This window comes from Campylobacter sp. CFSAN093224, from assembly GCF_012897395.1.
Classification (GTDB): Bacteria; Campylobacterota; Campylobacteria; order Campylobacterales; family Campylobacteraceae; genus Campylobacter_D; species Campylobacter_D jejuni.
The window spans coordinates 344,584-459,926 of sequence record NZ_CP040607.1 but is presented as its reverse complement, the minus strand read 5'-3'; the positions used below and the strand labels follow the sequence as shown (position 1 = coordinate 459,926).

107 protein-coding genes, 7 tRNA genes, 3 rRNA genes, 8 pseudogenes and 1 riboswitch (1 of these 126 running past the window's edge) are annotated in these 115,343 nt (G+C 31.5%); of the genes and pseudogenes, 35 read left to right on the top strand and 90 right to left on the bottom strand.

The window, feature by feature from the left end; translation table 11 throughout:
• Positions 1-53: 53 nt before the first annotated feature.
• The 9 genes and pseudogenes from aldA to FBF11_RS02380 form a co-directional block, all read right to left on the bottom strand.
• Positions 54-1,492, bottom strand: a pseudogene (gene aldA, locus FBF11_RS02420) (aldehyde dehydrogenase).
• A gap of 13 nt (positions 1,493-1,505) precedes the next feature.
• On the bottom strand, positions 1,506-1,823 hold the full coding sequence (locus tag FBF11_RS02415) for an L-rhamnose mutarotase (protein ID WP_002837607.1): 318 nt from the start codon (positions 1,821-1,823) through the stop codon (positions 1,506-1,508).
• Positions 1,824-2,594 (bottom strand): amidohydrolase, encoded by a 771-nt coding sequence (locus FBF11_RS02410; RefSeq protein WP_079744470.1) that lies wholly within the window; start codon positions 2,592-2,594, stop codon positions 1,824-1,826.
• Positions 2,578-3,834: an L-fucose:H+ symporter permease gene (gene fucP, locus FBF11_RS02405; protein WP_002868189.1), complete on the bottom strand. Its 1,257-nt coding sequence runs from the start codon at positions 3,832-3,834 to the stop codon at positions 2,578-2,580. Before fucP ends, FBF11_RS02410 begins: the two co-directional genes overlap by 17 nt.
• 10 nt (positions 3,835-3,844) lie before the next feature.
• Entirely contained in the window at positions 3,845-4,633 is a 789-nt protein-coding gene (locus FBF11_RS02400; RefSeq protein WP_002825115.1) for an SDR family oxidoreductase, read from the bottom strand.
• A pseudogene (locus tag FBF11_RS02395) lies at positions 4,634-5,919 on the bottom strand (MFS transporter).
• 11 nt (positions 5,920-5,930) lie between these two features.
• Positions 5,931-7,097: a UxaA family hydrolase gene (locus FBF11_RS02390; protein ID WP_057096866.1), complete on the bottom strand. Its 1,167-nt coding sequence runs from the start codon at positions 7,095-7,097 to the stop codon at positions 5,931-5,933.
• A gap of 2 nt (positions 7,098-7,099) precedes the next feature.
• Positions 7,100-7,363, bottom strand: coding sequence for a UxaA family hydrolase (locus FBF11_RS02385; protein WP_002779462.1), 264 nt, complete (start codon positions 7,361-7,363; stop codon positions 7,100-7,102).
• On the bottom strand, positions 7,360-8,268 hold the full coding sequence (locus tag FBF11_RS02380) for a dihydrodipicolinate synthase family protein (RefSeq protein ID WP_057096867.1): 909 nt from the start codon (positions 8,266-8,268) through the stop codon (positions 7,360-7,362). Before FBF11_RS02380 ends, FBF11_RS02385 begins: the two co-directional genes overlap by 4 nt.
• 230 nt (positions 8,269-8,498) lie before the next feature.
• On the opposite strand from FBF11_RS02380, the gene FBF11_RS02375 reads away from it, so the two are divergent.
• Positions 8,499-9,260, top strand: a complete 762-nt coding sequence (locus tag FBF11_RS02375; protein ID WP_002793545.1) for an IclR family transcriptional regulator — start codon at positions 8,499-8,501, stop codon at positions 9,258-9,260.
• 30 nt (positions 9,261-9,290) lie between these two features.
• Here the strand turns inward: FBF11_RS02375 and rpoC are convergent, their stop codons facing one another.
• The 19 genes and pseudogenes from rpoC to nssR form a co-directional block, all read right to left on the bottom strand.
• On the bottom strand, positions 9,291-13,844 hold the full coding sequence (gene rpoC, locus FBF11_RS02370; RefSeq protein ID WP_002884848.1) for a DNA-directed RNA polymerase subunit beta': 4,554 nt from the start codon (positions 13,842-13,844) through the stop codon (positions 9,291-9,293).
• Positions 13,837-17,973, bottom strand: coding sequence for a DNA-directed RNA polymerase subunit beta (gene rpoB / locus FBF11_RS02365; protein WP_079742843.1), 4,137 nt, complete (start codon positions 17,971-17,973; stop codon positions 13,837-13,839). Before rpoB ends, rpoC begins: the two co-directional genes overlap by 8 nt.
• A gap of 108 nt (positions 17,974-18,081) precedes the next feature.
• Positions 18,082-18,459: a 50S ribosomal protein L7/L12 gene (rplL, locus tag FBF11_RS02360; RefSeq protein ID WP_002858569.1), complete on the bottom strand. Its 378-nt coding sequence runs from the start codon at positions 18,457-18,459 to the stop codon at positions 18,082-18,084.
• A 20-nt stretch (positions 18,460-18,479) separates the two neighbouring features.
• Entirely contained in the window at positions 18,480-18,959 is a 480-nt protein-coding gene (rplJ, locus tag FBF11_RS02355; RefSeq protein ID WP_002858610.1) for a 50S ribosomal protein L10, read from the bottom strand.
• Positions 18,960-19,110: 151 nt separating this feature from the next.
• Complete coding sequence (rplA, locus tag FBF11_RS02350) at positions 19,111-19,812, bottom strand: 50S ribosomal protein L1 (protein ID WP_002854928.1); 702 nt, start codon at positions 19,810-19,812, stop codon at positions 19,111-19,113.
• 54 nt (positions 19,813-19,866) lie between these two features.
• Positions 19,867-20,292 (bottom strand): 50S ribosomal protein L11, encoded by a 426-nt coding sequence (gene rplK, locus FBF11_RS02345; RefSeq protein WP_002779452.1) that lies wholly within the window; start codon positions 20,290-20,292, stop codon positions 19,867-19,869.
• 25 nt (positions 20,293-20,317) lie between these two features.
• Positions 20,318-20,851, bottom strand: a complete 534-nt coding sequence (gene nusG, locus FBF11_RS02340; RefSeq protein ID WP_002851098.1) for a transcription termination/antitermination protein NusG — start codon at positions 20,849-20,851, stop codon at positions 20,318-20,320.
• 9 nt (positions 20,852-20,860) lie between these two features.
• Entirely contained in the window at positions 20,861-21,040 is a 180-nt protein-coding gene (gene secE / locus FBF11_RS02335) for a preprotein translocase subunit SecE (RefSeq protein WP_002854985.1), read from the bottom strand.
• A gap of 18 nt (positions 21,041-21,058) precedes the next feature.
• A tRNA-Trp gene (locus tag FBF11_RS02330) sits at positions 21,059-21,134 on the bottom strand.
• A gap of 12 nt (positions 21,135-21,146) precedes the next feature.
• The gene (gene rpmG / locus FBF11_RS02325; protein ID WP_002793551.1) at positions 21,147-21,305 is read right to left on the bottom strand and encodes a 50S ribosomal protein L33; all 159 of its coding nucleotides are present in this window, start codon (positions 21,303-21,305) and stop codon (positions 21,147-21,149) included.
• Between the two features lie 52 nt (positions 21,306-21,357).
• A complete protein-coding gene (gene tuf / locus FBF11_RS02320) occupies positions 21,358-22,557 on the bottom strand; it encodes an elongation factor Tu (protein ID WP_002855271.1) in 1,200 nt (399 codons plus the stop codon).
• 68 nt (positions 22,558-22,625) lie between these two features.
• Positions 22,626-22,700, bottom strand: a tRNA-Thr gene (locus tag FBF11_RS02315).
• Positions 22,701-22,804: 104 nt separating this feature from the next.
• Positions 22,805-22,881: transfer RNA gene (locus FBF11_RS02310), tRNA-Gly, on the bottom strand.
• Positions 22,882-22,887: 6 nt separating this feature from the next.
• Positions 22,888-22,973, bottom strand: a tRNA-Tyr gene (locus FBF11_RS02305).
• 49 nt (positions 22,974-23,022) lie between these two features.
• Positions 23,023-23,098, bottom strand: a tRNA-Thr gene (locus FBF11_RS02300).
• Between the two features lie 91 nt (positions 23,099-23,189).
• Positions 23,190-23,950, bottom strand: a pseudogene (locus FBF11_RS02295) (amino acid ABC transporter ATP-binding protein).
• A gap of 1 nt (position 23,951) precedes the next feature.
• Complete coding sequence (locus FBF11_RS02290) at positions 23,952-24,608, bottom strand: amino acid ABC transporter permease (protein WP_002861208.1); 657 nt, start codon at positions 24,606-24,608, stop codon at positions 23,952-23,954.
• Positions 24,601-25,302, bottom strand: a complete 702-nt coding sequence (locus tag FBF11_RS02285; protein ID WP_002858512.1) for an amino acid ABC transporter permease — start codon at positions 25,300-25,302, stop codon at positions 24,601-24,603. Before FBF11_RS02285 ends, FBF11_RS02290 begins: the two co-directional genes overlap by 8 nt.
• Before the next feature lie 16 nt (positions 25,303-25,318).
• Positions 25,319-25,915 (bottom strand): nitrosative stress-sensitive transcriptional regulator NssR, encoded by a 597-nt coding sequence (gene nssR / locus FBF11_RS02280; RefSeq protein WP_002868789.1) that lies wholly within the window; start codon positions 25,913-25,915, stop codon positions 25,319-25,321.
• Positions 25,916-26,009: 94 nt separating this feature from the next.
• Between nssR and ctb the strand changes: the two genes are divergently transcribed.
• The gene (ctb, locus tag FBF11_RS02275; RefSeq protein WP_057042350.1) at positions 26,010-26,393 is read left to right on the top strand and encodes a truncated hemoglobin Ctb; all 384 of its coding nucleotides are present in this window, start codon (positions 26,010-26,012) and stop codon (positions 26,391-26,393) included.
• Here the strand turns inward: ctb and recG are convergent.
• The 3 genes from recG to FBF11_RS02260 are packed head-to-tail and all read right to left on the bottom strand — an operon-like array spanning position 26,390 to position 30,469.
• Positions 26,390-28,213 (bottom strand): ATP-dependent DNA helicase RecG, encoded by a 1,824-nt coding sequence (gene recG / locus FBF11_RS02270; RefSeq protein ID WP_044305841.1) that lies wholly within the window; start codon positions 28,211-28,213, stop codon positions 26,390-26,392. The two genes, ctb and recG, sit on opposite strands and share 4 nt — an antisense overlap.
• Positions 28,203-29,423, bottom strand: coding sequence for a pitrilysin family protein (locus tag FBF11_RS02265; RefSeq protein WP_057042351.1), 1,221 nt, complete (start codon positions 29,421-29,423; stop codon positions 28,203-28,205). The genes recG and FBF11_RS02265 overlap by 11 nt, the downstream gene beginning before the upstream one ends.
• Positions 29,423-30,469 (bottom strand): dehypoxanthine futalosine cyclase, encoded by a 1,047-nt coding sequence (locus tag FBF11_RS02260; protein WP_002868792.1) that lies wholly within the window; start codon positions 30,467-30,469, stop codon positions 29,423-29,425. Before FBF11_RS02260 ends, FBF11_RS02265 begins: the two co-directional genes overlap by 1 nt.
• Positions 30,470-30,542: 73 nt before the next feature.
• Here FBF11_RS02260 and FBF11_RS02255 point away from each other — a divergent pair, with 73 nt between their 5' ends.
• On the top strand, positions 30,543-31,730 hold the full coding sequence (locus FBF11_RS02255; protein ID WP_044305839.1) for an MFS transporter: 1,188 nt from the start codon (positions 30,543-30,545) through the stop codon (positions 31,728-31,730).
• A gap of 15 nt (positions 31,731-31,745) precedes the next feature.
• Here the strand turns inward: FBF11_RS02255 and nusA are convergent, their stop codons facing one another.
• On the bottom strand, positions 31,746-32,834 hold the full coding sequence (gene nusA, locus FBF11_RS02250) for a transcription termination factor NusA (RefSeq protein WP_002866986.1): 1,089 nt from the start codon (positions 32,832-32,834) through the stop codon (positions 31,746-31,748).
• Between the two features lie 126 nt (positions 32,835-32,960).
• Between nusA and FBF11_RS02245 the strand changes: the two genes are divergently transcribed.
• The 6 genes from FBF11_RS02245 to FBF11_RS02220 are packed head-to-tail and all read left to right on the top strand — an operon-like array spanning position 32,961 to position 37,107.
• Positions 32,961-33,203, top strand: a complete 243-nt coding sequence (locus tag FBF11_RS02245; RefSeq protein ID WP_002851103.1) for an HP0268 family nuclease — start codon at positions 32,961-32,963, stop codon at positions 33,201-33,203.
• The gene (gene miaB, locus FBF11_RS02240; RefSeq protein WP_002857621.1) at positions 33,200-34,501 is read left to right on the top strand and encodes a tRNA (N6-isopentenyl adenosine(37)-C2)-methylthiotransferase MiaB; all 1,302 of its coding nucleotides are present in this window, start codon (positions 33,200-33,202) and stop codon (positions 34,499-34,501) included. Before FBF11_RS02245 ends, miaB begins: the two co-directional genes overlap by 4 nt.
• Positions 34,485-35,114, top strand: a complete 630-nt coding sequence (locus tag FBF11_RS02235; RefSeq protein WP_002880682.1) for a lysophospholipid acyltransferase family protein — start codon at positions 34,485-34,487, stop codon at positions 35,112-35,114. Before miaB ends, FBF11_RS02235 begins: the two co-directional genes overlap by 17 nt.
• 1 nt (position 35,115) lies before the next feature.
• Positions 35,116-36,075, top strand: a complete 960-nt coding sequence (locus FBF11_RS02230; protein WP_002854773.1) for a hypothetical protein — start codon at positions 35,116-35,118, stop codon at positions 36,073-36,075.
• Positions 36,072-36,599: a hypothetical protein gene (locus FBF11_RS02225; protein WP_002858498.1), complete on the top strand. Its 528-nt coding sequence runs from the start codon at positions 36,072-36,074 to the stop codon at positions 36,597-36,599. The genes FBF11_RS02230 and FBF11_RS02225 overlap by 4 nt, the downstream gene beginning before the upstream one ends.
• Positions 36,589-37,107, top strand: a complete 519-nt coding sequence (locus FBF11_RS02220; RefSeq protein ID WP_057042352.1) for a hypothetical protein — start codon at positions 36,589-36,591, stop codon at positions 37,105-37,107. The genes FBF11_RS02225 and FBF11_RS02220 overlap by 11 nt, the downstream gene beginning before the upstream one ends.
• On the opposite strand, the gene thiC is transcribed toward FBF11_RS02220, so the two are convergent.
• The 3 genes from thiC to rpe form a co-directional block, all read right to left on the bottom strand.
• Entirely contained in the window at positions 37,099-38,391 is a 1,293-nt protein-coding gene (thiC, locus tag FBF11_RS02215) for a phosphomethylpyrimidine synthase ThiC (protein WP_032589549.1), read from the bottom strand. The two genes, FBF11_RS02220 and thiC, sit on opposite strands and share 9 nt — an antisense overlap.
• A 56-nt stretch (positions 38,392-38,447) precedes the next feature.
• Positions 38,448-38,552: riboswitch (TPP riboswitch) on the bottom strand.
• Positions 38,553-38,573: 21 nt separating this feature from the next.
• A complete protein-coding gene (locus FBF11_RS02210; RefSeq protein WP_057042354.1) occupies positions 38,574-39,335 on the bottom strand; it encodes a 3'-5' exonuclease in 762 nt (253 codons plus the stop codon).
• A complete protein-coding gene (gene rpe, locus FBF11_RS02205; RefSeq protein WP_002858571.1) occupies positions 39,332-39,979 on the bottom strand; it encodes a ribulose-phosphate 3-epimerase in 648 nt (215 codons plus the stop codon). The genes FBF11_RS02210 and rpe overlap by 4 nt, the downstream gene beginning before the upstream one ends.
• Positions 39,980-40,118: 139 nt before the next feature.
• On the opposite strand from rpe, the gene rpmB reads away from it, so the two are divergent.
• The 3 genes from rpmB to FBF11_RS02190 all read left to right on the top strand — a co-directional run bounded on the left by rpmB (position 40,119) and on the right by FBF11_RS02190 (position 41,820).
• On the top strand, positions 40,119-40,313 hold the full coding sequence (rpmB, locus tag FBF11_RS02200) for a 50S ribosomal protein L28 (RefSeq protein ID WP_002854974.1): 195 nt from the start codon (positions 40,119-40,121) through the stop codon (positions 40,311-40,313).
• A gap of 184 nt (positions 40,314-40,497) precedes the next feature.
• Positions 40,498-40,713: a YdcH family protein gene (locus FBF11_RS02195; protein WP_002855201.1), complete on the top strand. Its 216-nt coding sequence runs from the start codon at positions 40,498-40,500 to the stop codon at positions 40,711-40,713.
• A gap of 9 nt (positions 40,714-40,722) precedes the next feature.
• Positions 40,723-41,820, top strand: coding sequence for a methyl-accepting chemotaxis protein (locus FBF11_RS02190; protein WP_002858516.1), 1,098 nt, complete (start codon positions 40,723-40,725; stop codon positions 41,818-41,820).
• A 31-nt stretch (positions 41,821-41,851) separates the two neighbouring features.
• Here the strand turns inward: FBF11_RS02190 and FBF11_RS02185 are convergent, their stop codons facing one another.
• The 5 genes and pseudogenes from FBF11_RS02185 to acpP form a co-directional block, all read right to left on the bottom strand.
• Positions 41,852-42,448 carry an NUDIX domain-containing protein gene (locus tag FBF11_RS02185; RefSeq protein WP_002855131.1) on the bottom strand — a complete coding sequence of 199 codons (597 nt, stop codon included), beginning with the start codon at positions 42,446-42,448 and terminating at the stop codon, positions 41,852-41,854.
• 82 nt (positions 42,449-42,530) lie between these two features.
• Positions 42,531-44,615 (bottom strand): annotated as a pseudogene (locus tag FBF11_RS08435) (TonB-dependent receptor).
• Positions 44,616-44,757: 142 nt separating this feature from the next.
• Complete coding sequence (gene accA / locus FBF11_RS02165) at positions 44,758-45,696, bottom strand: acetyl-CoA carboxylase carboxyl transferase subunit alpha (protein WP_002858530.1); 939 nt, start codon at positions 45,694-45,696, stop codon at positions 44,758-44,760.
• 1 nt (position 45,697) lies between these two features.
• A complete protein-coding gene (locus FBF11_RS02160; protein WP_002858574.1) occupies positions 45,698-46,912 on the bottom strand; it encodes a beta-ketoacyl-ACP synthase II in 1,215 nt (404 codons plus the stop codon).
• Positions 46,913-46,938: 26 nt separating this feature from the next.
• Positions 46,939-47,172, bottom strand: a complete 234-nt coding sequence (gene acpP, locus FBF11_RS02155) for an acyl carrier protein (RefSeq protein WP_002854831.1) — start codon at positions 47,170-47,172, stop codon at positions 46,939-46,941.
• A gap of 109 nt (positions 47,173-47,281) precedes the next feature.
• Between acpP and tenA the strand changes: the two genes are divergently transcribed.
• Positions 47,282-47,950, top strand: coding sequence for a thiaminase II (gene tenA, locus FBF11_RS02150; protein ID WP_002864183.1), 669 nt, complete (start codon positions 47,282-47,284; stop codon positions 47,948-47,950).
• Between the two features lie 23 nt (positions 47,951-47,973).
• Here tenA and sdhE read toward each other — a convergent pair whose 3' ends face one another.
• The 7 genes and pseudogenes from sdhE to gpmI all read right to left on the bottom strand — a co-directional run bounded on the left by sdhE (position 47,974) and on the right by gpmI (position 54,619).
• Complete coding sequence (gene sdhE, locus FBF11_RS02145) at positions 47,974-48,831, bottom strand: 8-methylmenaquinol:fumarate reductase membrane anchor subunit (RefSeq protein WP_002855106.1); 858 nt, start codon at positions 48,829-48,831, stop codon at positions 47,974-47,976.
• A 3-nt stretch (positions 48,832-48,834) separates the two neighbouring features.
• Positions 48,835-49,800: an 8-methylmenaquinol:fumarate reductase iron-sulfur subunit gene (gene sdhB, locus FBF11_RS02140; RefSeq protein WP_002889654.1), complete on the bottom strand. Its 966-nt coding sequence runs from the start codon at positions 49,798-49,800 to the stop codon at positions 48,835-48,837.
• Entirely contained in the window at positions 49,797-51,632 is a 1,836-nt protein-coding gene (sdhA, locus tag FBF11_RS02135) for an 8-methylmenaquinol:fumarate reductase flavoprotein subunit (protein ID WP_002868200.1), read from the bottom strand. The genes sdhB and sdhA overlap by 4 nt, the downstream gene beginning before the upstream one ends.
• Before the next feature lie 337 nt (positions 51,633-51,969).
• Positions 51,970-52,319: pseudogene (locus tag FBF11_RS02130) on the bottom strand (pyridoxamine 5'-phosphate oxidase family protein).
• Positions 52,320-52,325: 6 nt separating this feature from the next.
• Complete coding sequence (fabG, locus tag FBF11_RS02125) at positions 52,326-53,069, bottom strand: 3-oxoacyl-ACP reductase FabG (protein WP_002858551.1); 744 nt, start codon at positions 53,067-53,069, stop codon at positions 52,326-52,328.
• Complete coding sequence (locus tag FBF11_RS08625; protein ID WP_002869268.1) at positions 53,059-53,157, bottom strand: hypothetical protein; 99 nt, start codon at positions 53,155-53,157, stop codon at positions 53,059-53,061. The genes fabG and FBF11_RS08625 overlap by 11 nt, the downstream gene beginning before the upstream one ends.
• Complete coding sequence (gene gpmI, locus FBF11_RS02120) at positions 53,141-54,619, bottom strand: 2,3-bisphosphoglycerate-independent phosphoglycerate mutase (RefSeq protein ID WP_002858599.1); 1,479 nt, start codon at positions 54,617-54,619, stop codon at positions 53,141-53,143. Before gpmI ends, FBF11_RS08625 begins: the two co-directional genes overlap by 17 nt.
• Before the next feature lie 79 nt (positions 54,620-54,698).
• Between gpmI and mraY the strand changes: the two genes are divergently transcribed.
• Both mraY and murD read left to right on the top strand, forming a co-directional pair.
• Positions 54,699-55,760 (top strand): phospho-N-acetylmuramoyl-pentapeptide-transferase, encoded by a 1,062-nt coding sequence (mraY, locus tag FBF11_RS02115; RefSeq protein ID WP_002858494.1) that lies wholly within the window; start codon positions 54,699-54,701, stop codon positions 55,758-55,760.
• Positions 55,760-56,968, top strand: coding sequence for a UDP-N-acetylmuramoyl-L-alanine--D-glutamate ligase (murD, locus tag FBF11_RS02110; RefSeq protein WP_002858617.1), 1,209 nt, complete (start codon positions 55,760-55,762; stop codon positions 56,966-56,968). Before mraY ends, murD begins: the two co-directional genes overlap by 1 nt.
• 195 nt (positions 56,969-57,163) lie before the next feature.
• On the opposite strand, the gene rrf is transcribed toward murD, so the two are convergent.
• The 7 genes from rrf to FBF11_RS02075 all read right to left on the bottom strand — a co-directional run bounded on the left by rrf (position 57,164) and on the right by FBF11_RS02075 (position 65,172).
• A 5S ribosomal RNA gene (rrf, locus tag FBF11_RS02105) occupies positions 57,164-57,280 on the bottom strand.
• A 254-nt stretch (positions 57,281-57,534) separates the two neighbouring features.
• Positions 57,535-60,441, bottom strand: a 23S ribosomal RNA gene (locus tag FBF11_RS02100).
• Between the two features lie 534 nt (positions 60,442-60,975).
• Positions 60,976-61,052: transfer RNA gene (locus tag FBF11_RS02095), tRNA-Ile, on the bottom strand.
• A gap of 8 nt (positions 61,053-61,060) precedes the next feature.
• Positions 61,061-61,136: transfer RNA gene (locus FBF11_RS02090), tRNA-Ala, on the bottom strand.
• A 102-nt stretch (positions 61,137-61,238) separates the two neighbouring features.
• Positions 61,239-62,751 (bottom strand): 16S ribosomal RNA (locus FBF11_RS02085).
• Together the 16S, 23S and 5S rRNA genes with 2 tRNA genes alongside form the textbook arrangement of a ribosomal RNA operon.
• A 464-nt stretch (positions 62,752-63,215) precedes the next feature.
• Positions 63,216-63,953: a hypothetical protein gene (locus FBF11_RS02080; protein ID WP_002868719.1), complete on the bottom strand. Its 738-nt coding sequence runs from the start codon at positions 63,951-63,953 to the stop codon at positions 63,216-63,218.
• Positions 63,946-65,172, bottom strand: coding sequence for a membrane protein (locus FBF11_RS02075; protein WP_002868718.1), 1,227 nt, complete (start codon positions 65,170-65,172; stop codon positions 63,946-63,948). The genes FBF11_RS02080 and FBF11_RS02075 overlap by 8 nt, the downstream gene beginning before the upstream one ends.
• 127 nt (positions 65,173-65,299) lie before the next feature.
• Between FBF11_RS02075 and FBF11_RS02070 the strand changes: the two genes are divergently transcribed.
• Positions 65,300-65,884, top strand: a complete 585-nt coding sequence (locus tag FBF11_RS02070) for a YigZ family protein (protein ID WP_002858665.1) — start codon at positions 65,300-65,302, stop codon at positions 65,882-65,884.
• A gap of 43 nt (positions 65,885-65,927) precedes the next feature.
• On the opposite strand, the gene FBF11_RS02065 is transcribed toward FBF11_RS02070, so the two are convergent.
• From FBF11_RS02065 to FBF11_RS02040, 6 genes and pseudogenes are all read right to left on the bottom strand, one after another.
• Complete coding sequence (locus FBF11_RS02065) at positions 65,928-66,311, bottom strand: hypothetical protein (protein WP_057097022.1); 384 nt, start codon at positions 66,309-66,311, stop codon at positions 65,928-65,930.
• Between the two features lie 74 nt (positions 66,312-66,385).
• Positions 66,386-66,721 carry a hypothetical protein gene (locus FBF11_RS02060; protein ID WP_002859498.1) on the bottom strand — a complete coding sequence of 112 codons (336 nt, stop codon included), beginning with the start codon at positions 66,719-66,721 and terminating at the stop codon, positions 66,386-66,388.
• Positions 66,711-68,288 (bottom strand): ABC-F family ATP-binding cassette domain-containing protein, encoded by a 1,578-nt coding sequence (locus FBF11_RS02055; RefSeq protein WP_002858735.1) that lies wholly within the window; start codon positions 68,286-68,288, stop codon positions 66,711-66,713. The genes FBF11_RS02060 and FBF11_RS02055 overlap by 11 nt, the downstream gene beginning before the upstream one ends.
• 129 nt (positions 68,289-68,417) lie before the next feature.
• Positions 68,418-68,834, bottom strand: a complete 417-nt coding sequence (locus FBF11_RS02050) for a hypothetical protein (protein ID WP_052798898.1) — start codon at positions 68,832-68,834, stop codon at positions 68,418-68,420.
• Between the two features lie 12 nt (positions 68,835-68,846).
• Positions 68,847-69,480 (bottom strand): annotated as a pseudogene (locus tag FBF11_RS02045) (toxin-antitoxin system YwqK family antitoxin).
• A gap of 8 nt (positions 69,481-69,488) precedes the next feature.
• Complete coding sequence (locus tag FBF11_RS02040) at positions 69,489-69,716, bottom strand: superinfection immunity protein (protein WP_002855619.1); 228 nt, start codon at positions 69,714-69,716, stop codon at positions 69,489-69,491.
• 168 nt (positions 69,717-69,884) lie between these two features.
• Here FBF11_RS02040 and FBF11_RS02035 point away from each other — a divergent pair, with 168 nt between their 5' ends.
• Together FBF11_RS02035 and FBF11_RS02030 are read left to right on the top strand one after the other, a co-directional pair.
• On the top strand, positions 69,885-70,094 hold the full coding sequence (locus FBF11_RS02035) for a transcriptional regulator (protein WP_002858725.1): 210 nt from the start codon (positions 69,885-69,887) through the stop codon (positions 70,092-70,094).
• A gap of 88 nt (positions 70,095-70,182) precedes the next feature.
• Positions 70,183-71,112: a hypothetical protein gene (locus FBF11_RS02030; protein WP_223209688.1), complete on the top strand. Its 930-nt coding sequence runs from the start codon at positions 70,183-70,185 to the stop codon at positions 71,110-71,112.
• A 4-nt stretch (positions 71,113-71,116) separates the two neighbouring features.
• On the opposite strand, the gene FBF11_RS02025 is transcribed toward FBF11_RS02030, so the two are convergent.
• Both FBF11_RS02025 and FBF11_RS02020 read right to left on the bottom strand, forming a co-directional pair.
• Complete coding sequence (locus tag FBF11_RS02025; RefSeq protein ID WP_002855621.1) at positions 71,117-71,689, bottom strand: YceI family protein; 573 nt, start codon at positions 71,687-71,689, stop codon at positions 71,117-71,119.
• A gap of 73 nt (positions 71,690-71,762) precedes the next feature.
• Positions 71,763-72,125, bottom strand: coding sequence for an HIT family protein (locus FBF11_RS02020; protein ID WP_002858673.1), 363 nt, complete (start codon positions 72,123-72,125; stop codon positions 71,763-71,765).
• Positions 72,126-72,232: 107 nt separating this feature from the next.
• Between FBF11_RS02020 and FBF11_RS02015 the strand changes: the two genes are divergently transcribed.
• Positions 72,233-72,937 carry a putative metalloprotease CJM1_0395 family protein gene (locus FBF11_RS02015; RefSeq protein WP_057097031.1) on the top strand — a complete coding sequence of 235 codons (705 nt, stop codon included), beginning with the start codon at positions 72,233-72,235 and terminating at the stop codon, positions 72,935-72,937.
• Positions 72,938-73,000: 63 nt separating this feature from the next.
• On the opposite strand, the pseudogene FBF11_RS08620 reads toward FBF11_RS02015, so the two are convergent.
• From FBF11_RS08620 to lgt, 11 genes and pseudogenes are all read right to left on the bottom strand, one after another.
• Positions 73,001-73,210 (bottom strand): annotated as a pseudogene (locus tag FBF11_RS08620) (hypothetical protein).
• Between the two features lie 34 nt (positions 73,211-73,244).
• Positions 73,245-73,922 (bottom strand): annotated as a pseudogene (locus FBF11_RS02010) (hypothetical protein).
• Between the two features lie 168 nt (positions 73,923-74,090).
• Entirely contained in the window at positions 74,091-75,812 is a 1,722-nt protein-coding gene (locus FBF11_RS02005) for a GMC family oxidoreductase (protein WP_002868707.1), read from the bottom strand.
• Position 75,813: 1 nt separating this feature from the next.
• A complete protein-coding gene (locus FBF11_RS02000) occupies positions 75,814-76,542 on the bottom strand; it encodes a gluconate 2-dehydrogenase subunit 3 family protein (protein ID WP_002855611.1) in 729 nt (242 codons plus the stop codon).
• A 135-nt stretch (positions 76,543-76,677) separates the two neighbouring features.
• Positions 76,678-77,382 carry a tetratricopeptide repeat protein gene (locus FBF11_RS01995; protein ID WP_168977449.1) on the bottom strand — a complete coding sequence of 235 codons (705 nt, stop codon included), beginning with the start codon at positions 77,380-77,382 and terminating at the stop codon, positions 76,678-76,680.
• Entirely contained in the window at positions 77,382-79,211 is a 1,830-nt protein-coding gene (locus FBF11_RS01990) for a dynamin family protein (RefSeq protein ID WP_002886620.1), read from the bottom strand. Before FBF11_RS01990 ends, FBF11_RS01995 begins: the two co-directional genes overlap by 1 nt.
• Positions 79,201-81,387, bottom strand: a complete 2,187-nt coding sequence (locus FBF11_RS01985; RefSeq protein WP_057097033.1) for a dynamin family protein — start codon at positions 81,385-81,387, stop codon at positions 79,201-79,203. The genes FBF11_RS01990 and FBF11_RS01985 overlap by 11 nt, the downstream gene beginning before the upstream one ends.
• 27 nt (positions 81,388-81,414) lie before the next feature.
• Positions 81,415-82,140 carry a fumarate reductase iron-sulfur subunit gene (locus FBF11_RS01980; RefSeq protein WP_002854302.1) on the bottom strand — a complete coding sequence of 242 codons (726 nt, stop codon included), beginning with the start codon at positions 82,138-82,140 and terminating at the stop codon, positions 81,415-81,417.
• Positions 82,133-84,124, bottom strand: a complete 1,992-nt coding sequence (locus FBF11_RS01975; RefSeq protein ID WP_002874537.1) for a fumarate reductase flavoprotein subunit — start codon at positions 84,122-84,124, stop codon at positions 82,133-82,135. The genes FBF11_RS01980 and FBF11_RS01975 overlap by 8 nt, the downstream gene beginning before the upstream one ends.
• Entirely contained in the window at positions 84,108-84,890 is a 783-nt protein-coding gene (locus FBF11_RS01970) for a fumarate reductase cytochrome b subunit (protein ID WP_002854660.1), read from the bottom strand. Before FBF11_RS01970 ends, FBF11_RS01975 begins: the two co-directional genes overlap by 17 nt.
• 68 nt (positions 84,891-84,958) lie before the next feature.
• A complete protein-coding gene (gene lgt / locus FBF11_RS01965) occupies positions 84,959-85,774 on the bottom strand; it encodes a prolipoprotein diacylglyceryl transferase (protein ID WP_002854600.1) in 816 nt (271 codons plus the stop codon).
• Positions 85,775-85,863: 89 nt separating this feature from the next.
• On the opposite strand from lgt, the gene FBF11_RS01960 reads away from it, so the two are divergent.
• Positions 85,864-86,763, top strand: a complete 900-nt coding sequence (locus FBF11_RS01960) for a membrane lipoprotein lipid attachment site-containing protein (RefSeq protein WP_052795553.1) — start codon at positions 85,864-85,866, stop codon at positions 86,761-86,763.
• Between the two features lie 73 nt (positions 86,764-86,836).
• Here FBF11_RS01960 and FBF11_RS01955 read toward each other — a convergent pair whose 3' ends face one another.
• From FBF11_RS01955 to gatC, 8 genes are all read right to left on the bottom strand, one after another.
• Entirely contained in the window at positions 86,837-87,625 is a 789-nt protein-coding gene (locus FBF11_RS01955) for a shikimate dehydrogenase (RefSeq protein ID WP_052804380.1), read from the bottom strand.
• Positions 87,622-88,458: an SPOR domain-containing protein gene (locus FBF11_RS01950; RefSeq protein ID WP_002854542.1), complete on the bottom strand. Its 837-nt coding sequence runs from the start codon at positions 88,456-88,458 to the stop codon at positions 87,622-87,624. The genes FBF11_RS01955 and FBF11_RS01950 overlap by 4 nt, the downstream gene beginning before the upstream one ends.
• Positions 88,459-88,471: 13 nt before the next feature.
• The gene (locus FBF11_RS01945) at positions 88,472-89,017 is read right to left on the bottom strand and encodes a DUF1882 domain-containing protein (protein WP_002859481.1); all 546 of its coding nucleotides are present in this window, start codon (positions 89,015-89,017) and stop codon (positions 88,472-88,474) included.
• Positions 89,014-90,258 (bottom strand): serine hydroxymethyltransferase, encoded by a 1,245-nt coding sequence (locus FBF11_RS01940; RefSeq protein ID WP_002869929.1) that lies wholly within the window; start codon positions 90,256-90,258, stop codon positions 89,014-89,016. The genes FBF11_RS01945 and FBF11_RS01940 overlap by 4 nt, the downstream gene beginning before the upstream one ends.
• Positions 90,255-91,760 carry a lysine--tRNA ligase gene (gene lysS, locus FBF11_RS01935; RefSeq protein ID WP_002868698.1) on the bottom strand — a complete coding sequence of 502 codons (1,506 nt, stop codon included), beginning with the start codon at positions 91,758-91,760 and terminating at the stop codon, positions 90,255-90,257. The genes FBF11_RS01940 and lysS overlap by 4 nt, the downstream gene beginning before the upstream one ends.
• Positions 91,761-92,234 carry a Fur family transcriptional regulator gene (locus FBF11_RS01930; protein ID WP_002854230.1) on the bottom strand — a complete coding sequence of 158 codons (474 nt, stop codon included), beginning with the start codon at positions 92,232-92,234 and terminating at the stop codon, positions 91,761-91,763.
• 1 nt (position 92,235) lies between these two features.
• Positions 92,236-92,799, bottom strand: coding sequence for a CvpA family protein (locus FBF11_RS01925; RefSeq protein ID WP_002872089.1), 564 nt, complete (start codon positions 92,797-92,799; stop codon positions 92,236-92,238).
• Positions 92,800-92,866: 67 nt separating this feature from the next.
• Positions 92,867-93,151, bottom strand: coding sequence for an Asp-tRNA(Asn)/Glu-tRNA(Gln) amidotransferase subunit GatC (gene gatC, locus FBF11_RS01920; protein ID WP_002858734.1), 285 nt, complete (start codon positions 93,149-93,151; stop codon positions 92,867-92,869).
• Positions 93,152-93,294: 143 nt separating this feature from the next.
• Here gatC and FBF11_RS01915 point away from each other — a divergent pair, with 143 nt between their 5' ends.
• From FBF11_RS01915 to FBF11_RS01885, 7 genes are all read left to right on the top strand, one after another.
• On the top strand, positions 93,295-93,873 hold the full coding sequence (locus tag FBF11_RS01915; RefSeq protein ID WP_002868696.1) for a hypothetical protein: 579 nt from the start codon (positions 93,295-93,297) through the stop codon (positions 93,871-93,873).
• On the top strand, positions 93,870-94,868 hold the full coding sequence (locus FBF11_RS01910) for a hypothetical protein (protein WP_002868695.1): 999 nt from the start codon (positions 93,870-93,872) through the stop codon (positions 94,866-94,868). The genes FBF11_RS01915 and FBF11_RS01910 overlap by 4 nt, the downstream gene beginning before the upstream one ends.
• Entirely contained in the window at positions 94,865-95,155 is a 291-nt protein-coding gene (locus FBF11_RS01905; RefSeq protein WP_002859475.1) for a hypothetical protein, read from the top strand. The genes FBF11_RS01910 and FBF11_RS01905 overlap by 4 nt, the downstream gene beginning before the upstream one ends.
• On the top strand, positions 95,142-95,771 hold the full coding sequence (locus FBF11_RS01900; RefSeq protein WP_002854234.1) for a type III pantothenate kinase: 630 nt from the start codon (positions 95,142-95,144) through the stop codon (positions 95,769-95,771). Before FBF11_RS01905 ends, FBF11_RS01900 begins: the two co-directional genes overlap by 14 nt.
• A 118-nt stretch (positions 95,772-95,889) precedes the next feature.
• The gene (locus FBF11_RS01895) at positions 95,890-97,236 is read left to right on the top strand and encodes an FAD-dependent oxidoreductase (RefSeq protein WP_052797521.1); all 1,347 of its coding nucleotides are present in this window, start codon (positions 95,890-95,892) and stop codon (positions 97,234-97,236) included.
• Positions 97,237-97,284: 48 nt separating this feature from the next.
• Positions 97,285-98,727 (top strand): pyruvate kinase, encoded by a 1,443-nt coding sequence (gene pyk / locus FBF11_RS01890; RefSeq protein WP_057042208.1) that lies wholly within the window; start codon positions 97,285-97,287, stop codon positions 98,725-98,727.
• Between the two features lie 97 nt (positions 98,728-98,824).
• The gene (locus FBF11_RS01885) at positions 98,825-99,460 is read left to right on the top strand and encodes a hypothetical protein (protein WP_002860276.1); all 636 of its coding nucleotides are present in this window, start codon (positions 98,825-98,827) and stop codon (positions 99,458-99,460) included.
• 30 nt (positions 99,461-99,490) lie between these two features.
• Here FBF11_RS01885 and pflB read toward each other — a convergent pair whose 3' ends face one another.
• Genes pflB through der form a run of 5 tightly spaced genes read right to left on the bottom strand, consistent with a single transcriptional unit; the run spans position 99,491 to position 106,031 of the window.
• Positions 99,491-101,953, bottom strand: coding sequence for a motility protein PflB (pflB, locus tag FBF11_RS01880; protein WP_057042209.1), 2,463 nt, complete (start codon positions 101,951-101,953; stop codon positions 99,491-99,493).
• Positions 101,954-101,962: 9 nt separating this feature from the next.
• A complete protein-coding gene (gene serS, locus FBF11_RS01875) occupies positions 101,963-103,198 on the bottom strand; it encodes a serine--tRNA ligase (protein WP_002858681.1) in 1,236 nt (411 codons plus the stop codon).
• Between the two features lie 10 nt (positions 103,199-103,208).
• Positions 103,209-104,168: a tryptophan--tRNA ligase gene (trpS, locus tag FBF11_RS01870; protein WP_002858719.1), complete on the bottom strand. Its 960-nt coding sequence runs from the start codon at positions 104,166-104,168 to the stop codon at positions 103,209-103,211.
• Positions 104,165-104,662, bottom strand: coding sequence for a shikimate kinase (locus tag FBF11_RS01865; RefSeq protein WP_002860280.1), 498 nt, complete (start codon positions 104,660-104,662; stop codon positions 104,165-104,167). The genes trpS and FBF11_RS01865 overlap by 4 nt, the downstream gene beginning before the upstream one ends.
• Positions 104,649-106,031: a ribosome biogenesis GTPase Der gene (gene der, locus FBF11_RS01860; RefSeq protein ID WP_168977448.1), complete on the bottom strand. Its 1,383-nt coding sequence runs from the start codon at positions 106,029-106,031 to the stop codon at positions 104,649-104,651. The genes FBF11_RS01865 and der overlap by 14 nt, the downstream gene beginning before the upstream one ends.
• A gap of 100 nt (positions 106,032-106,131) precedes the next feature.
• Between der and FBF11_RS01855 the strand changes: the two genes are divergently transcribed.
• The 8 genes from FBF11_RS01855 to FBF11_RS01820 are packed head-to-tail and all read left to right on the top strand — an operon-like array spanning position 106,132 to position 111,874.
• The gene (locus FBF11_RS01855) at positions 106,132-107,064 is read left to right on the top strand and encodes a DMT family transporter (RefSeq protein WP_002865582.1); all 933 of its coding nucleotides are present in this window, start codon (positions 106,132-106,134) and stop codon (positions 107,062-107,064) included.
• On the top strand, positions 107,061-107,876 hold the full coding sequence (kdsA, locus tag FBF11_RS01850) for a 3-deoxy-8-phosphooctulonate synthase (RefSeq protein ID WP_002858652.1): 816 nt from the start codon (positions 107,061-107,063) through the stop codon (positions 107,874-107,876). Before FBF11_RS01855 ends, kdsA begins: the two co-directional genes overlap by 4 nt.
• Positions 107,873-108,337, top strand: a complete 465-nt coding sequence (gene ribE, locus FBF11_RS01845; protein WP_002854278.1) for a 6,7-dimethyl-8-ribityllumazine synthase — start codon at positions 107,873-107,875, stop codon at positions 108,335-108,337. Before kdsA ends, ribE begins: the two co-directional genes overlap by 4 nt.
• Complete coding sequence (gene nusB, locus FBF11_RS01840; protein WP_002824771.1) at positions 108,337-108,735, top strand: transcription antitermination factor NusB; 399 nt, start codon at positions 108,337-108,339, stop codon at positions 108,733-108,735. Before ribE ends, nusB begins: the two co-directional genes overlap by 1 nt.
• Positions 108,732-109,571, top strand: a complete 840-nt coding sequence (gene pyrF, locus FBF11_RS01835) for an orotidine-5'-phosphate decarboxylase (protein ID WP_002854427.1) — start codon at positions 108,732-108,734, stop codon at positions 109,569-109,571. Before nusB ends, pyrF begins: the two co-directional genes overlap by 4 nt.
• Positions 109,568-110,353 (top strand): hypothetical protein, encoded by a 786-nt coding sequence (locus FBF11_RS01830; RefSeq protein WP_002868688.1) that lies wholly within the window; start codon positions 109,568-109,570, stop codon positions 110,351-110,353. The genes pyrF and FBF11_RS01830 overlap by 4 nt, the downstream gene beginning before the upstream one ends.
• Positions 110,354-110,408: 55 nt before the next feature.
• Positions 110,409-111,302: a protein-methionine-sulfoxide reductase catalytic subunit MsrP gene (gene msrP, locus FBF11_RS01825; RefSeq protein ID WP_002868687.1), complete on the top strand. Its 894-nt coding sequence runs from the start codon at positions 110,409-110,411 to the stop codon at positions 111,300-111,302.
• Entirely contained in the window at positions 111,302-111,874 is a 573-nt protein-coding gene (locus FBF11_RS01820; RefSeq protein WP_002857273.1) for a sulfite oxidase heme-binding subunit YedZ, read from the top strand. The genes msrP and FBF11_RS01820 overlap by 1 nt, the downstream gene beginning before the upstream one ends.
• Here the strand turns inward: FBF11_RS01820 and FBF11_RS01815 are convergent.
• The 4 genes in view from FBF11_RS01815 to FBF11_RS01800 are tightly spaced (at most 10 nt apart) and all read right to left on the bottom strand, a layout consistent with a single transcriptional unit that may run on beyond the window.
• Positions 111,839-113,551, bottom strand: a complete 1,713-nt coding sequence (locus tag FBF11_RS01815; RefSeq protein WP_002854291.1) for an ATP-binding protein — start codon at positions 113,549-113,551, stop codon at positions 111,839-111,841. The genes FBF11_RS01820 and FBF11_RS01815 overlap by 36 nt on opposite strands.
• On the bottom strand, positions 113,551-114,375 hold the full coding sequence (locus FBF11_RS01810) for a hypothetical protein (protein WP_052798278.1): 825 nt from the start codon (positions 114,373-114,375) through the stop codon (positions 113,551-113,553). The genes FBF11_RS01815 and FBF11_RS01810 overlap by 1 nt, the downstream gene beginning before the upstream one ends.
• Before the next feature lie 10 nt (positions 114,376-114,385).
• Positions 114,386-114,862 carry a hypothetical protein gene (locus tag FBF11_RS01805; protein ID WP_002854442.1) on the bottom strand — a complete coding sequence of 159 codons (477 nt, stop codon included), beginning with the start codon at positions 114,860-114,862 and terminating at the stop codon, positions 114,386-114,388.
• Between the two features lie 8 nt (positions 114,863-114,870).
• Positions 114,871-115,343: the 3' portion of a YajQ family cyclic di-GMP-binding protein gene (locus FBF11_RS01800; protein WP_002854188.1), read on the bottom strand. 19 nt of this gene lie beyond the right edge of the window; 473 of the gene's 492 nt are visible here — the last part of the coding sequence; its start codon lies off the right edge, out of view — the gene reads right to left on this strand; the stop codon is at positions 114,871-114,873.

Below are 115,343 nucleotides of genomic sequence, written 5' to 3'. Positions count from 1 at the left end.
CTTGATTCCAAGATTATAATAACTCCTATCTAAAAATTTAGATAGGATAAAAATCATTGTTTATTAGTATTATACTGCAAATATACCACATGGGTAGCTAAATATTCTTCAAGACCATGTTTTCCATCAGCTCCGCCTATGCCACTTTTTCTAAAGCCTGCATGAAAACCTTGCATAGCCTCAAAATTTTCACGATTAATATAAGTTTCACCAAATTTAATTTCTCTGCTAGCTCTCATTGCTATATCTAAATTTTGTGTATAAATAGAACTTGTAAGACCATATTCACAATCATTTGCCATATCAATAGCTTCATCAAGTGTATCAAATTTAGCAATAGGCAAAATGGGAGCAAAAATTTCTTTTTGCATAATTTCATCCTCATGCTTAACATTAATAAGAACACTTGCAGGAAAATAATACCCACTTGTATCAGTGATTTTTCCACCGCATTCCACAACTGCTCCTTTAGCTGTAGCTCTTTGAAGCATTGCTAAAGCATTATCAACCCCTGCTTGATTGACCAATGGTCCCATATCAAAATCACCTTTTAAGGTATTTCCAACACTTACCTTACTCATGGCTTTTACAAATTTATCTACAAATTCATCATAAATGCTTGTATGCACATAAGCTCTTTCGGCACAATTACAAACTTGTCCGTTATTGCAAATTCTACTTGCTTTAATCGCTTCTACTGCCAAATCAATATCCGCATCTTTACACACTATAGCAGGAGCTTTTCCGCCAAGTTCTAAAGAAACCTTTATGATATTTTTAGCTGCAGCTTCCATTACTCTAGCCCCTGCTTCAACACTTCCTGTAAGACTTACCATGCCTATATTTTCATTGCTTGATAATTCATATCCTACTACACTACCTTTACCTGCAACCAAATTAAACACACCTTTTGGTAAAGAACTTTGCGAAACAAGTTTTACAAATTCAAAAGCATTGTTTGGAGTTTCACTACTTGGCTTTATCACTATGGTATTTCCTGTTAGTAAAGCAGGTGCCATCTTCCTTGCGATTAAGAAAAATGGAAAATTCCAAGGTAAAATTCCACCAATTACCCCAATAGCACTTTTATATAAATATATATGCTCATTAGCTCTATCGCTTTGTATGATTTCACCTTCATATCTTCTAGCCCATTCGGCCGTATAATCCATATAATCTGCTGTAAAATTAACCTCTATGCTAGCCAAAACTCTGGTTTTTCCTTGCTCTTGCATTAAAATTTCTGTTAAGAAATTAGCATTTTTGCGTATTAACTAGCTATTTCTTTTAAATGATTTGCTCTTTCAATCGCTGGTTTAGCCTCCCAAACTTTTTGTGCTTTTTTGGCTGCTTCAATCGCTCTTTTAGTATCTTCTAAAGAAGCGCTAGCTACTCTTGAAATCACTTCTTTGGTAGCTGGATTTAAAACTTCGATAAATTCTCCATTATGTGGGATAAACTTTCCATCAATATAATTTAAATAAGTTGTCATTTTTTCTCCTTTTTTAGTCTAAGTGAAATACTTCTTCCATATTTAGCCATTTTTGTCCTGCATAGCCTAAAGATATTTGACAAGGATCTGTTACTTTCCACCATTTTTGTGTGCTTTCATCTCTTGCCATTTTAGCCATGTCTGCTTCAAAATCAGCACCTATATATTCAAAATATGCAAATAAATATTCCCCAAACAAATAAATGGAATAATTTTGTATATTGCATTCCTTAATCATCTCACAAACCCCTTCATAAGGCTTTGTGTGAAGCTCTTTGTATTCTTCTATTTTTTCTTTTTTTATTTTTATGATTTGACCGTATCTTTGCATTCATCCTCCTTTATAAATTAATAAAGCATTTTTGTAAAATATTTTATCTAGATCATCAAAAATTTTACTCTCTATAATAAGCTTGGCCCACTTAGCTGGAGTTATCTTTGCCACTGGATAATTGCTCCCAAATATAAATTTATTCTCACTAAAATTTTCTTTTAAAAAAGCAAAAAGCTCAAAAATAAATTCCTTAGGAGTTTCTTGCGAAAAACCATCAGGAATAGAAAGCTTGATATATAAATTTTGAAATTTTTTCAAAAAACTTAAATCTTTTTTGTATTCATTTAAACGATTTATTTTTGGACTTTCTAGATGATTTAAAACCACTTTTAAATTTGGATTTTTACTTAAAAATTTTTCTAAAAAACCAAGCTCTTCATTTTTAATACAAGCCTCAAAAGGTATATTGAAAGTTTTTAAAATTTCTATTTTTTCTTCAAAGTCTGCTTCAAATAGTCTTTTAGCTCCTTTTTTGCTCGTGTGCATTACTTCCCTAAAAGAACTAAGCTCTTCTTTATGCTTAAAATCCGCTAAACAAAACAAAAGATTATGAAGCTTTTTTTGCTCCAAAGCAAACAAAGCTTCCTTTTCTAAATCATCACTATTAACCTCAACATACATAGCACCTATAAATTCAAATTCTTTATATTCTTGTTTCATCCTAAAAAAATCATAATTTTGCTCTAATTTTTCATCGTCTTTTATCCATGAAATAGGTATTTTTTCCAAATCCCAAAGGTGTAGATGAGCATCAAAAATCTTTTGCATTTTTTCTCACTTTTGAGCCTATAAAGCCATACCAAGCCACATATAAAAACAAAGGTGCCATTGCTAAATACCCAGCGCCTGTACCATAATGATCATTAATAAAACCTATAATTATAGGCATAATTGCTCCACCTACTATGCTCATCACAAGCAAAGAACCGCCTAGTTTTACTTGATTTAAAGGTAAATTTTTTGTTGCTACCGCAAAAATAGTAGGAAAAGAAATAGACATAAAGAAAAATAAAGCTATTAAAAGCACTATGCTAAAAAACCCGCTAGCAAAATACAAGCTAAAGCATATAAGCACATTGATTAGAGAATAAAATCCTAAAATTTTTTCACCTTTGATTATCTTCATCAAAGGAGTAGAAACAATGCGCCCTAGCATAAATGCAACCAAAGCTATAGAAAAATAATAAGCACCTTGCGCATCTTTTAAACCTTCATTATGTTCTACAACATAATTGATAAAAAAAGCTCCTGCTGCAACTTGATTGGCTATATACAAAAACTGCGCTAAAAGCCCTAAGTTAAAATGTCTGTGTTTAAAAACATATATGGGCTTAGAATCATCTTTTTGCTTATAATCATCACTTACCGCACTTCCTTCTGGAAGCTTATTTGCAACAAAAGCAATTAAAATCAAAATAACAATGACAGCAATTCCTATATAAACAAGCTGGACATTTCCCATATTAGCTACCAATGCAGCCTCGATTTGCTCTTTACTCGCACCCTCTTCTTGTTTAGTAATAGATAAAAATAAAGCTCCGCCTATAATAGGTCCTACAAATTGCCCCAAACCATTAAAACTTTGCGCAGCATTGATTCTAAAACTCGCATTTTTTTCATCACCAAGCTTTGTCATGTAGGGATTTGCACTAGTTTCTAAAGAACCAATACCACAAGCTAAAATAAAAAACGCAAACAAAAACAAATGAAAAGAAGCCAAATTTGTAGCAGGTATAATAAGCAAAGCTCCTATGGCATAAAGAGCTAAGCCAAAAATGATTCCCATTTTATAAGAAAATCTATTGGCTATATAACCTGCGGGTAAGGCTATGATAAAATAAGCACCAAAATAAGCAAACTGTAAAAAGCCACTTTCATGCTGGCTAATATGAAGATGATTTTGAAAATTTTTATTCATCACATCAATAAGTCCATAGCTTACTCCCCATAAAAAGAAAAGAGAAGTTACCAAAACAATAGCTATTTTTATATTTTTAGAATCAGTCATTTTTTACTCCTTAGTTTTCATCCCAATTTAATGCTCTATCTAAATGCACATAACCTCCATCTGGCATTAAAATTTGCCCTGTAGTATGTGAAGCAAGGGGACTAAGTGTAAAAACCGCTGTATTTGCAATTTCCTCTATGGTAGTAAAACGATGGCCTAAAGGTATAGCTTTTGCGATTTTTTCATATTGCTCTTTAGGATTAGGAAAATTTTGCAGCCATTTTTCATAAAGAGGAGTCATAACTTCAGCAGGAGCTATAGCATTTACCCTAACATTATCCTTAGCAAAAGCACAAGCCCATTCTCTAGTAAAACCCATTTGAGCCGCTTTGGCCGAAGCATAAGCTGAAGTTCTTCCTTGTCCTGTGATGCCTGTTTTACTCACTATATTTAAAATACTGCCTTGTTCTTTTTTAATGTAAGGCAAACATTCTTTGGTCATAGTATAATAATGAAAAAGATTATTTTCATAAGATTTTATCAAATCTTGAGTACTTGTATTTTCAATATGTAAATTATCATTTGTACCTGCATTATTTACAAGAGCATAGATTCCACCATGTTTGATAGCAACTTTTTTTACAAGCTTTTCAATTTGCTCATAATTTTTTAAATCAATTTCATAAAATTCATACTCACTAGATAATTTTTTTAATTCTTTATCGTGCTCTTTAGGCATAGATCTTGAAAAAATTACAGGAATTCCGCCTTCGCTTGCCCATAATTTAGCAATACCATACCCAATACCTTTAGCCCCTCCTGTAATAATACAAACCTTATTTTTAATTTTTAAATCCATTTATTCTCCTTTATCTAAATTTAAAGTTATTTTTAAATGTATTAATACCAATACACCTAAAATTGCTATCAATGCTAACACTATAAGTCCAAACTCAACTCCAAAATGATTTTCTATATATGTTTTTAAAGTAGGAGCCACAAAACCTCCTAAATTTCCCAAGGATCCTATAAGAGCAATAGCAGCCGCGGCTCCTTTTCCTTTTAAAACTTGAGTTGGCAAATTCCAAAATATAGGCTGAATGACTATAAAACCTATAGCAGCCAAGCTAATAAAAAATAAAAATGCCGCCAAATTTGTAACAAAAGTTGAAGCTATCATGCTCAAACTTGCTAGCAGTAAAAATAAAATCGCATGTAAATTCCAAGAATGTTTTTTATCAGCCAATGAGGTAAATATTGGCAAGGCGATAAAAACAAAATCCAAGGTATGGCATTTAAAAGTCCAACTTCAAAACCTACATTTATTTGCAATATTTGGGCAATTTTACTTGGTAAATAAAAAAGCACTCCATAAACACTTAATTGAATACAAAAATAAACAAATACAAATTTCCACACCAAAATACTTTTAAAAATATCTTTTATAGAATAATCCTTAGCTTTAGTATTGGAAATTTCAATATGTTTTAGCAAAATATCTTTTTCTTTTATATCTAACCATTTTGCATCTTTTGGATGTGAATCAAGATAAAATAAACAAAAAATACCTACTAAAACGGTAATACCTCCTTCTATTAAAAACATCCATTGCCAATTTTTAAAATATATATTTGGTGTATAATCAAGTATAAAACCGCTAATTAAAGAACCAAAAACAAAAGCAATTGGAACTCCCATTTGATAAATTCCATAAGCCTTAGATCGATATATAGCTGGGAAAAAATAACTAAGGTATAAAATAATGCCTGGACTAAAACCTGCTTCAGTTAAACCCAATAAAAATCTTAATACATAAAAACTTATTTCTCCTTGTATAAAAATCATTGCCATAGTTACAAGACCCCAAGTGATCATTATACGGCTCAACCAAATTTTTGCTCCTAATTTATGCAAAAATAAATTTGAAGGCACTTCAAAAATGGCATAACCTATAAAAAATATTCCAGCACCCAAAGCATAAGCAGCCTCACCGATGCCTGCATCAATTTCTATATGAGATTTCACAAAGCTAATATTTGTCCTATCAAGCATAGAAAGACAAAACATCAAAACAATCAAAGGCAAAATACGCCAAGATATTTTTTTACATACTAACTCTAACTTTATTGAATTTGCATGTTTCATCACTTTACCCTTTAACAAGTTGTAGCAAGTCTCCAAACTGAAAAATCATTTTGCTCGTTAAGCTCTGCTTTTACCAATTCTCCATCTGAAATTCGCACGATTAATTCTATAAGCTCATCACGCACTTCTTCTTTTGTTTTTACCCCATCTATAATGCTTCCTGCGTTAATATCAATAGCATCATTCATATTTTCATAACAAAAAGTATTAGAACTCATTTTGATAGTAGGCACGATAGCAGAACCCGTTGGAGTGCCACGACCTGTAGTAAAAACACAAATATTTGCTCCACCTGCAACCATAGCACTAAGTTGTTCTATATCATTGCCTGGTGTATTCATAAAAGTTAAACCTTTAGAAACTACAGGCTTAGCATAATCAATCACATCCATTAAGGTTCTAGTTCCTGCCTTATAAACACAGCCTAAAGATTTTTCCTCTATAGTACTAAGCCCGCCTGCCATATTTCCTGGGCTAGGATTTGCTCCTCGAATATCAGCATGAAAAGATTTGACTAAATTCTCATAAGCTAAAATCTTATCATATACCTTTTTAGCTATTTCATCGTTTTTTGCTCTCTTAGCTAGTATGGCTTCACAACCTATAAGTTCTGTAGTTTCTGCTAAAATTACCGCACCACCCTCATCGATTACAAAATCACTCAAACTTCCTAAAGCAGGATTAGCACTAAGTCCGCTATAGCTATCACTTCCACCGCATTCTGTGCCTAAAATCAAATCACTGAAATCTCCTTCACTTTTTTGTAATTTTGCAGCACTTTCAAGCATTTCATTGACTATTTTGATACCATTTTCAATGGTATTTTTACTACCACCACATTCTTGTATCACTAAATATTCAACCTTTTTATAAGGCGTTGCTTCTTTGATTTTTTCTGCTACTGCTTTGGCTTGTATTACCTCACAACCAAGCCCTATAATTAAAACACCAAAAACATTGGCATTGCTCCCATGACCTATTAAAACATCTCTAGTTTGTAAAGCATCAAATTCAAGCTGGGAGCAACCATGCTGATGGTTGATATAAACTGCTCCATTACATTTTCTAGCTATATTTTCACACACTTTATTAGCACAATGTACACTTGGTATGATAATGACTTTATTTCTTAAGCCAAATTTTCCATCTTTCCTTCTATAACCCATTATCTTTTTCATTTTCATTCCTTATCTCCACGACCTCTAATTCCCGCAGTATTATGGATATGCACCCATTCCCCTGTACTAATATCGCAACTTGCACTAGCTATAGCTTCTGCGTATTTGATAATAATTTCATCTTTTTTTATATCCTTTAGTGCAAATTTATGTCCGCTTGCAATATCATTTAAAAGCTCAATATTTGCCACTTTTTCGCCTTTTTTAAAGTCACGCAAAGCTGTGGCAACATTGTCTTTTTCATTGACTATAATATATCCTTTCATAGTTTTATACCTGTTTCTTTTTCTATAGTTTTAATAAGCTCTTTTGCTTCATCAAAGCGAGTGTTTAATTCTTCTTTTGTAGCAGGTGATAAAGGATGAATACTAGCATTTACAAATTCAAATCCTCTGGCCTTTAAAAGCAAAGCAAAACCCATAGGAAAAGCTATGCTCATACCAAATCTTATGGCCTTTAATAAACTTTTTTGTATTAGCAAAGCTCTGCCTATATTTTTTTCATTGATTGATTTGTAAATTTCGCTCATAAGTTCTGGAAAAACTCCACCTATGCTAGTCATAGAACCTTTTACACCTGCTAATAATGCACCTACATAAAATTCTTCTCTTCCTACAAAAACATCAAAATTACTAGGTACTACATCTAAAATATGATTTAAAAGCAAAGCATCTCCGCTACTATCTTTTATACCCGCAACATTATCAAGCTTTGAAACCTTTTCTATAAATTTTAAGCTTAGTGCTGGTGCAAAAAGAGGTATATTATAAACATATAAGGGAAGTTTCACTTCAGAAGCTAAATATTTTACATATTCAAAAAGTGCATCTTCACTCAATTTATAATAATAAGGCATAGCAAGTAATAAGGCATCAAGACCTAATTCATAAGCTTTTTGCGCCAAAATAAAAGTGTTTTCATAAATTGTCGAGGTAATACCCGTGATGATAGGTATATTATTTTTTGTAGCCTTTTTGGTGAGTTTCATTAACTTAACTTGCTCTTCCACGCTCAAAGCTTGAGAATCCCCTGCACTTCCATTACAAAACAATCCATTCAAGCCTTTAGAAATACCAAATTCACAATAGCGAATAAATTCTTTTTCATTGATACTTCCATCATCTTTATATGGAGTAAGTAAAGCCGGTAAAGTTCCTTTTAAAATTCCCATTTTTTTCCTTTCGTATATACAAAAATATATTTATATACAAAAAATATAACAAAATATTTGTAAAAAAATCAAGCTGTTAACTTGGTAAAAATTCGTATTTTATTCTTATTAACTGCCAATTTTTACAAAAAAAATATTAAAATTAATAAATAATAAAAATTATGATTTTATGTTACTAAAAGTAAAAAATATGCTAAAATTTATAAAAATAAAACAAGGATAAAGACAATATGCATCAGCCCACTCTTAGAGTGTTAAATATTCTAGAATTACTTGCAAAAGAAAAGCTTACCTTAAGTGCTATAGCTAAAAAATTAAACATTCCTGCTGGAACTCTTTGGCCTATTTTACAAACTCTTCAAGAAAAAAAATATATCAAATGTGATTTAAAAAATAAAAGTTATTATTTGGATTTTAAGATTATAGAATTAGGATGTAATATAAAAAATGAAAATAATATTTTTGAAATAATCAAAAAGCATATGAAAAATATAAGAAATTTAACCAATCAAACTTGTCAAATGGGAATTTTAAAAGATGGAAATGTGCTTTATTTAGAAAAAATTGATGCCAATAATACAGTACAATTAAAATCTTTTATAGGCACTTCGTATCCTGCTTATGCAACATCTTTAGGCAAAGCCTTACTATCAAATAAAAATAAAAAGGAATTAGAAAAACTTTATCCTAAAAATTTTGATAAAATTACAGAAAACACCTTAAATAATATAAATGAACTCTATCAACAAATCAAGCAAATTAAAAAAGAAAAAATTGCCATAGAAATTGGAGAAATGAATCCTCAAATTGAATGTATGGCTATAGGCATAGAACATAAAAATAAAATAATTGCTGCCATTAGTATATCTTATCTAATTTATTGCTCTAATAAAGCTTTTAGAGAAAAAAATAAAAAAATACTTCTAGAAGAAAAAAATAAAATAGAAAAAGTTTTAAAAATTTATTTTAATGATTTAGATACACTGTATTAATATAGCCCCGAAGGGCTATAAAATAGAGTTTTATTCTTGTTCTTTAAGTTTTAAATTTTGTTCGCCATAAAGCCCTGTTCCAACAGGAATCATTCTACCTAGAATAACATTTTCTTTTAAATCTTCTAAGTAGTCAAATTTACCTGCTATACTTGCTTCAGTTAAAACTTTGGTAGTTTCTTGGAATGAAGCCGCAGAAATCACACTATCACTTCCAATCGCTGCTCTTGTTACACCTAAAAGCACAGGCTCGGCAATAGCTGGTTCTCCACCCATTCTAATGATTCTTTCATTTTCTTCACGGAATTTACGTCTTGAAACCAAATCACCTTCAATAAATTTCGTATGTCCACTATCTACAACTTTTACTTGTCTTAGCATTTGAGAAACGATAACTTCTATATGTTTATCAGAAATCACAACACCTTGTCCGCGATAAACTTGCTGAATTTCAGAAATCAAATAATAATGCAAGGCTTTTTCACCTAAAATTTTAAGCACATCATGACTCGAAACAACTCCATCTGTAAGTTTTTCACCTGCATGAATAAACTCTCCATCTCTTACTTGAATATGTTTTGATTTGTCGATTAAATACTCAGCACTTGTTCCATCTTCTGCTTGGATAATAATTCTTTCTTTAGAACGCAAAGGCTTATCAAAACGAACAACACCATCAATTTCTGCAATCACAGCCGCATTTTTTGGTTTTCTTGCTTCAAAAAGTTCAGAAACTCTTGGAAGACCTCCTGTAATATCCTTTGATTTAGCTGCTGCTTTTGGAGTTTTTGCTAAAATATCTGCTTGAGCAATTTTATCGCCATCATGAACAAAAATAACGGTTTTTGGTTCAAGGTGATAACGCACAGCTTTATCACCTTTTCCTGCAATTACCAAAGTTGGTCTAACTCCGCTAGGTAAATACTCATTAATTACTAAAGAACGCTTACCTGTAGCTTCATCAATTTGCTCATCGGCACTATAACCTGCTTCAATATCCTCAAAGCTTACAACACCATCAATTTCTGCAATGATAGTATTATTATAAGCATCCCATTCTGCAATCACTTTTCTTTCTTTTTTAGGAGCACTTGCAATGATAGTATTTGCGTCATCGATTTTTTCACTATCGTTAAATTCTATCTTAGATTCTCTTGGGATATAGTGTCTTTTTGCTTCTCTATCATTTTCATCAGCAATCACTACAAAGAATCCTTTTTCTTTAACAATATCACCTTTTTTAACATTTTTTACTCTATCTAAACCATCGCCTTTAAGGATGTAAAATTTGAGTGTTCCTTTTTCGCCTGCTTTGATATTTTGAACTACAGGCTCGCCATCTTCTACTAAAATTTCACTCGCAAAAGGAATACGATTTGGTACATTCCAACCCTCTTTAATCACTTCTACGATACTTTCATTTTCTTCTACTTGCATGCCGCTTTGATATGGCAAATAAAGTTTTCCATCTATACTGCCACTTACACCTGCTAATTCATTTGGTTTAGCAAGATCGTATTTTCTTAATATGTATTTTACTTCTTGTTTTTTATCTTTAATAGAAACAATCACATCTTCATGAATATTTTCTATATTAATCACACCTTTAAATGGAGTTTTGATTTTTGGCTCCACAAGTAAAACCGCCGCATTTCTACGATTTGCTACGATATTTTTACCTTCTTTGTTTTTATAAGTTTTAAGATTATAAAATCTTATAAAACCTTCTTTTTGTGCGCTTACTTGTCTATCTTGTAAATCCGTACTTGCAGTTCCCCCGCTATGGAAAGTTCTTAAAGTTAGCTGCGTTCCTGGTTCACCGATAGATTGAGCGGAAATAATTCCTACTGCTTCGCCTGGTTTTACCAATTTACCTTCACCAAGATTGATACCATAACATTTTGCACAAATTCCTTTTTTGGCTTTGCAGGTAATAGGGGTGCGGATATTAACACTTTTTATACCGCTTTCTCCAAGAATTTTTGCTTTTTCCTCATCCATTAAAGTACCTTCTGCAAAAAGCACAGAATTTGTAATAGGATCGATCACATCTTCAGCTAAAACCCTGCCTAAAATTCTTTCTTCTAAAGTTTCTATAATAGAGCTATCTGCGGTAATTTCATTGATTTCAACACCCTCATGCGTTCCACAATCTTCAATGGTAATTTTTACATTTTGTGCAACATCGATAAGTTTTCTTGTCAAATAACCCGCATTTGCTGTTTTAAGAGCGGTATCTGCAAGACCTTTTCTAGCACCGTGAGTTGAAATAAAGTATTCAAGAACATTTAGCCCTTCACGGAAATTCGAAATAATAGGAGTTTCGATAATAGAACCATCAGGTTTGGTCATAAGTCCTCGCATCGCAGCAAGCTGAGAAATTTGAGCCGCACTACCCCTAGCACCAGAATCTGCCATCATATAAATAGAGTTAAAACCTTCTTTATCTTTTTCTACAAGCTTCATCATCTCTTTTGAAAGGACATTATTTGTACTTTTCCAAATATCAATGATTTTATTGTATCTTTCCCCTGAAGTAATCAAACCAAGATTATAAGAATTTTGAATTTCTCTTACTTGTTTTTTTGCTTCATCGATAGCTTTTTGCTTGTCATTAGGAACAATAATATCTGCAATCGAAATTGAAATACCTGCTTTAGTTGCATACTCAAAACCTAAATTTTTAAGTCTATCCAAGAAACTTGCTGTAATCTCTAAACCACCTTGTTTATAAACATAATCCACAAGCGCGGCAATGTCTTTTTTCTTTAAAACTTTATTCCAGCTATTTTCAGGCACAAAATCAGGTAAAATGGATTTAATAATCAATCTTCCTGCTGTAGTGGTAATCTTTCTACCATCTACCATAGTTTGTATACTCGCATGAATATCCAAACACTTGCTTTCAAGCGCCATCATCACTTCATCAATGCCTGTGCAAATTTTATGCGAACCTTTAGCACCGGCTTTTTCCAATGAAAGATAATAAATTCCTAAAACCATATCTTGCGATGGAACGGTTACAGACTTACCACTTGCTGGCAAAAGAATATTCATTGATGAAAGCATAAGCACTTTACATTCTGCAATAGCCTCTTGAGAAAGTGGCACATGCACCGCCATTTGATCCCCATCAAAGTCTGCGTTAAATGCTGCACAAACTAAAGGATGAAGTTGTATAGCCTTACCTTCCACTAAAACAGGATGAAAAGCTTGAATAGAAAGTTTATGTAAAGTAGGCGCACGGTTTAGCATAACAGGATGCCCTTTTACTACCTCTTCTAAACATTCCCAAACTTCATTGGTTTTGTTTTCTATCATTTTTTTAGCTTGTTTTACTGTGGTTGCATAACCTTTTTCTTCAAGCTTAGCTAAAAGATGTGGCTTAAAGAGCTCTAAAGCCATTTTTTTAGGTAAACCACATTGATCCATTCTAAGTTTTGGACCTACAACAATAACGCTACGACCTGAAAAATCCACCCTTTTACCAAGTAAGTTTTGTCTAAAACGCCCTTGCTTCCCTTTGATAATTTCACTTAAAGATTTTAATGGGCGTTTATTTGCTCCTTTTACAGCATTAGCACGACGACCGTTGTCAAAAAGTGCATCAACAGCCTCTTGAAGCATTCTTTTTTCATTTCTTATAATGATTTCAGGTGCATCAAGTTCCATAAGTTTTTTAAGACGTGTATTTCTATTGATAACACGACGATATAAGTCATTCACATCAGAAACTGCAAATTTTCCACCATCTAAAGCCACTAAAGGACGCAAATCTGGCGGTAAAACTGGAAGATTTGTAATCATCATCCATTCAGGACGATTTGGTACGGCTTCATCGCTATCAGTATTGGCGTTTAAATTTGAATTTAAGAAATTTTCTACTACTTTTAAGCGTTTAATGATGGTTTTTTTCTTAGCCTCTGAATTTGTAGCCGCCATTTCTTCTTTAAGCTGATTTAAAAGTGCCACAAGATCTAAATTTGCAAGTAAATCACGAACAACTTCTCCACCCATTCTTGCTTTAAAGCCACTATTTTCATAGCGTTGCATTAAATTTTGATATTGCTCTTCGTTTAAAACATCACAATATTCTACTTTTTTGGTGCTTTCATTATCATAGAAAGCATCGCCTGGATTTTCAACGATATAAGCTTCATAATAAAGCACACGCTCAAGATCTTTCATCTTAACACCCAAAAGCGTTCCTATACGACTTGGAAGAGAATTAACATACCAAATATGAGCCACAGGAGTTACAAGCTCGATATGTCCCATTCTAGAACGACGCACTTTTGAATTGGCTACTTCAACGCCACATTTTTCGCACTTAACACCTTTAAAACGCATTTTTTTATACTTACCACAAAGACATTCATAATCTCTTATAGGTCCAAAAATCTTTGCACAAAAAAGCCCATCTCTTTCAGGCTTTAAGGTTCTATAATTGATAGTTTCTGGTTTTTTTACTTCTCCATAAGACCATGATTTGATTTTTTCAGGACTTGCAAGTCTTAGTTGAAACGCTTCAAAATCCCTAGGTCTTGCATCTTCTTTGATTTCTATTACTTTAAATTTACTCATTATCTTCATCCTTATCAAAAATCTCAACATCTAAAGCAAGAGATTTAAGCTCATTGGTTAATACAAAAAATGTTTCAGGAATTCCCGTTGCTGGAACATTTTCACCTTTTGTCAATGCTTTATAAGCACTAAATCTACCTTCTACATCGTCTGATTTGATAGTTAACATTTCTCTTAAAGTATGAGCCGCTCCATAAGCTTCAAGTGCCCAAACTTCCATTTCTCCAAATCTTTGTCCCCCAAAGAGTGCTTTACCACCCACAGGCTGCTGGGTAACTAGACTATAAGGTCCTGTACTTCTTGCGTGAACTTTCTCATCAACCAAGTGGTGGAGTTTTAGCATATACATACATCCTACATGAACACGCTCTGCGATTTTCTCACCCGTGCGTCCATCATAAAGTTCTGTTTTGCCGTCCATATCTATCTTAGCCATTTCAAAAAGCTTGCTAAATTCTTCTATATTTACACCTTCAAAAACAGGAGTAGCAAATTTAACTCCTTTACTCCAATCTCTAGCATAGTTTAAAAGCTCTTCATCGCTTAAGCTTTTAATAAATTCTTTTTCGCTTGCAAGTCTTGGAATAGAACAAATTTCAAGCATTTTTGCTCTTAATTCTTTAAGAAAATCTTTTTGCTTTCTGTCAAAAATTTCTTGAATCTGATCTCCGAGTCTAAGTCCAATTAAACCCAAATGGCTTTCTAAAATTTGGCCTATATTCATACGACTTGGAACGCCAAGTGGATTAAGTGCAATATCCACACTTTTACCATTTGGTAAATAAGGCATATCCACTTCAGGAACTATAGTTGAAACTATGCCTTTGTTTCCGTGACGTCCTGCCATTTTATCACCGACTTTAAGCTTTCTTTTTGTAGCAATATAAACTTTAACAAGCTTAATTACCCCACTTGGTAAAATATCATCTTTTTCTAAAATTTCAAGCTTTTCATCGTGTTCTGCTTTTAATTTTTTCTTCTCATTTTGGAAATGATTTTTTAAATCATCGTATTCTTTTTGAATCTCTTTAGAATAAGCTTTAATCAAAGTTGTTAAAGTAAAACGATTGATTTTTTCAAGTTCGCTAATATCTGCGGTTTGTCCTTTTTTATAATTTTTATCTCCAATTTTTTGATCACTATTTAAAGGGGCTTTGGAAAGAAGAGCACAAACACGAAGCATTTCTTCTCTATCCATCATCAAAAGTCTATCATGATGTTCTTTTTCTAAAGCCATTTTTTCTTTATCATAAGATTTTATTGCGCGATCATCTTTTTCATAGCCTTTTTTAGTGAAAATTTTAACATCCACAACAACACCCTCTAAAGAAGCGGTTGCATAAAGTGATTTATTCACAACATGTCCTGCTTTTTCTCCAAAAATCGCTCTTAAAAGTCTTTCTTCAGGAGTTGGTTTAACCTCACCTTTTGGAGAAACCTTACCCACCAAAATCATGCCTGGTTTGATATGGGTACCAATTTTTGCAATACCGCTCTCATCAAGATGCGCAACATCTTCTTCTTTTACATTTGGGATATCTTTGGTAATTTCTTCTATACCGTCTTTTAGTTCTCTTGCTTCAATTTCTTTTTCATAAATGTGCACACTTGTAAAGGTATCTTCACGAATAATTCTCTCACTTACAACTATAGCATCCTCATAGTTATAACCATTCCAAGGCATAAAAGCGATTAAAGCATTTTTACCTATAGCAAGTTCGCCTTGATCCATAGAAGGACCATCTGCGATAATTTGTCCTGCTTTTACTATATCACCTTTTTTAACAATAGGATGTTGAATATAATTTGTATTTTGATTGGTTCTTAAATTTTTCTCCATAGTGTAATGGTCAATAAATGGACCTTTATCATCTTCACCTAAAATGAAAATGCTTTTATTATCCACTTTCTCAACCACACCGCCACGCTTTGCTTTAACAGCTTCCCAAGCATCACGCGCAATAATTTGTTCCATACCTGTTCCTACTATCGGAGCTGAAGCAGTAAGAAGTGGCACAGCTTGACGTTGCATGTTTGAACCCATTAGCGCTCTGTTTGCATCATCATGCTCTAAAAACGGAATCAAAGAAGCCGCAACCCCAACAACCATACCTGAGCAAAGATCGATTAATTGCACTTCTTCGCGTCTTGCAAGTATAGTTTCACCATCTTGTCTAGCCTCAACAAATTCTTCTACTATATTGCCTTTAGCATCAACCTTAGTTGAAGCTGGTGCGATAAATAAGCCTTCTTCTTGTGTTGCTGTAAGATAAACAACTTCATTAGTCACTTTACCATTTACAACTTTTCTATATGGTGCTTCAACAAAGCCAAGTTCATTTACTTTTGCATAAGTAGAAAGAGTGTTAATCAAACCAATATTTTGACCTTCAGGTGTTTCAACTGGACAAATTCTACCATAATGTGTCGCGTGAACATCACGCACTTCAAAACCTGCTCTTTCTTTTACAAGCCCACCTTCACCAAGCGCTGATAAACGACGCTTATGAGTAACCTCACTTAAAGGGTTGGTTTGATCCATAAATTGCGAAAGCTGACCTCCTGTAAAAAATTCAATGATAGTTGTAGTAATCATTTTAGGATTGATTAAATCATAAGGCATTGCTTTATCAAGATCCGCATTTAAAGAAGTAAATTTATCTCTGATCGCCTTTTGCATTTTTGCAAGACCTAAATGAAGTTCATTGGCTAAAAGTTCACCTATAGAACGGATACGACGATTTCCTAAATGATCTCTATCATCAATATGTCCTTTACCATTTTTTACTTTAATTAAATATTTTGCAGTTTTAATAATATCTTCATTAGTCAAAACAGTAACATACTCAGGCACTTCAAGACCTAACTTATGGTTCATTTTCATACGACCTACCTTGGTAAGATCGTATCTTTCAGGATTGAAGAATAAATCATTTACAAAAGCCTTCGCTGCATCTTTTACCACAGGTTCACCTGGGCGCATAACTTTGTAAATTCTAATCGCAGCTAAATCATTTTCATCATCGATATTTTCACTTTGTTTAAGAAGTTTTAGAGTTTCTCCATCTTGAGCAAAGGAGTTAATAATCGCTGCATCAACGCCATTAGCCAAGTCATTTGCTATATCAAAACTTTTTTGCTCTTTAATCTTAGCAAGCTTACTCTCATCTAACAAAGTTAAAGAATCAAATAAAACCTCTCCACTTTCTTTATCAATAATAGGATTTGCTAAATAACGATTAAGTAAAATTTCTACAGGATATTCTATCCATTTTAAACCGTCTTTAATAAGCTGTTCTGCTTTTTTCTTTGTAAGTCTTTTTCCAGCTTGATGAACGATTTTTCCTTTTTCATCTTTAATATCATATTCTATTCTATCCATAAAATCATTTGGATTAAATTCTGTTAAAAATTTATCTTTTTTCACATGTATAGTCTGAATAGGATAAAACAACTTAATAATATCTTGTTTTTTATACCCTAAAGCTCTAAAAAGCATAGTTACAGGAACTTTTCTACGCTTGTTGATTCTTACATACAAAACATCTTTGGCATCGTATTCAAAATAAAGCCACGAACCACGATCAGGAATAATTTGTGCTGTATAAACAAGCTTATTTGCAACCGTTGAACTTTCTTCTTCTTTAAAAATAACACCAGGGCTTCTATGTAATTGATTTACAACCACCCTCTCAACCCCATTAATGATAAAAGATACACGATCTGTCATTAAAGGAATTTCGCGGATATAAATTTCTTGTTCTTTAATATCTTTTACGCCAACTTTTTCCCCTGTTTTTTCATCTTTTTCATGCAGAGTAAGACGGATTTTCATTTTTAAATTTACAGAATAAGTCAAACCTCTTTCCATGCATTCGCGAATGGTATATTTTGGCTTGCCTATTTCACTACTAACATATTCAAGACTCAATCTATTTTGCGGATCATGAATAGGAAAAATTGATTTAAAAACTTTTTCTATACCACTTTCACCATTATCAAGATTTAAAAAATAATCAAAACTCTTTTTTTGTAATTGTAGAAGATTTGGGATTTCTATTTGTTTTGAAATGTTTGAGAAGTCTACTCTTAAACGATTTCCTAATTTATTATCTAACATATCGCACATACCTCATGGTAAATTTTGTAAATTTAAAAAAGAAGACCTAAAAATTAGGTAAAAATAAAAAAAGAAGACTTGCCTTGGCAAATCTTCTTCTAACTTTAAAGCTTAAAATTACTTAAGTTCTACTTTAGCACCAGCTTCTTCAAGTTGTTTTTTAGCTTCCTCAGCTTCAGCTTTAGCCACACCCTCTTTTAGAGTTGAAGGAGTTTGCTCAACTGCATCTTTTGCTTCTTTAAGACCAAGGCCTGTAAGAGCACGAACGATTTTAATAACTTCAATCTTTTTAGCACCGCCATCAGTTAAAACGATATCAAATTCAGTTTTTTCTTCAGCAGCAGCTACAGCACCACCAGCTACAGCACCACCAGCTACCATTACAGGAGCAGCAGACACACCAAATTTTTCTTCAAATTCCTTTACAAGTTCTGATAACTCAAGAACACTTAAATTTGAAATATATTCTAATACATCTTCTTTAGAGATTGCCATTTTTTATCCTTTTATTTAATTTATTCAGATTCTTTTTTATTTTTAAGCGCATTTAAACCTATTGTGAAATTGGTAATTGGCGCATTCCAAACTTGCAAAAGCATAGCAAGCAACTCATTGCGTGAAGGCATTTTAGCAAGAGCTTTAACCTTAGCAACATCTGCAACTTCGCCTTCAATATGAGCTGTTTTGATTTCAAATTTATCGTTATTTTCTTCAAATTTAGCAGCTACTTTTGAAACACTTAGCTGATCTTCGCCCCAAAGATAAATATTTGTATCTTTAAGAACTAGACCTGTTTTACCGGAATTGTTAAGAGCAATGTTAGCCAAAGTATTTTTAACAATTTGAACTTTTACATTGTTTTCTCTTGCATTATTTCTAAGCTCTTCTAGTTTTTTTGTGCTAAGACCTCTGTAATTACAAACTACAATAGCTTCACTAGCTTTAAAACCTTCTTCAAGTTTAGCAATAATCTCAACTTTTTCGCTTCTAGTCACATTTTCTCCTTTCCGATTGAGATTTCAAGTAGAGTGGAAATCCAATTAAGCTTACGCCTCGACTATCTTCAATCTAAAATAAACATTTCAAAAAATCAAAAATTTTTTCAAATGTTTATTTTAAAACAAAAGAGTTGCAAAAAAGCAACTCTTATTTCATATCAAGCAATTCTTGTGTTTCAAGCTTTACAGAAGGGCTCATTGTCAAAGATAAAGCCGCATTTTTAATATATCTACCTTTAGCTGCAGCAGGTTTATGTTTGTTAATTGCCTTTACAAAAGTGCTAACATTATCCCATAATTGTTCTTTGGAAAAACTTACTTTACCAAGACCTGCATGGATATTTCCTTGCTTATCAACACGGAAATTTACCTGACCACTTTTTGCATTATTAACTGCTTGAGCAACATCCATAGTCACTGTTCCAGTTTTAGGATTTGGCATTAAACCTTTTGGCCCTAAAATTCTACCAACTTTACCAACAAGTCCCATTAAATTTGGAGTAGCAATCAAAACATCAAAATTCATATTACCTTTTTGAATTTCTTCTACTAAATCATCGCTACCCACAATATCTGCACCAGCATTTTTCGCTTCATCAGCTTTTGCGTCTTTTGCAATTACAGCAACACGAACTTTTTTACCCGTTCCAGCAGGTAAAACAACAGATCCTCTTACCATTTGATCTGCATGTCTTGGATCAACATTAAGTTTTAAAGCAATTTCTACAGTCTCATCAAATTTAGCAGACTTTAAAGTCTTTATTGTATCAATTGCATCGCTTAAAGCATACTCTTTATTTGAATCAATTTTTTGTGATAATTCTTTTAATCTTTTTGCTATCTTAGCCATTTATTTTCTCCGCATTTTAAAGTGCTACCGCCTTTTACCTTGGCGGTGAAAGGATTAATCTACGATTTCAACACCCATAGAACGAGCTGAACCTGCAATAATTTTAGCAGCTTGATCTCTATCTTTAGTATTTAAATCTGCAATTTTCTTATCTACTATTTCTAAAACTTGAGCACGAGTTAACTTACCCACCTTATTTTTAAGTGGATTATCCGTACCTTTAGAAATTCCAGCTGCTTTTTTGATCAAATCCGTAGCTGGCGGTTGTTTTGTAATAAAAGTAAAACTTTTATCTGCATAAACAGTGATAACAACAGGGATATTAAAACCTGCCATATCTTTTGTTCTTTCATTAAAAGCCTTACAAAACTCCATAATATTAACACCTTGCTGACCCAAAGCAGGACCAACAGGTGGTGATGGGTTTGCTTTTGTGGCAGCAATTTGCAATTTAATTTCGCCTACGACTTTTTTAGCCATAACAAATCTCCTTACTTGATATAAATTAAATTATTTTCTCAACTTGAGAATATAAGATCTCCACTGGAGTTGAACGTCCAAAAATAGAAACATTTAATTTTAATAAACCACGAACCATATCATACTCTTCTACAATTGCAGTAAAGTTTGCAAATGGCCCTTCTGTGATTCTCACATTTTCCCCTTCTTCAAAAGAAATCTTTGGTTTAGGCGCTGCACGATTGTGAACTTTTTCCAAAATCAAATTAATATCTTTTTCTGTTAAAGGGGTTGGCTTTTTGGATTCTCCAATAAAACGACCAACCTTTGGAAGAGATTGAATGCGATGCCAAAGCTCTGTATTTAAATCAAGAAGTGCAAAAACGTATCCTGAATACAAACTTCTTTCGCTAATCTTCTCCTTTCCATTCTTAAATTCAATAACATCTTCAGTTGGAACAACAATTTCTTTAAGTTGTTCTTCAATTCCGTTATCTTTTACTAAATTTTCAATGGCTCTTTTAACTGCCATTTCACTGCCAGCATAAGTTTGAATTGCATACCATTTATGAGTACTCATTTACTCTCCTTATACGATCGCAGAAACAATAGAGGACATAAGCCAATCCACTAACGCCAAAAACAAAGAAATCACCGCAACAACCACAAAAACTGTAATATAGGCATTTCTTACCTGTTCTTTTAAAGGAAAAATTACTTTCCTTAATTCGGCTTTTGATAATTTAAAATAAGTTATTAATTTTTCCATTTATTTAAACCTTAATTATGGCAGGGCAAGAGGGATTCGAACCCCCAACCATCGGATTTGGAATCCGGCGCTCTACCGTTGGAGCTATTGCCCTAAGGGCGCAAGCTTAACTTTTTAGCTTAACTTCTTTGTGAAGTGTATGTTTTTTTAATCTTGGGCAATATTTTTTTAATTCTAATTTTTCAGTAGTATTTTTACTATTTTTATAGGTGCTATAATTAATATCACCACATTCTTCACACTTTAAACCAACTTTAATTCTCATTTCAATTTTCCTTAAAAAATTAAAGCCAAGCTTTTAACTTGGCTTTATTAAATTATTTAATAATTTTAGAAACAACACCTGAACCAACAGTTTTACCACCTTCACGAATAGCAAAACGAGTTCCTTCTTCAAGTGCTACTGGAGCGATCAAGCTTACAGTAATTCTCACATTTTCACCTGGCATAACCATTTCAACACCATCAGCTAATTTAATCGAACCTGTAACATCAGTTGTTCTTACATAAAACTGTGGTCTATAGTTGTTAAAGAATGGAGTATGTCTACCACCTTCATCTTTATTTAAGATATAAACTTCAGCTTCGAAGTCAGTGTGTGGAGTAATTGATTTTGGTTTAGCAAGAACCATACCACGGATAACTTCTTCTTTTTTAGTACCACGAAGAAGAACACCTACATTATCTCCTGCTTCGCCTTGATCCATTTCTTTTCTGAACATTTCAACACCTGTTACAGTTGTTGTTTGAGTATCTTTAATACCAACGATTTCGATAGTATCACCTACTTTTACAACACCTTTTTCAATTCTACCTGTAACAACAGTACCACGACCTGAAATTGAGAAAACGTCTTCAATTGGCATCAAGAAGTCTTTTTCAGTATCACGAGTTGGAGTTGGAATATAGCTATCAACCGCAGCCATAAGATCCATAATTTTTGCTGACCATTCACCATCTTGTCCAGCTTTAGCTTCTTCAAGAGCTTTTAAAGCAGAACCAGAAATAATAGGTGTATCATCGCCTGGGAAATCATAAGAGCTTAATAATTCTCTAATTTCCATTTCAACTAACTCTAAAAGTTCAGCATCATCAACCATATCTGCTTTATTCATAAAAACAACAATATATGGAACGCCTACTTGACGAGAAAGAAGAATGTGCTCTCTAGTTTGTGGCATAGGACCATCTGCAGCAGAAACAACCAAGATCGCTCCATCCATTTGTGCAGCACCTGTAATCATGTTTTTAACATAATCTGCGTGACCTGGGCAGTCAACGTGTGCATAGTGACGATTGTCTGTTTCATATTCAATATGAGAAGTAGCAATAGTAATACCACGCTCTTTTTCTTCTGGAGCATTATCGATATTATCATAATCTTTAAGCTCTGCTAAACCTCTTCTAGAAAGAACAGCAGAAATAGCAGCTGTTAAAGTAGTTTTACCATGATCAACGTGACCAATAGTACCAATATTTACGTGTGGCTTATTACGTGAAAATTTTTCTTTAGCCATTTTTTTCCTCCGTATAAAAAATAAATTGAGCAAAGCAAGTCTTATATCTATATAATTTTTTCAATTCATGGAGCTCATAGCGGGAATTGAACCCGCGACCTCTCCCTTACCAAGGGAGTGCTCTACCTCTGAGCCATACGAGCGCTCAGAAAAATTATACACAATAACAGACAACAAAAACTCTTAAATGGGATATATACTGTAAGTTAAAGGTTTTAAAATACAGCTCCCAGTTCTTTTAAATTATTGGAGCGGGAAACGGGACTCGAACCCGCGACCCTCAGCTTGGAAGGCTGATGCTCTAGCCAACTGAGCTACTCCCGCAAAGCATGGTGGTGAGTCGTGGATTCGAACCACGGAAGGCGAAAGCCAGCAGATTTACAGTCTGCCCTCGTTGGCCACTTGAGTAACTCACCATAAAAATATTGCTTTTTCAATATTCTGGTCAAACACTGCTAAAATAAATGGAGCTGGTTAAGGGACTTGAACCCCCGACCTGCTGCTTACAAGGCAGCTGCTCTACCAACTGAGCTAAACCAGCAAAAATAAAAGTGAGATTATAACTCAAAAAAAAATTTTTGTCAAGACTTTTTTAGTTTTTCTATAAAATTTTAGTCTTGTAAAGTTTATTATCATAAACCAATATTATTTTTATCTATTTATGATAATCAAACAAATTTAAAAATTTCTTTGCTCTTTCGCTTTTTGGATTTTCAAAAAAACTTTTAGGATCATTTTCTTCGATGATTTTTCCTTCATCCATAAAAATAATTTTATCTGCTACAGCTTTAGCAAAACCCATTTCATGAGTAACAATAAGCATAGTCATACCCTCTTTTGCAAGATTTAACATCACTTCTAAAACTTCTCTAACAATCTCAGGATCCAGTGCTGCTGTAACCTCATCAAAAAGCATTAACTCAGGATTCATACATAAACTTCTTACTATGGCAATTCTTTGCTTTTGTCCTCCGCTAAGTTCTCTTGGATAAGCATGAATTTTATGCAAAAGTCCCACCTTTTCAAGCCAAATTTTAGCCTCTTTTAAAACCTCATCTTTCTTTCTTTTTTGCACTTTCATAGGCCCTAAAAGTATATTTTCTTCAACACTTAAATGCTCAAAAAGCTCATAAGATTGAAAAACCATACCAACTTTTTGACGCATTCTTGGCCATTCTTTAAAATCTTTATCTATTTTCTCATTATCAATATAAATATTACCACTTGCAATCTCTTCAAGCCCATTAATACAACGCAAAAGCGTAGATTTTCCGCATCCGCTAGGACCTAAAATCACCACAACTTCTTTAGCCTTAACTTCTAAATTAATATCTTTTAAGGCGTGATGCAAACCATAATACTTTTGTAAATTTTCTATTTTTAGTATGCTCATTTTAGCTCCATTTTTTCTCTAATTTTCTTGAATATAAAGTGATGGGATAACAAAGTATAAAAAAGATAAAAAAAATCAAACCATAAATAATAAAAGGTGCAAAATCATTTCTATTATGAAATTCTATAATTTGTTGCCCTACTTTTACAAGCTCTACCGCACCGATTAAATAAGCAAAGGTTGTACTTTTAATCATGCGAGTAAGTAAATTCATGCTCATAGGAGTTAAACGACGCATAGCTTGTGGAATAATAATATAAACAAAACTTTGCACCGTATTTAAACCTAAAGATGATGCACTTTCATACTGATGTTTTGGAATACTCTGCAAGGAAACACGCACCAAATCCATCATCTCAAAACAACCCCAAATGCTAAAAACAATAATAGCTGCACTTACAGAACTCAAATCCCACCCAAACCATCTAGGAAAACCAAAATACACCACAAAAAGCCATACTAAAAGTGGCATAACACGCACAAATTCTAAACCTAAACGACAAAAAGCATAGATATAGGTATTTTTAAAACTCATTAAAATTCCTAAAAATAACCCACCTATCGAAGTAATAATAATGCTGATAAATGAAATTTCAAGAGTGACAAAAAGCCCTTGCCAGAGTCTTAAAAGCGTATCGGTATTTAAAAGTTCAAGCATGAAGCAACCTTTTTTCAAACTTTAGCAAAATAAAAGACAAAGGCAAAATAATGCATAAATATCCCATAAACAACAAAAACAATAGCTCATCTGTCTTATAGGTTAAGGAATTTAAACTCTTCATTAAATTCACCAAATCTGGCAAGGCAATAATACTAACGACTGAAGTTTCTTTGATTAAAAATATAATATTAGCACTAATACTTGGCATAGAAATAGCCAAAGCTTGCGGCAAAATCACATAACGCAAATTTCCAAATTTTGAAAAACCCAAAGAAAGTCCCGCTTCAAACTGCTGTTTTCTTATGGCTTCAAATCCCGCTCTTAAACTTTCAGCCATATAAGAACCCCCTAAAAAACTAAGTCCTACTATAGCACAAGCAAAAGAAGGTCTTAAAGTTTCTTCTACACTTAAACAAATCAAATCAAGCGGTGGAATTTGCTCTAAATGTATATTAAATTTAGGTAAAGCATAATATAAGAAAAAAAGTTGAATTAATAAAGGCGTATTTCTTGAAAACTCTATATAAAGCTTGCAAATATTTTCTAAAATTTTTATTTTAAAATAACTCATTAAAATACAAAACAAGCCTATTATCAAAGAAAAAATAATTCCAAAAAAGCTTAGTTTTATCGTAAGCCAAGCAGCCGTTAAAAAAGCAGGAGCTTGAGCTAATATAAAATCAAAATCCATTCTCTACCTTAAATTTTTACCAAAGTTCTTTCATGATCATATCTTTATTTAAAATTTCAATTCTACCTTTTTTTGTATCAATAAGTTCTGAAATTTTAAGTTCTTTTAACACTCGAGATAAAGATTGTGCTCTAACATTTAAATCAATTGCAATTTGTTTTTGTGAAATTGTATCTAAATTTTTTTCATTTTCCAAAAGATACTTTAATAATCTCGTCCTTAAATCTAATGCATTTTGAGATAATTTCTTTTCTAAAATTTTAATTTTATCAAAAAGTGAACTGATAAGTAAAAAATTGAATTCTTTATTTTCACTGCATAAATTTTGAAAATTAATAAAATCAATTTCCAAAATTTCTCCATCTTCCTCAAATATAGCATTAGCAGGATAATTTAATTTTTTAAAAGCAGGCATTTCTGCTATAAAATTTGGAGGATTAAAATAATGCAAAGTAATTTCTTTATCACTTGCTGTACTTTTATAAATGCGTATTTTTCCCTTGAGTAAAATAAAAAATTTTTTAGCCTCTTCGCCTTCATAAAATAAAATACTATTTTTTTGAAATTTTTTTAATTTTCCTACACTAGATAAAAGTTCTAAATAATCTTTCATTATATACATTTTCCATTCTTAACTTATGTTAAATTTAATTTATCTTATTTTTGCTATATTAACGCCATAAAATTAACATTTAAGAAAGGCTTATATGAAATTTGAAACAATTAATCAAGAAAGCATAGTAAAACTCATGGAAATATTTTATGAAAAAGTTAGAAAAGATAAGGATTTAGGTCCTATTTTTAACAATGCTATTGGAACAAGCGATGAAGAGTGGAAAGAACATAAAGCAAAAATAGGAAATTTTTGGGCAGGCATGCTTTTAGGCGAAGGTGATTATAATGGGCAACCCTTAAAAAAGCACTTAGATCTACCTCCTTTTCCACAAGAATTTTTTGAAGTTTGGCTAAAACTTTTTGAAGAAAGTTTAAATATGGTTTATAATGAGGAAATGAAAAATGTCATTTTACAGCGTGCACAAATGATAGCCTCACATTTTCAAAATATGCTTTATAAGTACGGCGGACATTAATTTGGCAATTTTTTTGCCAAATCTTTTTTTACCTCTTCTAAAATCTCCTCATCCTTAGAAAAGTCAAAAAATTTAAACTCATTTCCATGCTGCATAAAACCATCAAGCAAATCTCCACTCAAACGATTTTTAAGGTCAAGTTCTGCTATTTTAAACCCATCTAAAGTGCTAGCAAATTCTTTTAAACGACTCGGAATTTCTTTAAGTTTAGTATAAAGATAGCAAGTACTTTTAAGCCCTACACGACCTACACGGCCACGAAGTTGATGTAAGGTAGCAAGTCCTAAACGTTCTGCCCCCACAATCACTATCATACTCAATCTTGGCAAAGAAATACCTACTTCCACCACTGTAGTGCTTAGTAAAATATTTCCCTCATCTCTAAAACGCTCTAAAATTTCATCTTTTTGTTTATCTTTTCCATGAGTTACAAAAACTTTTTCATAATGACTCTGCCAATACCCCCTAGCCTGCTCTAAAGAAAGATAAGGAATCTTATCACTAGCACTCACTAAGGGATAAATAATGATAATTTGATGATTTTTAACAATTTCTTCCTTGATCTTCTCACTAAGCTTAGAAAAGCCTTTATTTTGTATACAATAAGTTGTAATATCTTTTTCAAAAGGCATCTGCTTAATAAAACTAAAATTTAAAAGTTCAGATTGTATCATGCTTAAAGTTCTTGGAATAGGCGTAGCTGAAAACTGTATAAAATGAGGAGCAAATTCTTGCTTATTTAAAGAATGAATTTTTTCACGCTGAGCTGATCCGAAACGATGTTGTTCATCTATCATTACAAGCACGGCATTATGACTTTCTAAATGAATTAAAGCATGAGTGCCTATGATAAGATTTGCTTTTTGGATATTTTGTTCTAAATCTTTTTCTTTTTTACCCCCTTTAATAAACAAAATATTCATAAAATCAGGTAAAAATTTCTTAGCCTCTTCATAAAGCTGATACGCTAAAATACTAGTAGGCGCCATTAAAATAGCTTGCTTAGGATAAACCATCAAAGCCGCACCAAGTAAAACCAAGGTTTTACCACACCCCACATCACCCATAATCACACGCCTTTTGGCTTCTTTTGAGTATAAATCTTTTTCTATGTCTTTTAAGGCGTTAAGCTGATCTTTAGTAAGAGAAAAAGGCAAATCCTTAATCCAATTGGCTATATTAAAAACATTGATTTGATGAGCTTTAAAATGCGTTTTTTTAGCTTTTAAACGTTTTAAAAAATTATATATTTCTATATATTTTAAATCTTTGCTAAAATTTTGCAAATTTTCAAACATAAAAAAACTTTTTTCATCATAAGCGTGCAAATTTAAAAGAAAATGTATATATTTATCCTCTATACTACTTTCTTTTAAATTTTCATAATTAAGATATTTATGTATAAAAGCAGCAATTTTTGTATCTTTTAAACCTAAAATTTGATACTTTGGACTAAAACCCTCAAAAGAAGTTAAAATTTTAGGATTGTTAAATTGCCAAGTGTGATTAAAACGCGAGAGCTTGGCATTAAAAATAAGCTCTTTTCCTACCTTACAAATCCTAAAATGCCAAGCTCTAGGATGAAAAAACACAAAAGAAATATTTTCTTGCCATTCTTCACAAAAACCTAAACCAAAAAGTTGATTTTTTCTTGAACTAACGCTTTTTATAGTGATTTTTTGGGTGCAAATTTCATTTTCTTTGGGATTTTTACTTGGATTTAAATTTTCAATTTTTTTAGGTAAAAGAAGGGCTAAATCAATAGCACTTCTAATTTTTAATTTTTTAAAAAATTCAAAATCACTTTCTTTAATTTTCATTTTGTATGCTTGCAAAACTTATATTTAAAAGCTCTTGATGTTTTTTAATATAAGCATTGATGGTTTCAAGTTTAACCTTTTCCATAAGTTTTAACTCTTCTTTATAATATCCCAAATTTAAACCTTGATAAAATTCATTAAAGGTCATAGATAAACGCTTGCTTAAGCTTTCATAACGCAAAGGAGTTGATCCTATGAGAAAATTTTTAGCTTGATCAAGTTCATTTTGAGTCATGCCATTTTTTATAAAATCTTCAAAAAGCTCTTTTACGATTTTTTTAGCTTCTTTAGCACTTTCATTTTTAGTTTGTAAATATCCAAAAACTCTAGAAAAAGACATATTCATATCAAGCATAGCATAAGCTGAGTATGCAAGACCTCTTTTAACGCGAATTTCTTCCATAATCCTTGAACCAAATCCTCCTTGCCCTAGAACAAATAAAGCAATTTTTGCAAGATATAAATCCTTATCTTTAAAATCAGCAAAAAAAGGTGTAGCAAAATAAATATAAGCTTGTTCACTTTCTGGGCGTAGCAAAATTTCATCTTTGATGTTTTTGCTTAACTCATATTTTTTTGGAGTATTTTTCTTACCTATTTGAAGTTTTGATAAGAGTTTTAAAAGATCTTCCTTGGCTTGTTTTTCTTCTAAATCTCCTCCTAAAATCACAACCAAATCACTAAGATGGATAAAATTTTTATAAAAATTTTGCAAATCTTTTAAAGACAAAGTTTCTATACTTTTTTCATCCCCATCATTTGGACTTTGAAATTCTTTACATTTAAAAATTTGAGCATTGAGTAAATTTTTTGCTAAATAATCAAAATCACTATTTTTACTCGCGAGCTCACCTAAGGCATTGATTTTTAATTTTTGCAAAATTTTTTCTTCTATTCTTGGTTTTAAAAGCAATTTTTCTAAACTCTTTAAAGCAAAATCAAAATTTTCTTTTAAACAAGAAAGATTGATTTCCAAGCTTTCAAAACCACTACTTGCCTCTAAATTTATCGCTCTAAATTCTAAATCTTTAAAAAATTTATCATCCACGCCTTCATTTAAAATGCGTGAAAACATTTTAGCCAAACCTGCTATTTCATCATAACTTCTAGCACAATTTCTAAAAACAAGCTTTAAAACAACAATAGGAAAATCAGAATTTTTTTCAAAAATAAAAGGGATTTTAACACCCCTGCTCTCTAAATACTGCATTAAAACCTTTCTAAAATTTCATAAGCGGTATTGCGTTTAGCTGGATTTTCGCCTAAACTTCTAATCAGCCTTATCATCTCATCTTGATTCATTCTATAACTTGCTCCTGCAGCACTTACTACATTTTCTTCCATCATAGTTGAGCCTAAATCATTGGCCCCAAATTTTAAAGCAAGCTGGCCTATAAGTGAGCCTTGAGTTACCCAAGAACTTTGTAAATTTTTAAAATTATCTAAATAAAGTCTTGCTAAAGCTAAAAGTCTTAAATACTTGTTAGAACTTTGTTTCATAATCTCTGGATGTTTTTGGATTAAAGCAGTATTATCACTTTGAAAGCTCCATAAAATAAAAGCTCTAAAACCACCTGTTTCATCTTGTAATTTTCTTAAATGTTCAAAATGATCGATGATTTCTTCATCATTTTCAACCGTTCCAAACATCATGGTAGCTGTACTTTTCATGCCGATTTTATGAGCTTGGCGATGTACTTCTAACCAAGTAGCTGTATCACATTTATTGGGTGCGATAATATCACGCACCCTATCGCTTAGCACCTCAGCTCCCGCTCCTGGTATAGAAAATAAACCCTTAGCTTGTAATCTTTTTAACACTTCAGTGATTGAAATTTTAGATGCTTTTGCAATATAAGCGATCTCAACTGCTGAAAAACCATGCACAGTGATATTTGGATAATGTTCTTTTATCCAAGAAACTAATTCTTCATACCATTCTATTTTTAATTTTGGGTGCACCCCGCCTTGAAAAAGAATTTGTGTACCCCCGATAGCTTCAAGCTCTTCTATCTTTTTGCCTATCTCTTCAAAGCTTAAAATATAAGCATCATCTTCTTTATGATGGCGATAAAAAGCGCAAAAAGAACAATCAATACAACAAACATTGGTATAATTAATATTTCTATCTACAACAAAAGTGGTGATTTTTTCAGGATGAAGTTCTAATTTTCTTTTATAAGCCATTTCTCCAAGTTCTGTTAAACTTGCATGGTGTAATAAATCTAAAGCTTCTTTTTTATCCAGTCTTTTCAAAATTTTTCCTTGTTTTTTACATAATTAAAATAATTATAGCATTTAAAATATAAATTATGCTATAGTTTCGCTTATGAATTACATTGAACTATTAAAAAATAATAAAAATATCAGAATATTAGCTTCGGTTCAGTTTATAGTATATTTTGGAGCATGGTTTTCTCAAACGGGAGTTTTTACCCTTTTAGTCGAACTTAATGCTCCTACTTGGGCAACGGCTACAAGTGCTATGCTTGCTTTTTTACCTGGAGTTTTACTTGCTCCTATTAATGGCGTCATAGTAGAGAAAAATAAACCTAAAAAACTTTTACTCAGTATGATTAGCATAGAATTAATTTCTATTTTTTGTCTTATTTTTGTCACAAGTCTTAGTATGCTTTGGCTTTTATTTATTTTAATTTTCATAAGACTTTGTGTTGCTTCGATTTATTTTCAAGCTGAAATGAGTTTATTGGTCAAAATTTTAACTCCTCAAGAACTTAAACTCGCTAATGAAATGCACAGTGTCATTTGGGCGATTTCTTATACAGCAGGTATGGCAAGTGCGGGAATTTTTATTTATTTTCTAGGAGTTAAAACCGCTTTTTTATTTGACTGCATGCTTATACTCATAGGCATTTCTTTTTTAGTAAGATTAAGCATTCCTGATTTTCATCAAAAAACACAAAGTCGCTTTTTTACCATGATAAAAGAAGGATTTTTCTATGTTTTAAACAATAAGATAATTTTTCATCTTATCTTGCTTCACGCTTTTATAGGTTTAACTGCTTATGAAACCTTGGTTACACTTTTAGCACAACATCAATATAAAAAAGTTTTATCCGCTGCTTTAGTAATAGGGTTTTTAAATGCAGTACGTGCTTGTTCTTTAGCTATAGGACCTATGGTTTTAAGCAAATTTATTAATGATAAAAATTTATTTTACATGTATCTTGGTCAAGGCTTGGGTATTATACTTTGGGCTTTAACTCAATTTAATTTTTATATTTCTTTTTTAGGTTTAATTGGTGCAGGTTTTTTTACCTCAGCACTTTGGGCTTACACCTACACTATGATACAAAAAAATGCTGACAAAGAATATCATGGTAGAGTGATCGCTTATACAGATATGATTTATCTTAGTTTTAGTGCTATTATTTCAATGCTTATGGGCTTTTTATTTGAAATAGGCTTGAGTTTAGAACTAATTACAGGCTTATTGGGTATGATTTTTATCTTTGCGGCATTTTATTGGAAGTGGTTTTATAAAAAATATTTGTGAAAATTCACAAATATTTTAAATTTTAAACAAATCTTGAAGATTTTTCATTGCTTCTTCATTGCTGATGGCATTATTTAGCTGCGATGAGCTTAATTCATTGAGCTCTATTTCATAACCACTTAACATAGAAGCAAGGCGAATATTAATACCATTTTTTCCTATAGCTTTACTTTTTTGTTCGCTATTTAAACTTACAATAGCTTTTTTATCTTCAATTTTTACAGAATTTACAATAGCAGGAGCCAAGGCACGAGAAATTAAAATTTCACTCTCATTTGTAAATTCTATACAATCAATATTTTCATTATGAAGCTCTTTGCTTACTGCATTAATTCTTACACCTTTAACACCTACTGTAGCACCTACAGGATCGATATTTGCCCCATTGGCCTGAAGAATGATTTTTGCTCTTTCACCTGGAATTCTAGCACATCCTATAATATTGACATAACCATCTTTGATTTCTGGAACCTCAGCTTCAAGTAAACATTCTAAAAATTTAGGACTTGTACGACTAAGCTCGATTTTAATACCCTTATCTGTATAAACACGGCGTATCACAGCTTTTGCCACATCACCTATTTTAAACTTTTCCCCTTTAATGCGATTTTTTCTCGGTAAAAAAGCTCTTAATTCATCTATTTCAATAAAAGTATTTTCTTCATTATCTACTCTAACAACTGTACCAAAAACCATTTGCCCTACTTTGTTTTTATATTTTTCAAAAATAGTTTGTTCTAATAATTTTTGTATATGATATTCAAGTTCTTTATGCAAGGTATTTACCGCAGTTCTTCCTAAATTTTCCAAAGAGCATTCATAGGTTAATTCATCTCCTATTTCAACATCTGGAGCTTCTGATTTTGCCTTACTTAATGCGATAAAACTCTCACTTTTATTTTGCAATCTCTCGTCATTATCTGCTACTATGGTAATTTTTTGATAAAGATTTAAATTTTTAGGATCCACAAAAAACTCATATTCTTGTCCATAAATTCTTTTTGCAGTATTGATTAAAGCGGTAGCTACCTTTTCTCTTACATTCTCTAAGTTTAAATTTTTTTCATTAGCAATAGATTCGATAATATCTGCTATCTTTTCCATATTTTATAAAACCTTTTTTGTGGGAAATTTAAAAATGTAGATAAAAATTATATCCTTAATAAGTTTAATTAAAAGTAAAATTTGCTAAAATTATAGATTAAAATGAAAATTCTTAAGGATTTAGCTATGGAATTAAAATTGGCAAGAACTTTGATTAATGAAAAACCTAAAAATATTAGCCTAGAAAAAATCGAAGAGGCTATAGAAAAAGAAGGACAAAAGTTTTTTTATTTTGATAAAGATAATACACACAAACAACTTATTGCCCTTGTAAATCATTTTGAAAAAAAAGGAGTAAGCATTTATCATAGAACCGTAAAATACGGACTTGATGATAATGATTTTATGTATGAGGTGCATATTCTTTGAGTGCTAAAAAACTTTTTATTCAAACTTTAGGTTGTGCGATGAATGTCAGAGATTCTGAGCATATGATCGCAGAATTAACACAAAAAGAAAATTACGCACTAACAGAAGATATCAAAGAAGCAGATCTTATTCTTATTAATACCTGTTCAGTGCGTGAAAAACCTGTGCATAAACTTTTCTCAGAAGTGGGTGGCTTTGAAAAAGTTAAAAAAGAAGGTGCTAAAATAGGAGTTTGTGGATGCACTGCATCACATTTGGGAAATGAAATTTTCAAACGTGCTCCTTATGTGGATTTTGTTCTAGGGGCAAGAAATATTTCCAAAATCACTCAAGCTATAAAAACTCCAAAATTTATGGGGGTGGACATAGACTATGATGAAAGTGAATTTGCTTTTGCAGATTTTAGAAATAGTATTTATAAATCCTATATTAATATCTCCATAGGTTGTGATAAACACTGCACTTATTGTATAGTGCCACATACTAGAGGAGATGAAATTTCCATACCTTTTAACATCATCTACAAAGAAGCTCAAAAAGCCGTTGAAAAAGGCGCTAAAGAGATTTTCTTGCTAGGACAAAATGTCAATAACTACGGCAAAAGATTTAGAAACGAACATAAAAAAATGGACTTTTCAGATCTTTTAGAAGAACTTAGCACTATAGAAGGTTTGGAACGCATTCGCTTTACAAGTCCACATCCTTTGCATATGGATGATAAATTTTTAGAAGTTTTTGCCAATAATCCAAAAGTTTGCAAATCCATGCACATGCCTTTACAAAGCGGCTCAAGTGAAATTTTAAAAGCTATGAAGCGTGGCTATACTAAAGAATGGTATTTAAATAGAGCTTTAAAACTTAGAGAACTTTGTCCAAATGTTAGCATTTCTACAGACATTATTGTAGCTTTTCCAGGGGAAAGTGAAAAAGATTTTGAAGAAACTATGGATGTTTTGGAAAAAGTGCGTTTTGAACAAATTTTTTCTTTTAAATACTCCAAACGCCCTTTAACAAAAGCTGCAACCATGCCTAATCAAATCGATGAAGAAACAGCTTCAAGAAGACTTAGCACCTTACAAAATCGTCATAGTGAAATTTTAGATGAAATTGTAAAAAAACAAGAAAATAAAACTTTTAAAGTTTTATTTGAAGAATTAAGAGCAGGCAATAGCATTGCTGGAAGAACAGATAATAATTTTTTAGTTCAAGTTGAAGGTAGCGAAGAACTTTTAGGGCAATTTAAAGAAGTAAAAATAACTAATGCAAAGCGTATGGTTTTATATGGGGAAATCGTTTAAAATCCATTGCTTAACATATATAATTTTCATCTTGCAATGGCTTATTTTTTTAAGCTGTAAAAAGCACTATAAAGGTGAAAAAGTTGACCGTAAAGCTGGTGTGATACTTTTTTGGCATGGAAAATTAGCACTCATGCCTTTTGCGTTTAGACATTATAGACAAAAAAATAAAAAAGCCTATGTCATGATCTCCCACCATAAAGATGGAGAACAAATTGCAAAAATCATCAAGCTTTTCGGTCTTGATACTGTAAGAGGAAGCACTTCAAGGGGTGCTAGCAGTGCACTTAGAGCTGCATTTAAAGTTTTAGAACAAAATGACGATATAGTTATCACGCCCGATGGTCCACGAGGGCCTTATCATAGTATTTCAGATGGTTCTATCATTTTGGCTCAAAAAAAAGAACTAAAGATAAGAATTTTAAACTATGAAGCAAATCGTTTTTGGGAATTTAAAAGTTGGGATAAGATGATCTTGCCAAAACCTTTTAGTAAGATTACTTATAGTCTAAGTGAACCTTTGGATATTTTATCTTTAGATAAAGAAAAAGCTAAAGAATTTCTAATGGAACAATTTGATAAAATTAGCTTAGCTGATCAATTTAAGGAATGAAATGTTATTTTTACTTAAAAAAATATTTCCACAACTTTTTATTAGTATTATTTTAGAAGATAAAAAAAATATTGTAAAAGCTTCTATTTATAGAGGAAATAAACTAATCAGTAGCAATGAAAAAACTTTTGATAAAAGCGAAAATTTATTAGAATACATAAAAAATTTAAGCAAGCATTTCTTATTTTACCACACTGCTTTATTTTTAGATGCCAAAGAACAAGGATTAATACCTAGTACAAATATTCAAGATTGTGAGCACTTTAATATAGGAAAAATCAGCTTACAGCATATTTTGTTTAATAATGCCCTTGTTTATACGGCTACCGAACATGTAGAATATTATAGCGAGCTTTTTGAAGAATATAGAGGTTTAGATTTTTTATATTCCCCTTTTGCTCTTCTTTACTACAATATGCAAAAAGAAAAACAGCCTGATGATCAAATTTTACTTTATGGATTTAAACAAGGACATCTTTTGGCAATTATTGTTGCTAAAGGCAATACTATCTTATACGGTGATTTTAAAATATTTGAGCAAGAATTAGGTTTAGAGCTTGAACTTCCATCAGAAGATAATCAAGAAATTGAAAACAACAACGATGATACCGAAGTTACCTTAGATAACTTCAATGAAGCCTTAAATAATAAATTTGATCTACTTGATCAAGAAAATAATCTTGAAACTTTGGATAATAATGATAATTTTAACCTTGATGAATTAAATCAATTTAGCAATGATATGGAACTTTGTCGTTATATTATTACGAGCATTGAAAAATTTTATAATGATGATAAATATGCTGGGGTATTTATCAATGGTATTTTATTGTATAGCGAATCAGATATTAACATAAGTGCTATTGATTTTTTAGAAAGTGAAACTTTTTTAGAGATAAAAACGAAACAAATCAACACCTTAGATCTTATGATAGAGTTGATGCGAAAGGAGCTTAAATGACTTATAGCTTCATACAGCCAAGAAAAAAACCTATTTTCACACTCTTTGATAAAATTTGGCTAGGACTTTTTGGTTTTAGTATATTATTTATCTTGCTAGTATATTTTACATATACAATAAAAATTGCATTAATCAATAGCTCTATCGATGATGAAAAACAACAAGTTATAGTGCTTCAAAATCAAACTAAGCAAAATGAAATGCTTTATGAAATTTTATTTGATCAAAGCCAAATAGCGAAAAATTTTAACACTCAAAATCAAATTGTTAAAGAAAGCTTAAGAAATCTATTTGATATTATTGTAAAAACTGATAATATTACTCTTGAAAGTGTTGAACAAGACGAATATTCCTTAAAACTTATCGGGGTCACTCCTACAAGAGAAATGTTTACTCTACTTTTAGAAACCCCTTTAAAAAGCATCTTTGATCAAAGCTATACAACCTATTACCGCTTAGATAATGGGTGGTATCGTTTTGTTAGTATTAGTAAACAAATTCCAGGAGTTGCAGATGAAAGATAAAAGCCTAGAAGAAATTGATTTATTAAAGCTTATCATTTGCGCGTTAAGTTTTATAAGCGTTTGCACAGCCTTGATCTTATTTTTACTTTTACCGACATTAAAAAATTACAAACAAGCAAATCTTAGAGAAAACTCACAACTTGCTATCTTAAAAGCCGCTAAAGCAAAATTTGACTTTAGCGAAGATAAAATATCAACTCTAAGAAGCGAAAACAACAAAAGTTTAGAGCAATTTGAGCAAAATTTTAATATAGGAAATTTTGATATTTTTTTACAAAAATATTTTCAAAATGTAAAAATTCAAGAAACTAAGCCCGAAAAACAAGAAAAATATCTAAAAAACCGCTTAGCCATTAAAGCGACAATGAACAATCCTAGAAGGCTTTATGATTTTATTGATGCTCTAAAAAACTATAATAACTTAATCAAGCTTGATTATCCACTTAATCTTAAAGCAGGAGAGCAAGGTATCTCTATAGATCTTACTCTCAAAGTTTATTCAAGCTAAACTCACATCTTCGCCTTTTAAAATTTGATTCATAGTATTCATTGCACACATTTTTCCACACATGGAACATGAGTTTAAATCATCAGGGCGACGCTCATTAAACATTTTTTTGGCCTTTTCTCCATCAATAGCAAGTTTAAACATTTTCTCCCAATCTATCTCTTGTCTAGCCTTACTCATCTCATCATCCCTTGCTCTTTCTTTTGGAAGTTTAGCTATATCTCCCGCATGAGCTGCAATTTTAGTCGCAACTATACCCTCTCTAACATCTTCTAAATTTGGAAGTCTTAAGTGTTCAGCAGGTGTTACATAGCACAGCATATCAGCACCGCTAGCTGCAGCCACAGCTCCTCCAATAGCACCACTAATATGATCATACCCTGCGCCAATATCTATTACCAAAGGTCCTAAGACATAAAAAGGAGCTCCTTTGCATAAACGCTTTTCTAATTGCATATTTGCCTCTATTTCATTAATAGCCATATGCCCTGGACCTTCTATCATTACTTGAACCCCAACATCCCAAGCCCTTTGGGTAAGAAGCGATAATTCTATAAGCTCTGAAATTTGCGCCCCATCACTTGCATCGTGAGTAGAGCCAGGACGCAAAGCATCACCCAAAGATAAAGTTACATCGTATTTTAAACAAATATCAAGCAAATCATCATAATACTCAAAAAAAGGATTTTCAGCATCTTTCATCATCATCCAAGCATAAAGCACAGAGCCTCCTCTTGAAACTATATTTGTAAGTCTTTTACTTTGTTTAAAAATATGCGCTGCGCGAGAATTAATACCTGCATGAATTGTCATAAAATCAACCCCACTTTTAGCATGATGATATACAACATCTAAAAAGTCTTTAGCACCAATTTGTTTTAAATCTTTTTCTAAAAATCCTACCGCATCATATACAGGAACTGTTCCTATCATAGCTTTTGAAACATTAACAAGCTCGTCTCTAAAACGACTTGTTTTGCCATAATTGCTTAAGTCCATAATCGCTTCTATGCCAAATTTATGAGCAAGCTCTACTTTTTTCATTTCCTCGCTATAATCAACGCAATCATTTGAAACTCCTAAATTTACATTAACCTTAGTACGCAGTCCAAAACCTATACCATTTGGATCAAGACTTTTATGATTAATATTTGCAGGGATAATAATTTTACCGCAAGCAATATTTTCAAGCAAAAAATCTTTACTTAAATTTTCTTTTTGCGCAACAATCTGCATTTCTTTAGTAAAAATACCTTCTTTGGCATAATTCATTTGAGTTTTCATAAATTTATCCTTTAAAAAATTTGGATAAATGAAGGGTGAGTATAAATTTTTAAAGTATTGAAATTTATAAATCTTCCCGACGCTGGTATTATCCAGATCCGGTTCGGTCTAAGCTTTTAGCTTACTCTCAGCCTGTTACACAAGCTCCCGTCATTTATGTTTTAATTATACACTTTAAATATTTATTTTTGCTTTATACGTGCAGTTTTTGTAAAATTTATAAGTTCTTCTGTAGTTTTTATATGATAAGGAAGTTTTCCAAGGCAATATTTAAAAATTTCAGCAGCTGCCAAAGCATCATCTAAGGCTCTATGATGCATATTTTCCACGCCAAGAAATTCTTTCAAAACCTCTAGTTTATATTTTGGACTTTCTATACAACATTGTGCAAATTCTATAGTGCAAATACGACGATTAAGCAAAATGCCAAAACCACACTCATTTAAAGCCTTAGAAATAAAACTATAATCAAAACGCACATTATGCGCTACAAAAATACTGTCTTTTAAAAAAAGCCTAAAATCACTTAAAACCTTTGCTAAACTTGGAGCATTTTCCACCATCTCATAAGTAATACCCGTAAGTTCAGTTATATTTTTTGGAATTTCTTTTACTTTAACAAAACTTTGAAAGCGTCCAATTTCTTTAGAATTTTGAATTTTTACCGCTCCAATTTCTAAAATTTCCCCCTTGCTCACCCCACCAGTACTTTCTATATCCACTATGCAAAAAATTTCATCTTTAATTTTTATTGTGCGTGTTTTAAGAGTAAAAATATTATCTTTATTTAAAGTTAAACCTAACCCCAAAAGCTCAAAAGTTTCTAAATCTAAATCAAAATTTTTTAATTCTTCAACTTTGGCAAACTCTTGCATCACCCAATCATAAGGCTTGCTTTGCTTATTTAATATAGAAATAATCTGATCAATTTGCTGTAAACTCAAAATTCAAGCTTTAAAGATGAAATTGCAGTTTTATAATCATTGGAAGAAAAAATATAACTTCCAGCCACCAAAATATCAGCTCCAGATTCTTCTAAATCACTAGCATTTAAACCATTAACACCACCATCAACCTCTATAAAAACTTTAGCATTTTTTTTATCAATCATTTGGCGCAATTCTTTGATTTTTTCATGTATCAAAGGTAAAAATTTTTGCCCACCAAATCCAGGATTAACACTCATTAAAAGCACCATATCTACAAATTCTAGCATGTGTTTAATAGAATCAATAGGAGTATGTGGATTTAAAACAATAGCAGGATGGATTCCTTGACTTCTTATATATTCACAAAGCCTTATAGGATGAACTTCGCTTTCCATATGAAAAGAGATAAATTTCGGTTTTAAAGAGATAAAAAGATCTACAAATTTACTTACATCTTTAACCATTAAATGCACATCTAATGGCAACTTACTAATAGTTGAAATTTTTTCGATCACGCAAGGTCCGAAAGTCAAATTTGGAACAAAGTGTCCATCCATTACATCAATGTGTAAAAGATCCGCACCTGCAGCTTCAATAGCTTTAACTTCTTCTTCTAATTTCAAAAAATTTGCAGACAATAAACTTGGAGCTACATACATGATCAAAACCTTAAACTATATATAAATGTGATAAATAATATTTTATCGACTTATATATTAAAAAAACTATAAATTATGGAATATTTTAAGCTTAATTTTGATAAAATCTCCATTTAAAAATTTTCATAAGGACAAAAAAATGGCAAGAGTATGTCAAATCACAGGCAAGGGTCCAATGGTGGGTAATAATGTCAGCCATGCTAACAATAAAACAAAAAGACGCTTTTTACCTAATCTCAGAACAGTTCGTGTAACTTTAGAAGATGGCACCACGAGAAAAATGAGAATTGCAGCTTCTACTCTAAGAACTCTAAAAAAACAAAATTCTAAATAATTTTGAGGATTTATTCCTCAATTTTAAAATTTCCAATTTAAAAATAAACTTTAACAAATCACTTATATAACACACATTTAAAAATTATTATTAATTTTATTATTTTTTAAGCTAAAAATATCTTTTAATAGTGTAAAATACCTTGTTAAATGAATTTTAAATTTCACTAATACAAGGAGAGTTTATGCTACATGAATATAGAGAATTAATGTCAGAGCTAAAAGGTAAAGATGCTCATTTTGATAAACTATTTGATCGTCATAATGAACTTGATGACATGATTAAAGATGCAGAAGAAGGTAGAACTTCTCTTAGCAGCATGGAAATTTCAACTTTAAAAAAAGAAAAGCTTCATGTAAAAGATGAACTTAGCCAATATCTAGCAAATTATAAAAAATAAGGCAAAACAATGTTTGGAAGTAAAATAAACCATTCTGATCTTCAAAAACTTGAAGAAGAAAATAAAAATCTTACACATAAAATTGAAAAATTTCAATCGGAAAATTTAGAATTAAAAAATAAAATTACATCATTAGAACAAGCGGCTTTAGAGTCTAAACTTAAAACAGATCTTTTAAATGTTTTATTAACTGGGGTTTTAAAAAATATTACTATTATTCAAGGCGATATGTTAGAAAATGTAAATAAGGCAGAAGTTATCTCTAGCTATTCTAAAACTTCTCTTGCTGAAATGGATGAACTTAACCATATTGCTAATTCTATCAATGCCTCTTTGGGAAATATTACAGAATCAGCCAATAAAACAAGAGATGTTGCAGGAACATTGCATAGAAGTGTAGATGAAATTACTAATGTAATTAATCTAATTAAAGATGTTTCCGATCAAACCAATCTTTTAGCTCTTAACGCTGCCATAGAAGCTGCACGCGCAGGTGAACATGGGCGTGGTTTTGCTGTTGTTGCCGATGAAGTAAGAAAACTAGCTGAAAAAACACAAAAAGCAACCACAGAAGTTGAAATGAACATCAACCTTCTAAAGCAAAATGCAAATGAAATGTATACTCAAAGTGAGCAAGTTGAAAAAATTTCTATAGATTCTAATGCTCATATTATGAGTTTTTCCGAAAAATTTACTCACTTAGTAAATGAAGCGCATTCTACTAATTCAAATGCAGTTGGTATCGCTTCAGAAGCTTTCGTATCTTTAGCAAAACTAGATCATATAGCTTTTAAATTAAATGGTTATAAAGAAATTTTTTCCAAATCAGGAAAGCAATTAGCCGATCATACATCTTGTCGCTTAGGAAAATGGCTTGCTAGCACAGGAAAAGAAAGATTTGGGCAAAATAAAAGCTTCTTAAAAATTAACGAGCCACATGAAAAAGTTCATGAAAATATGAATAATGCTATAACAATAGCAAATACAGAAGATATTAGCAAAGATATTACTCAACACAGCATAATTAATAAATGCGAAGTTGCTGAAAATGCATCGCTTGATCTTTTCAATGTATTTAAAGAAATGCTTGATGAGTCAGATCATTAAAATCCTAGGTTGAACCTTTTTAAGGTTTAACCTAAATAATCTTTAATTTTCCCCACTTTTCCTTTAAAAACCACATATAAGCAAAATCAAGCAAAGGCGTTCTTATCATATTTTTACATTTTTTTTCAAAATCCTGCACCTTAACATAAACAGCTTCAATCTCTTCATCATCAACTCCACCTCCAGAAGAAATTTTATCTTTTTCATCAACTTCTACGAAATAAAAGCTTTGCTTGCTTACACCTGAACCAAACCCTGTATAAAAATCTCCTATTTTTTCTAAATTTTTAGGAGCATATCCTAGTTCTTCTATACATTCTTCTTTTGCTATTTCCTCTAAAGATAATTTTTTATCCACAAGCCCAGAACAAAGCTCTATAGTATAGCCCATATCATCATCTTTTACATAATCTTTATCATGCATTTGATGATACCAAAGTGGTATACGAAATTGGCGTACAAAAATAAAACTTTCTAATTCTTTATGATACAAAAGCACTGAAACACTATCTTTAGATTCTATAAAATCCCAAGTGCAAAGCCTACCATTACTTTCATAAGCAAATCTCTTAGGCTTAATATAATTTGATTTTTCAAAAGAAAGTTCTTTTAAATTTTTAAACGCCATAATAAAACCTTTTATTTATTTTTCACATTGTACTTTATTTTTGCTTTTTTGAAAATATAAAGGTGATTAAAGCCTTAAAAAATTAAAAATCATATTTATAACTTAACCAAAAACTTCTTCCTTCTGTATAATCTTGATAGCGATTTGCATATCCAGCAGGATTAGCCCCATCCCATCTTGTAACTTGCGGATCAAAGAAATTTTTATCAAAAAGATTTTGCACTGCAAAACTTAAGCTAGATTGCTTATTGATTTTATAATTTATCCCTAAATCTACTATATAAAAAGGCTTATATTTTTGCCATGGCAAACTACCATTACCACCAACTCTTGCTTTAGCTATAGTATCGAGTCTTGCTCGTGTTTTTATATAGGAATTAAATTTACCTCGCTCATAGTTTAATTTTAACATTGCTATATGCCTTGGTAAATTTTCTATTCTATCACCACCAAACCAATTTTTTTGACTATCTTTATAGCGATTATCCATAAAAGTATAACTTGAATTTAGGCTAAAACCATTGTAAGTTTTGGTATTAAATGCAAATTCTATACCTTTAGTCTGTGTTTTTCCAAGATTAATAGGACGCTTACAAACAGTGCCATTGCTACAATTAATACCATTTTGCATACCTGTTAAATATTCACTACTGATTTGATTTGTAAAATCAGTAATAAATCCTGTGATAGAATAATGTGCAAAATCAAATACCCTAAAATCAGCACCCAATTCATAATTTATACTTTCTTCTGGTTTTAAGTCAGGGTTTCCAAAAAGAGCATTGCCATTGGCATAATTATAATATCCATTTGTCAACTGCTTGGCAGAAGGAGTTTTATAGCCTTTTGAAACACCTCCTTTAAAGGCTATATTATCATTTAAGTGATAAACCAAATAAATCCTAGGGGTAAATTCAGAATCAAACAAATTGCTATAAATATAACGCAAACCTGTAGTAAAAATCAAATCATCGGTTATAAAATACTCATTTTCCCCATAAAGCGCAACCATGGTTTGATCAAGATTTTTACCTCTTATTTAACTACCTGCGCTTGCTTGATCATTTTTTAACATCTCATAATCAATCCTTGCACCAAAGGTATTTACTAAATTACCGTATTGACCTAAATTCCAAGGTAAAACAACCTTACCTTCTCCTACCCAAATTTGACTATGTAATTCCTTATCCTTAGTGCTACCATATTGTAAATATGAGTTAGTTGAACCAAAATCATAGTTACCATCATGATTTAAAACAATATTATCCTTAAAAAGTTGTTTTTCACTTTTAATAGCCCTACTACTTATAGAATTCACTGAAATTTCATTAATATATCGCTCTATATCAAAATATATATTATTTTTATCATCTACTGTCCAATTAAGCCTAGAACCAAAACCTAAGCTAGTAAAAGCACCTGGACTATGAATAGCAATTTGGTAATTATCAGGTCTTTGTTGGTAATTATCAGGTTTTTGATTGTTATTATTCCAAACCGGTGTAGGCCATTTTAAATCAGAAGCTGCCTTATCATAATACTTCAACCTTGCAGAAATTGATAATGTATCTTCAATCAAAGGAGTTGCTACATAAGCATTAAAACCGCCCGCATTGCCATAGTGATTAGAGTGCTGTTGCAAAAGAGTATTAAATTCTATATTTGCTTCGATTTTATCAGGATTTTTCTTGGTGATAATATTTATCACACCGCCTACAGCATCACTGCCATAAAGTGTAGAAGCTGGACCACGTATAACCTCGATACGCTCTATCATAGATAAAGGCGGCAGATATCCTGACTCACTGCCTTTAAAAACATTAGTATAAAACCCATTTGCAACACTTTGACGTTTTCCATCAATTAAAACTAGAGTATAAGAACTACCAAAACCTCGTATGCTAAAATCATAAGTGCCTGTTTTATCCATAGTCACATCTACACCTGGAATATCTCCTATAGCCTCCCCTATATCCTTAATTGGCTTTTTTTCAAGCTCTTCTTTTGTAATGATAGAAATACTAGCAGGCGCATCAACCAAATCTTGTTCAAAACCACTAGCGCTAACCACAACATCATTAAGTTGATATGTTTCTTCTGCTTTTAACAAAGCTCCAGATAAAATTAAAAAACACAGTAAACTTTTTTTAAATTTCATATTTTTGATTTGAGTCAAATTAATTCCTTTAAAAAAAATTATTTTGATATTTAAAATCATTTTTGGAGTATAAAAAAAGAATACTTTTAATTAACTTAATTTTGATAACAATTATAAATAATAAAATTATTTAAAAAAGCGAAGTAAAAGCCTAAGCCTCTTGATAGGCTCCAAGCTTTAAAATTTTCTGCATACGATTTGCAGAAAGTTCTCGTACATCAATATTTTCAAGTTCATTTAGGGATTTTTTTACATAATCAGCAATAGCTACTGCTGCAGCTTCTTTATTGCGATGTGCACCATTTGTAGGTTCGTCTATCACATCATCAATTAAACCTTGAGATTTTAAATCATCAGCTGTTACTTTCATAGCTTTGGTTGCAGCTTCACTTTTTGCAGGATCATTCCAAAGTATTGCAGCGCAACCTTCAGGAGAAATTACTGAAAAAACAGAATTTTTCATCATTGCAAGTTTATCTGCAACCCCTATAGCTAACGCCCCGCCACTACCGCCTTCTCCGATAACTATAGCAATGGTCGGTATTTTCAAATCACTTAATTCATATAAATTTCTAGCGATAGCTTCACTTTGTCCTCTTTCTTCAGCACCTATTCCAGGATAAGCACCTGGAGTATCTATCAAAAATAAAATAGGAATTTGAAATTTCTCTGCAAGTCCTGCTACTCTTAAGGCTTTGCGATATCCTTCAGGATGTGGCATCCCAAAATTTCTAGCGATTTTATCTTTTGTTCCACGTCCTTTTTGCTCACCAATTACAATTATTTTTTTCTCTCCTAAATAACCCATAAAACAAACAATAGCAGGATCATCTCTAAAGGCACGATCACCATGTATTTCGTGAGCGTCATTTAAAATAAGTTCAATATAGTCAAGAGCATAAGGGCGATCTGGATGACGCGCTAATTGCAAACGCTGAAAATCACTTAAATTCTTATAAGTTTTAGAAATTTCTTTTTCAAGATTTTTCTTTAAAATTGATACAGCTTCAGTATCTCCTTTAATCTGAGCATTGATAATGTCCTCGTCAATTTGCTGAATATTTTTTTCAAAATCTAAATAAGAAGCCATATTAATCTACTTTTTTAAATACAACACAGCCATTTGTGCCACCAAAACCAAAAGAATTACTCATCACCACTTTTAAATCTACTTTTCTTGATATATTTGGAATATAATCAAGATCACATTCATCATCTTTTACAAGCTGATTGATTGTAGGTGGAACTACCCCATCTCTTAAAACCATAACACTAACAACTGCTTCAATTGCACCTGCAGCACCCAAGCAATGACCTGTTTGTCCTTTGGTGGAACTTATAAGCGGGATATTATTGCCAAAAAGCTCTTTAATTGCTGCTGTTTCATTTTTGTCATTTACAGGGGTTGAAGTTCCATGTGCATTGATATAATCTACCTTTGGATTCCCTGCCATATTTAAAGCTTTTTTCATAGCCCTTAAAGGCCCATCTAAAGTTGGTGAAGTAATATGATGCGCATCTGCACTTTCTCCAAATCCAATTAATTCAGCATAAATCGTAGCACCGCGTTTTTTAGCCTCTTCATATTCCTCAAAAACTAAAGCTCCAGCACCTTCTCCCATGACAAAACCATCTCTTTCTTTGTCAAATGGTCTTGAAGCATGCTGTGGATCTTCATTTCTAGTTGATAAAGCTTTCATTGAAGCAAAACCACCTATACCCACAGGACAAATCGCAGCTTCTGCACCTATGACTAACATCTTTTTAGCATTTCCCAAAGCTATACTTTTATAAGCTTCTCCTATAGCATGAGTTCCTGCTGCACAAGCTGTAACACAAGAAATATTTGGCCCTTTAAGTCCATGCTCTATAGAAATCAAACCTCCTAACATATTTACAAGTGCTGAAGGTATGAAAAAAGGGGAAATTTTACGCGGACCTCGCTCGGAACAAATAATGGAATTTTTTTCTATGTTAGGCAAACCTCCAATACCAGAAGCCGAAACAATGCCAAATTCTTCTTTATCTAATTCTTCACTAAATCCAGCATCCTGCATTGCTTCTCTTGCTGCTTTAATTCCAAGTTGTATGAAACGGTCAATTTTTTTTACTTCTTTGCCATCAACAACCTCTAATGGATCAAAATTTTTAACTTCAGCTGCAATTTGAACAGGAAAGTCCGTAGCATCAAAAAGAGTAATTTTATTTACTCCGCTTTCTCCATTGCAAATTGCTTTAAATGAACTTTCTTTATCTAAACCAAGGGCATTGATCATACCAATACCTGTAACTACAACTCTTTTCAAGAATAAGCTCCTTGCAAGAAAAAAAATTATTTTTTTAGATTGTCAATATAATTTACAACATCTTCAATTTTAATTAATTTTTCAGCATCACTATCTGGAATTTCTACTTCAAATTTTTCTTCTAAAGCCATAATAAGCTCTACAACATCTAAAGAATCAGCACCTAAATCTTCAATAATTTTTGATTCCATTTTAACTGCATCTGCATCAATACTTAATTGCTCTACTACTACTGCTTTTACATCATCAAATGTTGCCATTTGTTCTCCTTTAAAAAATTAAAATAAAGCGTATTTTACTATAAAAAGCTTAAAATATTTATAGTTTTTCATTATACTTGAAAATAAAATATTAAAACATAAAGGAAAAATGATGCTTTTCTCTAATTTAATCAAAGAAAATCAAAAAATTTGGAATGCTTATCTACATCATGATTTTGTTAAAAAATTGGAAGATAAAAGCCTAAAGCAAGAAAATTTTCTTTTTTATCTCAAGCAAGATTATATTTATTTGCTTAATTACGCAAAATGTTATGCAAGATTAGCACTTAACTCAAATACTGCAAAAGAACTTCGTTTTGCTATGAAATTTCAAAATTATATAGTTGAAGGAGAAATGGAACTTCATCGTGCAATTTTATCTCTTGGCATTAATGCAGATGAACTCGATATAAAAGATGAAAGTTTAGTCAATATAGCCTATTCGCGTTATATGTTAAGCGTAGGTGAAAATGGAGATTTTTTAGATATGTTAGTTGCTCTTAGTGCTTGCGCTATAGGCTATGCAAAAATAGGTGCTGAAATTATAAATCGTTTAAAAAATGAAAATTTAAAAGATCATCCTTACAAGGAATGGATTTTGACCTATGGAAGTGAAAATTTTCAAAATGAAGCTAAAGAATTTGAAGATTTTGTTAATTCTTATACTTCAAGTGTTGGTGCACAAAAATTCCAAAAACTCAGCGAAATTTTTCATACTGTAACACGCTTAGAAGTGGCTTTTTGGGAGCATTCTTTAAGAATGGAATTAAATCTTTAAACATGGGCTTTTTGCCCATGTTTTTATGCAATTTTACTTGCATCAATAATATTATAATCTAAACCAACCATTTCTTTAGAAAGTCCTAATGCAAGTCCTACTAATTGTGATAAATGAATAATAGGCAATCTTGCTTTAGAATTAGTATAATCTTGAAATCTTTCTTGATAGATATCAAGCTGCATTTGACAAAGTGGACAAGGTGTTACAACACAATCAGCTTGATTTTCACTTGCATTATTGACAATTTGACTAGACATTTTTTTCACAGATTTTTCTGCAGGATAAGAAGCATGAAAACCACAACAATCAAGGCGTTTTTCAAAAGGAACTATTTTAGCCCCTAAAACTTCTACTACACTTTCAAAACTTTTTGGATTGGTTGAACTTTCTTTTTTACCGAAAGCATCTTCAGGTCTTAAACTATGGCAACCATAAAATAAAGCTACTTTTAAATTTGAAAGCGGCTTTTTCACCTTGCTTTTTAAATTATCCAAATCCTCATAAAGCTCCCACAAAAGACTTGTAATAGGCGTTGAACCTTGATATTTCATTCCACCTTGTGCTAAAAAAATATTGATGCGTTCTTTTGCACCCTTATCAAGAGTATTTTTTGCTTTAGTTAAAGTTAGCATACAAGTACTACAAGTTGTAAGCATTGGCATTTTCATCTCTTCTGCTAAAGCAATATTTCTTGCATTAGCTACCAAAGTCGCAATAGGATCAACACACTGCGCTTGAGAAGCCCCACAACAACTCCACCCCTTAATTTCATTCAACTTCCAACCCAAAATAGGTGCAATAGCTTCAAGTGAAATTTTAGATTCTTTTGCAGCTTGAGATAAAACACAACCTGGAAAAAAAGCGTACTCTTTTTGCATATTTTACTCCTTAACAGCAGCTTCTTGTGCCGCCTTTATCATTTTAACCAAATCTTTATACCCTTCTATTTCACCCTCGCCAAAAACATGCATAGGATTCATTTTTCCTGCACGCATAAGTTTAAAAGCTATATCTGTTTTACCCATAGAACCTATAACACCCTCAGAACGCAAAGCAAGATAAATTTCATTCAAGCGTCCTGAACCTTCAACTAAATCTTTATAAAAAGCTTCAGCATGATCAGGCCCTAAGCCTTCATTTAAACCTTTTTTAATCGCCATCACTCTTAAATTTGCTATATCACTTACTGAACTTATACCCTTTGGACAACGATCAGCGCACTCTTGACAATGAACACAAAGCCAAAGTCCATTCATTACGCTGGGTTTTACATGCAACATAGGATCCTTACCTCGAGAGTCCGCCGCTGCACGCCAAGCATGAGTAAAAACAAAAGGTTGCATATAATCGCTACTATCTGCTTCTAATTTATTACACTCTGAAGCACAGCTACCACATAAAATACAATCCCATTGCTTGCTAATACGATCAAATTCTTCTTGACTTTGTTTACAGCCCTTTTCCGCTGAAAATTCATTTTTTGCCACCATGGCAGGACGAATTTTTCTTAAATTTTCTATAGAAGGTTCCCAATCCACAATTAAATCAGAAATTACTCTAAAATTTCCAAGCGGAGAAATGCGTATACTTGAAGGATTATCATATTCTTTTAACAAATCTTGCATTTTAGTATCACAAGCAAGATAAGAATGCCCATTCACACGAACTGCACAAGCCCCACAAATTGCAGATTGACAAGAGGCGGTAAAATTTAAAGTAATATCTTTTGTTTTTTTGATAAAAAGCAAAAGAGAGAGCAGAGTTTTCCCTTGTATATCCTTATCATCAATATCATAACTTTGTTCATATTTTTCCTTGCCATTAAAACGATCTATGATAATTTTCATTGTACTCTCCTTCCATCAAGTGAAAACTCAGTTACCACGACATCTTTATAACTAAGTTTTAATTCATCATTTTCTAAATTTACAATGCTATGTTTTAAGAAATTTTTATCATCTCGCTTTGGATAATCTTCTCTAGTATGAGCCCCACGGCTTTCAAGTCTATTTCTAGCTGCTAAACAAGCACAGCGAGAAAGTAAAATCAAATTACCAAGCTCTACATAATCTGTAAAAGCAGTATTCATCACTTCATTAGGATTTGGAATACGAATTTTTTCATATCTCGCTTGTATATCTTCTAATTTTTTTGCTAGAAGATCGAGTTTTTCTTGAGTTCTAAAAATCCCCATATTATCCCAATTTTGACTTCCTAGCTCTTCTCGCAATTCATACATTTCTTGACCATTTCCGCCATTATTTGTAATTTCTTTAAATCTAACCTGCCATTTTTGAGCAAGTTCATGAGTTTTTGCCCCTTTTCCAAAACTTGCATCTTTAGCATAATTTGTCGCACCAATGCCTGCTAAATGCCCTGTTACAACTGCATCGGCTAAAGAATTTCCCCCTAGTCTATTAGCTCCATGTATAGAAATGCAAGAAGCTTCTCCACCTACATAAATTCCAGCAATTTTAGTACTCATATCTTCAAATTTAGCCACTTCAATTCCACCCATAGAATAATGCGCCGTTGGACGGATAGGTACAGGAGTATCTACTAAATCAATATTTTCAAAAAGCATTGCAGTGTGACGAATTTTTGGTAAATCTTTTAAAATTTTTTCTTTTCCTAAGTGGCGTACATCGCACAAAACATAAGCTCCAAGTCCCTCGCCATAACCTCTACCTTCACGAATTTCTGTTTCTATAGCACGCGCAACCACATCTCGCGGTGCAAGCTCCATTTTTTCATGGTAATTTTTCATAAAACGCTCACCACGATTATTTAAAAGATATCCCCCTTCACCGCGCGCCGCTTCTGTAATAAGAGTTCCACCATTTGCAACTCCTGTTGGGTGAAATTGTATCATCTCAGGATCTTCAAAACCAAGTCCTGCTCTAAGAGCAGCTGCCACACCATCTCCTGTGGCAATAAAAGGAGTTGAAGTTCTATTATAAAATATCCTTGTGTATCCCCCTGTAGCAATCACCAAAGCTTTGCATAACACAGGATAAATTCCACCGCTTTGTATATCTCTTAAAACGACACCCTCGCATTTTCCATCCACAACACCTATATCCAAAAGTTCATGATCCATTAAAAATTTCACACCACTACTAATAGCATCATCTAAACAAGAATGCATTAAAATATGACCTGTTTTATCTGCAGAATAGTTACAGCGTTTCTTAGAAGCTCCTCCCATTAAACGCTGAGCTACTCCACCTTGCTCATTTCTTGAAAACAAGGTTCCTATAAAATCCATATTAAAAATAGCCTTTCCAGCTAATTCGCAAAATTTTAAAGCCGCGTCTTGATCTACCAAATAAGCTCCGCCTTTAATAGTATCATAAGCATGTAATTTATAGGAATCTCCATTAGAAAAATCAGTAACTCCATTAATTCCACCCTCTGCCATACAAGTTGCGTTACGCGATGGCATCATCTTTGTAGCTACTACAACGCTTAATTTTGGATTTTCTTTTCTCACTGCGGCTGCAGCACACAAACCTGCTCCACCTGATCCAATTACCAAAACATCGCAAGAAGGTAAATTTATATCTTTATCCATCTTAGATGAATCATCTAAAGCATAAACTCCACTTGAACTTGCAGCTAAAGCTCCTACACTAATACAGGCTGTTTTTATAAAATCTCTTCTAGAAAATTCACCCATATCATTCTCCTTATTTAAAAAAATTAATAATAATTTTTAATGTAAGTCAATCTTACATAACCGCATGCCAAAAATCCAAAAACAAACTCTCCTTTCAATATAAAATGGATTAAAAACAAATTTATAATTTAGTAAATATAAAAAAGCATAAGATAAGTAATCAAAGAAGATAGATGAATATAATAAAATAAATATTAAAAAATTTTTGCAATATATCATAATCTATTCCTTGCAAATTAAACGGAATGATTATACCTTAAAAAAATAACAAAAAGTTAATATTAATTAAGATAATATTTATCTTAATTAATATATAGTTAATAAAATTATCAAATCATTAAGCCTTAAAAAGCTTAAATTCTCCATTCATAAATTGCATTCTAGCGCTTAAATGATCAAGATAAAAAACTTCAAATTTTGGATTTTGCGGAGTTTCATAAAGATTTACAAGATAAGGATATTTTTTAAACATCATTTTTTTAACTTCTAAATTTGGTTCAAAAACCGCATTAGCTCTAAGTCTTAAAAAAGTCCTTTTGTATTTGCTGTGCAAAAATAAATTTTATCTCCCACAAGCAATGGACTTTGTATAGGACGCACTCTAGGATTTCCACAAGTTCCTAAAGTGGCTAAAAATGCTGGTGCATTATCATCTAAAAATTGTGCTATTTCTTTTAAATCCATCATTTTTCCTTACATATATAAACCACCATTGATCTTAAGCACATCGCCTGTCACATAAGAGGCATAATCACTAAGTAAAAACGCTACACAATTAGCTACTTCTTCAGGCTCTGCAAAGCGTTTTAAAGGGATATTATCTTGATAGGTTTGTTTGATTTCATTGCTTAAAACTTCAGTCATATCGCTTTTTATAAAACCTGGAGTTACGCAATTAAAGCGTAAATTTCTACTTGCTCCTTCTTTAGCAAAAGATTTAGTCATAGCTATCATTCCACCCTTACTAGCAGAATAATTTACTTGCCCAGCATTGCCCATTTCTCCGACAATAGAAGCGATATTTACAACAGCACCAAAGCGTTTTTTACTCATGGTTTTTAAAGCTTCTCTACAACCTAAAAAAGCTGAGCTTAAATTCGTATCCACAACGCCACTAAAGTCCTCTAATTTCATTCTTAAAGCAAGTTTATCATTTGTAACGCCTGCGTTATTTACAAGATAACTTAACTCTCCATCACTCTCAACTATAGTTTTTACGCCGTTTTCAAACTCATCTTCTTTGCTTGCATCAAATTTAATCACAGCAGCAACACCACCACTTGCAATAATTTCATCTTTTAAAGCATCTGCAAGTTCAGGTTTTGAACGATAATTGATCCAAACTTTAAGCCCAAAACCTGCCAAAGTTTTTGCGATAGAAGCACCTATTCCCTTACTTGCTCCAGTAATTAAAACATTTTTTCCACTAAATTTCATTATCTATCCTTAATAAGTTTAATTTTAAAAATTGCAATCTTAACAAATTTCTTATAAAAAAGGCAAACAAACTAAAATAAAGCCTCATTCATTTCTTTTGGAATTTCTAAGTCTAAAATTTTAAGCACGCTTGCAGCTATATTACTCAGCCCCATATTATCTTTAATCTTTGAAACTCCCCTTGCTTGCACAAAAACAAAAACATCAAAAGTGGTGTGATTGGTAAGCAAATTTCCTTTTTCATCTTGCATAGCCTCGCAATTTCCATGATCACTTGTAATGATAAAAGCATAATCATGCTTTTTTGCACATTCTAAAATCTCGCCTAAACAAGTATCCACCGCTTCAACAGCCTTTATAGTAGCATTAAAATCACCTGTATGTCCAACCATATCTCCATTTGCAAAATTTACCACTATAAAATCCTCACCCTTTTCTATGCCTTTTTTCACTGCATCACACACTTCAAAAGCACTCATTTGGGGTTTTTCATCATAAGTTTTTACCTTGGGGCTTGGGATTAAAACCCTTGTTTCATTTTCTAAAAGCTCTTCTTTTCCGCCATTAAAAAAGAAAGTTACATGGGCGTATTTTTCGGTTTCTGCGGTATGAAGCTGACTAAGCCCTGCTTTAGAAATCACTTGCGCTAAAGTATTTTCAATTTTTTCTTTTTCAAAAAGCACAGGGAGTTTAAATTTATCATCATAAACACTCATAGTAAGTAAATTTTCAAAGATTTTTTCGCGTTCAAACTCTTTAAAATCCTTAGAATTTAACACTTCAACAAGTTGTTTCATTCTATCATTTCTAAAGTTGATAAAGATAATGCCATCTTCTTCTCTCATGCCCTTGTAATTCTCATTTTGAGCTGCTTTGATAAACTCATCAGTAACATTTTCATCGTAAGATTTTTGTAGGTATTCTAATAAATTTGGCACTTTATAAGCCTTACCTAACAAGCACTCATAATACTCTTTTACCCTATCCCAACGCTTATCTCTATCCATAGCATAAAAACGCCCACAAAGCGTAGCAAAATGCACGCCTAAGTTTTCACAAAATTCTTTTAAATCTTTTATGAAATTTAAGCCACTTTTTGGACTTACATCACGCCCATCAGTGATTGCGTGAGCAAAAACTTCATTGCCATTTTTCGCACAAATTTCAAGCATGGCTTTAAAATGCGTATCCATAGAATGTACCCCGCCATCACTATAAAGCCCTATAATATGCACTCTTTTACATTTTGCTAAAAGTTTTTTTAAATTCTCATTTTTTTCAAGTTCTTTGTTTTCAATGGCTTTATTAATACGCACTAAATTTTGATAAATAATACGCCCACTTCCTATACACATATGCCCTACTTCACTATTTCCCATCTGCCCTTCTGGCAAACCTACAGCTAAACCACTCGTTTTTAGTAAAGAATTTGGGACTTCCTTAAAAAGCTTTTCATAACTTGGTTTTTTAGCTGCTTCAAAAGCATTAAACTTACTATTCTTATTATACCCTATTCCATCTGTAATAATTAAAACGCATTTTTGCTTCATTTTTCTCTCTTTTATAAGAATTTTTTTGGTTAGATTTTACTAAAATTAAACTTTTAAAAACCAAAAAGAAGGCTAGGTTTTGTATTATCTTTCAGATTTAAGTCATTATGCTTTTTTTACTTATATTAGTGTGCGTGCAGGATTTGCATTTTTTATCGCTTTATGTTTGTCTTTATTTTTAATGCCTAAATTTATTACTTGGGCAAAAGCTAAAAATGCTAGTCAACCTATTTACGAATACGCCCCAGAAACTCATAAAACCAAATGCCATACTCCAACCATGGGTGGGCTTATTTTCATCAGTTCTGCAGTAATCGCAAGTTTATTTTGTATCAAATTTGATAATATTTTTGCTATAAGTGCTTTACTTTGTTTGATACTTTTTTGTTTGATAGGACTCATAGATGATTTAGGCAAAGTTCTAAAAAAAGATAATCATTCAGGACTTAGTCCAAGAATGAAGCTTTTAGCACAAATCATCGCTGGACTTATCTGCATCTTACCTTTATATTTTAGTTCAGAGCTTAGCACGGAACTTTTTATACCTTTTTATAAACACCCTCTTTTTGATATGGAAATTTTTGCCATTGCTTTTTGGATTTTGGTTTTAATTTCTAGCTCTAATGCTGTAAATTTAACCGATGGACTTGATGGCTTAGCTACAGTTCCAGGCATTTTTTCTTTATCTACTTTAGGGATATTCTTATATTTGAGTGGAAATTTAAATTATAGTGAATATCTACTTTTGCCAAAAATTCAAGGACTTGGTGAAGTAGTGATTATTTGTGCAGCGCTAATTGGTGCTTTAATGGGATTTTTATGGTACAACTGTTATCCTGCACAAGTTTTTATGGGAGATAGTGGAAGTTTAGCTTTAGGTGGCTTTATAGGATTTTTAGCCGTTATTAGCAAAAATGAAATTTTACTTTTACTCATAGGTTTTGTTTTTGTTCTTGAAACTGTTTCTGTAATTTTACAAGTTGGAAGTTTTAAAATTTTTAATAAAAGAGTATTTAAAATGGCGCCTATTCATCATCATTTTGAAAAAGTTGGCTGGGTGGAAAATAAAATTATAGTGCGTTTTTGGATGATAGCCTTACTTTCAAATTTGCTTGCACTTGCATCAATAAAGCTAAGATAATGAAAATTTCACTTTTTGGATACGGAAAAACCACACGTGCTATTGCTGAAAATTTAGTAGATAAATTTGGACCTTTTGATATTTATGATGATCATTTTACAGAAACAAAAAAAGATACACTAGGAAATTTACTTTTAAATCCTAATGATTTTGATGATAATTTAAGCGATATTGAAATTCCTAGTCCAGGTTTTCCACCAAAGCACAAACTCATTCAAAAAGCAAAAAATTTACAAAGCGAATATGACTTTTTTTATGATATCATGCCAAAATCCGTTTGGATAAGCGGAACCAATGGCAAAACCACCACCACACAAATGGCTACACATTTATTATCACACATTGGTGCTGTTATGGGTGGAAATGTTGGAACTCCTTTAGCAGAGCTTAATCCTTATGCAAAACTTTGGATACTTGAAACTTCATCTTTTACCCTACACTACACTCATAAAGCTAAACCTGAAATTTATGCACTTTTACCTATAAGTCCTGATCATCTTTCTTGGCATGGAAGTTTTGATAATTATGTTCAAGATAAGCTAAGCGTTTTAAAAAGAATGAATGAATGTGATGTAGTAATACTGCCTAAAATTTATGCAAATACTCCAACAAAAGCTCATAAAATAAGCTATGAAGATGAAAAAGATCTAGCTGTTAAATTTGGCATTGATACGGAAAAAATTTCCTTTAAAAGTCCTTTTTTACTCGATGCTATCATGGCTTTAGCTATAGAAAAAATTTTACTTGATACTTTAAGCTATAAGCTTTTAAATAGCTTTGTAATGGAAAAAAATAAACTCGAAGAGCTTAAAGACAGTCAAAATAGGCTTTGGGTAAATGACACTAAAGCTACAAATGAAAGTGCTGTAATGGCTGCACTTAGTCGCTATAAAGATAAAAAAATCCATCTTATCATAGGGGGAGATGATAAGGGTGTAGATCTTAGCAATTTATTTGATTTTATGAAAGGATTTGATATAGAACTCTATGCTATAGGTATTAGTACCGAAAAAATGCTTGATTATGCAAAAAAAGCGAATTTGAAAGCCTATAAATGCGAAGTTTTATCTAAAGCTGTAAATGAAATTTCAAATCACTTAAGAGTCAATGAAGTAGCTCTTTTAAGTCCCGCTTGTGCAAGTTTAGATCAGTTCAACTCTTACGCAGAGCGTGGAAAAGTCTTTAAAGAATGTGTGAATAAAATTTAATTTATTTTACTTTTCATAGAAAATTTTAAATTTTATCCTTCTAGTATTTTCAAACCCCTAAAAACACCCTATTCTCTCTAAAAACCCTAACCAGCAGCAAACTCTTTTTTAAACACGATTCTAAGTATCATCTAAAACAACAATAAAAATAAACATAGGATTTATATATAAAGTAAGTAATGAAGACATTTAACAAGTCCGCAATGAGCTACTTTCCCCCTGCCAGTAAGGCGTAGTATCATCACCCACGATGTGCTTAGCTTCTTGGTTCGGGATGGAGCAAGGCGTTTCCACATCTGTATAATCACGGACATTGTTATTTAAATATTCTTTGAAAAATTGAATTTAAGAATAAAACTTAATCTTTTATTCCTTTACTTTTTTCTTTATTCTCTTTCTTCTTTTCTTATCTTTTATCTTTGATAAGTTTTTATATAGAATACTTAAAAAACAATGTTAAGAGCAAGTTCTAATACAAACTCTACTTGAAAGATTTCTATTAAACTCTAAATATTATCTATATTCAAAGTCTTCTAAAAACCTTAACAAGGAAGTGATGCTTTATTAAAGATAAGCCAAACGCTCTATTAGTACTGGTCAGCTAAAGGACTTTCATCCATTACACACCCAGCCTATCAAACTAGTAGTCTTCTAGAGAGCTTAGAGAAGATTCATCTTAGAGTTGGCTTCACGCTTAGATGCTTTCAGCGTTTATCCTTTCCAAACTTAGCTACGCTGCGATGCTCTTGGCAGAACAACAGCTACACCAGTGGTTTGTTCAACCCGGTCCTCTCGTACTAGGGTCAAATCTCTTCAATCTTCTTACGCCCACGGCAGATAGGGACCGAACTGTCTCACGACGTTCTGAACCCAGCTCGCGTACCGCTTTAAATGGCGAACAGCCATACCCTTGGGACCTGCTCCAGCCCCAGGATGCGATGAGCCGACATCGAGGTGCCAAACCTCCCCGTCGATGTGAGCTCTTGGGGGAGATCAGCCTGTTATCCCCGGGGTACCTTTTATCCTTTGAGCGATGGCCCTTCCACACAGAACCACCGGATCACTAAGACCGACTTTCGTCTCTGCTTGACTTGTATGTCTTGCAGTTAAGCTGGCTTATACCTTTATACTCTACGAACGATTTCCAACCGTTCTGAGCCAACCTTTGTAAGCCTCCGTTATTATTTGGGAGGCGACCGCCCCAGTCAAACTACCCACCAGACATTGTCCCACTTGAGGATAACTCAAGCTGGTTAGCTACCCAAATAAGAAAGAGTGGTATCTCAACAATGGCTCATATACAACTGGCGTCATATACTCAAAGCCTCCCACCTATCCTGCACATTCTTATCCAAGTAGCAGTGTCAAGCTGTAGTAAAGGTCCACGGGGTCTTTCCGTCTTGCCGCGGGTAGGAGGAATTTTCACCTCCACTACAATTTCACTGGATCCCTCTTTGAGACAGCTCCCATCTCGTTACGCCATTCATGCAGGTCGGTATTTAACCGACAAGGAATTTCGCTACCTTAGGACCGTTATAGTTACGGCCGCCGTTTACTCGGGCTTCGATCAAGAGCTTCGCTAATGCTAACCCCATCAATTAACCTTCGAGCACCGGGCAGGCGTCACACCCTATACATCCTCTTACGAGTTAGCAGAGTGCTGTGTTTTTGGTAAACAGTCGGGAGGGACTCTTTGTTGTAAGTTTCCTTGCTTTCGGAGTAAATCCTAATACAAAGCTAACCACACCTTATACCGAAGATACGGTGCTATTTTGCAGAGTTCCTTAAAGAGAGTTCTTCCACGCGCCTTAGAATACTCATCCCACCCACCTGTGTCGGTTTACGGTACGGGCAACATTAGCTAAACTTAGAAACTTTTCTTGGCTCGACGGCATCAGGGGTTCTTCTATCCATCCGAAGACTTCAAAAAGCCTTTCAGTTCTCGGAGTATTGTTATACGGATTTGCCTGTATAACCTCCTACGACCTTAGACTAGCACTTCCATCCGCTAGCCCCCTTAGCCCTAAGCGTCCTTCCATCGCACACTAATGTTGGTATTGGAATATTAACCAATTTGCCATCGTCTACCCCTTTCGGACTCGACTTAGGACCCGACTAACCCTACGATGACGAGCATCGCGTAGGAAACCTTGGGTTTACGGCGTTAATGATTCTCACATTAATTATCGCTACTCATGCCTGCATGCTCACTTCTATTCGCTCCAGCACTCCTTACCGGTATACCTTCGACGCAAATAGAACGCTCTCCTACCACTTAGTAAACTAAGTCTACAGCTTCGGTACTTACTTTAGCCCCGTTATATTTTCCGCGCAAAATCACTAGACCAGTGAGCTATTACGCTTTCTTTAAAGGATGGCTGCTTCTAAGCCAACCTCCTGGTTGTTTAAGTAACTTCACATCGTTTTCCACTTAAGTAAGATTTAGGGACCTTAGCTGGTAGTCTGGGTTGTTTCCCTCTTGACGACGGATTTTATCACTCGCCGCCTGACTGCTGTGATTACATATAAGGTATTCGGAGTTTGATAGGGTTTGGTACATTGGTGTATGCCCTAGCCCATTCAGTGCTCTACCCCCTTATATTACGACACAACGCTATACCTAAATATATTTCGGAGAGAACCAGCTATCACGAAGTTTGATTGGCCTTTCACCCCTATCCACAAGTCATCCCGGGGCTTTTCAACGCCTATGGGTTCAGTCCTCCACTAGTTCTTACACTAGCTTCAACTTGCTCATGGATAGATCACTTCGTTTCGGGTCTGCAGCATCTGACTAAGCGCCCTATTCAGACTCGCTTTCGCTACGGCTTCGCGTTTGCTTAACCTTGCCAGACACCACAACTCGCAGGCTCATTATGCAAAAGGCAGTCCATCACCCTGTATTGCTACATAGGGCTCTGAATGATTGTAAGCAAATGGTTTCAGGTTCTATTTCACTCTGATCACCTCAGTTCTTTTCACCTTTCCCTCACGGTACTTGTGCACTATCGATCTGGTATTAGTATTTAGGGTTGGATCGTGGTCGACCCGGATTCAGACAGGATTCCTCGTGTCCCGCCCTACTCAGGATACTGCTAGCTAAGGTTTGTTTTTCGCATACGGGACTATCACCCTCTATGGTTATACTTTCCAGAATGTTCTGCTAAACTTACCTCTTGCACATTGCAGTCCTACAACCCCCAGTGCAAGCACTGGGTTTGCCCTCTTGCGCTTTCGCTCGCCGCTACTGACGCAATCTCTATTGATTTCTTTTCCTGAGGGTACTAAGATGTTTCAATTCCCCTCGTTCGCTCCTATATAGGTAATGTATATCTCTATACATTGGGTTGCCCCATTCGGAAATCTACGGATCAAAGCTTCTTGACAGCTCCCCGTAGCTTATCGCAGTCTAGTACGTCCTTCATCGCCTTTACCAGTCAAGGCATCCACCATTCGCTCTTAGTAGCTTACCTTTTTTACCTTTTATTATTGATTCTAAAACGCATCACTTCCTTGTTAAAGTTTTTATGATAAGACTTCTTTATCTTAAGACGGAAAGCATTCAAACACTTAATATAAAACTAAATGATTTAGTCTCAACTAAGCTGTGAGTTTGAAACTTGTCTTTAATTTATAATCCTTAAATCTAATATTCTCTTTATTCATAGAAATAAAGACAGCTAAAAGTTAAGTTAAACTAAAGAAAAGATAAATAGGTTTTATCCTTTAACAAGTCCTGTAAAATTGTTTTTATTAAAACTTGCTTGTGACTCTTAACAATGATAATTAAAAAGAACATTTAGGTTTAAAACCTAAAGGAAGTATATATATTAACATAATCATTATAAATATAAATGCATAATGTATATGCTACTTATATCTATTAAAGTATATTCTTTTATAGTTAAAGATAAAAATAAATCTAAGTATAGAGTTTATATTTTATATTTAATCTATTTTATATACTTGCTTTAGATTTTAAAGCTTCTTTATTCAAATCTTTTTTATGGTGGGCCTAACAAGACTTGAACTTGTGACCTCACCCTTATCAGGGGTGCACTCTAACCAGCTGAGCTATAGGCCCTTAATAAATGGTGGAGAATAGCGGGATCGAACCGCTGACCTCCTGCGTGCAAAGCAGGCGCTCTCCCAGCTGAGCTAATTCCCCATAAACAATTAGCTTTATCATCAATCTTTGAAATCTAAACAAGAATCAATTGAGTTTATATATTGAAGTAATAGTTGTGAGACTTATTACTTTGTACTCTAGAAAGGAGGTGATCCAACCGCAGGTTCTCCTACGGTTACCTTGTTACGACTTCACCCCAGTCGCTGATTCCACTGTGGACGGTAACTAGTTTAGTATTCCGGCTTCGAGTGAAATCAACTCCCATGGTGTGACGGGCGGTGAGTACAAGACCCGGGAACGTATTCACCGTAGCATGGCTGATCTACGATTACTAGCGATTCCGGCTTCATGCTCTCGAGTTGCAGAGAACAATCCGAACTGGGACATATTTTATAGATTTGCTCCACCTCGCGGTATTGCGTCTCATTGTATATGCCATTGTAGCACGTGTGTCGCCCTGGGCATAAGGGCCATGATGACTTGACGTCGTCCACACCTTCCTCCTCCTTACGAAGGCAGTCTATTTAGAGTGCTCGGCCGAACCGTTAGCAACTAAATACGTGGGTTGCGCTCGTTGCGGGACTTAACCCAACATCTCACGACACGAGCTGACGACAGCCGTGCAGCACCTGTCTCTAAGTTCTAGCAAGCTAGCACCCTCTTATCTCTAAAAGGTTCTTAGGATATCAAGCCCAGGTAAGGTTCTTCGCGTATCTTCGAATTAAACCACATGCTCCACCGCTTGTGCGGGTCCCCGTCTATTCCTTTGAGTTTTAATCTTGCGACCGTACTCCCCAGGCGGTACACTTAATGCGTTAGCTGCATTACTGAGATGACTAGCACCCCAACAACTAGTGTACATCGTTTAGGGCGTGGACTACCAGGGTATCTAATCCTGTTTGCTCCCCACGCTTTCGCGCCTTAGCGTCAGTTGAGTTCCAGCAGATCGCCTTCGCAATGGGTATTCTTGGTGATATCTACGGATTTTACCCCTACACCACCAATTCCATCTGCCTCTCCCTCACTCTAGACTATCAGTTTCCCAAGCAGTTTAATGGTTAAGCCATTAGATTTCACAAGAGACTTGATAATCCGCCTACGCGCCCTTTACGCCCAGTGATTCCGAGTAACGCTTGCACCCTCCGTATTACCGCGGCTGCTGGCACGGAGTTAGCCGGTGCTTATTCCTTAGGTACCGTCAGAATTCTTCCCTAAGAAAAGGAGTTTACGCTCCGAAAAGTGTCATCCTCCACGCGGCGTTGCTGCGTCAGGGTTTCCCCCATTGCGCAATATTCCCTACTGCTGCCTCCCGTAGGAGTCTGGACCGTGTCTCAGTTCCAGTGTGACTGATCATCCTCTCAGACCAGTTAAGCGTCATAGCCTTGGTAAGCCATTACCTTACCAACTAGCTGATACTATATAGTCTCATCCTACACCGAAAAACTTTCCCTACTCAACTTGTGTTAAGCAGGAGTATAGAGTATTAGCAGTCGTTTCCAACTGTTGTCCTCTTGTGTAGGGCAGATTAACTATACCTTACTCACCCGTGCGCCACTAATCCACTTCTAGCAAGCTAGAAGCTTCATCGTTCGACTTGCATGTATTAGGCACGCCGCCAGCGTTCACTCTGAGCCAGGATCAAACTCTCCATAAAAAATTATAGATAGTTTAATCTTTTTCTTCAAAGAAAAAGTTATGAAAGATTAAAAGAAAAGTTTTTAATCTTTTTAATTATTAGATTGAATAGATTTTACATAATTGCTTATGCCTAAATCTGTTCTGGCTCAATCGATCACTTATTTAGATTTCAAAGATTGACTAATAAGATTTGAATAACAATACTAATTTAAAAGAACAAAACAAAAAATCATTTTTAAAAGAAAAGTTTTTAAATTAAAAAACAAGATTTATAAAAAAGCTTTTAGTTTATAAGACAAAAACCAAAAGAGTTAATTTATAAAATCTACTAAGCTAGTGAAACTTTATAATTTAAAAGATTTTAAGTCCTTTTTTCAAAAAAGGAAATGAAAGTATAACCAATTAAACTTAAAAGGGGATTAAACAAAGGATTAAATAGTATAAATATTTGTGTAAGTATTTATATAAGTATAATGGGGGCTATATTTTAGAGCACTCGTAATTTTTATTTTTTATATTAACAAATTGACTTTTAAGTGTTTTAAAATCTGGAATATAAACATAACCGCTAAGCGTATCTATAACGATACAAAGAGCATGCTTTTTTGATAACAAACGTATAATGCAATCTGAATTATTCTTTGCTAAAGTTTTTTCATAGGCATAATTGGCATTTTTTAACGGAGAATACACTCTGCCCATTTCATCAAATACTAATCTAGTAAATCCTGAACAAGATCCTTTGAATTCAACCTTTTCTATTCCGAATCTTTTTGTAAGATTAAATCTTTGTGTAGTTTTTTCATCATCTTTACTAATAACTCCACTTTGACCTGAATTCATTAATTTGTTATGATTGATTACATCAACAGCAATTTCTCTATCTATATTGATTTCAGTTTTACCTAAATTAGCATTTCCATCGCCATTTTTATCCAAGAAAATAGTATATGTTTGATCATAACCTGTGGCAGCTGATTTTATAAAATAAATCTGCCATTTACTTTTAAACCACTCTCTTTTTGCAATAGTCAACTCATCAACTCTTATACCTTCTTGCATCATGGCTAAACTTTGGGTATATTGGATATCATTAAGAATTTGTATCGCACCTTCTAGTAGATTGTCTTTTTTTAAGTAAAGACTGCCTAAATTAAAAACTATACCTAAAATGAGAATTATAAACACAAATTCCAACAAACTGAAAGCTTTAATCATAGTTTAAAATCTGATATACTTTTTCATATTTTCCAAGTTTTACTTTAACAATTTTTTTGTCCATATCATGCTTATCGGCTTGTTTTAAAGCTTTTAAATAAAACTTATTGCTATTTTTTATTCCATAAAATCGCAATCTTTTTTGCAAACTTGGGGCTGTTGCAAGCTCTAAAACATCTTGTTTTTTTAATTCTAGTGCCAATTCTTTAGCAAAATGATAATTATTGGCAAAATGACGATTTGGATTGTTTATAAAATAATACAATAATTGATTAGCGACGATTAAAAAGTAACAAAATATCAAAAAAATTATAGAACATTCTATAAAGATTTTATACCTTAATCGAAAAACTGGTAATCTCACCCTATAACTTTGCATTAAAGTTTTTATAAGCAAAGGAGTGCAAATAACACAAAAAGGCAAAAAATCATCTAAAAAAAGTTTTTGTCTTAAAGAAAGCAACAAACAAAATACAAATGTTACGCTCATTAAAAACCATAATAAATTTTTATATTTTTGAAAAGTCAAACGATAAATAGTATAAAAAAAATACACAAAAACCAAAGGAGAAAAACATGCAGCAAAAATTCCTAAGGTATCTAAAAAATAACCTCTTGGACGACCACCTGTATCAAAACCATAAAAACTGATACTCGCTCCAAACAAAACAAGAGATAAGGTAAATAAAATAGCATTTCTTTTATAAATCCCAAAAAAGAAAAAAGTTAAAAATAAAATATTAAAAGATTTATCAACAAATAATACTATAATCAATAATATATAAAAAAGCCATTTTTTTTCATATTCGTAAGCACATAATATAGCAAGGGTTAAAAAAATCACCAAAGATGCGGCATTAACCAGTAAAGCACTTGCAACAGTACCCGGCAATAAAACAAATAACAATAAAGAAAAAAAAGCATCAATTTTAGTTTTAGTATATTTTAAAGCTAGCAAATACAAAAGCAAACAACTTAAAAAATGAAAAAATAAAAAAGGAAGCCTTAAACCAAAATCATTTTGCCCAAAAATAAAAGTTCCAAAATGAGATATATAATAAAGCAAACTATGAGAAAAAATAAGTGATTTACCCTGCTCACCAAAATAAATATCAGCTTCATCAGCACTAATACTCAGTGTTGAAGTTCCATAAAGCAAAGCCAACAAATCAAGACTAAGTAAAATGATGATAAGTTTATAATTTTTGATTTTTTCCATAATGAAAATTTTACAAAATTAAACTTAAAATATCAATGCAAATCATACAAATATCAAATATCTTAAAAATTAACATCAAATTGATTTTAGTTTTTATAAGTATAATTTTAAATAAAAGAAGGCAAAAATGCAAACTATTGATCAAATTTTTCAAACACAAATCGATATTAAAAAATCTACTTTCTTATCTTTTCTTTGCCCTTTTAAAGATTTTAAATTTTTAATAGAAACACTAAAAAAAGAACATCCAAAAGCCGTTCATTTTGTCTATGCTTATCGTGTTTTAAATGATTTCAATCAAATTGTAGAAGATAAAAGTGATGATGGAGAGCCTAAAGGAACTTCTGGAATGCCAACTTTAAATGTTCTAAGGGGCTATGATCTTATCAATGCGGCTTTAATCACTGTAAGATATTTTGGCGGTATAAAACTTGGTACAGGGGGACTTGTAAGAGCTTATAGCGATGCAGCAAATGCTGTGATAAATAATTCTTCTTTACTTTCATTCGAATTGAAAAAAAATACAACCATTGCTATTGATTTAAAAAATTTAAATCGTTTTGAACATTTTTTAAAAACTTATTCTTTTAATTTCACAAAAGATTTTAAGGATTGCAAAGCTATATTACATATCAAATTAAATGAAAAAGAGGAGCAAGAATTTGAAATTTTTTGTAAAAATTTTGCACCTTTTGAAATAGAGAAATTATAAATTCTTGCAAGTAAATATAAAAGCTCCAAAATGGAGCTTTTGATTAAATTGCGTTCAATAAATCATTTAACAAAGTATTATTCTTACTTTGTTCATTTGCACCTTGTTGTGTAAGATCATTATGAACGCTAGCACTTTGAGCTCTCATAGACAGCTCGCCTTCATTTTGTCTAAAACGATAAGCGTAAACATTTGACATTTGAGCATAATTACTTAAATTTGAATTTGAGTTTTGCGCATTGCTTTGAAAACTACTGCTAGAATTTAAAGCATCTCCGCTTGACTTCTCATCCGCCTTATTTAACATATCCATAAAATCAGAATCTCCAGATGAAGAATAATCTTCAATCTGTTTATCCACCTGTTTATACTGACCATTAATAGCATCGTATTCATACGAGCTAATCGTTCTATAATTTACCTGCATAGTTTTCTCCTTTCAAAATATGCAAAAACTATACAAGCAAAAAGCGTTCCTTTTTATGTAAAAATTAATGTTTTTTAATCATGGTGAGTAGGCAAATGCTCCACATCAAGCTCATTGTTGGCTATAAATTCCTCCTTGGCTTTTTTACAGTTTTCATCACGCATTTTGCGGTATTCATTGCGAATGGTGATTTCTTTATCGCTTAGAGGTCTATCTTCTAAAAAACTGATATGAAAATAAGTATCATCGCTCTTTGAATAAGTTTTATAAAAATCTATATAGTCAAAATAATCCTTGCCATTATCAAACTCTACGACCTCTTCTATATAAATCGTAGGTCCAAAACCCTTGTGATTTTGCGTATAGTGCCCAAAACCTGCGCTGTATTGAATTCTAAATTTAGCCATCATTTTCTCCTAAAAATTCTTGATAAGTTCCACGAAAATCCGTAAGCTTACCATTTTCTAAATGCCAAATTCTATTAGCAAAAGCAGAAACTAACTCCCTATCGTGGCTGATACAAAGCACTACACCTTTGAAATTATACAAAGCTTCACCTAGTGCAATAATACTTTCAAGATCTAAATGGTTATCAGGCTCATCTAAAAGCAAGAAATTTGGACGCTCTAGCATTAAACGAGAAAGCATTAAACGGTGTTTTTCACCCCCACTTAAACTTGCTGCCATCTTTTCTTGATCACTGCCACTAAAAAGCATTCTACCTAAACACTTACGGATTTCATCTAGATCTTTAAATTTTTCACTCATCAACCATTCATAAAGTTTCAAATTTTCACAAATTAAATTACTTGTATCTTGAGGAAAATATCCAAGCTCTATAGTTGCCCCAAGATGTATGGATCCACTATCTGGACTTATAGCATGGGCGATGATTTTTGCCAAAGTACTTTTGCCCACACCATTTGCCCCAATCAAAGCGATTTTATCATTTTTTTCTATTTTTAGCTCCAAATTTGAAAACAATTGTTTATCATAAGCCTTGCCTATACCTTTAATTTCTAAAACTTCATTACCTATTTCACGATTAGTTCTAAATACTATACTAGGATCTCTACGGCTTGAAATTTTAATCTCTTCAAGCTCTAGTTTTTCAAGCGCCTTAGCACGGCTTGTGGCTTGTTTTGCTTTAGAAGCATTTGCACTAAAACGGCGAATGAAATTTTCTAATTCTTCTCTTTCTTTTAAGGTTTTATCGCGTTTAAGCTCAGCTTGTTTTGCCAAAAGCGTTGAAGCCATATACCAATCATCATAATTTCCCGCAAAATCACGAATTTGTTTAAAATCCACATCCAAAATCCTTGTGCAAATTTTATTTAAAAAATGCCTATCATGAGAGATGACAACCAAAGTTCCTTCATGTCTTAAAAGTTCATTTTCAAGCCAAGAAATCGCCTCTAAATCAAGGTTATTTGTAGGCTCATCTAAAAAAAGCGCATCGGCACCTAAAAACAAAACTTGAGCTAACAAAACTTTAAATTTATCCGCACTTTGTAAGGTGCTCATTAAAGCATCGAAATCTTTAATCTTTAAAGAACTTAAAATTTTTTCACAACGTGTTTCACAATCATAATTTGGATCTTCTTCAGCCGTTATTATCTCAAGCTCACCTAAACGCTCATTGATCTCATCAGTAAATTCCTCGCTCATATAAAGCTTTTCTTTTTCTTTTAAGGCCTCATATAAACGCTTATTTGCACACATCACTGCATCTTTGATGGTGTAGTTTTCAAAAGCAAATTGATCCTGTCCTAAAACTGCGATTTTCAAGCCTTCATCAAATACTATTTCACCACTACTTGACTCAATTTCTCCTGAAAGAATTTTCAAAAAAGTCGATTTTCCCGCACCATTAGCACCGATAAGTCCGTATCTTTGTCCTCGAACAAGTTTTAAATTAACATTTTCAAATAAAAGCTGATTTGCAAAACGCATAGTAAGATTTTTTACTTCAACCATGATTTTCCTTAAATTTTTTACTTATAAAAATTTTTAAGAAATTGTATCAAAAAAAGACTTGAAATTAATTGAGTATAAAATATTAGTAAGTCATGAAATTAATTCTATTGACTTACTTTAATAAAAATATTATTGGAAATCTCCATTGATATAAGTTATATCTGTAATTTTCACTTGATTTATGTTAGAAACCTTATAAACAACACTCCAAAGACCTTTTCTCTGTTCCCCTTTTAATGCAGCATTAATCGTAGCCATACAAGAATCAAAATTAAGATCAAAATTTGAAATGGAATTAATTTCGATCATATCAGTGTAATTTACCATTCCATCATGCTTGGCTATTTCCTTGAGGCCTTTTGCATAATCTTCATAATCAATCTCTTGGGCTTTAAGTCCGGATAATTCATAAAGATTTTTAAAAATTTCACTAGGAATTTTTTCTTTAAGATTTGAAACAACTGCCGTATTATCACATTTGTCTAATGAGTTGGCCTGAAGCAAGGCAAACCCCATTAAGAAAAATAAAATTACTTTTTTAAACATATCTAAACTCCTCTAATTTTTAGGTTTTGCTACTAAAATACCATTTTTATATTCTTCTTCTCTTACAATCTCCCCTTTTTTTATATTCTCTAAAGACTCCATTTTTAAGTCCATTTTTATAATTTTCTTCGTCTTCTAAGGCGCCATTTTCATCATAACGCTTTTGTACTCCATCAAATTTACCTTTATTATCAAAATTATAATCACACATTAAAGTTCCATTTTCATAATATTCCTTGTAATTACCTTCAAATTCTGGCATACCATCTTCATTATAGCCAAGTAGTTTTCCCTTTGCTCTCATATTTCCATTCTCATAATAGCTTGCAAAATCACCATATCCGCGATTATCTTTAAAATGCACCTCCTCAAGTAATTGCCCATTTCTAGAATATTCCCTGCTAATTCCATCTTTTTTTCCATTTTTATAATTTTCTTCAGCTCTTAGCTGACCATTGTCATAAAAAGCTCTTTTTAACCCATGTATTCTTGAATCTTTATTATAGGGAATTTCTTCTTTTAAATTTCCATTTGGATATTTGTTTTGCTGAACTCTAGCCACATCGCTAGGTTGTCCAGGAAAATCACTTCCACAACCACTTAACAACATCGCAATTAAACTACAAATGCTTAAAAATTTTGTCATTTTTTCTCCTATTTCTCATTTTTTTCTTTAATAATAATAGTTTGCTTAAAACTTCCCGTAAAAGACCATATTAAACAAACAAGCCAAACAATAATAGTCCAACCAAAAAACAAATTTAGCAAAGAAATTATCAGCCAATTAGAATGCTTTCTGCTCAAACCAATAATAGCGGGCAACATGTATAATACAAACAATAATATTGTTACAAAAATAGACCCGCCACTTGCACCTTCCATGTAATTCTCCTTAAATAAAAATTTTATAAAAACTATTATTCCATACTATAACTTAATTAATATTGAAATATTAAATATATTTTATATAAAAGATTGAATATTTCAAGTGTTTTTAATAAAGAAATTTTAATGTAAAATTTTTTAAAGGCTAAATTTTTAAGGTAAAAAATGACAAAAAAGAGCAAGCGTGATATGGCATATGAACTAGACATTGATGTTAGCACTTTATATAATTGGAGAAAATATAAACCCAATTTATATCGTATTGTTATGCTTGGCTTTAAATTTGATGAACTTTTAGATAATAGCAAAAAAACTCATGAAGAATTACTCCATATAGAACAAACCATACAAGATGAAATTGCTAAATTTAAATAAAATCCGCTTTTAAGCTTTTTTCTATACAATTATCACTTTTATTAAAATCAAGGATTTGATAATGTTTTTATTAGATTTTTTAATATCATTGAGTTTTATTTTTGAAATTTCAGCACTTGTATTATCCTTTTACTTTAAAAATTCAAAAATTTTCTTTTTAACTTTAGTGCTATTAGGAGCCAAGTTGCCTTATTTTTATACAAGTTTTTTTCAAGCTAATTTATTTGTAGCTTTATTTTTACCTATGATTTTTACTCTATTTTGCGTTGGAAAACATCATGTTTTAATTTTAAATAAAAAAAATATCGCTTCAATTACAACCCTTATTTTTATAGGCATTTTAAGTATCATTTTACCTAGAAATACTACTTTTAATAGTGCTGGTTTAGAATTTCATTTTATTGCATTAGATTTTTTTAAACCTGTGAGTGAATTAGGATTTTTATTTTTTTTAGTCGGCTTAATACTCATTTTTATCAAAACCTTTAAAACTAAAGAATATTATCTTCTTATCGCATTTTTTACTGCGTATTTTCAATTTTTATTCCAAGAAGGAGCAGGAATAAGATATTTTGAATTTGCAAGTTTGGTTTTTTGTTTTTATCTTTTAAATCACGCTTATAGGTTAGCTTTTTTTGACACCTTAACAAAGCTACCCAATGAAAAAAGCCTTACACGCTTTACAAAAGGAAAAAACAACTATATCATTGCCTTGCTTCATTTTAATGAACTAAAAGATACCAAAGAAAGCTATACCAAACTCATTTTAAAACAAATTGCAAAAATTTTAAAACGCTTTAGAGCAAAAATTTTTATCGTAGAAAATGATTTTATTTTAATTTTTAATGATAAAAATCAAGCTTTAAATCATCTTGCTTTTTTAGAATCCACCTTGAAAAACACGGAATTTAATTTAGAAAATGAAAATTTTAAACCGGATTTTAAATTGATTTGGCAAGAAAGTGAAGAAAATTTGGATAAAAATTTACAAAGTCTAAGAGCAAGACTCTTAGACTAAAAAATTATTTTTCGTTCGCTTCAACTTCGATATTTAAATTAATATCATCACTTAAAGTAATAGTTGAAGTACTTGTTGCAAATTTAAAATCAGAGCGTTTGATTTTTCCATTTAAAGAAAATCCTATTTTTTCTTTTCCATCTTTGCCTTTAGCTACACCGCCGATTTCAGCATCTAAAACGATATCTTTAGAAACTCCAGCTATAGTTAAAGTTCCTGTCATTTTGCCTTTTTCATTATCGATTTTTTCATATTTTTTCATTGTAAAAGTCATATCAGGATATTTTTTTGCTTTGAAAAAATCATCTTGTTGTAAGTGATTATCTCTTGTTTGATTTTCTGTATTTACAGATGCGATTTTTATAGTTACATCAAGCTTTTTAAATTCAGCACTCGCAGGATCAAAATCAATCACCGCAGAATAATCTTTGAAATTTCCTTTTACATTGCTAATTTGTAAATGTTTGATTTTAAAACCTACATCTGTATGTGCTTTATCTAAAGTATATTCTTTAGCAAACAAACCTGTGCTTAACAAAGACACCGCAACCAATGAACTCAATAAAACTTTTTTCATTTTTTTCCTTTTTTATAGTAATTTTCAATATAAAAATTTTATTAGATAAAACATAACAAATCATTAATAAAAATCAAAAAATTTTACTATTTAAAAATTTTACAAATTCTTCAAATTTAGGCAAATCAAGCTTTATTGTTTCTCTTTGCTGTTTTCCCCACATACACTCTGGAAAAAACGCATCTTCTTTAAATCTTGCCATAACATGAAAATGCACCCTTGGCACATAATTTGCAAAAGAGGCGATATTGATTTTTTCAGGTTTGTAAAATTCTATCATAGCCTTTTCACAAAATAAAATTTTTTCAAAAAGTTCCTTTTGCAACTCTAAAGGACAATCGCTAAATTCTTTATAAATTTCTTTAGTAAAAATTTTAAGCCAAGGCACTTGAGCCTCCTCTTTCTCTATATAAATCAAATCATTTTCATAAATCATTACATTCCTTTGAAATTGTATTTATGATTATTTTACAAAATTTATCAAATTTTTAAGTCAAAATGCGTTAAAATTCCTAAAAATTTAAAAAACAAAAAGGAGGATAAATGCAAATTAGTTCAAGTTATAACTCTTATGATTACTACTCTAGCAAACCTTCTTTTGATAAAACAAATCAATCTGATTCCACTCAAAAAGATGAAAAAAATCTTAGTGAAAATAAAGATGATAAAGAAAAAAATGGCGAACAAACCCAAATGGTTAATGGCGTAGAGCTAAGCCAAAAAGAAGTAGCTCAAGTTCGCGAACTCCAAAGTATCGATAGAAATGTAAAGGCTCATGAAGCTGCGCATCAAGCAGCGGGCGGCGGCTTAGCAGGTGCTGCAAGTTTTACTTATACAAGAGGCCCTGATAATCAAATGTATGCTACAGCGGGTGAAGTTCCTATCAGCATGCAAAAAGGAAACACACCAGAAGAAACTATAGCCAATGCAAGACAAATTGCAGCAGCAGCTATGGCTCCTGCTGATCCTAGCCCACAAGATTATAAAGTTGCAGCAAATGCTGCAAAAATGGAATTTGAAGCAAGAGCTGAAGCAATGAAGCTTAAAGCCGAAGAAACCAAAGAAAAAGAAGAAGAAAATAAAGAAAAAGATGACAAAAATTCAGAAAATAGCTTAGAAAAAACAAATAAAGATTCAAAAAACAACGATAAAAATTCAAATTTTGATAAAGACTTTAAAAATTTTGTCGCTAGAACTTATCAACAAAACTCACAAAATAACGACATTAAATTCAATATCGCATCTTAAAATTCTTAATTTAAATAAAAAATTTATGCCAATCTTCCTTATAAATAAAGCTTTGTTTTAAAACTAAACGGACATGTCTAAAAATTTATCTTTTTTATTATCTGCTTTATCCACATTTGTAGTATTACTTTGCTTCTCTTCTTTTTTGGCTTCTAATTTTTTGTATATTCTTGCCGTTCCATAAGCTTTAAAGTATCATATATTTGATGAACTTCCTTGGGTATACATTTATGGAAAACGATGACTTGAATTTGTATGTAAAATATTTAACATTTTTTATCCTTTTTATAATTAAATTTTTGCATTTTCAAGCCTTTATATCTATACTTTTTGGTGTAGAATTTAAAGAAAGGATTTTATTAAATTCTCCTGCATCATCATCACTAAATTTCATACCAAAAAGAAGTTCTAATTCTTTACTAGTGCTAAATTTACCTTCTAACAGTTTTTTTACAAGTTCGTTTCTTGTGCTATCATCTTTGTAAGTTTCTTTGTTTTTACTTTCTGCTTGTATAGGTTTAAAAGCTTCTTCTTTGTTTTCTTCTGAATTTTTTTGCGATGAATTAATATTTCTAAAATCGACTAAATATTTTTGTTGAAGCTCAAGATATTTTGTTTTAAATTCGTCTATATTTTTACTTGTATGAAAAACTTTAATATAAGCTTCATCATAACTCACCCCATCAACTTCCATCCAATGGGGTGATTTTGTATTTTCATCTATCCATTTAAATAAGCTTTTAACCTCAGATTCTGAAAATTCATTTTTCCTAAGTTTATCTTCTATTGATCCTTCAACCAATTCTACTTTATCGCTTAGTTTCACATAATCCTTGTACATATTTATAAAACTATTACCAAGTTTTTCTCTTGCTTCTTTTGTAAGCTCAGGATTTCCATTTTCAATACTTTCATCTCTAATTTTAGTAAGTGTCTATAGAGGATTATTTCCAAAATATCTATTAAAAGAACTTAAAGTAATCATCTTGTATACCACCCTCCAAGAGCAAACTCCATTTGCCTTTTTGTATAATTGTAGTTTAAATAAGAATTTATATCATTAATCATTTTTGCCTTCCTTGATATTATACTATATCGGCAGAAAATTAAAAATTTATAATCTTGAGAGTTTTCAAAAACTCTCAAGTTATTATCAAGCTAAGCTTTTTCCACTTTTATGATATTTTAAAATACCTTCAGCACAGCGATAAGCCAAAGCTCCCACAGTATCAGTTGGATTATATCCACTATTGTGTTGGAAATTTCCTGCTCCTACAACAAAAAGATTATCCGCATCCCAGTGTTGTAAATAAGTATTAACCACACTAGTTTCTCTATCTGCACCCATTGTTGTTCCACCTGTGTTATGAGTAGATTGATAAGGCACAACGCTATAATCCTTAAGATAAGCGCCTTTTTTGATTGATTTTACTCCTTGCATTCTTTTTGCTACCTCAGCTGTTTTATCTGTAATAAATTTATGCAAAGCTCTATCTTGATCGGTGAAATTATAAGTTAAGCGTAAAAGTGGCATACCAAAAGCATCTTTATAAGTTGGATCAAGACTTAAATAATTATTCTTATGAGGCAAAGAAGCACCTTGTCCTGCTACGGTAATAGCTCTTGTGAAATTATAGTTTAATGCTTTTTTAAATTCAGCACCCCAAGTTGGAGCTCCTGCTGGAAGTTGGGCTGATTGTATAGGGCGAGTTCCAAGCTGAACGCTATAAATCATAGCTCCATGAAGGAATTTTTCCTTAGAATGATCAAAATTATCTCCGTTAAAATCATCACTCGTAGTTCCTAAAGCACCTGAACCCATGAAGGTGTTAAATTGCTCATCAAAGAAAGCTGTTGTACCCATGTTCATTTGATAACAATAATTTCTACCTAAAGTTCCTTTACCTGTTTTTGGATCGTATTGCTCACCTATGTTGCTTACCATTAAAAGCTTAGCATTGTTAAACATATAACTTGTAAGCACAACTATATCAGCAGGTTGAATATACTCTTTCATCGTTCTAGTATCGACAAATTTTACCCCCGTTACTTTTCCGTCTTTTTTAAGAATTTGCGTTACATTGCTATAAATGCGTATAGTGTATTTACCTGTGCTCATAGCCTTTGGAATTACTGTGTTTAAAGGACTTGCTTTTGCGCCATACTCACAACCAAAACGCTCACAATACGCACAGTATTGACAAGGAGCTAAATCTTGACCATCAGGGTTTGTATAGCCACCTTTAGAATTTGAAGCTGGCAAACGATAAGTGTGTAAATTTGAACTTTTTGCTGCACTTTCAAATCGTTTAAGCATTTTAGTATTTTCAAGAGGTTCTTGTGGATAAGGACTGGATCTAAAAGCTCCCATTTTTTCCGCTAAAGGATTTGGCTCACCTGATACCCCACAGGTTTTTTCAAATCTATCATAATAAGGCTCCATATCCTTATAAGTCACACCCCAATCTTGCAAGGTATAATCATTACCTAATTTATTACCATATCTTTGTTTGCTTAGGGTTTGAATTTCAAAATCATAAGGCATAAACCTAAAAGTCCAACCATTCCAATGCACCCCTGCACCGCCAACATTATTACCCAATAAAAACGAACCCATTTTACGATAAGGCAAGGCTAAACCACTAGGATCATGGCGAAAAGTCACAGTGTCTTTCGAGCAATCTTGCATCAAACCATAATTAATCCCGTATCTCCACTCATCATGGATAAAATTAAAATTTTCAGTACTTTGCATATGTCCGCGTTCTAAACTAAGTACATTCAAACCTGCTTTAGTAAGCTCTGCAGCCACTATACCTCCAGTCCATCCTGCCCCAACTGTTACCACATCTACTTTTTTTAATACTTCAGCCATTTTAACTCTCCATATCTGCTAAACTCATAGGTTCAATGTTAAAAAATTCATCACTTGCAATTTTATCCACATAGCTCATTTGTGCGCCTGGATATTGCATCATTCTCCAACCATTTTTATTATCATTTCCGCCATAAATTGGATCAGCTAAAACTCCAGCTACTGTCATATCTCTTAAAAGAGTGAAAAAATAAGAAGATTTAAAACCCGTAGTTTGAATTTTTCCTTTTTCAAAATCGCTTAGAATTTTATCCTGATCTCCACCTTTAAGCAGAGAAAAAGATTTTTTATAACGCTTTTGAGCATTTTCTTCAAGAGCATGCACACCTTCTAAAAAAATATCTTTGCGTTGCATAGGAGTTTGATAGCCTTGTTCAGCTTTACCCTCAATGAAAGGTCCTTGCATATATTCTCTATCATTATAACCATAAGCACTAGCTAGCTGATTATCGATAAAATAAGGTACGCCTAAACCTATAGCTCCTTCTCCTTGCTCATCTTTAGGATAAATTCTTTCACAGGCTGCACTTAAGGTATCAAATTCAGTTTGAGTTTGAAAAAACATTCTACCTCTAACTTTATTTGATTTTCCTTGTGAAGCTTGATGCGAATGCGTAAGTTCTGCTGCCTTTAAAACAGCACCGCCACCTATAGTACTAGCTGCTACTACAGAACCACCTAAAAGCCCTAGTTTAAAAAAGCTTCTGCGATCAATAATATTGTCTTGCATTACTTCTCCTTGATAATAATTTAAATAAGACTATATTAGCCCTATTAATATAAATTTAACTTTAAAAAGCGATAAATTTTGTGTTATTCTTAATTTTATTTAAGAATATCTTTGAAAGTAATAAAAATAGAACTTTTAATAAAGCTCTATATCTTTAGAATTAAGTTCTTTATAAGCTGCACAAGCTTCTTGATGTTTTTGATCACAAGCCATACCAAAATATCTTTTTGCCTTTGTTAAATCTTGTTTTTCTAGTTGATTATAGCGTCCTAACAAATAACAAGACTCACCAAAACCTAAAGTGCAAGATTTAGAATAAAAAGCAAGGGCAGATTTTACACTTGCTTTAACAAGCTCTCCTTTATCATATAAAGACCCTAATTGATAACAAGCTCTTGCATTTTTTAAATCACAAGATCTTTTATAAAAACTTGAGGCCATTTGTCCATCTTTTTCTTTTTCATAAAATAAAGCTATATTATTACAACTTAACGATTCTCCTAAAGTACAAGCTTTATTAAAAGCCAAAAGAGCTTCATTTTTATAACCTTGATTTTGCAAAAGCAAAGCCATATTAGAAAACGCACTTGCTAAACCCAATTTACAAGCTTTATCATAAAATTTATAAGCTTGATTTAAATCCTTACTCATACCCTTAGCACTTTCGTACATAAAAGCTAAAGAAAAACAAGCTTTAGAAATATCTTTTTCACAAAGGCTTTTAAAAATTTCATAAGCTTTATCAAATTTATTTGCTTCATAAAGTTTTAAACCTTCTTCTAATTCACTTAATGCAAGTAATGAATTAAAAAATAAAAATAAAGCTAAAAATATTCTCATTAATCTTCCTTTATACTTTCTCTAACATTTAAAATCTGTACTCTTCTTTTTTGAAGTTCTGCTTTTTTAAGATCTAAAAATTTATTTTTTTCTTGGATTAAATTTTGACTTTGTTCTAAAAAATTTTTTGCAATTTTTGTCAAAATAGGCTTATTAATAAGCAAAGTTTCAAACTCATAAACATTTAATTCATTTAAAACTCTTTCATAAATTTCGCTTTTTTTAGGATAAAAAAGTACGAATTCAGAACTATCAAGCTCATAAAGAACACGGCTTTCATTGATTTTACGACTAAAAAATGCAAGGCTTAGTTTCGTAGCATTTTCATAATTTGTAAAAGCCTTAAGATTTAATTTTTCAAAAAATAAATCAAGCTCTAAAATACTTTTAAATAAAAGCTCCTTAAAATCTTTCAAAAAGTACTCATCACTTGCATTGCAAAAAGCTCTTAATTCACTAAAATTTTTATCACTTTGGAAAATGTGATCTTTTTGTATGTTTGAAAATTCTGCTTTAAAAAGCAAAATTTCTCTTTCAAGTATGTTTATAAAATCTTTTAATTTCATCTTGATTTCTTCAAAAGATTTATAAAGTTCATTTTTGATTTTTTTAAACTCTTTACTCATTACATCACTATTGTAAAACATCGCCAAAAAAGCATCGTCGCTTGAAATATAAGGCGCTTTATAATCATATCTTGTGTATAAATCTTTCTTTAAAAATCCTTTGCTTTCTTTGTAAAAATAAGCATCTTTTTCCTTAACACTTGCAAAAATTTCACTAGAAATTCTTTCGCTAATGCTTTTAAGCTGTTCTAAAATCTGATGATTTAAAATTTCAATCTCTTTTAAAAAAAATTCATACGCTAAAAGTAAATGCTTTTCATAACTTTGAAATTGATTTAATAAACGATCAAAAATACCTACAAAAAGTTGGTTTTCATCTTCTAAAATTTCGCATAAATTTAAAATTTTTCTTTTAACAAATTTTTCTTTTAAAACTGTTGTATCTAGCTGAGTTAAAAAATCAAGCAAAGATTGAAAATTAGATTTTTCATAGCTTTGCTCATCTTTAGCTTCTTTGCAAGAAATGGCAATAAGCTCATTAAAATATTTTAAAAACACACTTTTTGCATAATTTAAAACATTATCTAGCTCTTCTGTGCTTAATTTATCTTTTTGATTTAATACACAAATGCTATTTTCTCCTAAAAGTTCTAAATTTGCTTTTATGGCATCTTCTTCACTTTTTTTACCTGCATTATCAATCAAACTTAACCAAATCGCTCCATGAATATTTTTAAGCTCATCAAGAGTTGTTAAAGTATCATTTTCATTTGCATTTAAACCTGGAGTATCTACAAGAGTGATTTTTTCAAGTAAAGGAATAGGTGCAAAAATATGCAAACTTTTTGCTTGTTTTACTTCATTTCTTTGATCCGTATAAAAGGCTAATTTTTCTATATTTGTGATAATATCACTTCCATCTTCAAATTCTACTCTTAAAAAATATTCTTTTGCATAGCGTAAAAAAGTAGGTTTAAAAGTAACAGGAACAACACCCGTAGGCAAACAATCACGCCCTAAGATCAAATTTAGCAAACTTGATTTACCACTTGAAAACTGCCCTATAATAGCGATATTAACATTCTTATCCAAAGAAAACACAAGCTCTTTTAATTCATTTTCTAAAGTATAACTTGCGTGCATAAAAGGCTCGTTAAGTTCCTTGCAAAGCTCTTGAATACGCCCTTTAAAACTATCATCAAAACTCACACTATAAGTATTTTCATAGGCTTTTATAAAATCATTTAAAAGATTAATCTGCATTTAAAAGCCCCATTTCAAGTTGTTTTAATTTTTCAATTTTTTCTAAATTTTCTTTAAAAGAATTTAAAATATTGGCATCTTGATTTTTCAGACTCTGTAAAACTTTTTCAAGACTTTCTAATTTTGATTTTTGATTTTTTTCATAATGTTTTAATTTATCATTTAAAAACTCAAAAAATGCTCCATTGATATTTAAAGAGTTTAAAATTTCGCTCATTTTAAATTCTTTAAAAGTATCAAAAATAACCGTATCTAAATTCGTTTCAAGCTCATATAAATCTGATTTTAGATTGCTTAATTTTTCAATTTTCAATCTTAAAAGTGCAAATTTTTCGCTTTGAAAAATACTATCTATATTTTTTGAAATTCCATCTTTAAAACCTTCAAAACCATTATCAAAATCATCTTTTAAAAAATCATATTTTAAAGATAAATTTGTTTTAAGCTCCTCGATTTTTTTAATATTTTCAAATTTAATTTCTCTTAAAATATCATTAATCCCATCTTTTGTGGTAATATCAACTATATTTAAAATACGAGAAAGATTAAGCTTTTGTGCATTATTTTTCAAATATTTAAACTCATCTATCAAACGTTCTTTTAATTTTTTAGCCAAAAGTAAAACAAGATTATCTATGCCACTATCTATATTTTTAAGTTTTGCAATGGAATTTGAAATTTCATCTTGTGCTTCTTTTAATAAGATATTTTGCTTTTGAAGTTCAAGTAAAAGCTTTTGATTTTCTTCACTTACACCTTGTTTATTCTCCTTAATAAGACGATTTTGCATTTCATATTCGCTTAGCATATTTTTAAGTTCCAAATGTAATTCTTTTTTGTAAGCTCTTAAGGCAATCTTGCTTTTTTCTCCTGCATAAAGCTCGTTAAAAAGATAGTTTTCAAATTCTTGCATACCACTTTTTTGCAAACTTTCCTTAGGTGCTAAACCTTTATAAAAATCACTTGCCATTTTAGCACTCACACATAAAAAATCAATCTTTTCCACCAAATTTTCATCTAAATCCACAAGTCTTGATTTTAAGCTTTCCTTGGTATAAACAATGACTTCTTCTAAATCCTTTTTGCTTAACAAATCCGCTTTAGTTAAAACAATTAAAAACTTACTCAGCCTTGAATTTAAAAGACAATGCACCAAAAAGTCTGCATCTTTTTGAGTCAAGCTTTGAGAAGCATTCATTAAATGAATTAAAAAATCACTTTCTCTAAGATACTCATTTGTAACAATTTCTCTTTGAACTACAACATCATCAAGTCCTGGAGTATCAACTATGGAAATATTATTTTTTAAAAATTCTAAATGACTTTTAATTTCTATTTTTTTAATTAAAGCTGAAATTTTATTTTTAGCTGAACTGAAATCTTTAAGCTCACAAAGTGCGATATTTTGTATTAAAGGTTTAACTTTGATAAAATCCTCTATATTTACACTCTTATCCAGCTTGTCAATAAATTCTTTTAAATCTGCATTAAAGTGCGAACTTTCAAGTATATTTTGCCATTCTTTTTTATCCCAAAAATATATCTTTGCTTCTTCACTCTTACCATAGCTTAATACTGTTAAATTAGCTGTTTCAGGTATGTTTGAAACCCCTAAAAAATCTTCTTTTAAAAGAGCATTTAAAAGGCTTGATTTTCCTGCATTCATCACGCCAGTGATGGCTATATTAAACTCTAAATTTTGAAATTTTTCCAAAGTTTTTTGAAGTCTTGATTTTAAATTTTCATCAAAACTTAGCTTTTGAAGCTCCAAATTAATGGTGTTTAATTCTTTAAAATCATTTTGAAATAAAGCTTTTTGATCTATACTTTGAACTTTTTCTTGAGAAATAAAATCAAACATTTCGGTATTTTTCGAAATTTTTTCTAAAATTTTTAGAGCCTTAAGTAAATCTTGCTTTGGAACAAAACCTGATTTCAAAAGATTTAAAATACAAATTTGAGCATTTTGTATACTAAAAATATCCACTCTTAAATCAATTTTTTTGCAAAGCTCTTGAAATTCTTTTAAGAGAAAATATCTTTCATAATTGTCTTTATTGACACTTAAAATAATCGCGCACTCGGCCGTATTAAGTTTGTTTTTATCTTGAAATTTAGCATCAAAATTTAAAAATTGAAGTTCATTTTGCCAAATTTTTTGGAATAATTCTTTCATAATCTTCCCCTTAAAAAGGGGAAAGATTTATTTATTTCTTTGAGCGACAAGTTGTCTTCTCATGTAAGCGATTTTACTTTGCAAAGGTAATTCTTTAGGACAATTATCTTCGCAAGCAAGCAATGACATACAACCAAAAACACCATCATCATCGCCCACTAATTCATAAAAATCTTCCACACTTCTATGGTCATGCGGATCTTGTAAATATCTAGCTGTTCTTAAAAGTCCTGTAGCAGCTATGAAATTTGGACGCATAAGTTTAGTTGCACAAGAAGCTACACAAATTCCACACTCTATACAACGATCAAGTTCAAAAGTTTCATCCGCAACTTCTGGCTCAATGCGTTCTTCAAGTTTAGAAATATCAGTTTCTTTTTCATTATGCACCCAGCTTTCAACACGCTTACACATGTCTTCAAACCACTCTCCTGTATTCACGCTTAAATCTTTAATATGCCTAAATGCAGGCATAGGCATAAGCTCTATCACTCCATCAGGATAATCTTTAGTTAAAGTTTTACAAGCAAGTTTTGGCACTCCATTAATCATCATTGCACAAGATCCGCAAATCCCTGCACGACAAACAAAGTCAAAACTCAGATCCGCATCCATTTTTTCACGGATCAAAGTCAAACATACAAAAACCGTCATAAAAGGAGTTTCTTCAAGCTCATAAGTCACAAAATGTGGTTTAGAAATTTTGCTTAAAGGATTATATTTAAATGCCTTTATTGTCAATTTTCTACTCATAATCAACTCCTATTCTTTGGTTTGGTGCTTTATATTTAGCTTGTAATTCATAAGGCATTAAAGCGTTTTGAATTTCATAACGACCTTTGCCTTCAGCTTCCATTTTTTCACGTATTGCATCCACTTCAGCTTGGCGTTTTTCACTTAAAGGATTTTCTATAATATTTCCTTTAGCTCCATATCCACGGAATGCTGGTGGAATTTCCATTTTCATAATATCAAGCTCTTCATATTCTATGCGTGGCAAGGTTTCGCCTTCTACCCAAAAAGTATTGGTTCTTTTCATCCAATTTAAATCATCTCTTTTTGGATAATCTTCTCTATAATGCGCCCCACGACTTTCTGTTCTTAAAAGCGCTCCATAAGCTACGCAAAGTGCTATTTTTAACATTCTTGGTACTCTATACGCTTCTTCAAGCTCTGGATTTGCACAATCAAGCTCTTTACAATGCACTTTAACATCTTGAGAATCTTTATAAAGTTTTTCAAGTTCATCTACTGCTTCTTTCAAACCTTCACCTGTTCTAAAGATAGCTACCTTATCCCACATAATTTCTTTCATTCTATTTTTAATTTCAAAAACATTATGTTTACCCTCTTTATCTACTAAAGATTTTAAATATTGATACTCTTTAGTTAAGAAGTCTTTTACTACATTTGTGTCAATTACTTCACCATTATTTTTACAATAATCTGCAAAATAATCTCCCACTATCATACCTGCTACAACAGTTTCAGCACATGAATTTCCACCTAAACGATTAAATCCGTGCATATCCCAGCAAGCTGCTTCTCCACAAGCAAAAAGTCCTTCTAGCCATTGACTTTCACCTGTTGGTTTAGTTCTAATTCCACCCATAGAATAATGCTGCATTGGAAGAACTGGCGCCCAACCTTTTGGACCTTCATCTGCTGGATCAATACCATTGAAAGTTTTGCAAATATCTTGTACATCGCGGAGATTTTTTTCCACATGAGCACGACCCAATATAGAAATATCAAGCCATAAATGATCCCCATAAGGGCTTTTTACACCTTTGCCTTTACGAATATGTTCCATCATTCTACGACTTACCACATCACGGCTTGCAAGTTCTTTTTTCTCTGGTTCATAATCAGGCATAAAACGATATCCATCCACGTCACGTAAAATTCCGCCATCGCCACGACAACCTTCAGTAAGCAAAATACCGCTTGGTACAATAGGAGTTGGATGAAATTGCACTGCTTCCATATTTGAAAGTCTGCAAAGCCCTGTTTCAAGAGCGATGGCTGCACCCGTTCCTTCGCAAATTACCGCATTTGTAGTTTGTTTATAAATTCTACCATAGCCCCCTGTTGCTATCATAGTTCCTCTTGCGATATAAGCAATGAGTTGTCCATTGGTTAAATCTCTAGCAATCACACCTAAGCATTTTTTACCATCATGGATAATTCTTACTGCTTCCATTCTATCAATAATTTTTACTTGATGTTTAATAGCTTCATTTGCTACACCATAAAGCATACAATGCCCTGTTGCATCTGCGATATAGCAAGTTCTCCATTTTTTAGTTCCACCAAAATCTCTAGCATTAATAAGCCCGTGCGCTTCTTCTTTTTCTTCAATCACAGTTTTTTGTGCATTGATTACAACAGTTCTTGGACCTTTAGTAACTCTAGTCCAAGGCACACCCCAAGCCGCAAGCTCACGCACTGCTTTTGGCGCAGTTTGAGCAAACATTCTTGCTACTTCTTGATCACAGCCCCAATCACTTCCTTTTACTGTATCTGCGAAGTGAAGATCTTCATTATCACCCTCACCTTTTGCCCCATTTGCTAAACTTGCCTGCATACCTCCTTGCACCGCTGCAGAGTGAGAACGCTTCACTGGACAAATACTTAAAAGTGTTACACTTTGACCACTCTTTGCTACTTCAATAGCCGCTCTAAGACCTGCTAATCCTCCGCCTATTACTAAAGCATCACTATATTGTATATTCATAATTTGCTCCATTGTAGTTTTTTATCATCGCAGTAGTTTGGGTTTGATTTTGGTAGTTTTCATAACCTATTTTTATAAATGCTGCAAGACTTAACACACCTAAAACTAGGAAGAAAATACTGATTATCCATTTAGCAGTTTTAAGCTTTTTGCGACTTTCTTTTACATTTTTTCCTTCAAACCAACCCCATTTAACACAAAGTCTATAAAGCCCTATACTTCCATGAAGTTCAACACAGACTAAAAGAACAGCATAAAAAAGCCACATAAAATGACTTACAACCCTATCTCCTGACATATCGCCGCTGATTTTATCTGCATTGGTTACAATAAAAATAAGATGAGCAGAACCTAAGAAAAACATAATAAAACCTGTAAAAGCTTGAACCCACCATAACGAAGTATCGCTGTGATTCATTTTTTTACTGTGTGTTCTTAGTATTTGATACTGACGGTAATTAATAGGAAATTTTCTCATTGCAAGTAAAGCATGAACGAAAAAAACCACTAAAACACAGGCGGCTAAAAATGAAGTAAGATAACTCATAACAGGATTATCGTAAACAAATTTTAATTCTAAAAAATGTACCACAGAATTAAAAAAATCCTCACTGACTAAAATTGTAGAAACAAAAAGCATATGCACCCACATAAAAAGACCTAAAAAAAGCCCTGAGGCGCTTTGGATAAAGTCTAATTTCGCAGGCATTTTACTTTTTTTGCCCTCAATGCTCTTACCCAAATAACCTTCGATAAGCTCACGCATCTTTACTCCTTTGTAAAAAGAAATTAAAAAAATCCATTTCATTATATTACAAAAGTCTTTAAGATAGATTAAATATTTACTTTTTTAAACTTTATACAAATATAAACTAACAAAGCTGTTATAAACATTATAAAACTTAAAATTTGCCCCATACTCATACCCCATAAAACAAAACCTATACCAAAATCAGGCTCGCGATAAAATTCACATATAAATCTTGCCAATGAATAAGCACCAGCATACACAAGAATCAATTCCCCTTGAAAACTTTGCTTAAATCTTGCTAAATAAACTATAATAAAAACAACAATACCTTCTAAAAATGCTTCATAAAGTTGCGATGGATGGCGCAATACTCCATCAACATAAATTCCCCAAGGCACATTTGTAATGCGACCAAAAAGCTCTTGATTTAAAAAATTTCCTATACGACCAAAAACATAAGCCAATGGAACACTTAAAGCAACCAAATCAAGAAAAATCCAAGGATTTGTTTTATATTTTTTGCAAAACAATAAAGTAGCTATCAAAAATCCTATAATTGCTCCATGATAACTCATACCTCGAATACCTACAAATTCACCATTAATATAAGGATTAAAAATTTGCCAAGGATGAGTAATATAATACATAGTATTTGCATCATAAATCAAAATATATCCAAGCCTTGCACCTAAAATAACCCCTATTTCAACCCATATAAAATAACTATCCAAATGTTTTTCATTAATGTCTAGTTGAAATTTTCTTACAAAAAATTTAGCCAAAAGCAAAGCCAAAAGCAAAGCTATAACATACATAATGCCATACCAATGCACCTTTAAACCAAAGATGCTAAAAGCTATAACATTAAAATTTGAATAAATATGCTGCCAAAATTCCATATATCTTTCCTAATTTTCTTTTATAAAAATATAACAAAAAAACTTTAACTTGCTATAATTAACACAAACACATTAAATAAAGGTAAAAAATGAAAAAATATATTTTACTTGCTAGTAGTATGTTAATTTTAGCAGCTTGTGGGGGTACAAGCAGTAATTTTGTCAATGTTTCTATGCCAAATTTTAAACCCCAAGTTCCAACAAAGGTTGAACCTATTGATTCTGGAGTAAGCATTGCTCTTGAGCCTATTAATATAGAACAAAATAACAATTATTCTGATTATTTTGAAAATTCAGTGCTTAAAATTCGCATAGAAAAAGAAATTGATCTTTTAAAACAAAATTTAGAAGAGCAGATCAAAACCATCGCTCAACTAAAAGGCTATAAAACAGTTACTACTAATCCAGACTACACTCTTAAAAGTTCAATCAGTATTTATACGGAAGAAAAAAATGCACAAAAAACAAGCAATTTTATGAGTGGAGATTATGTAAAATCCAATTTAGGTATAAATTTTAAAGGTAAAATAGATTTTATAGATGCACACAATCCACAAAATTCAACCAATCTTTCAAGCAGCACCAAACTAGATTCTTTAGTTACGCTTAACTATCCTATTAAAAATGATGATGGGGTTAATATGTTTAAAACTACTATCTCCACCGTACCAACTCAACTCAATAAAGGTTTAGAGCAACCTGCTTTTGAAATTGATAAAAGTTTTTTAGCTTTTTATAAAAATACATTAAATACACTTTATAACAATCTACCAAAAGCAACAGACATAGGCAAAACTATACCTAATACAAACAGTGGTTTTAATAGTTTTGATGGCGATGCTACCTTTGAAGAAAGCTTACCTCAAACAAATTCTAATCAAAATAATACAATTGAAAACACACCTACACAAAATATTCCTACAAATCCATCTTCAACAAATCAAAATAATCAAAGTAAAAATCAAGATGGGGTAGAAATATTTGAATAATAAAACTTGTGAGAAAATTAAACTTTCTCACACAAAAAATAAGTTTTTCTTATGCAAAAAAATAACTATCATTCTACTTTAAAATCAATGCCTGTTGCATTGCATTTTTTATCATCTCTCTTTTATCTCGTATTTCAAAAAAAAGCTCAAAAGCAAAAACCCCTTGCCATAAAAGCATACCAAGTCCATCTTTAATTTTTAAATGATACTCTTTACACAATCTATAAAAAGGTGTTTCTCTGCTATAAATTACCTCAAAAGCAAATTTAGCTTTAGGTAAAATTCTATCTAAAAGCTCTCTATCACAAGGTAAATTTTCATCTTTTAATCCAGCAGAAGTTGAATTTACAACCAAATCAAAGTCAAAATCTTGCAAGTTTTTATAAAGATAAGTTGGATAAGCTAAAAAATCTTTAAATCTTTCTTTACTACGATTAGCTATATACACTTCTACGCCCTTTTGTTTTAATGCATAAGCAAGCGCCAAAGCTGTACCTCCGGCACCCAAAATCAAAGCTTTTTTTATATTATCAAAATCCTTAATAGCTTCTAAAAAACCTAAAGCATCAGTATTATAAGCGTAAATTTTATCTTCTTTTAAGCATAAAGTATTTGCAGAGCCAATATTTCTAGCAAAATCATCCTTCACATCAGCAATATCTAAAGCTTTTTCCTTAAAAGGCAAAGTAATATTAGCTCCACTAAGTCCTAATTTAAAAAAATCTTCTCTTAAACAGTTAGCATTTCTTAAATGATAGCGTGTATAAATGCTATCAAGTCCTAAGGCTTTGATGGCATTATTATGCATTCTAGGCGATTTAGAGTGAGAAATAGGATCGCCTATAACTGCTAAAAATTTCATTTTAAAGTAAAAGAAAAAGCATCTTTTGCAATATCCTTACGGATTTTAGCAAGTTCTGCTGCAATATCTGCCTTTTCAAATGGTCCTATTAAAACCTTGGTAATTTCTTTACCTCCAACTGTAGTTTTATAAAGTTTATAATCATAACCTTTTTGTTTTACAGAAGCAAGTTCTTTTGATTTTTGATCCAAATTACTTACTGAGAAAATTTGCACATAAATACCCGATGCTAAACCACTTGGATGTACAGGTTTAGCATCAACATTTTTAAATAAATCATTTGCATTTTGTTCTTTTTTAGGGATTTGTTTTGTACTTTCTTTTTCTTTTTTTACAGCTGTTTGTTTTTTTGCTTCTTCTTTAGGTTTTGCAGTTTGTGTTACTTCTTGTTTAGGAGTACTTGCTTGTGGAGTGGTATTTTCTGAAGTAGTTGCTGTGGGTTCTGCTGGAACTTCTTGATCAGGCATAGCAAAATTTGTAGTATCATTGTTATTTGAACTAGAGGTTGTTGTATTTTGAGTTGTATTTTGTTCATCTTGAAATTGTTTTCTTAATGCCTCAAATTGATCTTCTGCTGAAGTATTATCTGTAATTGGCATACTTTCAAAAGAAGTATCATTGTTATTGTCTTGAGTTGCTATAGGTTCACTTGGCAATACACTTTGATTTTGCGTATTTTCATCACCACTACCATTAATAAGCTTCATAACTATCATGATAGCTAAAAACAAAATAACTAAAGCAATAACTCGTAAAAGAATTTTTTTTACTTTTTCACTTTTATTACTTTTTTCTAAAATAATATCATCAAATTCATTTTTTTGATTTTCCATAATTTGTCCTTTCTTACATATGCTTAGACCAAGAACTTCCTCGTTCTTTTTGATAAACCTCATAAGGCAATATTAAAATATTAAATTCCCTAGGTACATCCATACTAGGAAACACCTTCCATTCTACTGGCATTTTACTTGCAAACATCATTGAAAGTTTAGACGCTAAAGAATAACCTTCGTTTAACGCCGTGTGTCCTTTGTGAATATAAAGATGTAAATGTCCTGGAGTTTTAGTCTTATAGGCTGTGAAATTTATAAAACCTTCTTCTCTTAAAATAAGTTGTGCACGGTGATAAAATCTTTCAGCATTAAAACCATTATAATCAAAGACAATATTTTCTACTTTATTATCTTTTGTTATTAAATCATGAGCGACAACAATTTTTTTAGCAGCGTGTTCTCTCATGACATTTAAATTTAAAGGAGCATCAACTCTTTCAAATTTATCAAAAAATAAGCGACCTCTATGTGTAATTTTATTTACAATTTTATCGCGTCTTATATAATAATGATCGCCAATTATTTTAATTAGCGACATATCCATTGGTGAAATCAAAACATAGCCCTTTCATAAATAATAAAATTACTTGCAAGTTTTTTTAATTCTTGTTTAATATTCTCTTGTAATTTTTCATTATTAATATCATCTAAAATATCTGCAATATAATTTGACACAATTTCCATTTCTTTTTCTTTAAAACCTCTGGCAGTAAGCGCTGGAGTTCCAAGTCTTAATCCACTTGTGATAAAAGGACTTCTAATCTCTCCTGGAACGGTATTTTTATTTGCAGTAATACCTGCATTTCCAAGAGCTAAATCTGCATCTTTTCCACTAAATTCACGATCTAAAAAACTCATTAAAACAAGGTGATTATCCGTTCCATCGCTAACAAGTTTAAATTTTCTATCCATTAAAACATTAGCTAAAACTTGAGCATTGGTTCTTACTTGTTTTGCATAAACTTTCCACTCATCGCTAAGATTAAATTTAAATCCTACTGCTTTTGCAGCAATTACATGCATCAAAGGACCACCTTGAATACCTGGAAAAATGGCAGAATTAATTTTTTTAGCAAGCTCTTCATCATTTGTCATAATAATACCACCTCTTGGACCACGCAAAGTTTTATGTGTGGTTGAGCTTACTACATGAGCGTGCGGAAAAGGACTTGGATGCTCGCCTGCCACAACAAGACCTGCAATATGTGCTATATCAGCAAAAAGATAGGCGCCTACTTCATCAGCGATTTCTCTAAATTTAGCAAAATCAATCACTCTTGCATAAGCACTAGCTCCACAAACTATTAATTTTGGCTTTTCTTTTTTAGCAATTTCTCTTACTTTTTCATAATCAATTCTTCCATCAAGTTCTACGCCGTAAAAACAACTTTCGTACATTTTACCCGAAGAACTTACTTTTGCACCATGAGTTAAATGTCCACCATGACTTAAATCCATTCCTAAAATTTTATCACCTGGATTAATCAAAGCCGCATAAACACCTTGATTAGCTTGAGAACCTGAATTAGGCTGAACATTAGCAAATTTACAATTAAAAAGTTTTTTACATCTTTCAATAGCTAGAGTTTCAATCTCATCAACAAATTCACAACCACCATAATATCTTTTACCTGGATAACCTTCTGCGTATTTGTTCGTCAAGATACTTCCCATAACTTCCATTACTTCAGGTAAAGTGAAATTTTCACTCGCTATCATTTCAAGACCTTCGCATTGACGCTCTAACTCTTTGTTTGTTAAATCAAAAATTTCTTTATCAAACATTTCTAAACTCATTCTTTCTCCTTTAGTTCTGATTTTAATGGACGCATTGCAGGAAACAATATCACATCTCGAATAGATTTTTTATTTGTCAAAAGCATAACAAGTCTATCTATGCCTATACCCTGCCCTGCCGTTGGAGGCATTCCATAACCCAAAGCATTTACAAAATCTTCATCCATTTCGCAAGCCTCTTCATCGCCTGCATTTTTAGCTTCAATTTGTTTTAAAAATCTCTCATATTGATCAAGAGGATCATTAAGCTCATTAAAACCATTTGCCAATTCTCTTCCACAAATAAACAACTCAAATCTCTCAGCAATCTGAGAATCCTCATCGCTACGTCTTGATAAAGGACTTATGGAAATAGGAAAATCAATCACAAAAGTAGGATTGATCAATTTTTCTTCCACATAATTATCAAAAAGTTCAGCTTGTAAATGTCCAAGTTCAAGCTTTTCATTCGCTTCAAAACCATCTACTTTTAATTTAGTAAGAATTTTTTCCTTATCTTCGATTAAATCCCTATCCAAACCACCATATTTACAAAGTGCATCTTTGTAAGTAATTCTTTCAAAAGGTTTAGAAAAATCTATCATTTTTCCATCAAATTCTATTGTTTTTCCCAAATTAAGTTTATCTAAAAGCAAAGCAAAAAGTTCTTCAGTTAAATCCATTAAATCTTTATAATTATGATAAGCCCAATAAAATTCTATAGTTGTAAATTCGGGATTATGAGTTAAATCCATACCTTCGTTTCTAAAACAACGATTGATTTCAAAAACTGCCTCAAAACCACCCACTACAAGTCTTTTAAGATAAAGTTCTGGAGCAATTCTTAAAAATCTTTCTACGCCTAAAGAATTGTGAAAAGTTACAAAAGGCTTAGCGTTTGCTCCACCTGCAATCGGATGCATCATAGGAGTTTCTACTTCTAAAAAGCCTTTATTTTCAAAAAAATGACGAATCAAACTCACCACTTTAGAACGCACTAAAAAATCTTTTCTAACTTCTGCATTCATTATCATATCAACATAACGTTTACGATATCTTTGTTCAATATCTGTTAATCCATGATATTTTTCAGGTAAAGGAACAATAGCTTTTGTAGCGAGTTTTACTTCACTTGCATGCAAACTAAACTCACCTGTTTTAGTTACAAAAGGAAAACCTTTAGCCAAAACAATATCACCTACTTCTAAATTCTTTTTCAAAATCGCATAAAGTTCTTCACCTACGCTATCTTTACTAAAATAAATTTGTAAATTTGTATCCTCATCTTCAATGTTTGCAAAAATCGATTTCCCAGCTATACGCAAAAGTTTCAAACGTCCTGCAACAACAGCATTGACACTTTCATCTCTTTTTTCAACTTGCTCTAAAATATAAGAAAATTTATCCTTAAAAGTCTTTAAAGACATTTCTTTTTCTAAAAAATGAGGATAAGGATTGATCCCTAAATTTTTTAATTCCTTAGCTTTTTCTATTCTTTGCTGCTCTAAAATATTATCAAACATTTATATTTTTACCTTTGCTTTTTGATTATTACAATCACCACAAACACCATAAAGCTGCATCAAATGCCCTGTAAGTTTAAAACCATGTTCTTTTGCAATCAAGGCTTGCTGTCTTTCTATAATAGGATTTTCAAATTCTATAATTTTTCCGCAATTTTTACATATCATATGATCATGGTGAGGTTTATTGGCAAGCTCGTATTTTTTACCTGCCGAACCAAAAGAAATGGAAGTTACCATTTCTGCTTCTTCAAGCAAATTTAAAGTACGATAAACAGTTGCAATTCCTACATTTAAATCAGGTTCAGCTTGTTTGATTTCCATATATAAACTTTCGGGTGTGTAATGAGTATCACTGTGATAAAGAGTTTTTAAAAGCACTTCTCTTTGCTTAGTATATTTAAGTCCGCCTTGTCTTAATATTTTTTTAAACCTCTCAAGTAAAACATCATATTCCACATTTTCTATCAGCATATCACTCCCCTTTTTGAGTATTGTTTAAATCACTTACAATATCTTGCAACTTTTCATTAGCATGATCTAGACTATTTTCTGTTAAAGGTTGATTCATAATAAAAGATCCAGTTTCTTTAAGCAAATTCAAAGTATAGCTATTTTTAGCAAAATTATCTAATTTATCATTTAAAAAATCGATTCTTGCTACACAAAAAACCAAAATTGCAAAAATTAAAAAGATTTTTGCTCCGCCAAATATAAAGCCACCAATACGATCTAAAAAACCTAGGCCACTTAATTTAATCAACTTAGAAAGAAAATTACCCACCAATAAACAAACTATCCAAAAAATAATTAATATGGCCAAAAATCCAGCAAATCCAGCTAAGCTTTGATTTTCTATCTTATAAAAAGTACTTTGTATAAATTCAGCTGCTTGAGTTGCATATTTTGAAGCAATAAAAACACCACCAATAATACCCAAAAGTCCAAAAATTTCTTTTATCAAACCATTGATAATACCCTTAAGCCCTAAAAGCAAGGTAAATCCTAAAATAAAAGCATCAAACCAATAAAAATTCATTTCAATCACTCTCTGATTTTTTTTGTTTTAAATTTATTCTACAAATAAGCACTAAATGCTAAGTTAATCATTCTATGATTTTAGGAACAACAAAAAAATGTTCTTGTTTTTTTGGAGCACAATCTAAAACCTCATCAATAACATTGCTATTTCTTATCTCATCAATCCTCAAAGGAGCTCCACCTTTTATAGTACTCACAGTAATCTCTTGGGAATCTAAATCAAGTTCGTTTAATTTTTCAACAAAATTCACAATTTCACTTAACTGTGCAATGGTTTCATTTCTGTTTTTTGTTATTTGTAAAGCACTTAATTTTTCAAGCTTGCTTAATAATTTCTCATCTATTTGCATTTCTTAAACCTTAATAAAAAAGTTAAAATTTTGAAAATTATATCATAAAAAGCTTTAAATTGTTTAGGATATTTTGCAATTTATATGATACAATATCATAATTTTTCTATACAAAAATAAAAATATTTTTTCAAGGATAAATTTTGGGACTAAAAGATAATTTAAAAGCTGTTAAAAATGAACTTAACACAGAAGAACAATTTATAGAAAATTTTATCAAAGGAGAGAGATTTATACGCAAGTATAAATTTTATATATCTGCTGTTGTGATAATTTTAGTTGCTTGGTTTGCTGGAAATTTTATAATCTCAAAAATAAACAATTATAAAACAAAAGAAGCAAATGAAATTTATGCCAATCTAATACAAGATCCTAGCAATAAAAATCTTTTAGAACAACTTAAAAATAAAAATACTAATCTTTACACTATCTTTTTACTAAAAGAAAATATTAATGATCTTAATAATACAGCCTTTCAAAATGAACTAAAACAAATTTATAATAATGCTCAAACAAACACTTTACTTAAAAATATTATTGCATTATCTTTAGGAGATAAATCAATATTTTTAAAAAATTATGATAAATTATTAGAAGCTTACAAACTTTTAGAGCAAAATAAAATCGAAGAAGCTAATGTTTTACTTTCTCAGATAAAAGAAAATTCAAGTTTAAATCAAATAGCTAAAAACCTCAAACATTATCAAGGCATTACACAATGAAAAAAATATTTTTAACACTATTTTGTTTAATATTTCTATGTGCTTGTGGCACCAAAAGACAATATTTTGAACCAAAACAAACCGATGGAGATTTAAGTCATAATAGCAATTTAAAAAGTAAAATCGTTGATTGGAATCTAGTTTCTGCAAAACTTAGCAATAATACAGCTATCTTAAAAAATAATATCTCCATAGACAAGTTTAAACTTCCTAAAAATTATATGCTTCTAGCTTATCAAGATGGGGAATATTTTACTGCAGATAATAATGGAAATTTAAAAATTTTTGACAATTCTTATAATGAAATTTATAATTTTCAATTTGACGCTAGTGTTGTAGGAGTAGCTTCTAATGGAGATGATTTAGCCCTTGTACTTGCAAACAATACTATAGTTCTTGCAAATCGTTCTTTGGGTATTAAATTTAGTCAAACCCTAACCTCAGCTCCAGCTCAAGACAGTCGTACCGCTAATCCTATATTTTTAGACAATATCATCGTATATCCAACGCTAGATGGCAAAATTTTAATTCTTTCAAGAAGCAATCTTCAAGTCATTAAAGATGTGGTTATTTCAGCAGAAAATTTTTTCAACAATGTAATCCATCTAAGTGTAATCGGAGATAAACTTATAGCAGCAACAGCTAAAAAAATCATTGTTGTAAGCCCTGCTAGAACTCTTTATCTTGACGCTGACATAAAAGATGTTGCACTTAGTGATGATGGTATTTTTATACTAGAAAAAGATGGCACTATTATTAAAACTGATTATAACTTAAGAAAAATTGCAGAAAAAAAATTTGAATTTGCTATTTTTGTAAAAAGCAATATATACAATAATTATTTATATATTTTTGAAAAAACAGGCTATCTTATCAAAATGAATCTAAATTTAGATAATACACAAGTATTTAAACTTTCAGAAGCTGTTGATAAAATTTCTTTCATGGGGAATGGTAAATTTTACTACGGAGATAAAATTTTAGATTTGCTATGATAAAAATTTTAGAACAAACAATAAAGTCTTTAAAATTAAATTTAAAGCCCTATGACTTAAGTATGTTGACTAGAAAAAAAAGTTATATTTGTGCTAAAGATCAAAATAACATTCTTTTTATGTATACAGGAAAAACAAAATTTTTAATGAAAGATGCCTTATTTTTAGAAAATCTAGCACAGCAAATTAACATAAATAACAAATATTTTTTTAGTATGGCTTCTCTTTGCTCTAAAGCAAAAAATCATCTAGAAATGAAAGGATTTAATATCTATGTTGCTCTGTGATATTGGGAATTCAAATGCTAATTTCCTAGATGATAACAAATATTTTACTCTTAGTATAGATCAGTTTTTAGAATTTAAAAATGAACAAAAAATTTTTTATATCAATGTCAATGAACATCTCAAAGAACATTTAAAAAATCAAAAAAATTTTATCAATCTTGAACCTTATTTTTTATTTGATACAATTTATCAAGGATTAGGAATCGATCGCATAGCAGCTTGTTATACTATTGAAGATGGGGTTGTTGTAGATGCAGGTAGTGCTATTACAATTGATATTATTTCTAATTCTATACATCTTGGTGGTTTTATCTTGCCAGGTATTGCAAATTATAAAAAAATTTATAGCCATATTTCACCGCGATTAAAAAGTGAATTTAATACTCAAGTTAGTCTTGATGCATTCCCGCAAAAAACCATGGATGCTTTAAGTTATGGTGTTTTTAAAGGAATTTACCTACTGATAAAAGATGCCGCTCAAAATAAAAAGCTTTATTTCACTGGTGGAGATGGGCAATTTTTAGCAAATTATTTCGATCACGCAATTTATGATAAACTTTTAATCTTTCGAGGAATGAAAAAGATTATAAAAGAAAATCCCAATTTACTTTATTAAAAATGTTACAAAAATTCTCATTGATATCAAACCTTAATGAAATTTAACTTTTTGTAAAACAAATTCAATTAAACTTCTATTTAGAAAAAAGTTTATTAAAATAAAAAAAGGAAAAACAATGAGCCAACAAGAATTTGATGTGCTTGTCATCGGAGCTGGAATTTCAGGAGCAGCATTATTTTACGAGCTTGCAAGATATACAAATATTAAAAATATTGCTTTGATAGAAAAATATAATACAGCTGCAACATTAAATTCTAAGGGAACGAGTAATTCTCAAACCATTCATTGTGGAGATATTGAAACCAATTATACTTTAGAAAAAGCGCGAAAAGTAAAAAGAACAGCTGATATGATAGTTAAATATGGACTCATGCAAAATGCGCAAAATAATTTCATGTTTTCTCATCAAAAAATGGCTCTAGCTGTTGGAGATATAGAATGTGATTATATGAAAAAACGCTATGAAGAATTTAAAGAACTTTATCCTTATATAAAATTTTTCAATAAAACAAAAATCAAACAAATTGAACCCAAAGTTGTTTTAGGAGAAGATTGCAATCAAGATAGACCTGAAAATATCTGCGCCATGGGTGTTGAAAGTGGCGAGGTTTTTACAACTGTAGATTTTGGGAAAATGAGCATAAATCTAATAGAACAAGCACAAAAACAAAATAAAAATACTTTCGTTGCCTTTAATCAAGAAATTATTCACATAGAAAAAAAAGATGATATTTTTATATTAAAAACCTCAAATCATCAAGAATACCATGCCAAAAGCGTAGTTGTCAATGCTGGGGCGCACTCTTTATATTTAGCACATAAAATGAACTTAGGTATGGATAAGTCTTGTTGGCCTGTTGCAGGAAGTTTTTATTTAACCAAACAAAAACTTTTAAATGGCAAGGTTTATATGGTGCAAAATCCTAAACTTCCATTTGCAGCTCTTCATGGAGATCCTGATTTGCTTGCTGATATGAACACTCGCTTTGGACCTACTGCACTTGTTATTCCAAAACTAGAACGTTATCATGGTCTAAAATCAGTTCCAGAATTTTTTGAAGCACTAAAACTTGATAAAACTGTTTTAAAAGTAACTTTTAATATGTTTAAAGATGCAACAATTAGAAATTACATCTTTTATAATTATCTTTTTGAACTACCTTTTATTGATAAAAGCTTATTTGTTAAAGATGCCAAAAAAATAGTCCCAAGTCTTAAAGCAAGCGATATTTATTATGCGAAAGGTTTTGGAGGCGTAAGACCACAAGTTATTGATAAAACTAAAGGAGAATTAATGCTAGGTGAAGCAAGCATCACAGAAACCCCTGGTATTATTTTCAATATGACTCCAAGTCCTGGGGCAACAAGTTGTTTAGGAAATGCTGAAAGAGATGCAAAGCTTATATGTAATTACCTAGGAATGGAATTTAACGAAGATAAATTTTCTTCAGAATTATTGTAATCATTTTGTTTCTATTTTTAGCTACAATAATTTCAAAAGGAGTTTACCATGCTTAAAAAAACAAAAATTGTAGCCACAGTAGGTCCAGCAAGTGAAAAGGAAGAAATTCTACGCCAAATGATTATCAATGGTGTAAATGTTTTCCGTTTAAACTTTTCTCATGGAACACATGAGTATCATAAAAAAAACTTAGATACCATAAGAAGAGTAGCTAAAGAATTGCATACTCGTATTGGAATTTTACAAGACATTAGTGGTCCTAAAATTCGTACAAGTGAACTTAAAGAACCATTTGAATTAAAAAAGGGTGATAGACTTGATTTTTATCGTGAAACAATTTTAGGGGAGAAGATTGCTCAAAATCATTATAAAATCAGTATTAATCAAAAATCTATTTTAGATATGTTAAAAATTGATGAATATATTTATCTATATGATGGATCAATTCGTGCTAAAGTAGAAAACATAGATGATCAAAAAATTGAAACCATTATAGAAAATGATGGTTTTTTAAACTCAAATAAAGGTATTAATTTTCCGAATACTAAAATCAATATTGATGTTATTACACAAAAAGATAAAAATGATTTACTTTGGGGTATAAAAAATGAAGTAGATTTTTTAGCAATATCTTTCGTACAAAATGCGCACGATATTGATGAAGTTCGTGAAATTTTAGCACAAAATAACGCAAAAATATCTATTTTTGCAAAAATTGAAAAATTTGATGCAGTAGAAAATATTGATGAGATTATTAAATCTAGCGATGGTATAATGGTTGCAAGAGGAGACTTAGGTATTGAGGTACCTTATTATAAAGTTCCTAATATCCAAAAAGAAATCATACAAAAAGCAAACAATGTCTCTAAGCCTGTTATTACTGCGACTCAGATGCTTTTTTCATTAGCCAAAAGCAAAACCGCCACAAGAGCTGAAATTTCAGATGTTGCAAATGCTGTTTTAGATGGAACAGATGCAGTAATGCTAAGTGAAGAAAGTGCCGTTGGTATAGATCCTGCAAACGCTGTTGATATAATGTGCCAAACTATAATAGAAACAGAAAAACGCTATCCATATAACAAATTTAATGATTTTAATGATTTAGACAATACAGATAAAATCATGCGTTCTTCAGCTCATCTTGCAACAGATCTTAACGCTGATGCTATTTTTTCTTTAACAAGTAGCGGAAAATCTGCTATTAAGATTGCGAGATATCGTCCAAATATAGAAATCATAGCAGTAGGGCATTCTGAAAAAACCTTAAACTCTTTAAGTATAGTTTGGGGAGTTAATCCTGCGATCTTGGTTAACAAAAGTAATGAACTTACAGAATTATTAAAAGACTCTGTAAGATCAAGTGTTGAAAAAGGTTTTATGGATGAAGATAAATGCTATCTTCTAACTGCAGGCTTTCCAACAGGAGTAGAAGGTACTAGCAATCTTATCCGCATTCTCAATAAAGAGCAAATTGCTTATTATCTACAATAAAACATTAAATTCCTTTGAAAATAAGGAATTTAATGTCCTTATAAATTTTTTAAGTCAAAAGTCGATATAAACTAAAGCCTCACATAAAGGAGCAAATATGCAAGTGAATACTTTTTCAAATATCGCTAGCATGGCACAAACACAAGTTAGCAATAAGAAGGCAGATGATGCTAAGGAAAACACAAAAGACAAAAATGTTCAAAGTGCTAATTCTAGCAAGGATGTAGATAAAAATACCCTTGAAAAATTAAATGCACTTGGTGGAAAAGGCATTACACAAATTTACCTAGTTCAGTTTCAACAGCAAACAATGAATGCTGTAATAGGTTCGAGCAATGCCCAAACTGGACTAGATAGTCTTTTAAATGGTGCCAATTTAGATACTGCGAAATCTATACTTACAAATATTGATTTTGCATCCTTAGGCTACAGTGGCAAAAATCCACTTGATATGAATACAGATGAACTTCAACAACTTGTAAGTGAAGATGGTTTTTTTGGAGTGGAAAATACAGCCAATCGCATCGCGGATTTTGTTATTAAAGGCGGTGGCGATGATGTTGAAAAATTAAAAAAAGGTCTTGAAGGTATGAAAAAAGGATTTGAGCAAGCAGAAAAAATGTGGGGTGGAGAACTTCCTCAAATCAGTCAAGATACAATAGATGCGGCACTTAAAAAAGTTAGCGATCGCATCGATGAACTAGGCGGAAAAACTCTAGATCTTCAAGCTTAACTAAAAATGCTTAGAAATTTCTAAGCATTTTTAGTTGTTATTAATATCAAAAGTAAAAAATTCACTCTTAAAATTATTAGGTAAAGTTTTATACTGAGATATCGCAGCTTCATAGTTCTTTACTTCTTGATACAACATACCAAGAGCTGCTTTACTCTCTTTGTTATTTTTATCTGTAAGTTTAGAAAGCTGCAAAAGCGCTATAGCTGAATTTGGATTATTTGCACCTACGGCTGCTACGGCTGCTAAAAATAAAGTTTTAGTATCTTTAGCTCCATAATCATCAATCAAAGAATTATAAAGCGCATAAGCCTCCTCGTATTGCTGTGCAAAAATATCCAAATAAGCTAAAGTTTGTAAAATACCCTCATCTTTTGCTCCTGAAACATTAATCAACTCTTTAAATTTCTGTCTTTCTAAATTTAAAAGCCCTGCAATATGCATTAAATTAACATAAAATTCCCTAGCTATATTTGGCCCACCAAAAACACTACGATAATCAAGTTTTAAATTTTTAAAATGAATTTGAGCATTTTGAGCATATTCTTTAATATTTAAATTTGAATTTAAAGAATTAAAATACAAAATATTTGCCAAAATATCTTCAGGCAACTCTGAACGTAATTTAGCAATTTTCACATCTACTTGATTATTAAGGTTATTATTTTTAGCAACAATAGCTTCAAAAATCAAACTCAAAGGCGTATCTTTTTTTGTTTCATCTAAATAAGGAAGCATAGAAATATAATTATTATTAACTAAAAATAACATACTTTTTTGCATATTAGCTTTAAAATTAGAATCAGCAGCTATATTATCAAGAATTTCATTGTAAAGTTTAGTTGTATCAATATCAATTAATTTTGCACAAAACATAGCAAAAGCACCTGCTAAGTAATTTTTAGGATTAAGATGATATGAACTTGAAAAATGCTTATAAGCAAGTTCATAATTTTGCATTTGGGCATAAGTTAAAGCCAAATTATAATGTAAAATACTATGTTCTGGATAATCCTTGATAAGTTTTTGAAATTCTTGGTTAGCAAGGCGTAACTTCTGATTTAATGCATAGTTAATAATATTGGCAATTTTTACATTGGTAGATGAAAGAGCCTTGCTTATATTAAGATAAATTCCCACATCAGTACTATCATCAACGAAATCTGTAACATTAGCTTTTTTAATATATAAAGCAGCCTGCTTACTATCAAAAACCTGATAAGGTGCAAAATAAAAAAGCAAATCGAATTGATCTTTTTGTTTTTTTAGCAAATCTTTTGAAAAAGAATTTTGAGCAACTGCTATATTAAAAAGATCCTTATTTAAACGAACTTGAATTTTATAAGTATCTAAAATCTTATATCTATCTTTATCGTTATCATAAGAATTTTGCAAGCGCGCTAACATATCTTGATAATTTCCTGTTTTAATATCAACCAATGTTAAAGCCGCCAAACTCTGATTAAAATCTCTTTCAATTTTCATCGCTGTACTTAAAGCGACTTTAGCTTTAGCATATTCTCCTATTCTAGCGTATAAAAGACCTAAAGATAAACTAGATTCAAAATTGCCTTGAGAATTTAATTGCTGTATAGCCTTGGAATCAAAGTCCATTTTTGCATAAATTTTAGCAGACAAATACTTTGCAACATCAGAATACGGCTCCACATCTGTTCTTTGTAACATTTGTAAGGCCTCAGGGTAATATCCTTTGTAATAATTAATCAAGCTTAAATAATAATCATATAATTTTGATTTTCCTTCTTTTGGAAGATACACTTGAGCTAAATCAATATAATATCTAAATTTTTCCTTATCATTAAGCTTTAAAGCACAAACAGCAGCATTGATAGCAGCTACACTTTGATTTTCTCCATTGGCTATAGCTTTCTTGAAGCTTTCAAAAGCTTCTTGGAATTTATTCTCATTCATTTGAGAAACGCCTAAATTATAATTAGATAAAGATTCATTATATACGGCAACTTGCTCATAAACTTTTAAAGCCTGTTCAACCTCACCCTTTAAATATAAAGCATTTGCTTTTTGGATCATACCATCAATTCTTTGCATATCATTGTATTTATATGATTCATCAGGCATAATAACAGGTTGTTCTAAAGGCTTAGAAGCTATAATATCTGGTTTAATTTTTCCTTCACTAAAAGTTAAATAAAAAAGTGTAAAAACTAAAATACAAATAATCCCCAAAGATAAACCCACAAGAGACATAAACTTACGATCTTTATACCAAGGCGTAGGCTCTTGACTTTCAACTTCTTCAAAAGTTGATACATCTTCAGGCGCACTTTCTCTTGTAAATTTAAAACCACTTTCACTATTTTCTTGAGGTAATTCTTCTGGCAATGATGCAAATTCTTCATCTTCTGGAGCTTGCCCCTCTTGCCCTTTAAATCCCTCTAAACTCTCATCAAGTCTTGGTTGATTTAAGCCATCTTCGGGTTTTTCTAGTATTATATCTTCTTGTTCAGCCATCTATACTCTTTAAAAATATTTTTTCAAAACATCAGGAATATGAATTTTTCCTTCTTTATCTTGATAATTTTCCATAATCGCTACCAAGGTTCTTCCTACTGCCAAAGATGAGCCATTAAGAGTGTGGACGAGTTCATTTTTTCCTTGTTCGTTTTTATAGCGAATTTTAGCGCGTCTTGCTTGAAAATCACGACAATTTGAAACCGAGCTGATCTCACGATATTTATTCTGTCCTGGAAGCCACACTTCAAGATCTACAGTTTTTGCTGCACTAAAACCCAAATCTCCAGTGCAAAGCATCAAATGTCTATGCGCTAAACCTAAAGAACTCAGCAAATCACTTGCACACTCAAGCATTTCATTAAACACACTATCACTTTGCTCAGGTTTAGTGATACTTACAAGCTCTACTTTTTCAAACTGGTGTTGTCTTATAATACCCCTTGTATCACGCCCTGCACTGCCTGCTTCTTTTCTAAAACAAGCGCTATAACAAGTCATTTTTATAGGTAAAGTTTCACTCGCTAAAATTTCTCCGCTGTAAAGATTGGTTACTGGAATTTCAGAAGTTGAGATCAAATACAAATCCTCATCATCTACCTTATACATATCTTCTTTAAATTTTGGCAACTGACCCGTCCCAAACATAGTAGCACCATTTACCAAAAAAGGTACATTAACAAATTCAAATCCACGACTTCTATTAAAATCTATCATATAATTTACCAAAGCACGGCTTAATAAAGCTCCTTCATTTTTAAGCACACAAAAACGACTTTGTGAAATTTTTACCCCACGCATAAAATCAAGCCAATTTAAACTCTCGCCTAATTCAAAATGTTCTTTTGGAGTAAAATCAAAGCTAGGTGGATTTAAAACTTTTTTAAGCTCCACATTTTCATTTTCATCTTCACCCACAGGCACACATTCATCAGGGATATTTGGGATGGCATGAGCGATTTCCTCAAGCTCATTTTCTAAAGCATTTACTTTAGCGCTTTGCTCATTAATTTTGCTTTTATTTTCGCTTAATTTTGCTTTTAAACTTTCTTTATCTTCGGCTGTAGCAAGCTCTTTACTGAATTTATTTTGAAAAGCTTGAAATTCTTCCAAGGCTATTTTTTCTTTTTTTAAACTTGCAAAAAGTTCAGCAAGTTTTTTTAAGATATTTTCATCAACTTTTTTATTTTTTAACTTTTTAGCCACTTCATCAAAATTATTTTGCAAATTTTTTAAATCTAGCATTTTCTACTCCTTAAAGTCCGATTTTTTCATAAATTTTTTGCATTTTTTCTTGGGCGATTTTTCTTGCTTTTGTCGCACCAAAATCCAAAATTTCTTTCAAATGCGAAGGCTTTTCTAAAAGCTCATTATATTTTTCTCTTGCTTCTTTAAAATAAGCATTTACAAGCTCGTTTAAATATATTTTAAAATGTCCATAACCCTCACCACCTTTTTCATAGCGTATTTGTAATTCTTTTTGCCCTGATTCATCTAAAAAAAGCTTTGCGATTTTAAAAATATTGCAGTTTTCATGATCTTTTGGATCTTCTAAAGCGGTACTATCTGTAACTATGGAAGAAATTTGTTTTTTTAAGGTTTTTTCACTGCTAAAAATATCTATAGTATTTTGATAAGATTTACTCATTTTTGCTCCATCAGTACCCACAACCACAGCTACTTCTTCATTAACTCTCGCTTCTGGAAGGGTAAAAATTTCACCCCATTCATTATTAACTTTTAAAGCAATATCGCGTGCGATTTCAACATGCTGGATTTGATCTTTTCCTACAGGGACAATTCGTGTATCAAAAAGTAAAATATCTGCCGCCATTAAAACAGGATAAGAAAAAAGCCCATGTGAAGCACTAAGTCCCTTAGCAACTTTATCCTTGTAACTATGTGCACGCTCTAATAAACCCATAGGAGTAAATTGCGATAAAATCCAATAAAGCTCCATAACTTCCTTAACATCACTTTGCAACCAAAAAACGCTTTTTTGAGGATCTATACCAAGGCTTAAAAAAGCCGCAGCAGCTTTTAAGGAATTTTGTTTAAGTTTTTCTCCATCTTGAGAAGAAGTCATGGCATGATAATTAGCAATAAACATAAACATTTGGCTTTTTTCTTGTGCATCTACCATTTGCTTAATCGCACCAAAATAATTACCTATATGCAAATCGCCACTTGGCTGAAGGCCTGTTAATACTCTCATTTTATCACCTTTTTAATCTCGCTTAAAAGCTCATCTATATTTTTATTTTCTATATTTAAAATAAAATTTGCCTTTTGTTCATACTTGCTTAAACGCTCATTATATAATTTTTTTGCTTTAATTTCATCATAAAATAAAGGTCTTTTAGAAATTTCATCTTTGTCTAAACGCTTTTTTAAATATTCAAAATCTGCTTTTAAATAAATACAAAAACCTGCTTTTTCTAAATTTGAAACATTAACAAAACCCCCACCTGTAGCAATACAAGCTTTCTCACAAGAACTAAAAAAATCAGCCATTTTTTGCTCTTGTTCTCTAAAAAAATTTTCCCCTTTTTGTTCAAAAATTTCACTGACTTTTTGATTAAATTTTTGTTCTATTAAAAAATCACTATCTAAAAAAACAAGATCTAAATCCTTAGCTAAAGCTCTTGCTAAAGTGCTTTTTCCAGAACCCATAAATCCTATAAAAACGATATTTTTAGCTTTCATCATTTTCTTTACTGCCCTTTTTACGCGAAGCAATCACTAAAGGCACACCTTCAAAATTAAATTCTTTTCTGATTTGATTTTGTAAATAACGCTTATAGCTAAAATGCAAGGCCTTAGGACGATTCATAATAAGTGCAATTTTTGGCGGTGCTAAGTCATATTGTACTGCATAATAAATTTTAACCAATTTCCCATAATCATGCGGCAAAGGATGTGCTCTTGTGGCATTTTCTATCAAGGTATTAAGCTTAGAAGTTTGGATTTTTTGAGTGAAATTTTCAAAAATTTGCAAAATTTTATCGAGTAAAACATGCACCCTTTTTCCACTTAAAGCTGATACGCTAATCACGGGTGCGTAAGCTAGAAATTTAAAACGATCAAGACGCAATTCTTTTACAGTCTTATCAAAATCCATCTCACTTTTATCCCATTTATTTAAAACAATAATCACACCCAAATAATGCTTAGCCACAAGCCCAGCAATGCGTTCATCAAGCTCGTTAAAGCCCTCATGCGCATCTAAAACCAAAAGTGCTATTTGAGAATGAGATAAAATTTTTTCCGTGCGATTTAGGGCAAAGCGTTCGAGTCCTTGAATTTTACCCCTTTTTCTAATACCTGCAGTATCAACAAATTCTATCACTTTATCTTTATGAACTACACTTTCATTAACAGGATCTATAGTAGTTCCTGCAATAGAACTTACAACACTGCGTTCTTGTTTAACCAAAGCATTTAAAAGACTTGATTTTCCAACATTTACACGCCCTACAATACCCACTCTGATATGATTTTGATCGACTTCTTTAAATTGAAATTCTTTTCCTTCTTCATAATACTCTAAAAAATCTTCTAAATTTTCTTCTTCATCGGGGATTAAAAACTCTTCATGTAAAAATTTTTCAAGCCATTCATAAAGTTCATCTAAGCCTACATTATGGGTTACTGAAAGATTAAAGATTTCCTTTACGCCAAAATTTTCAAACTCCCAAGCCCTTTCTTCATCTTTTTTATTATCTACTTTATTAATCACTAAGGCTATAGGTTTTCCAAGTTTTTTTAAAGAATAAAAAAACTGTCTATCCTCATCATCAGGCGCTAATTTCCCATCAACTAGATAAAGTATGATATCGCTTTCTTTAGCTACTTTTAAAGTGTTTTTTTTCACATTTTTAAAAAGTTCATCACTTTCATCAAGCCCTCCACTATCAATAAGCATGGCTTTTTTTGAATGAATATGAATTTGCGTTTTATTTGTATCTCTAGTTGTGCCTGAAATATCACTTGTAATAGCTATTCTTTGTCTTGCCATTCTATTAAAAAGGCTTGATTTTCCCACATTTGGCTTACCTATAAGTATAATGCTTTGCATTTTTTTCCTAGAAAATTATATTTTTAAAATTATATAAAATTTGGCTTAATATTAAGCAAAAAAGACTAGAATTAACCCAGATTTTAGTCAAGGAAAAAAAATGCTAAAAGTAATCAAGCATAATTTAGGAATTTATTTCATGATTTTAGCATGTTTGGATTTTGCACTTATGGGAGCTTGTGCAAAAATTCTTAGCAAGGAAATGAGTTCTATAGAAATTATGTTTTTTAGAAATATCATAGGAATTTTTTTCATAGTCTATCTTTTAAAACGATCTAAGGCACATAAAGAAGGGGGATATTTTTGGCTCTTGGTATTTCGTGGAGTAGTAGGCACGCTTTCACTATATATGTTTTTCTATAATGTTTCAAATATTACACTAGGTGGAGCTTTTGCTTTTCAAAAAACTGCTCCTATTTTTATTACTTTAATAGCTTTTGTTGTTTTTAAAGAAAATATTGGCATCAAAGGCTGGATAGGAATTTTAATAGCATTTGGTGGAGTGCTTTTAATCGCTCAGCCTTGGGCTCATAATTTAAATCATTCAGGCTTTGATTTAAAAAATTCAGTTATAGGTATCACGAGTGGATTTTTAGCCGCTTTAGCTCTTACAAGTGTAAGAGAACTTAGAAAATCTTACACTACAGAACAAATTGCCTTTTCTTTTATCCTTTTAGGAACCTTAATGCCTTTAATTTCTATGATCAGTGCTGAATTTTTTGAACCACAGCATCTTGATTCTTTACATTTAGATTTCATTCTAGCACCTTTTGTGATGCCAAGTCTTACAGCTTGGCTTATCATTGCCATTATGGGAACTTTAGGCACCATTTATCAAATTCATGTCACTAAAGCTTATGGTATCGCTAAACAAGCAGGAGTGGTTGCCGGAGTTAGTTATCTTGATGTAGTATTTAGTATGATAGTTGGGATAATTTTGGGAGATAATTTACCAAGTACTATGGTTTTTTTAGGTATAATAGGCATTATTTTTGGTGGATTAATTTTAGTTAAGAACAAAGGAAAAAAATGAAAAAAATGATACTCATTGCTGGTCCTTGCGTGATAGAAAGCAAAGATTTGATTTTTAAAGTTGCTGAACAGTTAAAAAATTTTAATGAAAATCCAAATATAGAATTTTATTTCAAATCAAGTTTTGATAAGGCCAATCGCACAAGTATTAATTCTTTTCGAGGTCCTGGTCTTGAAGAAGGATTAAAAATTTTACAAAGCGTAAAAGATGAATTTGGTATGAAAATCTTAACCGATATACACGAAAGCAATCAAGCAAACCCTGTAAGTGAAGTAGCTGATGTCTTGCAAATTCCTGCTTTTTTATGTCGTCAAACCGATTTACTTGTAGCCGCAGCAAAAACTAAGGCAAAAATTAATATCAAAAAAGGACAATTTTTAAACCCAAGCGATATCAAATACAGCGTTAAAAAAGTTCTACAAACCCGTGGTATAGAAGATGAAGGCTATGAAGCTGCTCAAAGAAATGGTGTTTTTGTAGCTGAAAGAGGGGCTAGCTTTGGCTATGGAAATTTAGTAGTAGATATGCGTTCTTTAGTTATCATGCGTGAATTTGCTCCAGTTATTTTTGATGCTACCCATAGCGTACAAATGCCAGGGGCTGCAGGTGGAAGTAGCGGAGGGAAAAGCGAATTTGTAGAACCTTTAGCAAGAGCGGCAGCAGCCGTAGGCATAGATGGCTTTTTCTTTGAAACACATATTAATCCTTGCGAGGCTTTATGCGATGGACCTAATATGCTTAATCTTACACGCCTTAAAAATTGCGTTAATACATTACTAGAAATACAAAATATCATAAAGGAAAACAAATGAATATTATTGAAGGAAAATTAAATTTAGACTCAAATACAAAAATTGCTATCATTAATGCAAGATTTAATCATATCATCACAGATCGCCTTGTAGAAGGAGCAAAAGATGCTTTTTTAAGACACGGGGGCAAAGAGGAAAATCTAAGCCTTATACTTGTTCCTGGTGCTTTTGAACTTCCGTATGCGTTAAAAAAAGCTATAGAAAGCAAAAAATTTGATGCAATTTGTTGCGTAGGCGCAGTAATTCGTGGCTCAACTCCGCATTTTGACTATGTTTCAGCAGAAACCACCAAAGGCATAGCCAATGTGAGTTTAAATCATAATATCCCTGTAAGTTTTGGTGTTTTAACTACAGACACAATAGAACAAGCCATAGAAAGAGCTGGAAGCAAGGCAGGCAATAAAGGCTTTGAAGCTATGACAACTGTAATCGAGATGTTAAATTTAAGCAAGGAGCTTTAATGGCAACGCGTCATCAAGTTCGCCAAAGCGTCATCTCCTTACTTTATGCTTTTGAATTAAATTCTCAAAACAACGTTTTTGTAGATGAAATTTTAGATGAAAAAAAAATACGCAATGAACAAAAAAATTTTACTTTAAATTTATATAATGGAATTTTAGATAATTTAAACAATATTGATGAAACCTTAAATTCATTTCTAAATGATAATCAAATTACAGCTTTAGGACATGTAGAAAGAGCTATACTAAGACTTGGAGCTTATGAGTTACTTTTTACCGATACTCCTAGCGCCATTGTCATCAATGAGGCTATAGAACTTGCTAAAGAACTTGCTAATGACAATTCTCCAAAATTTATAAATGGAGTTTTAGATGCCTTAATAAAGGCTAAAAAATGAAGCTTTGTGTCGCACTTGATCTTTCTACAAAAGAAGAATGCTTACAACTTGCCAAAGAATTAAAAAATTTAGACATATGGTTAAAAGTAGGTTTAAGAGCATATTTAAGAGATGGTTTTAAATTCATAGAAGAACTTAAAAAAGTTGATGATTTTAAAATATTTCTTGATCTTAAAATTCATGATATTCCCAACACTATGGCAGATGCTTGCGAAGAAGTATCAAAACTTGGTGTTGATATGATCAATATCCACGCAAGTGCTGGAAAAATAGCCATACAAGAAGTTATGACACGGCTTAGCAAATTTTCAAAAAGACCTTTAGTTTTAGCAGTTTCTGCTCTTACGAGTTTTGATGAAGAAAATTTCTTTAGTATTTATAGACAAAAAATTGAAGAAGCTGTAATTAATTTTTCAAAAATATCCTATGAAAATGGACTTGATGGTATGGTATGCTCTGTTTTTGAAAGCAAAAAAATTAAAGAGCACACAAGTTCAAATTTCTTAACCCTTACTCCTGGAATTCGTCCTTTTGGAGAAACAAGTGATGATCAAAAACGTGTTGCTAATCTTGCAATGGCTAGAGAAAATTTGAGTGATTATATCGTTGTGGGAAGGCCTATATATAAAAATGAAAATCCTAGGGCTGTATGTGAAAAAATTTTAAACAAAATACACAGAAAAAATATAAGCGAAAACGATATAGAGCAAAATTATGAAGCAATTCAGCAAAAAGAATGGGATATGTGTAATCACTTTGAAGAATGGATTAAAACTCAGCCTGATAAAGAACATGCTTTAAAAGAATTTTATGCTAAGTGTGGGATAAAATATTGAATTATCAACAATTAGAATGCGATTACTTTAATCTTTACAATCAGTTTCTTAGCGTGGATTTTCAAATTTCATTATTTGAAAAAGATCATAAAGGTTTAATTAAAGATTTTATATTTTTTTATTATCAAATTTTAAAACAAAAAGACTTAAGCTACTTGCTTGAGATAAGAAATAAAATTTCCCTGAAAGTTTATAATTATATGCAAGAGCACTCCACTTCTCCAAAAGATTTAAGTCTTATTTGTCTAAGAGAAAATAAACATATTGAATTTTTTCAAATATTTTACAAGGCTCTCGCTTATTTTGTAGCCTTTAGAAAAAAACTTGATGAAGAACAAAAAATTAAAAATTTGATTTCAAATATCAATGACTGTTTTGGCTATCATTTCTTGAATTCTGACTTTAACAATCTTCAAAATTTTCAAAAAAGCGATTTGTTCACCTTACCTGAAAAACATCTTAAATATTTTCACTTCGCCATGATTCATCTTTGTTTCATGGTTTTAAATCCTTTAAATTTTAAAGACTCTAATCGGCATCTTGATAAAGCGATTAATTATCTTGTCGATGGAACTTTTGAAATTTATGAGCTCATCTTTAAAGAATATTTTTTATTGTTTTCAAAAGATAAAGAGCTCAAGGATGAACTTAGAAAATTAAAAAAATTAGAATTTAAAATTCTAATGCAAGAAACTTCAAAAATTAAACTACTTAATCATTATAAAGAATTTTGCGAAGAAATATTCTACAATATAGAACTTGAAAAAATCACACAAAATTAATCCTGTATTAACATTGTTATAGTTTAATAATAAAAATTTTTAATAAGGAAAAATTATGATTATAACTCCTGAGAATTTATATAAAAAAAGAAGAGATTTTTTAAAACTTGGAGCAGGTGCTTTAATAAGTTCAAGCGTACTTGCTTCTAAACTATCTGCTTTAAATTTCACAAGCGATACTAATCCAAACAAACTTGAAATCAGTGATGAAGAACTGGCTACAAATTATGTCAATTTTTATGAATTTTCAACAGATAAAAGAAAGGCTGTATCATTGGCACAAAATTTCAATACTCAAAATTGGAAAATCGATATCAGTGGAGAAATAGAAAAACCTTTAACTTTAAGCATGGAAGATATTTTAAAATTTCCACTAGAAGAAAGAATTTATCGTTTTCGCTGTGTTGAAACTTGGTCTATGGTGGTACCTTGGGTAGGCTTTGAATTGCGTCGTTTGATTGAAATGGCAAAACCTACAAGCGAGGCAAAATTTGTTAAATTTACCACTCTTTTAGATAAGAGCCAATTTCCCGATCAAGACGCTTTATTTCCAACTATAGACTATCCTTATGTAGAAGGACTTCGCATGGATGAAGCTATGCATCCTCTTACCTTGCTTGCAGTAGGAATGTATAAAAAAGCCTTAAAGCCTCAAAATGGCGCTCCAATACGCCTTGTTGTTCCTTGGAAATATGGCTTTAAAAGTATTAAATCCATAGTTAAAATAAAATTTACCAAAGAACAGCCTAAATCTACTTGGGAAAGTTACGCTCCAAGTGAATATGGTTTTTATGCTAATGTCAATCCTAATGTTTCTCATCCTAGATGGTCTCAAGCTAACGAGAGGGCTTTAGGAGACTTCTTTACCAAACCTACTTTAATGTTTAATGGATATGAAAAAGAAGTGGCAAGTTTATATAAAAACATGGACTTGAAAGTGAATTTTTAATGCAGACAAAATACTTTAAATTTCTTGCTTATTTTAGCTTTATCATAAGTTTAATTTATGGCTTTTATCATATCATAAAAGCCTTTGATTTTGTAAAAGAAGCCTATATTTACACTGGAATATTTGCTTTAATCTTTTTAAATTTAAGTCTTTTATTTTCTTTACTTAAATTTAAAAAAACAAAAAATTATCCTAAAATTTTAGGTATTTTTGCAGCTTTTTGGGCGATTTTGCACTTTTTAAATTATTTTATTTTTGATAGAAATGCTCAAATTTTAAGGCTTTTCGATGATATTTCACATCGTTTATTAGAAGCAAGTGGATTTATCGCATTTTTAATCATATTTTTAATGCTTTTAAGTTCTTTTAAAATCTTTAAAAAACTTAGTAAAATCAGAAAACTAGGATATTTATGCTTAGTTTTGGCAAGTTATCATTATTTTTTAACCCCAAAAATTCCTATGTTTTGGGAATGGAGTGCTTTAATTATAGCTTTGTTTTATTTTATAGTTCGCTATACAAAAACATTAAAAAAGTTAAAATCCAACAATCTTACTTTTATCAAAACTTGAATTTAATTCTTTTTGTATGCTTTCTATAAAATCTTGCATTTTAAAAACCCCATCTTTTGATACAGCTACTTTCAAAGCTGTATTCTTCACCACCATTAAAATTTGTGCTCCACTTAATTCATAATTTGATAAAATATTTATATCAAAATCTTTTTCAAATAATGCTTTTTTAGGTAGAAATTTTTCCCAAATTTTAAGCCTATCTTTAAAATCAGGTTTTTTAAATTCTATCTTATAATCAAATCTTCTTGAAAATGCACTATCTAAGCTTTCTAAAAAATTTGTCGTAGCGATAATCACACCACTAAAACGCTCAATTTGCTCTAAGAATATATTTTGCATTTGATTATGCATTTTATCGCTACCACTACTTCCATCTACACGCGTACTTAAAAACTGATCAGCTTCATTGAGAAGTAAAATAGGACTTTGTTTACAAGTTTGCACGATATTTTTATAAGTATCAAAAATTTTTCTTACATTTTGCTCACTCTCTCCAACCCATTTGCTCAAAATTTTAGAACAGTCAAAACTAAGAACAGATTTTTTCATTGATTTAGCCATAGCTAAAGCTGACATAGTTTTTCCAGTACCAGCAGGACCATAAAAAATAATTTTAGCTTCTATATTTTTATTACTCTTTATACCCCAAGAATGAAGTCTTTCTAGGACTTTTTTATCTTGTTGTTTTAAAATATTTTCTAAAAGCTCTTTTGTATTTTCAGGCATAATAATATCATTGATGTCAGTGCTTGGTTCTATAAGCTCGAAAATATCTTGATCTTTTAAAACACTTTCAATTTTGATTTTTTTACTTTGTTTTGGTTCAAAATTTATAATTCTTTGTAAAATTTCATCGATAATAAAAAAACTTTTAGAAATATCTCCAAAAGCATTTAAATATTCATCATACTCGATTAAGTTTAAAAGAGGAGCATTTTCTTGTAATAGTTTTTTATTTTTATGCCTTTCTAAATCATTTTCACTGATTAAAGAAAGTAAAGAATTCATTTCTCTAGAAATCGAACTTTCATTACTTAAGGCGTATTCTTCTTTTAAAAGTGCTAGAAAAATAATTTGTTCTTTATGTTCAAGATTGTATTCTTTAAAAATATCAGCCAATACATTATAAAATTTACTTTTTTTTAGTCTTTCTTTGATATGTTTTTCATAAAGTTTAATTTGATTTTTTATTTCACTATTATAAGCACTTTTTTGTATAAAACTTAATCTTTCGTATAATTGAATACGCGCAAATTCATCTTTTAAATATTCTAAATAATCTGCATAAGCCTCTTGTTTCTCAAAATTTAAACGAGGTTTTGCTTCTAAAAATTCTAAAAAATATTCACTTAGACTAAGCTCACTTTGCAATAAGGCAAGAGTTAATGTTTGAGTTTTATTATTTTCTAAACTTTTAAAAAAACTCGAATTTTGATTTACAAAACCTCTTTCGATAAGTTTTTTTAAATCCTCCAAAGCATCAAGATAAAGATACTTATCATTTCCAAAAATTGTCGATAATAAAGTAAAGGCATTGATAGAAGAAATAGAAACGACATAATTTCTACAAAGTTCTCTAAGAATCAAAGCCTCATTTTTAGCACACTTAAGCTCTTTATAAATTTGAGTATCTTCTATATTTTTCAAACTTAAAAAATTTTTTAATTTTTCCATTATTTTTTAAATTCCTTAAGCTCATCTTCGTTAAATTCTACGCAAATATTTTCATCTAAAAAATGACCTTCAAAAGGTAGATAACAAATTTTTAGTTTTCCATTATTAAGCAAAAAATTATTATTAAATTGTAAATTTTGCAGATCTTCAAAACACTCATCACATGTATTTTTAAGCTTCTCATGTAAAAGATTTTGAAATTTTTGATTTTTAGTATTATACAAATCATTTAGTTTTACAAATGCGTGAGCATTAATATCATAAACAAAATTATTTAACTCTAAAATAGCACGGCTCATACCATCTTCATAAAAATAATACCATTCTTCAAAACTAATTTTTCCATCTTGTAAAAAAATAGGCTTTTGGCGAATTTGTTCAAAACTAAATACACTCTTATGAACAGGATGAAATTCTTTAAAATCATCATTAAAACCTATAAAATCAAGACTACGCTTTATACGAATGCCATCTTGCGTTTCAACAAGTTCTAAAGTAGTTGTTCCTAAATTTTCTCCTTGCAAATTTTTATTATCATATGTAAGCATTTTAGAAGAATTGATTTTATATTTTTTACGCTCATCCTGCCAAAAATCATTTGTCTTAACGAGCGGAATCTCTAAATTTCCATTTATATCATCAATAATTAAAAAACTAGAACTTGTTTGATTTTTATCCCTGTCAAAAAGTGGAGTCATAGGCGCATTATCATAAACTATGGCAAAAATTTCTTTATCCTGCAAATGATAAAAATACAATTCACCTTTATAAACTTGCGCTAAAGCTAGATTTACAAAGCAAAATACCAGTAAAAAAAATTTCAAACTCTATCCTTTAATTTTGAATATGCGTTAAGATAATTTTAGTATGTGAAATTTTATCAAAAAAACTTACTTTATTATCACAAACTTGATAAAAAATTTCATAATTTTTTGCTTTTAAATTTTGTTCAAAACCACAATCAGTTTTTTCTAAATTTTTACCCTGCCATAAAGCATTTGCCTTTAAAATATCACTTAAAATATCATCATAATATACATTTTTAAAAAATTTTTGATTAAACACTTTTTTATCATAACACACTGCATTGATACAAATTTTATCTTTGATTTTGAGTTCAAAAAAAGCTTGCCCTAGTTTATAAACTTCTAAATTTAAAGCATTATTTTCTTTTTTTAAAAAAGCTGCGTCATTGATTTTTATCATAGGAGAAGCAATCAAAACCATCAAGCTTTGACTCGAAAAATTTTGATTTTTCACACTACAAGCACAAAGAAAAAAAATAAAACACAGAGCTAAACAATGCTTCAAATTTGACCTTATTTAAGATTTTTAAAACTGATATTTAACTCTAAATCAAGCTCTTTTACAAGCTTCATCACAGCTTGTAAATCATCAATTTGTTTTGCTACAACACGAATTTCTTCACCACGAATCGAAGAATTAACTTTAAGTTTGCTATCTTTGATAGCTTTATTGATTTTTTTGGCATTTTCACTATCAATAGCATCGTTTGCTTTCAAATTTAAACGAAACATTGCTCCACTTTCACGAGAAAGCTCTTTAATAGCATTAGGATTAATTCCTCTTTTGATAAGTTTAGAAATCACTATATCTTTTAAAACATCAAGCTTTCCTTCACTAGAAGAACTGAGTTTAAAAATACTCTCTTTTTCGCTTAAATCAATCTCACACTTAATTCCTTTTAAGTCATAACGACTATCAAGTTCTTTTTTAGCTTGTTCAAAAGCATTTTTTAACTCTTGTTTATCTAAAGCTGCTGAAATATCAA

Bases quoted from the DNA above. Each gene is read 5' to 3' on its own strand.
- FBF11_RS02415 (WP_002837607.1), bottom strand. From the start codon at position 1,823: ATGCAAAGATACGGTCAAATCATAAAAATAAAAAAAGAAAAAATAGAA.
- FBF11_RS02410 (WP_079744470.1), bottom strand. From the start codon at position 2,594: ATGCAAAAGATTTTTGATGCTCATCTACACCTTTGGGATTTGGAAAAA.
- fucP (WP_002868189.1), bottom strand. From the start codon at position 3,834: ATGACTGATTCTAAAAATATAAAAATAGCTATTGTTTTGGTAACTTCT.
- FBF11_RS02400 (WP_002825115.1), bottom strand. From the start codon at position 4,633: ATGGATTTAAAAATTAAAAATAAGGTTTGTATTATTACAGGAGGGGCT.
- FBF11_RS02390 (WP_057096866.1), bottom strand. From the start codon at position 7,097: ATGAAAAAGATAATGGGTTATAGAAGGAAAGATGGAAAATTTGGCTTA.
- FBF11_RS02385 (WP_002779462.1), bottom strand. From the start codon at position 7,363: ATGAAAGGATATATTATAGTCAATGAAAAAGACAATGTTGCCACAGCT.
- FBF11_RS02380 (WP_057096867.1), bottom strand. From the start codon at position 8,268: ATGGGAATTTTAAAAGGAACTTTACCGGCTTTACTTACTCCATATAAA.
- FBF11_RS02375 (WP_002793545.1), top strand. From the start codon at position 8,499: ATGCATCAGCCCACTCTTAGAGTGTTAAATATTCTAGAATTACTTGCA.
- rpoC (WP_002884848.1), bottom strand. From the start codon at position 13,844: ATGAGTAAATTTAAAGTAATAGAAATCAAAGAAGATGCAAGACCTAGG.
- rpoB (WP_079742843.1), bottom strand. From the start codon at position 17,973: ATGTGCGATATGTTAGATAATAAATTAGGAAATCGTTTAAGAGTAGAC.
- rplL (WP_002858569.1), bottom strand. From the start codon at position 18,459: ATGGCAATCTCTAAAGAAGATGTATTAGAATATATTTCAAATTTAAGT.
- rplA (WP_002854928.1), bottom strand. From the start codon at position 19,812: ATGGCTAAGATAGCAAAAAGATTAAAAGAATTATCACAAAAAATTGAT.
- rplK (WP_002779452.1), bottom strand. From the start codon at position 20,292: ATGGCTAAAAAAGTCGTAGGCGAAATTAAATTGCAAATTGCTGCCACA.
- nusG (WP_002851098.1), bottom strand. From the start codon at position 20,851: ATGAGTACTCATAAATGGTATGCAATTCAAACTTATGCTGGCAGTGAA.
- secE (WP_002854985.1), bottom strand. From the start codon at position 21,040: ATGGAAAAATTAATAACTTATTTTAAATTATCAAAAGCCGAATTAAGG.
- rpmG (WP_002793551.1), bottom strand. From the start codon at position 21,305: ATGAGAATTAAAGTTGGTTTAAAGTGTGAAGAATGTGGTGATATTAAT.
- tuf (WP_002855271.1), bottom strand. From the start codon at position 22,557: ATGGCTAAAGAAAAATTTTCACGTAATAAGCCACACGTAAATATTGGT.
- FBF11_RS02290 (WP_002861208.1), bottom strand. From the start codon at position 24,608: ATGCTTGAACTTTTAAATACCGATACGCTTTTAAGACTCTGGCAAGGG.
- FBF11_RS02285 (WP_002858512.1), bottom strand. From the start codon at position 25,302: ATGGATTTTGATTTTATATTAGCTCAAGCTCCTGCTTTTTTAACGGCT.
- nssR (WP_002868789.1), bottom strand. From the start codon at position 25,915: ATGAAAGATTATTTAGAACTTTTATCTAGTGTAGGAAAATTAAAAAAA.
- ctb (WP_057042350.1), top strand. From the start codon at position 26,010: ATGAAATTTGAAACAATTAATCAAGAAAGCATAGTAAAACTCATGGAA.
- recG (WP_044305841.1), bottom strand. From the start codon at position 28,213: ATGAAAATTAAAGAAAGTGATTTTGAATTTTTTAAAAAATTAAAAATT.
- FBF11_RS02265 (WP_057042351.1), bottom strand. From the start codon at position 29,423: ATGCAGTATTTAGAGAGCAGGGGTGTTAAAATCCCTTTTATTTTTGAA.
- FBF11_RS02255 (WP_044305839.1), top strand. From the start codon at position 30,543: ATGAATTACATTGAACTATTAAAAAATAATAAAAATATCAGAATATTA.
- nusA (WP_002866986.1), bottom strand. From the start codon at position 32,834: ATGGAAAAGATAGCAGATATTATCGAATCTATTGCTAATGAAAAAAAT.
- FBF11_RS02245 (WP_002851103.1), top strand. From the start codon at position 32,961: ATGGAATTAAAATTGGCAAGAACTTTGATTAATGAAAAACCTAAAAAT.
- FBF11_RS02235 (WP_002880682.1), top strand. From the start codon at position 34,485: ATGGGGAAATCGTTTAAAATCCATTGCTTAACATATATAATTTTCATC.
- FBF11_RS02230 (WP_002854773.1), top strand. From the start codon at position 35,116: ATGTTATTTTTACTTAAAAAAATATTTCCACAACTTTTTATTAGTATT.
- FBF11_RS02225 (WP_002858498.1), top strand. From the start codon at position 36,072: ATGACTTATAGCTTCATACAGCCAAGAAAAAAACCTATTTTCACACTC.
- FBF11_RS02220 (WP_057042352.1), top strand. From the start codon at position 36,589: ATGAAAGATAAAAGCCTAGAAGAAATTGATTTATTAAAGCTTATCATT.
- thiC (WP_032589549.1), bottom strand. From the start codon at position 38,391: ATGAAAACTCAAATGAATTATGCCAAAGAAGGTATTTTTACTAAAGAA.
- rpe (WP_002858571.1), bottom strand. From the start codon at position 39,979: ATGTATGTAGCTCCAAGTTTATTGTCTGCAAATTTTTTGAAATTAGAA.
- rpmB (WP_002854974.1), top strand. From the start codon at position 40,119: ATGGCAAGAGTATGTCAAATCACAGGCAAGGGTCCAATGGTGGGTAAT.
- FBF11_RS02195 (WP_002855201.1), top strand. From the start codon at position 40,498: ATGCTACATGAATATAGAGAATTAATGTCAGAGCTAAAAGGTAAAGAT.
- FBF11_RS02190 (WP_002858516.1), top strand. From the start codon at position 40,723: ATGTTTGGAAGTAAAATAAACCATTCTGATCTTCAAAAACTTGAAGAA.
- FBF11_RS02185 (WP_002855131.1), bottom strand. From the start codon at position 42,448: ATGGCGTTTAAAAATTTAAAAGAACTTTCTTTTGAAAAATCAAATTAT.
- accA (WP_002858530.1), bottom strand. From the start codon at position 45,696: ATGGCTTCTTATTTAGATTTTGAAAAAAATATTCAGCAAATTGACGAG.
- acpP (WP_002854831.1), bottom strand. From the start codon at position 47,172: ATGGCAACATTTGATGATGTAAAAGCAGTAGTAGTAGAGCAATTAAGT.
- tenA (WP_002864183.1), top strand. From the start codon at position 47,282: ATGATGCTTTTCTCTAATTTAATCAAAGAAAATCAAAAAATTTGGAAT.
- sdhE (WP_002855106.1), bottom strand. From the start codon at position 48,831: ATGCAAAAAGAGTACGCTTTTTTTCCAGGTTGTGTTTTATCTCAAGCT.
- sdhB (WP_002889654.1), bottom strand. From the start codon at position 49,800: ATGAAAATTATCATAGATCGTTTTAATGGCAAGGAAAAATATGAACAA.
- sdhA (WP_002868200.1), bottom strand. From the start codon at position 51,632: ATGGGTGAATTTTCTAGAAGAGATTTTATAAAAACAGCCTGTATTAGT.
- fabG (WP_002858551.1), bottom strand. From the start codon at position 53,069: ATGAAATTTAGTGGAAAAAATGTTTTAATTACTGGAGCAAGTAAGGGA.
- FBF11_RS08625 (WP_002869268.1), bottom strand. From the start codon at position 53,157: ATGAGGCTTTATTTTAGTTTGTTTGCCTTTTTTATAAGAAATTTGTTA.
- gpmI (WP_002858599.1), bottom strand. From the start codon at position 54,619: ATGAAGCAAAAATGCGTTTTAATTATTACAGATGGAATAGGGTATAAT.
- murD (WP_002858617.1), top strand. From the start codon at position 55,760: ATGAAAATTTCACTTTTTGGATACGGAAAAACCACACGTGCTATTGCT.
- FBF11_RS02080 (WP_002868719.1), bottom strand. From the start codon at position 63,953: ATGATTAAAGCTTTCAGTTTGTTGGAATTTGTGTTTATAATTCTCATT.
- FBF11_RS02075 (WP_002868718.1), bottom strand. From the start codon at position 65,172: ATGGAAAAAATCAAAAATTATAAACTTATCATCATTTTACTTAGTCTT.
- FBF11_RS02070 (WP_002858665.1), top strand. From the start codon at position 65,300: ATGCAAACTATTGATCAAATTTTTCAAACACAAATCGATATTAAAAAA.
- FBF11_RS02065 (WP_057097022.1), bottom strand. From the start codon at position 66,311: ATGCAGGTAAATTATAGAACGATTAGCTCGTATGAATACGATGCTATT.
- FBF11_RS02060 (WP_002859498.1), bottom strand. From the start codon at position 66,721: ATGATGGCTAAATTTAGAATTCAATACAGCGCAGGTTTTGGGCACTAT.
- FBF11_RS02055 (WP_002858735.1), bottom strand. From the start codon at position 68,288: ATGGTTGAAGTAAAAAATCTTACTATGCGTTTTGCAAATCAGCTTTTA.
- FBF11_RS02050 (WP_052798898.1), bottom strand. From the start codon at position 68,834: ATGTTTAAAAAAGTAATTTTATTTTTCTTAATGGGGTTTGCCTTGCTT.
- FBF11_RS02040 (WP_002855619.1), bottom strand. From the start codon at position 69,716: ATGGAAGGTGCAAGTGGCGGGTCTATTTTTGTAACAATATTATTGTTT.
- FBF11_RS02035 (WP_002858725.1), top strand. From the start codon at position 69,885: ATGACAAAAAAGAGCAAGCGTGATATGGCATATGAACTAGACATTGAT.
- FBF11_RS02025 (WP_002855621.1), bottom strand. From the start codon at position 71,689: ATGAAAAAAGTTTTATTGAGTTCATTGGTTGCGGTGTCTTTGTTAAGC.
- FBF11_RS02020 (WP_002858673.1), bottom strand. From the start codon at position 72,125: ATGATTTATGAAAATGATTTGATTTATATAGAGAAAGAGGAGGCTCAA.
- FBF11_RS02015 (WP_057097031.1), top strand. From the start codon at position 72,233: ATGCAAATTAGTTCAAGTTATAACTCTTATGATTACTACTCTAGCAAA.
- FBF11_RS02005 (WP_002868707.1), bottom strand. From the start codon at position 75,812: ATGGCTGAAGTATTAAAAAAAGTAGATGTGGTAACAGTTGGGGCAGGA.
- FBF11_RS02000 (WP_002855611.1), bottom strand. From the start codon at position 76,542: ATGCAAGACAATATTATTGATCGCAGAAGCTTTTTTAAACTAGGGCTT.
- FBF11_RS01995 (WP_168977449.1), bottom strand. From the start codon at position 77,382: ATGAGAATATTTTTAGCTTTATTTTTATTTTTTAATTCATTACTTGCA.
- FBF11_RS01990 (WP_002886620.1), bottom strand. From the start codon at position 79,211: ATGCAGATTAATCTTTTAAATGATTTTATAAAAGCCTATGAAAATACT.
- FBF11_RS01985 (WP_057097033.1), bottom strand. From the start codon at position 81,387: ATGAAAGAATTATTCCAAAAAATTTGGCAAAATGAACTTCAATTTTTA.
- FBF11_RS01980 (WP_002854302.1), bottom strand. From the start codon at position 82,140: ATGAGTAGAAAATTGACAATAAAGGCATTTAAATATAATCCTTTAAGC.
- FBF11_RS01975 (WP_002874537.1), bottom strand. From the start codon at position 84,124: ATGAATATACAATATAGTGATGCTTTAGTAATAGGCGGAGGATTAGCA.
- FBF11_RS01970 (WP_002854660.1), bottom strand. From the start codon at position 84,890: ATGCGTGAGCTTATCGAAGGTTATTTGGGTAAGAGCATTGAGGGCAAA.
- lgt (WP_002854600.1), bottom strand. From the start codon at position 85,774: ATGGAATTTTGGCAGCATATTTATTCAAATTTTAATGTTATAGCTTTT.
- FBF11_RS01960 (WP_052795553.1), top strand. From the start codon at position 85,864: ATGAAAAAATATATTTTACTTGCTAGTAGTATGTTAATTTTAGCAGCT.
- FBF11_RS01955 (WP_052804380.1), bottom strand. From the start codon at position 87,625: ATGAAATTTTTAGCAGTTATAGGCGATCCTATTTCTCACTCTAAATCG.
- FBF11_RS01950 (WP_002854542.1), bottom strand. From the start codon at position 88,458: ATGGAAAATCAAAAAAATGAATTTGATGATATTATTTTAGAAAAAAGT.
- FBF11_RS01940 (WP_002869929.1), bottom strand. From the start codon at position 90,258: ATGAGTTTAGAAATGTTTGATAAAGAAATTTTTGATTTAACAAACAAA.
- lysS (WP_002868698.1), bottom strand. From the start codon at position 91,760: ATGTTTGATAATATTTTAGAGCAGCAAAGAATAGAAAAAGCTAAGGAA.
- FBF11_RS01930 (WP_002854230.1), bottom strand. From the start codon at position 92,234: ATGCTGATAGAAAATGTGGAATATGATGTTTTACTTGAGAGGTTTAAA.
- FBF11_RS01925 (WP_002872089.1), bottom strand. From the start codon at position 92,799: ATGAATTTTTATTGGTTTGATGCTTTTATTTTAGGATTTACCTTGCTT.
- gatC (WP_002858734.1), bottom strand. From the start codon at position 93,151: ATGCAAATAGATGAGAAATTATTAAGCAAGCTTGAAAAATTAAGTGCT.
- FBF11_RS01910 (WP_002868695.1), top strand. From the start codon at position 93,870: ATGAAAAAAATATTTTTAACACTATTTTGTTTAATATTTCTATGTGCT.
- FBF11_RS01905 (WP_002859475.1), top strand. From the start codon at position 94,865: ATGATAAAAATTTTAGAACAAACAATAAAGTCTTTAAAATTAAATTTA.
- FBF11_RS01900 (WP_002854234.1), top strand. From the start codon at position 95,142: ATGTTGCTCTGTGATATTGGGAATTCAAATGCTAATTTCCTAGATGAT.
- FBF11_RS01895 (WP_052797521.1), top strand. From the start codon at position 95,890: ATGAGCCAACAAGAATTTGATGTGCTTGTCATCGGAGCTGGAATTTCA.
- pyk (WP_057042208.1), top strand. From the start codon at position 97,285: ATGCTTAAAAAAACAAAAATTGTAGCCACAGTAGGTCCAGCAAGTGAA.
- FBF11_RS01885 (WP_002860276.1), top strand. From the start codon at position 98,825: ATGCAAGTGAATACTTTTTCAAATATCGCTAGCATGGCACAAACACAA.
- pflB (WP_057042209.1), bottom strand. From the start codon at position 101,953: ATGGCTGAACAAGAAGATATAATACTAGAAAAACCCGAAGATGGCTTA.
- serS (WP_002858681.1), bottom strand. From the start codon at position 103,198: ATGCTAGATTTAAAAAATTTGCAAAATAATTTTGATGAAGTGGCTAAA.
- trpS (WP_002858719.1), bottom strand. From the start codon at position 104,168: ATGAGAGTATTAACAGGCCTTCAGCCAAGTGGCGATTTGCATATAGGT.
- FBF11_RS01865 (WP_002860280.1), bottom strand. From the start codon at position 104,662: ATGATGAAAGCTAAAAATATCGTTTTTATAGGATTTATGGGTTCTGGA.
- der (WP_168977448.1), bottom strand. From the start codon at position 106,031: ATGCAAAGCATTATACTTATAGGTAAGCCAAATGTGGGAAAATCAAGC.
- FBF11_RS01855 (WP_002865582.1), top strand. From the start codon at position 106,132: ATGCTAAAAGTAATCAAGCATAATTTAGGAATTTATTTCATGATTTTA.
- kdsA (WP_002858652.1), top strand. From the start codon at position 107,061: ATGAAAAAAATGATACTCATTGCTGGTCCTTGCGTGATAGAAAGCAAA.
- ribE (WP_002854278.1), top strand. From the start codon at position 107,873: ATGAATATTATTGAAGGAAAATTAAATTTAGACTCAAATACAAAAATT.
- nusB (WP_002824771.1), top strand. From the start codon at position 108,337: ATGGCAACGCGTCATCAAGTTCGCCAAAGCGTCATCTCCTTACTTTAT.
- pyrF (WP_002854427.1), top strand. From the start codon at position 108,732: ATGAAGCTTTGTGTCGCACTTGATCTTTCTACAAAAGAAGAATGCTTA.
- msrP (WP_002868687.1), top strand. From the start codon at position 110,409: ATGATTATAACTCCTGAGAATTTATATAAAAAAAGAAGAGATTTTTTA.
- FBF11_RS01820 (WP_002857273.1), top strand. From the start codon at position 111,302: ATGCAGACAAAATACTTTAAATTTCTTGCTTATTTTAGCTTTATCATA.
- FBF11_RS01815 (WP_002854291.1), bottom strand. From the start codon at position 113,551: ATGGAAAAATTAAAAAATTTTTTAAGTTTGAAAAATATAGAAGATACT.